Origin of the sequence: Nocardioides immobilis (assembly GCF_003515065.1) — a bacterium.
GTDB lineage: Bacteria > Actinomycetota > Actinomycetes > Propionibacteriales > Nocardioidaceae > Nocardioides > Nocardioides immobilis.
In genome coordinates, this window is the sequence record NZ_QXGH01000019.1 from 1 (window position 1) to 111,252 (window position 111,252).

A 111,252-nucleotide genomic window follows, 5' to 3' on the forward strand; every position below is an offset into this window, starting at 1 on the left:
GGCTTCTACAACCACCAGCGCCGACACAGCGCGGCGGGCATGATGAGCCCGATCAACTACGAGAACACCGCGGCCCCCGACCGGGAAGCCGCATAGGGAAGCCCTCCACGATTCGGGGGGAACCACAATCGCCGCTCAGAGGGCAGAGCACGGGGTTCCGCATGCGACCGCGTGTCGGGCGTTGTCGGTGTCCCCGGCGTGGTTCTACAAGTGGCGGCACGGCGATCCCTCGCCCCGGCACGCCCGCCGGGAGCAGCTCAAGGTCGAGGTCCGCAGGCTGTTCGCCCAGCACCGCGGCAGATACGGGTCCCCGCGGATCACCGCGGACCTGCGTGATGAGGGCTGGTCGGTGAGCGAGAACACCGTCGCAGCGCTGATGCGCGAGATGGGCCTGCAGGCGCGGCGCAAGCGGCGGCGCAAGCAGACCACCCGGCAGGGCCGGGGCAAGTGGCGGGCACCGGACCTGATCGGCCGGAACTTCGCCACCGATCGTCTCAACCACAAGTGGTACGGGGACGGCACCGAGATCCCCACCGATGAGGGCAAGCTCTACCTGGACTCGGTGTTGGACATGGGTTCGCGGCGCATCGTCGGATTCGGTGTCGGTGAGCACCACGACGCCGACCTGGCCACCGCGGCACTGCAGATGGCGGTCGCGGTCCGCGGCGGCAAGGACACCCTGGACGAGGTGATCATGCACACCGATCAGTTGAACCTGCCGAGTACACCGCGAAGAACTTCCAGGCCGCCTGCGGCCGGGTCGGCATCACCCAGTCGATGGGCAGGGTGGGCTCGGCGCTGGACAACTCGGTCATCGAGAGCTGGCACTCCACCGTGGAGTTCGAGCTCCGCCGCCTCGAGCACTTCACCACCAAGGCCCAGGCTCGCCGGCGGGTGGCCGCGTGGATCGAGGAGTACAACCACGACCGGCGCCACTCCTCCCTGGGGATGCGTTCCCCAATCGCCTACGAGCTCGCGCTGCACACCGGCGAGTTGGGGCAGGCCAAGGAGGAGGCGGCGTGAACGACCCGATCCCGCGCATCCAGCGTGACCACGTCCTCGTCGACGTCAAGGCCAAGCCCCTGGGGTGGCCTACGGCCAGCCTTGACCCCGACTCCGGGCGCGGTCCCCGAGCGACGAGCGGGATGCCGGCCCACGAGATCCGACAAAATCAGGTCTCTACGGTTTCAGGGGATTGCCGATCGCCGCCCTGGAAGGGATGCTGGCGGAGCTGAAGCTGCGAGTCCTCGCCGCTGCCGGCGACGTCGCTATGGAGGCCGGTGCCCGCGATGTCGGCGCCTGGCTGGCCCACCAGACCCGGGCGGACTCCTCGACAGCGCGGGCCGAGGCCCGGCTGGCCCAGGCGTTGGACCGCCGCTGGACCGCCGTGGCGGCGGGGATGGCCGACGGGACCGTGTCGGCCGAGCAGGCGCGGGTGATCGTCGCCGGCCTCGACAACCTCCCCGACCGGGTCGGGACCGAGGTGATCGCAAAGGCCGAGGAACAGCTCGTCGACTACGCGCGCGACTACCGGCCCAGTGAGCTGCGCCGCCTGGCCCGGCACATCCTCGACGTCGTCGCCCCCGAGATCGCCGAGGCCGAAGCCGCGAAACGGTTGGAGGCCGAGGAACAGCGAGCCCGGGAGAAGACCCGGCTCTCGCTACGCCCGGTCGGAGACGGGACAACCCGACTGTCCGGGATCATCCCCGACGAGGCCGCCGCCCGGCTCCGCACCTACCTCGAAGCCTTCACCTCACCGCGCAAGGCCAACGACGCACCCACCGGGGAAGAAGACCGCATCCCCTACCCCCGCAAACTCGGCCGGGCGTTCTGCGCCCTGATCGAACACCTCAACCCCCGCAAGCTCCCCGCCCACGGCGGCGATGCCTCCACCGTGATGGTCACCATCACCGAGGAGTCCCTGATCAAGCGGCTGGCCACCGGCGGCCTGATCGACGCCGACCTCTCCGCCGGCGACAACCTGTCCGCCGAAGCCATCGGCCGGCTGGCCTGCACCGCCGGCATCATCCCGGTCGTCCTCGGCGGGAAGGGCGAGATCCTCGACCTCGGCCGCACACGACGCCTCTTCTCACCGGCCCAACGCAAAGCCATGGCCCTGCGCGACAAGACCTGCCGCGGCGAAGGCTGCACCGTCCCCGCACCCTGGTGCGAAGCACATCATCTGAAACCCTGGTCCCAAGGCGGGAAGACCGACATCGCCGACGGCATCCTCGGCTGCCCCCACCACCACCACCTGCTCCACGACCCCAACTACACCCACGAGATCCTCCCCAACGGCGACATCCGATTCCACCGCCGCAGATAAGACCGCCAGACGCGCCTGAACCTTTCACCCGGTCTGCGGAGTAGAAGTGTCAGAACAGGACGGTTGGAGGGTTTGGTGGACGGCACCGCGCGGGCTCAGGAAGTCGACGAGTACTTCAGCGCCGTAGCACTCTCACTGCGTCGCACGGCCTACCTCATCGTGTGGGAGTGGCACACGGCCGAGGACATGGTGCAAACGACCTTTGTGAAGCTGTACCTGGCATGGCCCCGGATCAGCAAGGACGGCTTGGACGCCTACACCCGTCGGACCCTGATCAACGTCTGCCTCTCCTACCTGCGCAAGCACCGGCGTGAAATGGTCAGCGACGAGCTACCTGATGGAAGTGTCGGCCTGACCTCTTCCGACCTGGACCTCACCCGCGCGCTGAAGTCGCTGCCACCCCAGCAACGCGCCGTCATCGTCCTGCGGTACCTGGACGACCTCTCGGTCGCTGACGTCGCGGTCGCGCTCGGGGTGGCTCAGGGAACGGTGAAGAGTCAGACCGCCCGCGCGCTCCAAAGTCTCCGTGCGCTGATGCCCCAACTGCAGCTCGACGACGAGGTGACCCGATGACAGGCGAGGATCTCCGCATTCTGATCCGTAGCGAGGTGCTCGCGGACGAACCACCTCTCGGGCTGACCAGCGCCGATCTCATCGATGCAGCACATCGGGCGCATCGCCGACGTCGCCTCATCATCGCCGTACCCGCAGCAGCCACCCTCGCCGTAGCGGCCACCATCTTCGGCGCCGGAATACTGCCGAGCGACACCGACTCGAAGGGCTCGGACGTGCCTGCGGCCGCCCAAGAGACTCTCGACGAGTTCGACCCGGCAACGTTCCCAGCGGCGTTCGACTCGGAAGTGCGCCGGCTCCTGGGCGATGCACTCCCAGCCGGTGTCGAGGGCCGGATTGAGCCGACCCTGGACGGCTACACCCGGCTTCGGCCGAAGGACTACGCCTACACCGACTCCTGGACTGCGTGGTACGACCTCTCACTGGCCAACCAACTCATGATCATCCTCCGGCACGACCAGTCGTCGAACGAGGGCAGCGCCGAACGCTACTGCGAGGAGAACCTGGCTTCACAGGAGATGGAACGCTGCACTGCGGACACACTCGCCGATGGCAGCGTCGCGATCACGTCCGTGTCGGAGCTCCGGCGCTCGCGCGTGGGCTTCACCCGTCCCAACGGTGACGCCGAGTCGCGCTGGTACATGCGCCAGGTCGTCAATCGACGCGACTACGGATTCGGAGTCATCGCTCGGGAGTACGTCAAGGCCACGACATTGAACGAAGCGGATGCGAGGTGGTCGATCAGCGCAGAGCAGCTCACCGCGATCGCGAACTCACATCGCCTGGTGTACGCGATGCCGACCGAACCCAAGAAGACCTGCGACACGACGCTCCTGGTCCCGCGCCGGGAGAGCGGCTACGGGCGGATCGTCTGTGAGCGATCGCTCAACAACTAGTGGCACGACTCGACCCTGTGGCGGGGCGTTAGCGACTAGGCATTTTCCCTCGCCGACGGTGTTCGGCGTCGCGCGCCTTGGCCGTGGCGGTCGTACCAGCGCTTGCCGTGCCAGTTCGGCAGGCGCCAGCTCAGGTTTCGCGTCACCACGTCCATCTCGTTGATCCAGAATCGGTCGGGGATCGGGTCGACTGGCTCGATGCGCCCGGGTTCCACGTCTGCGACGACGATGCCGGCGCCCTGGTCCCGGTGCCGGTAGGCGAGCGTGTCGCCGCGAGCGTCGCAGATGATTGACCCGCCCTGAAGCTCGGTGATGTACGGCAGACCGACCATCGGCATCTTGAACCGCAGCGGCCCGGTGTGGTTCGCGTCGACCACCGGGCAGCCCATCTGGCGAGCGAACGGGGGAACCCATTCACACAGCCGCTCGGCCCCTCGGTGCAGATAGGCGGGCGATCCCTTGGGTGCGCCCCACTTGTTGGATCCACCCACGACCAGGTCGACCTTGCCGCGCAGGCGCCGGACTGTCTGAGTCCGGTTGTACTCGAGGCAGAGGGCCACGCCCACGGGTAGGCCGTCGACGTCGAGGATCCCGTCGTCGGTGCCGCCGACGTAGAAACAGTTCTCCCACGCGCTGGGGATGTCCTTGTCGTGCCGGCCGACGATGCCGTCGGATGTGGCGAGGAAGAACGCGTTGCGGACGTGGCCGTCATCGTCAAGGCACAGGAACGAACCACCGATCGTCACGTCGTGACGTTTCGCCACGCCCAGAAGAAGCTGGGTCGCCGCTCCGTCGGGCGGAAGTGCGCAGTCGACCAGCTCGGGCTTGAACGCCACGCCGGTCGTGAAGAACTCCGGGAGCAGGATCCACTCCGCGCCCTCTTGGGCCGCCTCGCTTGCTTGGCGCTCGCAGCCAGCGAGGTTGGCATCGACATCGGCCAGGATCGTGGCGGTCTGAACCGCAGCAACGCGCATGGCCGCCCCCGTCGGTAGAGGTGCCTGCGAGCGTACGCCCATCGGACCAGCTGCGCGGGCGTGCCGGCCTCAGAGGTACTGGCGGCTCAGCTTGGCGTGCCGGTTGACGTCCTTGTAGAGCAGGTACCGGAACCGCCCGGGGCCGCCGGCGTAGCAGGCCTGCGGGCAGAACGCCCGCAGCCACATGAAGTCGCCTTCCTGCACCTCGACCCAGTCCTTGTTGAGGAGGTAGACCGCCTTGCCCTCGAGGACGTACAGCCCGTGCTCCATGACGTGCGTCTCCGGGAACGGGATCACCCCGCCCGGCTCGAAGCTGACGATGTTGACGTGCATGTCGTGCCGGACGTCCGCGGGGTCGGTGAAGCGCTGCGTCGTCCACCGCCCGTCGGTGCCCGGCATCTCGCCGCCCTCGACCTCGGTCTCGTTCGTCACGAACGGCTCGGGGACCTCGATGCCGTCGACCGGCTCGTAGGCCTTCCGGATCCAGTGGAAGACGATCCGTTCGTCGCTCTCGTTGCGCAGCTGCCAGTCACAGCCCGGCGGCAGGAAGGCGTAGCCGCCGGGGGTGAGCGAGTGGTCCTCGCCGGCGATCGTGAGCCGCGCCGTGCCCTCGACCACGAACAGCACGCCCTCGGCGCCCGGGTCGAGCTCGGGACGGTCGCTCCCGCCGCCGGGCGACACCTCGACGATGTACTGGGAGAACGTCTCCGCGAACCCCGACAGCGGCCGGGCGATCACCCACAACCGGGTGGCGTCCCAGTACGGCAGCGCGCTGGTGACGATGTCGCGCATCGTGCCACGCGGGAGGACGGCGTACGCCTCCGTGAACACCGCGCGGTCGGTGGTCAGCTCGGTCTGACCGGGCAGGCCGCCCTTCGGCGCGTAGTAGCGGGGGTTCATGCGTCTCCTCTTCTCAACAACCGGCCGCGGGGGTCCGCGTCGAGGTCGATCCGTGCGCCCCGCAGCCAGGTGCTGCGGACGACGCCCGCCAGCTCGCGTCCGGCATACGGCGTGACCGCGTTCTTGTGGTGCAGGTTCCGAGCGTCCACCACGAACGTCTCCTCCGGAGCGAGTACGGCGAAGTCCGCGTCGCAGCCGAGCGCGATCCGGCCCTTGCCGCGCATCCCCGTCTGGGCAGCCGGCCCCTCGCACATCCAGCGCGCGACGTCGACGAGGTCGTGCCCCCGTCGACGTGCCTCGGTCCAGACCGCCGGCAGGGAGACCTGCAGCGAGGAGATGCCTCCCCAGGCGGTGCCGAAGTCGCCCTCCTCGAGCCGCTTGAGCTCGATCGTGGACGGTGAGTGGTCGGACACCACCAGGTCCAGGACTCCGTCCCGGAGGCCGTCCCAGAGCCGGTCGCGGTTGTCCCGCTCCCGGATGGGCGGGCAGCACTTGTACAGAGTCGCGCCGTCGGCGATCTCCTCGGCGGCGAAGGACAGGTAGTGGGGGCAGGTCTCGGCGGTGACGCGGACTCCCCCGCGGCGGGCCTCCGCGAGCACCGGCAGCGCCTCCGCACTGGAGACGTGCAACACGTGCACCCGGCAGCCGGTCGCACGGGACAGGTCGATCAGCTGCTGGACCGCGCGGTTCTCGGCGTCCCGCGGTCGTGACGCGAGGAAGTCGGCGTACTGACCACCGTGCGGCTCGGGCGCGTGGGCGATGGCGTGGGCGTCCTCGGCGTGCACGATCAGCAGTCCGTCGAACCTCGCGATCTCCCGCATCGCCGCCCCGAGCCCGGCGGCGTCCAGCGGCGCGAACTCGTCGACCCCGGAGTGCAGCAGGAAGCACTTGAACCCGAAGACACCCGCGTCGTGCAGCGGCGCCAGTTCGGCGACGTTGCCGGGCACGGCGCCGCCCCAGAAGCCGACGTCGACGTACGACTGGCCGCTTGCGGTCTTGCGCTTCACCTCGAGCGCAGCGAGGTCCACCGTCGGCGGGATGCTGTTGAGCGGCATGTCGACGATCGTCGTGACACCGCCGGCGGCGGCCGCGCGGGTGGCGCTCGCGAAGCCCTCCCACTCGGTCCGGCCGGGGTCGTTGACGTGGACGTGGGAGTCGACGACGCCCGGCATCAGCACCTCGTCGGCGCCCAGCTCGACCACCTGGTCGGCGCGGAGGTCGGCCGCGAAGGACTCGACCGCGACGACGGTGCCGTCCAGGACGCCCACCGCGACCGAACGTTGGCCACCAGCGATGATCGCCCGCTCCGCGCGGACCACCAGGTCCAGCTGGCTCACCCGACACTCCTCTCGTCCGACCGCCCCGCGGCGCGCACCGGTGTCCGCTGCCGCCCGAGGCCCTCGACCTCGAGCTCCACGACATCACCGTCCCGTAGAAACGGCTTGGGGTCGGGGCGCCCCGCCGCTACACCGGCCGGCGTGCCGGTGAGGACCAGGTCCCCGGGCTCCAGCGTCATCAACCCGCTGAGGTAGCACAAGAGCTCGGCCACGGAGAACGCCATGTCCTTGGTGTCGCCGGCCTGCCGCAGCTCCCCGTTGACGCGCAGCTCGAGGGCGAGCGCCTGGGGGTCGGCGACCTCGTCGGGGGTCACCAGCCACGGTCCGGCAGGGGTGAACGTGTCGCAGCACTTGCCCTTGGCCCAGGTCGGACCGTCCGCGGCCAGGTGCCGCTCCGTCACGTCGTTGACCGCGACGTAGCCGCCCACCGAGGCGAGCGCACGCGCGGGGTCGTCGCACCGGCGCAGTGCCCGGCCGATCACCACGCCGAGCTCGACCTCGTGGTCGGTGGCGGTGCTGCCCGGCGGCAGGTCGATGCCGTCCTCGGGGCCGCACACGGTGCTGCCGGGCTTGAGGAAGACCACCGGCCGTTCCGGCATCGCGGCCCCGCTCTCGGCTGCGTAGCAGCGGTAGTTGAGCCCGATGCCCACCACCTTGCCCGGCCGCGCGAACGGCGCCCCGCGGCGCGTCGCCCGCGCGACCTCCGGGAGCGTCCCCGCGTCGAGGGCCTCGGCGACCGCGGCCAGGGCCGCGCGGTCTGCGAGGAACGCGCCGTCGACCTCCGCCACAACCGAGGACAGGTCGCGCAGGATGCCGTCGGCGTCGAGGGCCGCCGGCCGCTCGGCCCCGGGCGGCCCGACGCGCAGCAGCCTCATGCCGGCGCTCCACCGAGAGGTACGGCGAGCGCCGCCAGCCGGTCCACCGCGATCCGCTCACCGACCCGCTGGAGGAGCGGCACGGGCTCGGCCATGCAGCGTCGTACGTCGGGCTCCAGGTCGGTCAGGGAGTACGCCGCGGCGACCCCCGCCTCGCGGAGCCGGTCCTGGTCGAGGCTGGCACGGCCGCAGACTGCCACCACCGGGATCCCCGCGGCACCCGCGGCGGCCGCGACCCCGGCGACCACCTTGCCGTGCAGGGTCTGCTCGTCGAGCGAGCCCTCCCCCGTGATCACGAGGTCGACGCCGGTGAGCCGGTCGGCGAACCCCATCAGCTCCAGCACCAGCGCGATCCCGGAGCGCAGCTCGGCGCCCAGCAGGGCCACGGCGGCGAAGCCGACGCCACCGGCGGCACCCGCCCCGGGGGCGTCCCGTTCGTCCACGCCCGTGCTGCCGGCGACCACGTCGGCCCAGTGCGACAGGGCCCCGTCGAGCTCGCGCACGTGCGCCGGGTCGGCGCCCTTCTGCGGACCGTAGACCGCGGCCGCTCCCCGAGGGCCGGTGAGCGGGTTGTCGACGTCGCAGGCAACGGTCACCGCTACCCCCGCCATCCGCTCGCGGAGCGGGGACAGGTCGAGAGTCCGCACCGCACTCAACGCGCCGCCGCCCTCACCGACCTCGCGGCCGTCTGCGTCGAGCGCCCGCGCGCCCAGACCGCGGACCAGCCCGAGGCCCCCGTCGGTCGAGGCGCTGCCGCCGATGCCGAGCACCACGCGCCGACAGCCCGCCGCCACAGCGGCGGCGATCACCTCGCCGGTCCCGCGACTGGTCGCGGTCATCGGCGCTGGCACACCGTCGGGCAGCCGGGACAAGCCCGACACCGCCGCCAGCTCGACGACCGCCAGGTCGCCCTTGCGGGCGTACGACGTCCGCCCCGGCTCGCCGGTCGGACCGGTGGCCTCGACCTCGACCAGGACGAACCCGGCGGCCTCGGCCGCGGCCAGCGTCCCGTCACCGCCGTCGGCCACAGGGAGCGCGTCGACGACGGCATCGGGCCGCGCACGTCGTACGCCTGCTCGCACCGCCGCGGCGACCTCGGCCGCGGTGAGCGAGCCCTTGAACTTGTCGGAGGCGATCAGGACCCGGGGCATCAGCGAGCCCTCTCAGTCCAGCAGGGCGATCGCGGTCGGGGCGTCCTCGCCGCGCTCGGCCAGCTCCTCGAACTCCACGACGCCGTCGATCTCGGTACCCATCGACACGTTCGTGACCCGCTCCAGGATGATCTCGACGACGACCGGCACCTGGAACTGGGCCATCAGCTTCTTGGCCTCCTCCAGCGCCGGCAGGATCTCGTCGGGCTCGGAGACCCGGAGCGCCTTGCAGCCGAGTCCCTCGGCGACCTTGACGTGGTCGACGCCGTACCCGCCGATCTCGGGTGAGTTCACGTTCTCGAAGGACAGCTGCACGCAGAAGTCCATGTCGAACCCGCGCTGTGCCTGGCGGATCAGGCCGAGGTAGGCGTTGTTCACCAGCACGTGGACGTACGGGATGTTGAACTGCGCCCCGACCGCGAGCTCCTCGACGAGGAACTGGAAGTCGTAGTCACCGCTGAGCGCCACGACCGTCGCCTCGGGATCGGCGGTGGCCACCCCGAGCGCGGCGGGCAGCGTCCAGCCGAGCGGGCCGGCCTGGCCGGCGTTGATCCAGTGCCGCGGCCGGTAGACGTGCAGCAGCTGCGCCGCCTGGATCTGCGAGAGCCCGATCGTGGTGACGTAGCGGGTGTCGGGCCCGAACGCCTTGTTCATCTCCTGGTAGACGCGCTGCGGCTTGACCGGGACCTCGTCGAACTGCGTCTTGCGCTGCATCGTCCGCTTCCGCGCGCGGCACTCCTCGGCCCAGGCGGAGCGGTCCGCGAGCCGGCCGGCGGCCTTCCACTCCCGGGCGACCTCGACGAACGCCTCCAGCGCGGCCTTGGCATCGGACACGATGCCGTAGTCGGGCGCGAACACCCGGCCGATCTGGGTCGGCTCGATGTCGACGTGCACGAAGGTCCGGCCGCGGGTGTAGGTCTCGATGCTGCCCGTGTGCCGGTTGGCCCAGCGGTTGCCGATGCCGAGCACGAAGTCGGAGGCCAGCATGGTCGCGTTGCCGTAGCGGTGCGACGTCTGCAGGCCGACCATGCCGGCCGTCAGCGGGTGGTCGTCGGGGATCGCGCCCCAGCCCATCAGCGTCGGCACCACGGGGACCCCGGTGAGCTCGGCCAGCTCCACCAGCAGGTCCGCCGCGTCGGCGTTGATGACACCGCCGCCGGCGACGATCAGCGGGCTCTCGGACGCGTTGAGCATCGACAGTGCCTTCTCGGCCTGCTGGCGGGTCGCGGCCGGCCTGGTCACCGGGAGCGGCTCGTAGGTGTCGATGTCGAACTCGATCTCGGCGAGCTGCACGTCGATCGGCAGGTCGATGAGGACCGGGCCGGGGCGGCTCTCCCGCATCAGCTGGAAGGCCTTCTGGAAGGTGCCGGGCACCTGGGCAGCCTCGAGGACGGTGACGGCCATCTTGGTGAGGGGCCGGGCGATGTCGGCGATGTTGATCGCCTGGAAGTCCTCCTTGTGCAGCTTGGCCACGGGTGCCTGGCCGGTGATGCACAGGATCGGGATCGAGTCGGCGGCCGCGGCGTAGAGGCCGGTGACCATGTCGGTCCCGGCGGGGCCGGACGTGCCGATGCAGATGCCGATGTTGCCGGCCTTGGCGCGGGTGTAGCCCTCGGCCATGTGGGAGGCGCCCTCGACGTGACGGGCCAGCACGTGCTTGATGCCGCCGTGGGCCTTCATCGCGCTGTAGAACGGGTTGATCGCGGCGCCGGGCAGACCGAAGGTCTGGGTGGCCCCCTCCTTCTCCAGGATGAGGACCGCGGCGTCGACTGCACGCATCCGGGCCATGTCAGTTCTCCGATCCGTTGGTCGAGCTTGTGGGGACCCCGCTGAGGCGCTCGACGCCGCGCAGCAGCGCCGAGTGGTCGAGGCCGCCGTCGCCGGAGGCCTTCGCCGAAGCCATCAGCTGGGCGACGAGCGCACCGAGAGGTACGACGACGCCCGCCTCGCGCGCGGCCGAGGTGACGATGCCCAGGTCCTTGTGGTGCAGCTCGATCCGGAAGCCGGGATCGAACGACCGGGAGAGCATGTTCTCCTTCTTCTGGTCCAGCACCTTGGAGCCCGCCAGCCCGCCGCCGAGCACCTCGAGCGCGGCCTTGGTGTCGACGCCGTACGCCTCGAGGAACACGACCGCCTCGGCGAGCGCCTGGATGTTCGCGGCGACGATCAGCTGGTTGGCGGCCTTGACGGTCTGTCCGGAGCCGCTCGCGCCGACGTGGACGATGGTCTTGCCGACCACGTCGAAGACCGGCTTGGCAGCCTCGAAGTCGGCGGCGTCGCCGCCGACCATGATCGACAGCGCGGAGTTCACCGCGCCCGCCTCACCGCCGGAGACCGGGGCGTCGAGCAGCCGGAAGCCCTGCTCCCCCGCCGTCGCCGCGAGCTGCGCCGTCACGTCGGGCCGGATGCTGGAGAAGTCGATGACCAGGGTGCCCGGGGCGGCGGTCGCGAAGACGCCGTCCTCGCCGGTCAGCACCTCCTGGACGTGCGGCGAGTCCGGCACCATCACGCAGACGACCTCGGCGCCGTCGACGGCGTCGGCGATCGAGGATGCCGCGCGGCCGCCGGCCGCCACGAGCGGCGCGGTCCGCTCCGGCGAGCGGTTGTAGCCGGCGACCTGGTGTCCGGCCTTGGCGAGGTGGACGGCCATCGGGCTGCCCATGATCCCGAGGCCGATGAACGCGATGTTGGTCATGTGCTTCTCCTGTCCGTGTCCGGATCGAGTGCGGGTGCCGGCGTCAGCCGGTGGTGGTGGCGGTGCGCCGCTCGCGCGGCAGCCAGCCGAAGCTGTCGAGGGTGGTGCCGGAGGGCTTGTACTCGAGGCCGACCCAGCCGCGGTAGCCGCCGGCCTCGAGGTCCGCGAGCTGCCGCTCGAGCGGGAGCTCGCCGGTGCCGGGCTCGTTGCGGCCCGGTGCGTCGGCGATCTGCACGTGCGCAACCCGTGCGGCGTGGTCGGTGATGACCTTGTCGACGTCGTCGCCGTTGACCGCGAGGTGGTAGAGGTCGGCGAGCAGGCCGAGGTTCTCCGCCCCGGACTCCTCGCGGACCCGGTCGATCACCGCGAGAGCGTCGCCGGCGGTCAGCAGCGGGTAGCGGTCGGCGCCGCTGACCGGCTCGAGCAGCACGGTGCCGTCGATCCGGGCGACGGCACGCGCGGCGTACGCCAGGTTCTCCGCGGCCAGCTCGTCCTGCTCAGCCGCAGCGGCGTCGTCGACGCGGTTGCCGTACAGGGCGTTGAAGGCGCGGCAGCCGAGCTGCTCGCCGATCCCCACGACGACGTCGACGTTGTCGCGGAGCTCCTGGGCCCGCGCCGGCCACGACACCAGGCCGCGGTCGCCGCCCGGCATGTCGCCGGCGAAGAAGTTGAGGCCGACGAGCTGGACGCCGGCGTCACGCACGGCCCGGACGAAGGCGTCGACGTCGTTGTCGGCGGGGACCGCCTCGGCGAAGGGCCACCAGAACTCGACGCCGTCGAAGCCGGCGGCCTTGACCGCGGCCGGGCGCTCCAGCAGGGGCAGCTCGGTGAACAGCAGGGAGCAGTTCACCTCGAACGGGAGGGAGTGCAGCATCAGACGAGCCCTTCTGGGATCGGGGACGGGAACCGTCCGGTGAGTCGGTCGGCGGGAAGTGCGTCAGCAGAACCCGGGTACGGCGTGCCACGCCGAGCCGGGCTCGGGGGCGTCCTCGCGGAGGACGGTCGCCTCGATCAGCCCGTAGGGGCGGTCGGCGGCGACGAACACCTCGTTCCGGTTGTCCAGGCCGAAGGGCGACAGGTCCACCAGGAAGTGGTGCTTGTTGGGCGCCGAGAAGCGGATCTCCGCGACCTCGGGGTGCTGCTCGAGGACCGCCTCGCCCATGCCGTAGAGGGTCTGCTGGAGCGCGAGGCTGTGGATCTCGGCGAACCGCTGGAGGAGCAGGGCCTTGATCGCGTCGAACGACTTGTCCCAGTCGATCTCGCCGCGTCCGACGTACGAGCTGTCGTAGCGCCAGCGGGCGACCAGGGACGTCGCGAGGATCCGGTCGTCGGTCTCCTGCAGCGTCGTGTAGCGGTCCTTGAGGAACCCCTGGAACTCGGAGCCGGTCGACTTGAGCACGGTCAGGTCGTGGATCCCGGAGACGACGTGCGCCGTGCGGTCCTGGCCGCTGCCGTCGACGTTGACCACGGTGCTGCGGACCCCGGAGCCGCCGCGGACGAAGGCGTGGTCGTGGCCGGCTCCGTCGACGGCGATCCGGTCCCAGGAGTACTCCTCGACCTCGACCCGCGCGCCGTCCGCGGCGGGCGTGGCGGCGATGAAGTGGTCGGCCAGGGTGAGGGCGTACTCCTCGATCGAGCGGACGCCCTTCTCCTTGGCGAACGCGAAGCATGTGTTCTTCTGGGTGTCGGTCGGGAGGACGTCCTGCTGGTCGCCCACGGTGTGGGCGTCCTCGAACCGGCCACGGAGCGACGTCGAGACGTTCAGGTCCCGGATCTGGTGGCGAGCCGAGTCCCGATAGACGCGGAAGACGCGGTTCTCGGCCTTGCCGTACTGGTTGGCGCCTAGGCGAACGGTCATGGGAATCAGCTCCCTCTGTAGGTGGAGTAGGCAAACGGGCTGAGCAGCAGTGGAACGTGGTGGTGGGAGTCGTCGCGCACCGTGAAGGTGAGCGCCGCCTCGGGGAAGAAGGAGTCCTGCCCGGTGGCTGCGGCATAGGCCGCGAGGTCGAAGCTCAGCCGGTAGGTGCCGGCGTCGAGCTCCTCCGGGCCGAGCTCGCCGACCCGCCCGTCGGCATCGGTGCGGGCGGTGGCGAGGACCTGCTCCCGGTCCGCAGCGAGGAGCAGCAACCGGACCGGTACGCCGGCGGCGGGCCGGCCGAGCGCGGTGTCGAGGACGTGGGTGGTGATCTGGCTCATCGCGCGAGCAGCTTCCGCAGTCGGAGCAGGGCGATCTTGCGCAGCTCCTCGGCCACCACCGCGGCCTCGGTCGGCTCGTCGTTCTCGAGGCGCTCACGCAGGGCGGCGAGGATCTCCTCGGCCGAGAGGCCCGTGGCGCAGATCAGGAAGACCCGACCGAACCGCTGCTCGTAGGCGTGGTTGCCGTCGTGCAGGGCGGCCCGGGTGTCGGTGTCGGTGGAGACGCCGGACTGCTCCTCCCGCGAGAACTCCGCGTCGGTGCCGCGGCCCTCGGCCCGCTCCCCGATCCGGGGGTGCGCGGCCAGCGCGCGGTCGACGTCGGCTGCCGTGAGCTCGCGCGCCGCCTTGTCGGCGACGTCGAGGACCGACTCCAGGTCCGGGTAGGGACGCTGGTCACGGACGGCGGCCGCCCAGGCGGGTGCGTCGCAGCACGCGAGGAGGGCCGACGTGGCGACGGCGGAGGGCGCCGAGTTGAAGTCGTCCAGCATCACAGCGACCGCCTCTTTCCGCTTCGTGGAATAACACTTCCGAACACCGGAAGCCTGCCACGTGGCGCGCGTCACGTCAACAGTTTGTTGAAAATCTGCGAGGGCAGTGCCGGCCCGAGGTGCGAGGTACGAGGACGGCGCTGTTCAGCGAGGAGGCCGACGACCGTCGAATGGGCCAGCGCGCCGCACCGGGCGGCCGCCCTGCATGACGTCAAGGAGGTTGACGCGGCGGTCGCCCTGCATGACGTCACGCAGGTGGCCCGGAGGAGCGCGGCGGGAGTCCGGCGTGGCTTAGGAGCCGGTGCGGTTCAGGTAGTTGTAAACGGTGAACCGGCTGACCCCGAGGGCCTCCGCGACGGTCTCCGCGGACTTGCGGTAGGTGAACGCCCCGCGCTCCTCCAGCAGCCGCACGGCGCGCTGCTTCTCGGCGCGGGCCAGCTGGGACAGGGGCACCCCGAGCTCATCGGCCAGGTCCTCCAGGAGCCGGCCGAGATCGCCCACTGCCTCCGACGCGGCGGCGGGCGGCGACGACGGCAGCCGGACGCCGGCCACGACCTCGCCGTCCCAGACCAGAGGTACGTCGGCCGGACCCATGTCGTCCGGCGCCACGAACCGCCCCTGCACCCGCTCCAGCAACGGCTGCAGCGCGCTCAGCAACGGATGGTCCGGGTCGACGGCCGCGGTCTCGTTCGGGCGGGCCTGCTGCTCAGCCATCGGCACGCTCGACCTGGAGGGTGATCCTGGTGGCGCCGTTGTCCATCGCGGCGCGGAACACCGACGCCAGCGCGCCGTACATCGTGTCCTCGTCGCCGGAGACCGCGGTCCCGAGCGGGCCGAACTCGACGTCCAGGCCGGCCGTGCGCACGGCGTCGAGGGCCGCGGTGACGTGCGCGGGCGGCTCGCCCTCGCCGTGGAACGGCTCGGTGGTGAACTCCGCTCTCAGGCGCATGGACGCAGGCTACTCGCGCGCGCACCCACCGTCAGGAGGGCCGGCGCCGGGCGAGCCCCGAGAGTCGGTGGAGATCCGCGTCGACGAGCCGCTCGACCTCGGACTCGTCGACCGCCCCGCACTCGACGCCGCGCAGCACGAAGCCGGCGAGGGCCGTCGCGGTTGCGGGCTCGTCGAGGAAGCCGGAGTCGCCGCCGCCGAGGTAGGCGCGCAGCCGGGCCGTGGCACCGGGAAGGCCCTCGCGGTAGAAGGCGTAGGTGGCGGCGAACCGGCTCGGCAGCTGGGCGGGGTGCAGGTCCCACCCCTGGTAGAAGCCACGCTCGAGCGACCGGCGGACCAGGCGGGCGTGCAGCCGCCAGCCCGCGTGGACGGCGTCGCGGTCGCCGACCGGGAGCACGTTGGTGGAGCCGTCGGAGACGAAGACCCCGGTGCCGGCCGCGGCGACCTGCATGACGGCCTTGGCGTGGTCCGCGGCCGGGTGCTCCATGCTCTGGTACTCGGCGGCGATGCCGCACACGGCGGAGTAGTCGTAGGTGCCGTAGTGCAGGCCCGTGCACCGCCCGTCGGCGGCCTGGATCATCCGCGCGACCAGCACGGTCCCGTCGGATCCCAGCACGGACTGCGGCGTCTCGACCTGGATCTCGAACCCGAGCGTGCCCGGCGCGAGCCCGTGCGCCTCCTCGACGCCGGTGCAGGCGTGGACCATCGCCAGCACCTGGGCGACCGACGTCACCTTGGGCAGCGTCAGCACGAAGCCCTCCCCCATGCCTCCGGCCGTGGTCAGCTCGCCGACGAACCGGTGCAGGGTGCGCACGCCGCGGGCGCGGGTAGGTGCCTCGAAGCTCTTGAACCGGATGCCGTGGAACGGCGCCGCGGTCCCGTCGGCCAGCGATCGCGCGAGCGCCGCCGCGGCGGTCGTCACCGTCGCGTCCTCGTCCGCGTCGGGCCGCGCTCCGTAGCCGTCCTCGAAGTCGATCCTCAGGTCCTCGATCGGCTCGGACCCGAGCTTGGCGTGCACGCGCGCGTAGACCCCCTCGGCCAGGTCCGCCGGGAGGCCGAGCACGTCGGCGAACCCGCCGGGCCCGCCGCCGTGCTCCTCGAGGACCGCCCGCGCGTCGCGGCCCCAGGTCGGCACCGTGTCGGCGTCGTACCGGTCGGCGGGGACGTAGACGGTGTGCACCGGCTGCCGCACGCCCCGGTCGCCGGGGTAGCGGGCGGCGAGCTCGGCGTCGGCGGCGGCGAGACGCGCGTCCAGGTCGCGGATCAGCTGGTCGAGCGACCTCACGAGGCCACCACCAGCTCGTAGGCGGGAAGGGTGAGGAAGTCCACGAAGTCGTCGGACAGCGCGACCTCGGCGAAGAGGTCGCGGGCCTGCTCGAGCTCGCGTCGGCCGGAACCATCGCCGCCACGGTCGCGGATCCTGCCCATCTCCTCGTCGAGCACCTGTCGGACCAGGTCGGCGGTGACGACGGTGCCGTCGTCGAGGGTGGAGCCGTTGTGCACCCACTGCCAGATCTGGGAGCGGGAGATCTCCGCGGTGGCGGCGTCCTCCATCAGGTTGTGGATGCCCACGGCGCCGTTGCCCCGCAGCCACGACTCCAGGTAGAGCAGCGCCACCTCGACGTTGTTGTGCAGGCCGTCCCGGGTGATCGCGCCGGGTGTCGCGGCCACGTCCAGCAGGTCGGAGGCGGTCACGTGGACGTCGTCGCGCAGCCTGGCCACCTGGTGGGGCCGGTCGCCGAGCACCCCGTCGAAGACGTCACGACAGATCGACACCAGGTCCGGATGTGCGACCCAGGAGCCGTCGAACCCCTGCCCGGCCTCGCGCTGCTTGTCCTCACGCACCTTGGCGAACGCCCGGGCGTTGACCTCCTCGTCCGCGCGGGACGGGATGAACGCCGACATGCCCCCGATGGCGTGCGCGCCTCGCCGGTGGCAGGTCCGCACGAGCAGCTCGGCGTACGCCTTCATGAACGGCGCGGTCATCGCGACCGCGCTGCGGTCCGGGAGCACGAACTGCGGACCTGCGTCGCGGAAGTACTTGATCATGCTGAACAGGTAGTCCCAACGCCCCGCGTTGAGCCCGGAGGCGTGGTCCCGGAGCTCGTAGAGGATCTCCTCCATCTCGAACGCCGCAGGAATCGTCTCGATGAGGACGGTGGCCCGGACGCTCCCGTGCGGGACGCCGAGCCGCTCCTGCGCGAACGTGAAGACGTCGTTCCACAGCCGCGCCTCGAGGTGGCTCTCGAGCTTGGGCAGGTAGAAGTAGGGCCCGCTGTCGCGGGTCAGCAGCTCCTGGGCGTTGTGGAAGAAGTACAGCCCGAAGTCGACCAGGGCTCCCACGGTCGGGAGCCCGTCCACCAGGAGGTGCTTCTCGTCGAGGTGCCAGCCCCGGGGCCGCATCACGATGGTGGCGAGCCGCTGGTCCTTGAGGTCGTACTGCTTGCCCTCCGGCGAGGTGTGGGCGATGTCGCGGCGGATCGCGTCGTACAGGTTGACCTGGCCGCCGACCACGTTGCTCCAGTGCGGCGTGCTGGCGTCCTCCATGTCCGCGAGCCAGACGCGGGCACCCGAGTTCAGCGCGTTGATCGTCATCTTCCGGTCGGTGGGTCCGGTCATCTCGACCCGCCGGTCCTCCAGGTCGGGCGGGGCGGGCGCGACCCGCCACTCGGCCTCCCGGATGCCGGCGGTGTCGGCGAGGAAGTCGAGGCGTCCGGTGCGGGCCACCTCCTCGCGGCGGGTACGGCGCGCCGCGAGCAGCTCGTCGCGACGGGCGCCGAACGTCCGCTGCAGCGCGGTCACGAAGTCGAGTGCGTCCGGGGTGAGGATCCTGTCGTCCCCGTCCCTACGGGGACCTGCCACACGAACGTCCACTCGACACCCAACTCCTGACTCTCCGACTTTCCGTATCGCGGAGGCTACTATCTGCTCTACGGAAGTCGCAACGGGCGGGGTGTCCGTCGGCGACCACACGACCCGAAGGAGTGGCCACGTGAGCGACGAGACGGTGGACACGGTGGATGCCGCGCCCGAGCGCCCGGCCAGGACCGGAGGGGTGCAGTCCATCGAGCGGGCGTTCGCCCTGCTCGAGGTGATCGCCGACCTGGGCGGCGTGGCCGGGCTGTCGCGCCTCTCGGAGGCCTCGGGGCTGCCGCTGCCGACGATCCACCGCCTGGTTCGCACCCTGGTCGACACCGGATACCTCCGCCAGGAGCCGTCCCGGCAGTACGCCCTGGGCCCCCGGCTGATCCGGCTCGGCGAGAGCTCCGCACGGATGCTGAACATCTGGGCCCGACCCCATCTCGTCCGGCTGGTCGACGAGCTGGGCGAGTCGGCCAACCTGGCCATGCTCGACGGCGACCACATGGTCTACGTCGCACAGGCACCCTCACGGCACTCGATGCGGATGTTCACCGAGGTCGGCCGCCGGGTGCTCCCCCACTGCACCGCCGTCGGCAAGGCGATCCTCGCGGAGATGCCTGCCGACCAGGTCGGCGAGCTGCTGGAACGCACGGGCATGCCGCGGTTCACCCCGCAGACGATCACCGATCGGGACGCCTTCTTCACCGCCCTCGAGAAGATCGCCGAGCAGGGCTACGCCATCGACGAGAGCGAGCAGGAGATGGGCGTGCGGTGCGTCGCCCTGACCGTCCCGGGCGGGCCCGGCCGGCTCGCCCTCTCCCTGTCGGGACCGGCGGTGCGGATGACCGAGGAGCTCGTCGAGCGCGCCGTACCCCTCATGCGCGAGGCGGGTACGTCGCTGGCGCGCGACCTGTCCTAGCCGCCGGACGCGCGCCGGACGATGTCGTCGAACCGGGCGCCCATCGCAGCGGAGAGAGCCTGCGCCGCGCTGAGCGGGCGGACCATGACCATCAGGTCGTCGATGAGGCCGTCGGCGTTGGTCCGGACGAAGTCGCAGCCGGTGATGGCCTTGCCGTCGACCTTCGCCTCGAACATCAGGGCGTGGCCGGACGCGCCGTCCTCGTCGTACTCCCGGACGTAGCGGAAGTCCTCGAAGACCTCGACCACGTTGGCGAGGATGGCGGCGGTGATCGGCTTGCCCTCGTAGGGCTTGAACGCGACCGGGCTGGTGAAGACGACGTCGTCGGCGAGCAGAGCGCTCATCGCGTCGACGTCGGCGGCCTCCACGGCCTTGCGGAACGGGTGCATGACCGAACCCTAGGGGCTAACGACGGTCGCGCCGTTCGGCGAGCCTCTGCGCCTGACCTTCGTGGATGTCGCTGACCCACTCCCAGCCAGGCTTGGCCGATGGGCCGATCCGCGGGTCGTCGGGAGCACGGCCATCGCGCAGGGCATGGACGTAGGCCCGGTCGAGCTCGATCCGCGCGCGTACCTGATCGGCTCCGCCCACGGACCCGTGACCGGGGACGACGACTCCGACGTCGTCCGCCACGCCCTCCAGCAGCCCCAGCCCGGTGAGGTAGTCCTCGATCGGGTCGTTGGCGCCGTTGAAGTCGTCGAGCATCGGGATGAAGACGTCGGACAGCATGTCGCCGGCCACGAGAACCCCGCGTTCCTCGATCAGCAGTGCTGCATGCCCCGGGGCGTGCGCCGGATGCTCGACGATCCGGACCCGAGGTCCATCCCAAGGGACCTCCGCGGTTCCGGCAGGCAGACCGGTGATGAGTCCGAACAGGTCCAGCGGCGTCTCCTCGGCGATCTCTGGCGGCAACCCCTCGGCGACGCGGGACCTCCAGTCCGGGCTCGACAGCAGGTCGCGCATGAAGGCTGCACAGCGGGCGGTGCCGTACCGGGGAGCTTCGCCGAGCTCCGCGTGCCAGAGCACGTGATCCCAGTCCGGATGCGTCGCGAAGCCTGCTACCACGGGCTGGTCCCGCTCACGAAGGTCGTTCGCGAGGCAGGTCATCTCGGCGTCAGTGAGTCCGGGGTCGACGACCAGCACGCCGGCCCGGCCCTGCACGACGACGGCGTTGTTCTGGAGGAGCTCGCTCTGGTGGACCTGCACACCTTCCGCGACCTGCGTTAGCATGGGGCACCTTCCGCTGGTGGGTTGCAACCGCTGGTCGAGACGGTAATACCTCATCGATCGCGCTAGGCTCGAACATCTGTTCTATTGTTGGTAGATGGCGAGGACGCGGTTCGTGTGGGTGCGTCCGGCGTTCGCGCCCGCCGAGATGCCGGGCCTGGTCCTCGAGTGGCGCCGGGACCCCGAGGGCGGCTGGCGCGCGCTGGTCACCTGGGTCGAGGCGCGGGGACGGGTCGTCACCGCCTGGGTCCCGGCAGACGAGCTCCGACCTGTGGAGGCGCCGCCGCGGACCGGGTCGGCGTACGGCTGACGCCGCAGCGTCGCGTCAAGGACGGGGTACGACGACCACCGTGCAGGTCGCGTGCTCGACGAGCGTCCCGGCGACCGATCCCAGGATCAGGTCGCCCAGCGTGGAGCGCTCGTGGGACCCCACGACGGCGACGTCGAGGCCGCTCGACAGGTGGAGGAGTGCGTCGTCCGCGAGCCCCTCGACGAGCTCGATCCGCACCGGGACCTCGGGATAGCGCTCGCGGAAGCCGGCGAGCGTCTCGCCGACGACGAGCCTGAGCTCGTCGTACCTCTCGTCGTCGTCGGTGACCAGCCTCGCGCCGCGACTCGCGGTCTCGGCGTCCAGGAAGCAATGGACGACCGTGAGCGGCGCGTCGCGGGAGGCAGCGATCCGGAAGGCCTGGTCGAGCGTGAGCAGGGACTGCGGCGTGCCGTCGATCCCGACCAGCACGCCGCTCCGGCGCGGCACGCCGTTGTCGGGACGCACGACCGCGACCGGGCAGTGGGCATGGCGGGTGAGCCCGACCGACACCGAGCCCAGCAGCAGCCGCTTGACCGGGCCGCGACCGTGGGAGCCGACCACCACCATCCCGGCGCGCTCGGAGGCCTCGATCAGGAGGTGCCGGGCATCCTCGGACTTCCAGCCGACGGAGACGTCGAGGGCAGGGTGCTCCGCGGCGACCGCGTCACGCGCCGCGGCCAGCAGGTGCTCCGCGCCGTCGACCATCGAGTCCTTGAGCGCTTGCACGTCGACGACCGGTTGCACCATCCAGTACGGGTCGACCCCGCCGAGGGCGTGCATGATCACCAGCGGCCGGCGGTCACGACGGGCCTGGTCCGCCGCCCAGGTCAGCGCGCGGCTCGAGTGCTCCGAACCGTCGATCCCGACGACGATCGCGCCGTCGGGGATCCGCACCGGGTCCATGCCTCGATGCAACCACGTGGGATCGGCGAAACCCAGCGGTTCGACCGGGGTCAGGCTGCGTGCCGCTCCGACCGCTCCAGGCGCAGGGTGGCGCGCATCCGGCGCAGCCGCCGGACCAGGACCGGGTCGTGGGCCAGCGCCTCGGGTCGCTCGACGAGGGAGTTGATGACGGCGCCGTACTCCCCCGGCCCGAGGGCGAACCGCTGGCGCGCGGCGGACGCCCGGGTGGCTCCGTAGCGCCACCAGCGTCGCTCGAAGGCGAGCATCGCTTGCTCGTGCTCGGTCAGGTCCATGGCTCCACGGTGCCGGGGCGGTCCGACGGAAATGCCCCGTTCTCACGTCACGGACGTGAATTCTCACGTGAGTCCCGTCACCCCGCTCAGCCGCCGAGCGCGGTGAGGAACTGCTCGACCTCCAGGACTCACCGGCTCACCCACTCCTTGTCGGACATCCGGAGCATGGTCACGGACACGGCCGCGAAGCCGACCGCGTTCAGGCCCCACGCGAACAGGTCGAGCTCGTGGCTGGACACGATCACCGCCGCGACGAAGTGGAGCGGCTGCGACACGAGGACGGCGATCGCTGCCCACGCCGGGACCGACGTACCGCGGAGCAGGGCGCAGCCGAGCAGGACCGACCCGACGACGTGGCCGATCACGAAGATCCCGCCGGCGACGGCCACTCCCGGGTGCAGCTCGGCGTAGGCCTCAGCGGCGACGTCCGTCGGCAGCCCCTGGCGTACGGCGAACAGCACCGCCGCATCGGTGACGATCAGCCACCCGAGCGCCAGGTAGCCGGGCACGAGGAGCGCGGCTCCGACGGCAGCGAGCCGGGGCGACTCCCGGCGTGCGACCTTCGCGACGACCAGCACCGCAGGCACCAGGGTCAGCATCGCGACGAAACCCAGCCAAACCACGGCGTTCTGTGCCGTCTGGTGTGCAGCGACCTGACGGGCGACCTCGCTGCTCGAGTCGGTCGTGTCGTAGGGCAGCACGAAGCGCAGCACGGCGATGGCCACCGGGCCGACCGGCAGCAGCAGCGCCAGCGGGATCCGCCCCCGCCAGGCCAGGTCGGACCGGGTCTCGACCCGTTCGGTCGTGGCGGTCATCGCACTGCCACCTCACGCGCGGCGACCGGCCGGACGAGCAGGGCGACGCCCACGAAGCTCAGCGCGATGAATGCGCCGGCGAACACCGTGACACCGGCGGGCACGTCGTCGACGAAGAAGGCAGGCACGGCGGCCACTGCCGACAGGATGCGCAGCACGACGAGCGGTGCCAGCGCCCGGGCCGCCCCGCGGGCGACGTACCCGATGAGCACGAGGCTCGCCAGGCCGAGAGCGGCGCCGACGACAGCGACCTCCATCGGCGGGTGCTCCCCGTCGGTGACCAGCGGTCCGGAGAGGTCGATCAGGGAGAGCAGCCCCAGAATCACGAGGGCAGTGCGGGAGCGGGTCATGGAATCCTCCTGGCATTCGGCGACGGGATGTCCGCCGCTCCTCCACGGTCGCCACATCGGGCGCGGTTGGTGAGGGCGGGCAGTACCGACGGCCCGGGAGGCTGCCCGGCGACCCGGGATCCCGATCCCGTGTGCCCGGGAGCCTCGGACCGCCACAATGAGGCTGTGTCCGGCCGCCGCGTCTCCCTGATGCTGACGTGCCTCGCCGTCGCCGAGGTCGTGGCGGGGGCGGTGCTCGCTGCGGTCGCGGGGATGTCCTTCGCCGACGCGTTCAACACCTTCGTCGTGACCAACGGCCTGATGGGCGTCTCGTTCGCCGTCTGCGGCGGCATCATCGCCCGGTACCACCCGCGCAACACCGTCGGCTGGCTGTTCATCGCTGACGGCCTCGGCCATGCGACCGGGGCGCTGATGGCCGCGCTCGCCGTGCTCGTCAACGAGCAGGGCGGCCCGGTCGCGGTCGAGCGTCTCGCCTCCACGCTGCTCATGTACTCGTGGCCGTGGTCGATCGGGCTGTTCCTGCCGCTCGCGCTCCTCCTCTTCCCCGACGGGCGCGCCGGGTCCGCCGGCTGGCGCGGCGTCGCGTGGGCGATCGCTGTCACCAGCCCGCTGTTCGTGCTCGAGATCGGGACGAGCCCCGAGCCGTTGACCGACGAGCTCGCGCCGGGCTACCTCACCCTGCGGCAGTACGACGACCTCAGCGCCCTCTGGACCGTGGCGGAGCTGCGCACCAGCCTGGCGATCCTGCTCGCCGTGGTGAGCCTCGTCGTCGGCTACCGCCGGGGCGACGAGCTCCGTCGGCGCCAGCTCCTCTGGCTGGTCCTGGCCGCGATCCTCGTCATCGCCGTCGTCATCCCGTGGTCGTTCGTGTCGGGCACGCCGATCGTCGTACTGCTGGCCGTGCCGCTCATCCCCGTGGCGGTCACGGTCGGCATCGTGCGCGCCCGGCTGTTCGACATCCGGCTGGTCGTCTCGCGCGCCCTCGCCTGGCTGCTCCTGTCCATCGGGGCGCTCGCCGGCTACGTGGTCCTGGTCGCAGCCCTCGACACGTTCGTCAGCGCCCGGCTCGGCAAGTCGGCCCTGGTGACGGTGCTCGTGGCGCTCGCCCTCGCTCCCCTGCTGCCCCGGGTCCAACGGCTCGTCGATCGCTGGATGTACGGCGACCGCGACAACCCGGCGCGGGTCGCGTCGCGGGTCGGCGAGCAGCTCGTCGCGGGCGAGCAGGTCGACCTGGTCGGCGTCGCGGCTGCGGTGCGGACGGCGCTCCGGCTGCCGTACGTCGCGGTGCGCACGCCGTCCGGGATGCTGGCCGAGTCGGGCCAGCCGGACGGCGCGACCGACCTGGTGCCGCTGTCCTATGCCGGCCACGACGTCGGGGAGCTCGTCGTCGGGCTCCGGTCGGGCGAGCGGAGGCTGTCGTCCGCCGACCGGTCCACGCTCGGAGTCGTCGCCGCGTCGCTGGCGCTCGCGGTCCGCGCCCTCGAGCTGTCCGCCGATCTCCGGCACTCCCGGGAGCGACTGGTGATGGCGCGGGAGGAGGAGCGTCGCCGGATCCGCCAGGACCTCCACGACGGACTCGGCCCCACCCTGACCGGCGTCGCGCTGTCCGCCGACGCCGCGGCCAACCTCGTCGACTCCGACCCGAGCACCGTCCGGGACCTGCTCGCCAACCTGCGCCGCGACGCCCGCGTGGCGATCGCCGACGTCCGCCGGCTGGTCGACGACCTGCGGCCGCCCGCCCTCGACGAGCTCGGCCTGATCCAGGCACTCCGGCAGCGTGCCGACCAGCTGGCCTGGCGCTCCGACGGCTCGTCCATCGGTGTCGACCTGCGGGTACCCGACGTCCTGCCGGAGCTCCCCGCCGCCGTCGAGGTCGCGGCCTACCGCATCGCCACCGAGGCCCTCACCAACATCGCGCGCCACGCCGGCGCGCGAGGTGCGACCCTGCAGCTCCGCTGCCACGACCGGCTGGACCTGGAGGTGCTCGACGACGGCGTCGCCACCGAGCCGTGGGCGCCCGGCGTGGGACTGTCCGGCATGCGCGAGCGCGCCGTCGAGCTGGGTGGCACGTTCGAGGCCGGGCCGTGCCCCTCCGGCGGCCGGGTCTACGTCTCGATCCCCCTGGACGCAGCATGACGTCGATCCGCGTCGTTGTCGCCGATGACCACCCGATCGTCCGGGCGGGCCTCGTCGCCCTGCTCTCGTCGCTGCCCGACATGGAGATCGTCGGCACGGCGACGACCGGTCGCGAGGCCGTCCGCGAGGTCGTGATGACCCATCCCGACGTCGCTCTCCTCGACCTCAAGATGCCCGAGCTCGACGGGATCGCGGCCACCCGCGAGATCGCGAAGGCCGCGCCGGAGGTCGGCATCCTCGTGCTCACGATGTACGACGACGACGACTCGGTGTTCGCCGCGATGCGGGCCGGGGCGCGTGGCTACCTGGTGAAGGGCGTCGAGCAGGACGACATCGCCCGGGCTATCCGGTCCGTGGCCGCCGGCGAGGCGATCTTCGGACCGGGGGTCGCGCAGCGCGTGCTCGGCTTCCTCACCACCCCGCACCGCGCCGTCGAGGCGGCGTTCCCGGAGCTGACCCCGCGGGAGCACGACGTCCTCGACCTGCTCGCCGCCGGCCTCAACAACGCCCGGATCGCCGACCGGATGGGCATCGCGTCGAAGACGGTCGCCAACAACGTGTCGTCGATCTTCAGCAAGCTCCAGGTCGCCGACCGCGCCCAGGCCATCGTCCGGGCGCGCGACGCAGGGCTGGGCCGGGACGACCCGACGCGGTCCTGACGAGCTACCTCTCGACAGCTCCGATGTCGCAGGCAGTCCCCCGCGGTCGTCGTACGCCGCGCTGGTCGGCCCCGGGGCAGCCCCCGGTCGCGCCGGCATCGATCGCCGGGCTCCCGGCGAGCGGCATCCTGGTCCGGGTCGGCCCACCGTTGTCGGCGAGCGCGCCGAGCCGGGCGGCGCGGCCCGGGCGGTCGCCCGGTCCGGTCAGGAAGCAGGACCCGTCGTCGGCCAGGTTGTGTCCTCGCGACTCGATCACCATCGACGAGACGTGGCAGTTGTCCAGCCGTCCACCGACGGTGTTGCCGGCGACGATCGTGTTGAGGAGCGTCGTCCGGTACGGCCAGACGTTGGTCAACGGAGCGATCGGTGCGTACCCCTGACCGGAGGTGTAGCCGCCCCCCGCTTTCAGCGCGGTGTTGCCGGTGATCGTCGAGCTCACGATGGTGACGTTGCCGCTGCCGCGGTGATCGATGCCGCCGCCGTAGCCGGTGATCTCGTCCGGGATGAGCTGCGAGAACGGCCGCTCGAACAGGCGGTTCCCCGCGATCGTCGAGTTCACGATCGTCGCGCCGCCGTCGATCCGCAGCCCGCCGCCCTCGGCAGCGGTGTTGAAGGCGATCAGGCTGTCGCGGACCGTGAACGTGGTGAACGGCGTGCTGAAGATGCCACCACCGCCGTCGGCCTTGTTGCGGACGAGCGCGACGCGCTCGACAGTGAGCCGGCCCAGGTTGAGGATGGCGCCGCCGATCGCGATGTCGGCGGGCGTCCTGTCCGCGACGGTCGCATCCCCGCCCGTGATCTTGACGTCGCTCAACGTCAGGTTGCTGCGCGGACCGACACTGAACACCCGGTCGATCGCGTTGCCGTCGATGGTGGTCGCGTCGGCAGCCGCACCGCGCACGGTGACCGGGCCGACGAGGTCGAGGTCACCGCGCGAGGGGTCGCGCTCGAGGTCGGCGACCAGCGACGGGAGCGGCCAGGCGAGCGGTCGGCTCAGCTCGATCCGCCCCCGCGGGAGCACGATCACGTCCGGCCCTCGCGACGCGCGCGTCTCCTGGACGGCCGCGCGGAGGGTGCAGGTGCCGCTCGCGGTCCGGCAGACGCCGTCGCGCGGATCGGCGTCGACCGCGTCACCGAGAGCGTCGACCTCGTGCGTCACCGTTTCCGCGGCGGCCGCGCCTGCCGCATCGGCCGTGATCGCGAGGCCCGGGAGCAGGGCTACGGTCGCTACGCCGACGCTCAGGCGCCGTACGGCTTCTCTCACCTCGGCGACGCTAGCGGACCCCGGCGCTCCTCGGAATGAAGACCGGCACCCCGCGCTCACCGACGAAGACGTCGAGGATCGCGTGATGGGCGGGGTTCCCGAAGAACCCCTGGTTGGCGACGAGCACGCTGCGGCCCGCGAACGTCATGTTGGAGGGCGTGTCGAACGGCACGGGCGAGCCGTTGTCGCCGGTCAGCGGCAGCGACGGCACCCGCTCGACCTCCCGGAACGCCTCGTCGAGCACGACCAGCTGGTTGCTGCCGGCGTTGGCGACGTAGACCCGCCCGGAGCGGGCGAAGCTGAAGCCGTCGGGCAGGTCCATCGGTCGTGACTGCCATAGCTTCGTGAACGTGCGGTCGCCGTGGAGCGGGATCCGGTAGAGCTTGCCCTGGGCGATCGCGAGGTCGCCGAGCCCGAGCGAGGTCTGCTGCATCAGGTACAGCGCACGACGGTTCGGCCCGAGCACCAGGCCGGCGGTGCCGAACTCGACCCCGTCGAGCCGCTTGTCCACGAGCCAGGCACGAGCCCGGCCCCCGCCCGGTGGGACCCGCCAGACGACCGCCTGCCCGTAGTCGCTGACGTAGAGCGCGCCGTCCGGGCCCCAGGTCGCGTAGTTGGGGACGGGACCGGCGTCGCTGAGGTTCGGCGTGCAGCCCTTCCCCGGCAGTCCGAGCGTGCACGCCGGGAGGTCGCGGAGCCGGGAGTACGTCGACCAGCGGCCGTTGTGCAGGTTCAGCCGCAACACCTTGCCGGTGCTCTTCTCCAGTACGACGAGCCGCCCGCGGGCGTCGACGTTGGCGACCTGCACACCGTGGCTGACCGTGAGGTCCTGCCCCTGCACCTCCCACGACCGCAGCAGGTCGCCACCGCGCGACCACTCGCGCACCACCGAGGGCACGCCGTCGGTCTGCGGACTCGCGAAGGTCCCCGCGTAGACCCGGCCGTTCGGGTGCAGGACCACGTTCGCGGGGCGACCCGGTGCCTCGACCATCGCGAGCACCTGGGTGTCCCACTTCTCCCGCTCGGCGACCGCGCCGGACCCGCCGGCCGGCGTGAGGAGCGGCACCAGGCCCACGAGCAGCGCGGCGAGCGCGAGGGGCGTTCGTCGTACGGAGGTCACAGCCGCTCCAGCACCTCTCGCGCGGCCCTCTCCCCCGCGCGAACCGCGCCGTCCATGAAGCCGGACCAGTACGTCGACGTCTCGGTGCCCGCCCAGTGCACGCGACCGAACGGGCGCCGGATCTCCGAGCCGTGGGTCGAGATCAGTCCGGGACGCGGCAGCGCGATCGGGCCGCCGGTCGTCCACGGCTCGAGCGTCCAGTCGTGCTCGGTGTACTCGATCGGGCGGAGCGCCTGCTCGCCGAACATCTCCGCGAACCCCTCGAGCACCGCGCGCTTGCGCTCGGCCCGCGGCAGCCGGCCGTACTGCCTCCAGGTCGAACCTCCGACGAAGGCCAGCAGCACTCCCGGAGCACCTCCGGCCGGGGTGTTGTCGAAGACCACCCGGGTCGCGCCCGAGTGCGACAGCCCGGAGCCGGAGAGACCGTCCGCGCGCCAGAACGGCGTCTCGTAGACGGCGTCGCACTTCATCAGCTTGCCCATCGGCATGTTCGCCAGCAGGTGGCGGCGGCGCTGCGGGAGCTGCGGGTGCCAGTCGATGTCGAGCACCAGCGGCGGCGGGCACGCCACGATCACGCGCTTGGCCCTGACGGTGCCGCGGTCGGTGTGGACGTGCGCCCAGCCGTCGCGCTGGACGATCCGTCGCACCGGCGCGCGCAGCGCGACCCGGTCGCCCAGCTCGCGGGCCATCCGGATCGGGACCATCTGCGATCCGAGCTTGAAGCGGGAGTCCTGGGCGCCGCCCGCCGTACTGGACGAGCGCTCGAACGTGCCGACATTGCTCTCGTTGCCCGCGGTCGCGATGAACCACGCGAGGAACAGCACCGAGACGTTGCCCGCGTCGGAGCCCCAGCTCGGCTGGAAGTAGCACTTGAGGAGCGAGTCGGTGTCGGTGGACAGCGTCTGCCGCGCCACCCAGTCCTTGACCGTGATCGCGTCCCACTCAGCGGCCCTCGGATGGTTCCACGGCGCGTCGACGTCGATCGCCGCCGCCATGTTGTCGATCCGCACCTGCAGCAGGGCAGCGTCGACGAGGATGCTCGGATCCGGCGGGACGGTCCCGGTGTACGTCGAGCGGTGGCCGTTCTTGATGTAGACGTTGTCGCCCTCGACGTACTCCTTGAAGGTCTTGACGCCGAGCTGGTCGGCCAGCCGGAGGATCCGGTCCTGGGTCGGGCCGACGAACGCGCCACCGGCCTCGATCACGCCGCCGGCGCGGAGGTGGTGGTTGAGCACGCGCCCTCCGACCCGGTCGCGGGCCTCGACGACGAGCACCCGCGCGCCGCGCGCCCGCAGCTTCCGCGCGGCCGACAGTCCGGAGATGCCGGCGCCGACCACGACCGCGTCGACGCGGTCGGGAAGTGCGCCTTGCGAGGTGGCGCCGTGCGCGGGTGCCGGCGTCCACAACCCGCCTGCCGCGCCTGCCGCTCCTGCCGCACCGGCGGCGACCCCGCCGAGCAGCTGCCGACGACCGAGTCCTGCACCCATGTCCACCTCGCGCTATCAGGTCAGTTGTCCTACTAGGTCAACGATAGGGCAGCCGAGCGGTTACGTCCGGTCCGCGGACAGCTGCTGCCCGGACGGCGTGATGACGCCGGGGATCGTCGTCGCACCCGTAGGGTGGTCCTGAGAGAGAAGGAGGGCCCGCCCATGGCGCGGATGCCGCTGGCACAGCGACGGCAACAGCTCGTCGACGCCGCGATCGCCGTCCTCACCCGCGAGGGGGTCCCCGGGGCCACCACGCGAGCGATCGTGGCCGAGGCCGGCACCTCGTTGAGCGTTTTCCACTACTGCTTCGACTCCAAGCAGGAGCTGCTCGACGCGGTCATCAAGACCCTCGTCGGCACGACCGTCGACCTCGCCGAGGCATCCTTCGAGGAAGCAACGACGCGGCAGGAGATGATCCGCGCCGGGCTCGGTGCCTACTGGTCACACGTCGTCGCCAACCCCGACCACCACCTCCTCACCTACGAGCTGACGCAGTACTGCCTCCGCACGCCCGGATACGCCGCCGTCGCCCGCCAGCAGTACGACCACTACGCCCACGCGTTCATCGCGATCCTCGACGCCCTCGGCGCCGAGCCGGCCGCTCCCATCGAGGCGATCGGTCGCTACTGCGCGGCGATGATCGACGGCCTGACCCTCGACTGGCTGGTCCGGCGCGACGACCACAGCGCTCGCCAGGTCCTCGACCTGGTGGCGCGCCACATCGACGAGGTCCTGCTGGTGCCGGAGCCCGCCCGCGCCGATCGGTAGCGATCAGCCTTCGTCCGCGTCGGCGGCGAAGTCCTCGTTGTGCGTCCCGGGGCGCGGCGCCCACGGCAGCTCCTTGGCCGGCCGTACGACGACCAGCCGGTCGCCGCGCGCCAGCAGGGTCACGACCGGGTCGAAGTAGCGATAGACCTTCTCGTCGCGGACGACCGCGATCACCTGGTCCGGCAGTGACTGCGGCGGCACGCCGACCTCGTTGACGAGGAGCTCCCGCTCGGCGACCTCGAGGCCGTCGCCGTAGGTCAGCAGGTCCTCCATCACCGTGCCGAGCGTCGGCGACAGCGTCGACAGGCCGAGCAGACGACCGACGGCGTCGGCCGAGATGATGACCGAGTCGGCGCCGGACTGCCGGATCAGCGGGGCGTTCTCCTGCTCGCGCACCGCGGCGACGATGAAGGCGTCGGGGTTGAGCTGACGGACGGTCAGCGTGGCCAGCACGTTGGTGTCGTCCCGGTCGGTGGTGACGATGACCTGGTCGGCCGTGGCGATGCCGGCCCTCCGCAGCACCTCGCGACGCGTCGCGTCCCCGGTGACCACGGCGAGGTTGTCGGCGTGCGCCTCGGCCAGCGCTTCGGGGCTCGGATCGACGATGATCACGTGGTCGCGATCGAGCCCGTTGTTGACGAGGGTGTCGACGGCGCTACGGCCCTTGGTGCCATAGCCGATGACGACCACGTGGTGTCCCATGTGCTTCCTCCAACGGGCGATCCTGAACATCTCGCGCCCGCGCTGCGCGAGCACTTCGAGCGTGGTGCCGATCAACAGCACCAGGAACGCGATGCGGGCGGGGGTGATGACGAAGGCGTTGACCAGGCGCGCCTGGTCGGACACGGGCGCGATGTCGCCGTACCCGGTCGTGCTGAGCGTGACGGTCGTGTAGTAGATCGCGTCGACCAGCGAGACCGTGCCGTACGGGTCGGCCGCCGTCGCGTCGCCGGCGTCGCGGTAGCCACCGCGGTCGATCATCACCAGCAGCACGGTTCCCGCGAGGATGCCGAACGCGGCGAGCAGGCGCCGGCCCAGCTCCCACCACGGTGACCGGGTGCGTTCCGGGAGCGCGACCAGGCTCGCGCCCTTGCCGGCATCCGGCGACGAAAGGTCGTGCACAGCCGCGAGGCTAGTCCACGGTCGGTTCGCCGCCGCGCTCCCTCGCCTGCTGCACGCGGTTGCGCAGCCGCGCGACCAGCTCGCGCCTCGCCCGGGTGGTGGTGTCCTGGGGGAAGACGGTGTCGAACGCGGCGTTGACCGCGGCACCGATGAGTACGGCGAGCGCGACGATGTAGAGCCACAGCAGGATCGCGATCGGGGCGGCGAGCGGGCCGTAGATGGACCGGGAGTCCGTGGCGGTCACCGTGATCACCCAGCGCAGCAGGTAGGAGCCGAGGATCCAGGCGACCAGCGCGAACGTCGCTCCGGGCAGGTTGAAGCTCCAGTTCGTCCGGACCGGCACGGACACGTGGTAGAGCGTCGCCAGGAAGCAGATGCAGATGACGACGACCGTGGGCCAGTAGAACTCCATCAGGAAGTCGGCCCGGTTCGGCAGCCAGTCTCGGACCAGGGTCGGCCCGGCCACGACGAGCGGGATCGAGATCGCCCCGGTGATCAGCGCGAGGATGTAGAGCACGAAGGACAGTGCCCGGGTCTTGACGATGCCGCGGTGCCCGCCGAGCCCGTGCATGATCGTGATGGTGTCGACGAAGACGTTGAGCGCCCGCGAGCCCGACCACAGGGCGAGCACGAAGCCGACCGAGATGACGTCGAACCGGCCGCCCTTGAGCACCTGGTTCAGCGTCGGCTCGATGACCTGGTTGACGGCCCGGTCGGTGAGGAACGTCGAGAACAGGTCGATGACCGCCTCGCGGATGTCCTGGATCTGCGCGGCGCTGAAGTTGTCCGAGACGTAGCCGACCCCTCCGATGAGGGCGAAGATCAGCGGCGGCACGGAGAGTACGGCGAAGAACGCCCCCTCGGCCGCCAGCCCGGTGACGCGGTGCTTGAGGCAGGCCCCGACGGTGGTGACGATCAGCCGCCAGAGGAGGTGGAGGACCCGCTGGAGCAGCGTGCGGTCGGCTGGGGTCCCGTCCGTCGCGGCAGCCGCGGACTTCCCCGCATCCTCAGCCTCCACGGCGCCAACCGTAGACCCACGCGACGCCGGGAGCCGTCACCACTCGCGTGGTGGGGCTCCCGGCGTCCTACGGGTCACACGGTCACACCAGGGCTGGCTCCTTCTCCGACGGAGCGCTCGCGGTCTCCTCGGGCGCGGGACCGTGGTCGTCGACCATCGTCGTCTCGTCGAACGGGTCGTCGCCGGCGAGCACCCGGTCGAACTGGGTGCGGTCCAGACCGCCGGTCCAGGAGCCGATCAGGACCGTGGCCACGGCGTTGCCGGCGAAGTTGGTCAGCGCGCGGCACTCCGACATGAACCGGTCGATCCCGACGATCAGGCCGACGCCGTCGACGAGCTCGGGGCGGTGCGAGCTCAGGCCACCGGCCAGGGTCGCCATGCCGGCACCGGTGACGCCCGCGGCGCCCTTCGACGCGATCATCATGAAGAGCAGCAGCGAGAGCTGCTCGCCGATCGACAGCGGGGCGCCCATGGCCGAGGCGATGAACAGCGAGGCCATCGTCAGGTAGATCGCGGTGCCGTCCAGGTTGAACGAGTAGCCGGTCGGGACTACGACGCCCACGGTCGGCTTGTCGACGCCGGCGTGCTCCATCTTGGCGATCAGGCGCGGCAGTGCCGACTCCGAGGAGGACGTCGAGAGGATCAGCAGGAACTCGCGGCCGAGGTAGCGCAGCAGCGAGAAGAGGTTGATGCCGGTGGCCAGCTTGAGGAGCGCGCCGAGGATGACGAACACGAACAGCGCGCAGGTCACGTAGAAGCCGATCATCAGCACAGCCAGGCTCTTCAGGGCGTCCACGCCGGTCTCGCCGACGACGCCGGCGATCGCGCCGAACGCGCCGACCGGCGCCAGCCACATGATCATCGCGAGGACGCGGAACACCAGCCGCTGGATGTGCCCGACGCCCCGGAGGACCGGCTCACCCGCGGAGCCCATCGCCTGCACGGCGAAGCCGACCAGCAGCGCGATGAGGAGCGTCTGCAGCACCTCACCGGACGTGAGGGCCGACAGCATCGAGTCCGGCACGATGCCGAGCAGGAAGTCCGTCGTGCTCGCGTGGCCGGTCTCCGCGGCCTGCTCCGCGCCGGCGGACGCGGTCTCCTCGGTGATGTTGAGGCCCGCTCCCGGGTTCAGCACGTTGCCGACGAGGAGGCCGATGCCGAGCGCCGCCGTCGACATCACGACGAAGTACAGCATCGCGAGCCCGCCGACCTTGCCGACCCGGGCCGCACTGCGGACCGATCCGACGCCGAGCACGATCGTGCAGAAGATGACCGGCTGGATCATCATCTTGATCAGTGCCACGAACGCCTGCCCGAGCGGCTTGAGCTCGACCGCGAAGGCCGGCGCGACCATCCCGACCGCGATGCCGGCGGCGACGGCGCCGATGACGGCGAGGTAGAGGTAGTGGGTTCGGTCCCGGCGGGCCCGCTTGCCCGCTGGCGGGGTGGTGACCCCGTTGGTAGTGGCGCTGCTCATCGTTGACCTCCTGGGGGATGCCGGCGGACCCGGCTTGCCCCCCGACCATCCCGGCCCGGGTGACCTGCGTCACCGTTGCGTTCGTTGTGTTCGTGACGCACGCCACAACGAACGGCCGCGGCTGCGCGAGAATGCCGGTGTGCGTCGCCCTCGCCCCCTCGCCGGTCTCTCGGTCGCCCGGCAGATCCTGCTGCTGCAGGTCGGCGTGGTCGTCGTCCTCGTCGCGACGGCGATCGGCCTGACGGCGTACGACGCGCGCCGCGACGCCCGCGACCACGCGACGGACCGGGCCGTCGCTGTCGCCCAGGCGGTTGCCGACGCCCCCACCGTGCGGGAAGCCGTCGCATCACCCGATCCCACGGCAGTCCTCCAGCCGTACGCCGAGCAGGTGCGCGCCGACACCGACACCGACTTCGTCGTCGTGATGAACCTCGACCGGATCCGCTACACGCACCCGGACCCCGAGAACATCGGCAAGCCGTTCATCGGCGATCTCGGCGGCGCGCCCGAGGGCAGGGTCTTCACCCAGGAGGCAACCGGCACCCTCGGGCCGTCGGTGCGTGCCGTCGTCCCGGTCCGTGACGGCGACGAGGTGGTGGCGCTGGTGTCGGTCGGCATCACGATCAGCGACATCGACCGCGCGCTCCGTCGCGACGTGCTGGTGATCCTGCTGTGCGCCGGCGCGGTCCTCGCCCTGGGCCTGGCCGCGGCGGGCCTGGTCAGCCGACGTCTCCGGCGGATGACCCACGGGATGGGCGAGCGCGAGATCGCGCGGATGTACGAGTACTTCTCCGCCGTGCTCCACGCCGTCCGGGAGGGCCTGCTGCTCCTCGACCTGGACGGCCGGGTGGAGCTGGTGAACGACGAGGCGCGGCGCCTGCTCGACCTGCCCGACGACGTCATCGGCCGGCCGGTCGCCGACCTCGGCCTGGCCCCCGGACTGGTCGCCGCTGCGCTGGGCCGGACCGCGGAGTCCGACGACCTCTACCTCGCCGGCGACCGGATGCTGGTCGTCTCGACCGCCCCCGCGCTCTGGGAGGGCCGCGAGGTCGGCTCGGTGGTGAGCCTGCGCGACCACACCGAGCTGCGCTCGGTCACCGGCGAGCTCGACCTGGTCCGACGGCTCACCGAGTCGCTCCGCTCCCAGAACCACGAGGCCGCGAACCGGCTGCACACCGTGGTGTCCCTCATCGAGATGGGGCGGCCCGAGGAGGCGGTCGACTTCGCCACCGAGGAGCTCCAGGTCGCCCAGCTGCTGGCCGACCGCGTGGTGGGTGCCGTCGACGACCCGGTCGTGGCCGCGCTCCTGCTCGGGAAGTCCGCGGAGGCGGCCGAGCGCGGCATCGACCTCGCCGTGACCGGGAGCGTCTCCGACACCGGCACGCTCCCCCGCCGCGACCTGGTCACCGTGCTCGGCAACCTGGTCGACAACGCCTTCGAGGCCGTGGCGGACTCCTCCGGTGACGAGCGGCGGGTCACCGTCCACCTGGAGCGCCACGACGGGGTGCTGACGATCGAGGTCGAGGACAGCGGTGCCGGGCTCGACGAGGAGGACGCAGCGCGGGTCCTCGACCGCGGTTGGACGACCAAGGCCGCGCCCGGATCAGGTCGCGGCCTCGGGCTCGCGCTCGTCGTACAGGTCGCGCGACGGCACGACGGCGACGTGACGATCGGCCGGTCGTCCCTCGGCGGCGCACGGTTCACCGTCGTGCTGCGTGACCAGGAGTCCGGATGACCGTGCGGGTGCTGGTCGTCGAGGACGAGGTGCGCGTCGCCGAGGCGCATGCGTCGTACGTCGGCCGCGTGCCCGGGTTCGAGGTCGCCGGTGTCGCGCACTCGGTTGCGGACACGATGCGGATCCTCGACGCGGAGCGCGGCCGCGGCCGGCCGGTCGACCTGCTGCTGCTCGACATGAACCTCCCCGACGGCCACGGCCTCGGGCTGCTGACGGGCGTCCGCGGTGCCGGCCACCTCTGCGACGTGATCGCCGTGACCGCAGCCCGCGACACCGACGTCGTGCGGCACGCCGTCGCCCAGGGCGTCGTGCTCTACCTGCTGAAGCCGTTCACGTTCGCGACGTTCCGGTCGAAGCTGGAGCAGTACGCCGCCTACCGCGACCACCTCGCCTCGTCCCCCCGCGAGGTCGTCCAGGACGAGGTCGACCGCCTGCTCGGCTCGCTCCGCCCGACGGGCACCACGCCGCTGCCGAAGGGGATGAGCGCGGAGACCCTCCAGGACGTGACGTCGGCAGTCCGCTCCGCCGCTGCCGGCCTGTCCGCGAGCGAGGCCGCGGCGATCGTCGGGATCTCCCGGGTCACCGCCCGGCGCTACCTCGAGCACCTCGCCGGGACCGGGCTGGCCGACCGGCAGCCGCGGTACAGCGGTGGCGGCGGCCGCCCCGAGGTCGCCTACCTCTGGCGCTGACCTGCGGGCGGGCAGGTTTATCCACAGGTCGGCGGCAGGGGTCTCCCGCGCCCGGGTCGAAACGAACACGATGGCGCCATGAACAGCTCATCTCGGGAGCCCTTCTCCCCCGTCCTCGCGACCGACGCCGACGTCACCACCATGTGGCGGACCATCATCAACCCGCTCGGCTGGCACACCTGGCGGGTGTACTTCATGCTCGTCGATCCGGACGGTCACCCGCATCCGCAGCTGGTCGAGGTCGACGAGATGCCCGAGACGTTCGACAGCGAGGACGCCGTCCGCTTCGTGGAGTTCCTGTCGATGCTCGCCGACGACCTCGGCGGCGACTCCTGCAGCGTCGCACTGATGTTCGCGCGCCCGGGCGACGGCGGCCTTTCCGACGGCGACCGCGCCCTGTGCTGCGAGCTCTACGCCGCCGCGAAGGACGCAGGCCTCCGGCTCGAGCTGCTCCACGTCGCCACCGACACGGCGATCACCCCTGCGCCGATGGACGAGGTGCTCCCCCGGACGGCATAGTCCTGGGGTGCCGAAGATCCCCGTTCCCGACGTCCTCCTCCGCACGCTCGGCCGTCAGCTCGGCGGGCCTTCAGGTCCGCTGGGCACTGTGGTCGCCCGGATGCTCAACAAGGGGAACGCTGCGACGATCCGCGCGGCGGTCGAGGCACTCGAGCTGACCGGCGGTGAGACCGCGGCCGACATCGGGTTCGGTGGCGGGCTCGGTCTCGACCTTCTGCTGGCGGGGACCGGGGAGAGCGGGCGGGTCCACGGAGTCGAGCCGTCGGGCGACATGGTGACCCGCGCCCGCCGTACGCATGCCGCAGCGCTCGCCGACGGTCGACTCGAGCTCCACGAGGCGCCGATGGAGGCGCTGCCGTTCCCCGACGGGACGCTGGACGGGTGGATCAGTCTCAACACGATCTACTTCGTGGCGGACCTGGCGCCCGCCGCGCGAGAGCTCGCGCGCGTCCTCGCTCCGTCGGGCCGGGGCGTCCTCGGCGTCGCCGACCCGGACTGGATGGCGAGCCAGGCGTTCACCAAGCACAACTTCACGCTGCGCCCCGTGGCCGAGGTCGTCGCAACCCTGGAAGCCAGTGACCTGACCGTCGAGGACCGGACCCTCACCGGACGGATGCCCTACCACCTGCTCGTCTGCCGCCCGACCCGCTGAGGGCCGGCCACCGGGAATTCGATCGACACGACGGGCCCCAGCGACGACGATCGACGATCGTGACCAGCAGCGAGGTGTGGAGCGCCGAGACGGCCGAGCGGTACGACGCCGAGGACAGCGGCATGTTCGCGCCGGAGGTGCTCGGGCCGACCGTCGACTTCCTCGCCGGGCTCGCGGGCGACGGCGCGGCGCTGGAGCTCGCGATCGGGACCGGCCGGGTCGGCGTACCTCTGCGGCGGCGCGGGGTGCCCGTCGTCGGCATCGAGCTGTCGGCGCCGATGGCGGAGCAGCTGCGGGCGAAGGTCGACGAGGCGACCCTGCCGGTGACGATCGGCGACATGGCCACGACCGTGGTCGAGGGCGGCGCGGGGACGTTCGCACTGGTCTACCTCGTCTACAACACCATCTCGAACCTGCAGACGCAGGACGAGCAGGTCGAGTGCTTTGTCAACGCCGCGCGCCACCTCGCGCCTGGCGGGCGGTTCGTGATCGAGGTGGGCGTGCCGCCGCTGCGCCGCCTCCCTCCCAGCCAGACGGCCGTGCCGTTCGACGTCACTGACGAGCACGTCGGGTTCGACACGTTCGACCTCGCCACCCAGCAGTCGACGTCGCACCACTTCACCCGCGAGGCGGATGGGACCTGGCGGCGCGACGCCGGCCGGTTCCGGTTCACCTGGCCGGCCGAGCTCGACCTGATGGCACGGATCGCCGGCCTCCGGCTCGAGGCGCGCTACGCCGACTGGGACCGGAGCACCTTCACCGGCGAGAGCACGAAGCACGTGTCGGTCTGGCGGAAGCCCGCCTGACACCTCGGTTTTTCGAGGCTCGCACCTCGACCAGCGGCGCTACTTCAGCTCGAGGCCGGGGTACAGCGGGTGCTTGTCGAGCATCTCGGCGGAGGCGTCCTTGACCTTGTCGGCGACGCCCTCGGCGAGGGAGTACGACGCCTGCGACGGCGTGCCGGCCTTGGTCGTGCCGGGCTGGGTGTTCTGCAGGACGTGCACGATCAGCTCGGCGACGCGGTCGAACTCGTCCTTGCCGAAGCCGCGCGTCGTCAGCGCGGGGGTGCCGAGCCGGATGCCCGAGGTGTACCAGGCGCCGTTCGGGTCCGCCGGGACCGAGTTGCGGTTGGTGACGACGCCGGCGTCGAGCAGGGCGGACTCGGCCTGGCGGCCGGTGAGGCCGAAGGACGTGACGTCGAGCAGGACGATGTGGTTGTCGGTGCCGCCGGTGACCAGCTTGGCGCCGCGGGACAGGAAGCCCTCGGCCAGGTGCTGGGCGTTGTCGGCCACGTCCTGCGCGTAGGTCTGGAACTCCGGCCGGCGCGCCTCGGCCAGGGCGACCGCCTTCGCGGCCATCACGTGCGAGAGCGGGCCACCGAGCACCATCGGGCAGCCACGGTCGACCGACGGGGCGTACTCCTCCTGGGCCAGCAGCAGACCGCCGCGCGGACCGCGCAGCGACTTGTGGGTCGTCGTCGCGGTGATGTGGGCGAAGGGCACCGGGTTCTCGTCACCCGTGAAGACCTTGCCCGCGACCAGGCCCGCGAAGTGGGCCATGTCGACGAACAGGGTGGCGCCGACCTCGTCGGCGATCTCGCGCATCTTGGCGAAGTTGATGCGGCGGGGGTACGCCGAGTAGCCGGCCACGAGCACCAGCGGCTTGAACTCCTTGGCCTTCGCCCGGACGACGTCGTAGTCGAGGAGCCCGGTCTCCGGGTCGGTGCCGTACTGCTGCTGGTGGAACATCTTCCCGGAGATGTTCGGGCGGAAGCCGTGGGTCAGGTGACCGCCGGAGTCGAGCGACATGCCGAGCAGCCGCTGGCTGCCGAACTCGTGGCGCAGCTTCTCCCAGTCCTCGTCGCTGAGCTCGTTGACGTTCTTGGCGCCGACCTTCTCCAGCCACGGGCCCTCGACCCGGTGGGCGAGGATCGACCAGTAGGCGACCAGGTTGGCGTCGATGCCCGAGTGCGGCTGCACATAGGCGTACGGCGCACCGAACAGCTCGCGCGCGTGCTCGGCTGCCAGGGCCTCGACCGTGTCGACGTTCTGGCAGCCGGCATAGAACCGGTGCCCGATGGTGCCCTCGGCGTACTTGTCCGACAGCCAGGTGCCCATGGTCAGGAGCACGGCCGGCGACGCGTAGTTCTCGCTCGCGATGAGCTTCAGGGACGCCCGCTGGTCGGCGAGCTCCTGACGGGTCGCGTCGGCGATCCGCGGCTCGACCGACGCGATCACCTCCAGGGCCTGGTTGTACGCACTGCTGACGAGGCTGCCGGAGTTTGCGTCGCTCATGCGGAAGATCGTAGGGGTGGAGGGCGTTCCGATCACTGTGCCCCCTCTCGTGAAGCCCCGCGCTGTGTGTGACGTGCGTCGCACGCACCGGCTTCACGCGGGAGAGCGAGCCAGCGCCCGTCCAAATCGCGAGACTCAGGTCCACATCATGAGATCCCGATTTGTGAAAGCGCCGTCCGCAGACTGAGACTGGTTGACATGGTCTCTGCTGCAACCCATGCGTTCCTCGTGGTACGTCGCCACGTGGACTTCGGGCGCACGCGCAGCATGATGTGTCGGCCTCGCTGATCCGCCTCGCTCCCAGACCTCAGCCGCGCGTCGTTACGCGCCACCAGCGAAGGACCACCATCAGTCATGTCTGACCTGCGCTTCGATTCCCAGCCGCCACGCCACACCGACGTGCCGCGCCCCCGCCGCGCCGAGGGCCAGTGGTCGTTCGGCTACCGCGAGCCGCTCAACAAGAACGAGGAGTCGAAGAAGAACGACGACGCCCTCAACGTGCGCGACCGGATCCTCTACATCTACTCCAAGCGCGGCTTCGACTCGATCGACCCCGCCGACCTCCGCGGCCGGATGCGCTGGATGGGCCTCTACACCCAGCGCAAGCCCGGCATCGACGGCGGCAAGACCGGCTCACTCGAAGAGGAGGAGCTGGACGACCGCTACTTCATGCTGCGGGTCCGCTCCGACGGCAAGCTGCTCTCCCCCGCCGCCGTCCGCGCGCTCGGCGAGATCGGCGTCGACTTCGCCCGCGACACCGCCGACGTCACCGACCGCGAGAACATCCAGTACCACTGGATCGACATCAAGGACGTCCCCACGATCTGGGAGCGGCTCGACGCCGTCGGCATCCACTCGATCGAGGCGTGCGGCGACTCGCCGCGGCCGTTCCTCGGCTCGCCGGTCGCCGGTGTCGCCGCCGACGAGATCATCGACGGCACCTCGGCCCTCGAGGAGATCGAGCGCCGCTACGTCGGCAACAAGGACTTCTCGAACCTGCCCCGCAAGTTCAAGACCGCGCTGACCGGCCACCCCAGCCACGACGTGTCGCCGGAGACCAACGACGTCTCCTTCGTCGGCACCGTCCACCCCGAGCACGGCCCGGGCTTCGACGTGTGGGTCGGCGGCGGTCTCTCGACCAACCCGATGCTCGCCCAGAAGCTCGGCGTCTGGATCCCGCTCGACGAGGTGCCCGACGTCTGGGAGGGCGTGGCGTCGATCTTCCGTGACTACGGCTACCGCCGGCTGCGCTCGCGCGCCCGGCTGAAGTTCCTCGTCGCCGACTGGGGCGTCGAGAAGTTCCGCGAGGTGCTCGAGAACGAGTACCTCGGCAAGAAGCTCGTCACGAACCCGTCCCCGGAGTCGCCCCTCGGTCACCGCGACCACATCGGCGTCCACCCGCAGAAGGACGGCAAGTTCTACGTCGGCATCGCCCCGACCGTCGGCCGCGTCTCCGGCACCCTGCTGGTGCAGCTGGCCGACCTGCTCGAGGAGTACGGCGTCGCCGGCGCCCGGCTCACGCCGTACCAGAAGATCGTGCTCATCGGCGTCGACGGCGACCAGGTCGACGGTCTCGTCGCCCGGCTCGAGGAGATCGGCCTGTCGGCCAAGCCGTCGAACTGGCGCCGCAACACGATGGCCTGCACCGGCATCGAGTTCTGCAAGCTCGCGATCGTCGACACCAAGGACCGGGCCCGCGACCTGATCGCCGAGCTCGAGCGTCGGTTCCCCGACCTCGACAAGCAGGTGCCGTCAGGGATCACCGTCAACGTCAACGGCTGCCCCAACGCCTGCGCCCGGACCCAGGTCGCCGACTTCGGCCTCAAGGGCCAGCTGGTGATGCACGAAGGCCAGCAGGTCGAGGGCTTCCAGGTGCACCTCGGCGGGGCCACCGGCCTCGGCGCCAACTTCGGCCGCAAGCTGCGGGCGCACAAGGTGACCAGCGCCGGGCTCGACGACTACATCAGCAACGTGGTGAGCAACTACCTCGCCGACCGCAAGGACCACGAGCGCTTCGCGGACTGGGTCGCCCGGGCCGACGAGGCGCTCCTCCGCGGTGACAAGGTCCTGGAGTCACTTTCATGAGCGAGCGCGCGGTGCCGTTCCACTGCCCGTTCTGCGGCGAGGGCGACCTCTACCCGCACGCGGAGTCTCACGGCTCGTGGGAGTGCCGGTCGTGCCTGCGCGCGTTCTCGCTCAAGCTGCTCGGCATGGTGCGTCCGGGAGGTGAGCGGGCATGAGCGTATCCACTGCCAAGGCCCGGCTCGCCCGCGGCGCCGAGACCGCCGGTCGCTCCCCTGAGGAGCTCCGCGAGATCGTCTCCCACTGGGGAGCCGAGCTCGAGCTCGCGCCGGCCGAGGTCATCATCGAGTGGGCCGCCGCGACGTTCGGCGAACGCTTCTGCGTGACGTCCTCGATGGGCGACGCCGTGCTCTCCCACATCGCCTCGAAGGTCGTGCCCGGCGTCGACGTCGTGTTCCTCGACACCGGCTACCACTTCGCCGAGACCGTCGGCACCGCGGACGCGGTCAAGCACACGCTGCCGGTCAACCTGATCACGATCACGCCAGTGCAGAGCGTGGCCGAGCAGGACGCCGAGTACGGCAAAGACCTCTACAAGCGTGACCCCGACCTCTGCTGCCAGTTGCGCAAGGTGAAGCCCCTTCAGGAGTCGCTGTCGGGGTACGACGCCTGGGCAACGGGACTGCGCCGCGCGGAGACCCACAACCGGGTGATCGCGCCTGTCATCGGCTGGGACGCCAAGAAGCGCAAGGTCAAGGTGTCCCCTCTGGCTCGCTGGACCGATGAGCAGGTCGAGCGTTACATCGCGGACAACGGAGTCCTCGTGAACCCCCTCGTGTACGACGGCTATCCCTCGATCGGGTGCTGGCCGTGCACACGCCGAGTAGCCCCGGGCGAGGACCCTCGCAGCGGGCGCTGGGCCGGCACCAACAAGACCGAGTGCGGGATCCACTCGTGATCGTCCTCCCCCCTGGCTCACTGACCGTTCCCCCGCACCACATGAGAGGAGACAGCTCCTGATGGCCGCTCCTGCACTGGTGGCCCTGGCTCATGGCAGCCGGGACTCCCGATCCGCCGCGACCGTGACCGCTCTCGTCGACGAGGTCAAGGCGCTCCGCCCTGACCTCCGGATCGAGCGCGCGTTCCTCGAGCTCGCCAAGCCCAACTTCCAGACCGTCGTCGACAAGCTGGTGCGGGCGGGCTACGACGAGATCGTCGTCGTACCCCTCCTGCTGAACGAGGCGTTCCACGCGAAGGTCGACGTACCCGAGGTGATCGCCGAGGCGACCGCCCGGCACCCCGGCCTGCAGATCCGCGCGACCGACGTCCTCGGTCTCGAGGCGCGCTTCCTCGAGGTGCTCGACGAGCGGATGCGGGAGGCCCTCAAGGAGGCCCGGGTCCGTGAGCTCGACGCGCTCGTGCTCGCCGCGGCCGGTTCGTCCGACCCGCTCGCCAACCAGGCGGTCGCCCGGCTGGCACGCGTGTGGGGCACCCACCACAAGCTGCCCGTGACCGCTGCCTACGCCGCCGCCGCTCCGCCGGCGACCGGTGAGGCGGTGCGCGCGTTCCGCGCGGAGGGGCGCCGGCACATCGCTGTCGCGTCGCTCTTCCTCGCCCCCGGCAGCTTGCTCGACCGGGCCACCGAGCTCGCGTTCGAGGCCGGTGCCGTCGCGGTGTCCGAGCCGCTCGGCGCCCACCCGGAGATCGCCCGCACGGTGCTCGCGCGCTACGCGGTCGGCGCGGTGGAGCTCGTCCCCGTCTGATCCAAGGTCAGCCGACCAGGCGACCGAACAGGTGCTCCAGCTCCCGGGCCGGATCCATGGTGAGACCGCCATGGACCGGGCCGGGCTGGAGCACCGTCGATTTCGGCGCCTTCAGGAAGCCGAAGCGCTGGGTCAGCGGCTGGCCCGACACCGCTCCCCCGCGGTCGTCGCCCGCACACACGCCGTCGACGAACGCCAACGCGTCGCAGACCCGCTCCACGTCGAGCGAGGGGTCGACCGCGCGCAGCCGCTCGGCATCGCAGTGCCAGGTGACGTCGAGGAAGTCCGCGGCCTGGCAGTAGACCACCACCCCCACGTTGACGAACTCCTCGCGGTCAACGCGCGGCACGCAGCGCAGGACGACGTACTGGTACGGCATCGGGTCGGTCACGCCGCACCTGCCATGGGGAGCCACTGACGGGTCGCGAGCCGCGCCGAGAGGAGGGCGACGTACGCCGCCCGCAGGTCCGCCGGCGTCTCCGCACCCGGCACCGGCTCGAGCCACGCATCGGGCACCCGCGCGACCACGTCGGCCAGATCGGCCTCGGTCAGGCTCGCGGTGATCTCGGCGTCGGCCGCGGGCAGGCCGCCGCGACAGCTCCCGAGCACGTGGTCCGACGCGTCCCAGGACTGCCGCGCGAACCGGTCGGGATCGGTGACGCCGCCGCTCCAGGCGTGGTGGAAGTACAGCGCGGCGCCATGGTCGATCACCCAGAGGTCGTCGTGCCAGAGAAGCAGGTTGGGGTTGCGCCAGGAGCGGTCGACGTTCGCGCAGAACGCGTCGAGCCACAGCACCCGGGCGGCGACGTCCGCGTGCGGCGCCAGGTCGCCGTCGTACCCGAAGGCTCCGGGGAGGAAGTCGATGCCGAGGTTCAGCCCGATGCTCGCGCGCAGCAGGTCCTGCACCTCCTCGTCGGCCTCGTACCGGGCGATGTCGGCGCCGAGGTCGAGCACCACCTGGCGGGGTGTCTGGAGCCCGATCCGCTCGGCCAGGGCGCCGACGATCACCTCGGCGACCAGCACCCGGAGGCCCTGACCGGCGCCACGGAACTTGCACACGTAGGTGCCGAGGTCGTCGGCCTCGACGATCCCCGGGAGACTGCCGCCCTCCCGGAGCGGCGTGACGTAGCGAGTGACCGTCACCGTCGACAGGCTCACGAGAGGGGCCGTTTCGTGGTCGATCGCTCTCGGCGCACTGACTCAAATGCGTGGTCGGTAGCCAACCGGCGCCTCTCCTCGGCGACGTCGAAGTCGGCCTTCGGCCACTGCGGGTCCATCGCCTCCAGCGCCTCGAGGAGCAGGTGCCCGATCGCCAGGTTGCGGTACCACTTCTTGTCGGCCGGGATCACGTGCCAGGGCGCCGCGTCGGTGTTGGTGCGCTCGATCGCGATCTCGTAGGCCTCCTGATAGGCGGGCCACCGGGCCCGCTCCGCGAGGTCGCCCGGGTTGTACTTCCAGTGCTTCGATGGATCGTCGAGCCGGGCGAGCAGCCGGGCCTTCTGCTCCTCGGCGGAGATGTGGAGCATGCACTTCACGATGGTCGTGCCGTTGTCGACGAGGTCGGCCTCCCACGCGTTGATCGCGTCGTACCGCCGCTCGATCTCCGCCGGCGGCGCCAGCTCGCGGACCCGGCCGATGAGGACGTCCTCGTACTGCGACCGGTCGAACACCCCGACGTAGCCGGGCGTCGGCAGCGCCTTCTCGATCCGCCACAGGAAGTCGTGCTCGCGCTCCTCCGGGGTCGGCGCCTTGAACGAGGTGATCCGCACCCCTTGGGGGTCCATCAGGCCGACCGTCGAGCGCAGCGTGCCGCCCTTCCCGGAGGTGTCCATCCCCTGCAGGATCAGCAACAGGCTGCGGCCGCCACCGGCTTTGCCCTCGGCGAAGAGCCGCTCCTGCAGGTCCGAAAGGGAGTCCCCGAGTGCCAGCAGGGCCGCCTTGCCGGTCGCCTTGTCGCCGCCGAAGCCAGGCGCTGCGTCGGTTTCGATCGCGGACAGGTCCACCGGGCCGACCGGTGGCCGGAGGCTCGCGGCGAAGGAGGCTGCGGTCATGGGCGCTATCCAAGCACCGAGGCCACCGCGATGCTGTGACCGACCATGGTCGCCACGCCGCCGTCCGGCTGCGGTTCGTCGAACCAGATGCCCTCGGTGAAGCCCACCCGCAGCAACAGCCGCCGCGAGACGACGTTGCGGTGGTCCGGGGCAGCGAAGTACGTCGTCGCGTCGGGATAGCCCGCGTGCGCCACGTCGAACCACCGGCGGAGCATCCGGGTGCCGACACCACGGTGCAGCCAAGCGACCTCGCCGACCAGGTAGTCGACGCCGATCGCGTCCGGCTCCGGCGTGAGTACGGCGAACTCCGGGTGATCGCTGATCCGGTAGTCCTGGAGGAGGCCGACCGAGCGACCGTTCGCCTCGACCACGAACATCCGCGTGGGCACCTCGCCGTCGATTCGCGGGCCGTACCGCGCCTCGATCGTCTCCAGGGTGGCCGCCTCGGCGTTCGGGAACCAGCGCGCGACATGGGGTTCGTGCCGCCACCGCAGCATGTCGCGGAGGTCGGCCCGCGTCATCGCGCGCAGTCCCACGACGAGGTCGGCCGACTCGGCGTCCATCCGTCAGTGGGCCAGTCCGCCACGCCGGTCGACCAGCGGCGGCGTCGACGACCACGGGAAGTCGATCCACCGCTCGGTGCGGCGCCAGACGTACTCGGCGTGGATGACCGTCCACGGCTTCTCGTAGATCACCGCGGTCCGCGCCTCCGCGACGTGGTCGGCGACGAAGTCGCGCACCACCTCGAGGGTCTTGCCGGTGTCGGCGACGTCGTCGGCGATGAGCACCTTCATGCCGGTCAGGTCGATCGCGGCCGGGGTCGGCGGCAACATCATCGGTACGTCGAGGCGCTGGTCGACGCCGGTGTAGAACTCGACGTTGACCGCGCTGAGGTTCTTCACGTCGAGCGCGTAGCCGATGCCCATCGCGAGCCCGAGCCCGCCGCGGGCGACGGCGAGGACGATGTCCGGCTCGTAGCCGTCGTCGACGACCTGCTGGGCGAGCTCGCGCACCGCGGTGCCGAACAGTTCGTAGGTGAGGATCTCGCGGGCGGGGGCCTCGTCGCTCGTCACGTCGGCCATTGTGCCCCGCGGCCGAGGCCGGGGGCAGGTGCTACTCGGCGGGAGCCTCGCGCCCGGCGGCGGCCAGCTCGTCCTTGACGACCGCGTAGGCGAGACCGGCCGAGTAGCCCTTGCGGGCGAGCAGCCCCGCCAGCCGCCGCGCAGCGGCGGTGTCGTCGACGCCGCGGAGACTGCGCAGCTTCTTGCGCACCAGCGCCCGCGCCGCCTGCTCCTCGTCGGCCGGGTCGACCTCGGCCAGCACGTCGCGGGCGGTCTCGTCGTCGACACCCTTGCGGCGCAGTTCCTGGGCCAGCGCGCTCCGGGCCAGGCCACGGGTGCGCTGCCGGCTGTCGACCCAGGAGCGGGCGAAGGCCTCGTCGTCGATCAGGCCGACCTCCTCGAACCGGTCGAGCAGCCGGCCCGCCACGTCGTCGGGGACGTTGCGGCGGGCCAGCCGCGCGGCCAGCTCGTGGCGGCTCCGGGCCTGACCGGTCAGCTGGTCGAGCAGGATCTTCCTGGCGACCGCCTCGTGGTCAGGCTCGGGCCCCAGGTCACGCTCGTCGTCAGGTTCACGCATCGTGCCTCCGTTTGCCGCCCTTCCACCGTGCGCACAGCGAACGCCGACCGCGCGCGCGGCAGCGTGGCGCACCGCGGGCGAAGCCCGCATCGTGCGGCGTCCCTGGACCGAGCGAAGCGATGGTCCGGGCGGCGCCGCACGATGGTGCGACACGCTCGCGCCATTAAAAGCTGTCGACGCCGATGGGCTCGTCGGAGAGGTCGCTGACGTCCTTGTCGACCTGCGGGCCGACACCGAGCTTCTCGAGGATCTTCTTCTCCAGCTCGTTGGCGAGGTCGGGGTTGTCGACCAGGAACGTCCGGGCGTTCTCCTTGCCCTGGCCGAGCTGGTCGCCCTCGTAGGTGTACCAAGCTCCGGCCTTGCGGATCAGGCCCGCCTCGACACCCACGTCGATCAGACCGCCCTCGCGACTGATGCCCTTGCCGTACATGATGTCGAAGTCGACCTGCTTGAACGGCGGGGCCACCTTGTTCTTCACTACCTTGATCCGGGTGCGGTTGCCGACCATGTCGGTGCCGTCCTTGAGCGTCTCGATCCGGCGCACGTCGAGCCGCACCGAGGAGTAGAACTTCAGCGCCCGGCCACCGGTGGTGGTCTCGGGCGAGCCGAACATGACGCCGATCTTCTCCCGGAGCTGGTTGATGAAGATCATCGTGGTATTGGAGTTGTTGAGCGCACCGGTCATCTTGCGCAGCGCCTGGCTCATCAGCCGGGCCTGGAGGCCGACGTGGCTGTCGCCCATCTCGCCCTCGATCTCGGCACGGGGCACCAGCGCGGCGACGGAGTCGATGACGATCAGGGAGAGCGCGCCGGACCGGACCAGCATGTCGGCGATCTCGAGCGCCTGCTCACCGGAGTCGGGCTGGGAGACGAGCAGGGCGTCGGTGTCGACCCCGAGGGCCTTGGCGTAGTCGGGGTCGAGAGCGTGCTCGGCGTCGATGAACGCCACGATGCCGCCGGCCGCCTGGGCGCTGGCCACCGCGTGCAGGGCGACGGTCGTCTTGCCGCTGCTCTCCGGACCGAAGATCTCGACAACCCGGCCCCGAGGGAGACCGCCGACCCCGAGCGCCACGTCGAGGGCGATCGAGCCGGTCGGGATCACTTCGAGCGGGGCCCGCGTGTCGTCGCCGAGGCGCATGACCGAGCCCTTGCCGTACTGCTTCTCGATGTTCAGCAGCGCCGTGTCGAGCGCCTTGAGGCGGTCATCCGCCATGTCCTCACGTCCTTCGTCTGGTGATCGGGCCAGGTACATCGGCGACGCTAGGGCGAGGGTCCGACACAGCCTGATCAGCCGCGTCGGAGCTGTGGAGAACCCCGCCGGTACGTCGTACCTGTGGACGCCAGGTGGCTCGCACCACCCGGTCGTCGTACGAGAAAACCTAGCCGAACACCTGTTCGAAGAGGTTCAGGTGGTGCGGCGTGTCGCGTTCGCCACCTGCGCGCGGGCGGCGCAGCCGGCCACGCCGAACGCCAGGGCCAGCGTGACCAGCGCCAGCACCGGGTAGCCGGCGATGTCGACGACCAGCCCGGCCAGCGCACCCGCCGACGCCGCGGTGAGGCCCATGACCAGGTCGGAGGAGCCCTGCACGTCGGTGCGGGCCTCCAGCGGGGCGTGCTCGGCGACCATCGTCGACGCCGACACCATCGCCAGCGACCAGCCGACGCCCAGCAGGAACAGGCCGGCGGTGACCTGCCAGGACATGCCCTCCGGGGACGAGGCGCACAGAAGCAGGGCGAGCACCAGCACGAAGCCGCCCACGCCGAGCACCAGCGGCCGGCCCAGCCGGTCGGCGAGCATCCCGACGAGCGGTGAGAACGCGAACATCCCGAGGACGTGGACGCTGATCACGATGCCGATGACATCGAGCTCGGCGCCGCCGTGCTGCATGTGGAGCGGCGTCATCACCATCACGCTGATCATGGTGGCGTGGGCGAGCGCCAGGCCCGCGATCGCGAAGCCGATCACCGGCCGCTCACGCACGGCCTGCCACGCCCGGGACGCCGACGAGCCCGCCGCGACGTGACCGACGTTGACCTCGCCCGCGCGCTCGCGCGCGACGAGGAGCGGGTCGGGACGCAGCATCAGGAACGCGATCAGCGCGGCCGCGAGCATGCCGAAGGCGCCGATGGCGAACGGCCCGGTGAGCTCCGGGATGTTCACCGCGTCGGCGAACGCGCCTGACGGGCCGGTGAGGTTCGGCCCGAGGACGGCGCCGATCGTCGTCGCCCACACCACCACCGACAGGGAACGGCCCCGATTGCTGTCGTCGGCGAGGTCGGTCGCGGCGAACCGGGCGGCGCTGTTGGCCGATGTCCCGGCGCCGAGCAGGACGGCGCCGACGAGCAGGAGCAGCATCGAGCCGACCACGCCGGCGAGTACGGCGAGGCCACCGCCGGCCGCGCCGAGCAGGTAGCCCGTCGTCAGCCCGATCCGGCGCCCGCGCCGCGCCATCACCGCCGCGAGCAGGAACGAGATGACGGCGGCGCCAGCACCTGCGCGGTCTGCGCGAGGCCGGACAGCGCCTCGGAGCCGGAGAGGTCCTTGGCCAGCAGGGAGGCAGTGGCGATGCCGATGGTGATGCCGAGGGCGCCGACCGCCTGGGTCAGCACGAGCACCCGCACCGTCCGGCGCTGGATCAGGTCGAGGTCACCGGCCCGCTCCACCGGGGTGGGCGTGGGCGCTGTCATCGCTCGCTCGCCGGCAGCTCGATGGTCTGCCAGACGGCCGCCCAGACCTCCTTCGGCGACACCCCTGCTTCCAGCGCCTCGACCGGCGTGCGGTGGCCGAGGTCGCCGATCACCTGCTGCTGTGCCCAGGTGCGGGAGTAGGCGGACCCGAGGTGGTGGTCGAGCCGCGCCCAGAGCTCGGTGTGTCTCATGGAGCGTCGACCCAGCGCACGTCCCACAGGTGGTGCACCACGTCGTGGAGGTGGTAGCGGCCGAGGGACTCGACCGTGAAGACGGCGCCGTTGCTCCGGCGCCCGGGACGCTGCCACTCCTCCCCCGCCACACCGTCGTACGCCGAGGCGACCTCGTCGGCCGCCGCCAGCACCTCGGGCGCCACCTGGGCGGGGTCCTGCAGGTCGTAGCGCTCGGCGAGCGCGGTCTCGTCCTGGTCCCAGTTGGCGAAGGTCGGGTCGTCCTCGCTGAGCATCAGCCCCACGCGCCCGAAGAACATCCGGTGCACGTCGCGCACGTGCGCGGCGTACTCCGTCGGCGACCACACCGTCGGCTCGGGTCGCTGGGTCGCCTCCGGCGCGGCGAGCACCCGCTGCCACGCGGCCGCGTTGTCGCGGATCATCGCGCCGAGGTCGACGCGCTCGATCGCACCCGCGTCGAACCCGCACTCAGCGCACGGGCGGTCGAGGACCCAGGTCCAGTCCTTGGTGTCAGGGGCAATCTCAGCGGGGGAGCTCACCGCGCCATCCTGCCAAGCCGCGCCGACACTCGCAGCCGAAATCCCCGCCACCGAGCCACGATCCCCTGCCAACCTGCTGATGCGACCCGTGGACGATCGCTCCCGCGGCTGCGAGCCTGGGCAGGTGAGCGACTGGTTCCTTCCCACCGCCGAGCGTGCCTGGACCTCGGGCAACGTCGTGGTGCCGCACGTGCACGGAGCCAACTACTTCGCCCGGCTGCTGGAGGTCGTCGGCGCGACCGAGCCCGGGGACCGGATCTTCCTGACCGACTGGCGCGGCGACTCCGACGAGCGGATGACGGAGGACGGTCCGACCGTCGGGGAGCTCCTGGCGTCGGCTTCGCGGCGCGGCGTCGAGGTCCGGGCGCTCCTGTGGCGCTCGCACCCGGGAATGCTCAACACCGAGGAGAACGACCACCTCGGCGCGATCATCAACGAGAGCGGCGGCGAGGCGCTCCTCGACGAGAGAGTGCGGCGCGGCGGGTCGCACCACCAGAAGCTGTTCGTCGTACGACGGAAGGGGCGGCCGGAGGAGGACGTCGCGTTCGTCGGTGGCATCGACCTCTGTCACGGTCGCCGGGACGACGCCGAGCACGCCGGTGATCCCCAGGCTCCACCGCTGGACAAGCGGTACGGTCCGACCCCGCCCTGGCACGACGCCATGGCGGAGATCCGCGGACCCGCAGTCGCCCACGTCCTCGACACGTTCGCGGAGCGCTGGGACGACCCCACGCCGCTCGACCACCGCAACCCCTACCGCGCGATCCAGCACCGGCTGGTCAAGATGCCGCGGCACCCCGAGCAGCTGCCGGAGCGATGGGACCCGCCACCCGAGGTCGGCTCGCACCTGGTGCAGATCCTGCGCACCTATCCGGCCAAGCGGCCGGCGTACCCCTTCGCGCCCGAGGGCGAGCGCACGATCGCAGCGGGCTACTCGCGGGCCTTCACGCGGGCCAAGCGGCTGATCTACGTCGAGGACCAGTACTTCTGGTCCGGCCTCGTGGCCGCCGCCCTGGCCGATGCGCTGCGACGCGAGCCGGAGCTGCAGGTGATCGCCGTCGTGCCCCGCTACCCGGAGGAGGACAACAGGCTCAGCGGACCACCGATGATCTACGGGCAGCGACGGGCGTGGGAGGCGCTCCACGAGGCGGGCGGCGACCGGTTCGCGATGTTCGACCTCGAGAACGCCGCTGGGACGCCGATCTACGTGCACGCGAAGGTGTGCGTGGTCGACGACCGCTGGATGACCATCGGCTCAGACAACCTCAACCTGCGCTCCTGGACCCACGACTCCGAGCTCACGTGCGCGGTGGTCGACCCCGACGGCGACCTCCCGCGCACTGTCCGGGCGTCGCTGTGGGCCGAGCACCTCGGCCTCCCGGAGGACGACGCGCGACTGTCGGACGTAGGCGGCGCGGTGGACCTGTGGACCGATCGCGTCGGCGCCCCGGGCAGCCGCATCCGGCAGCACGTGCCCGCTCTCCTGCCGCGTCGCACCCGGCTGTGGGCACGTGCGGCGTACCGAACGCTCTACGACCCGGACGGCAGGCCACGGAGCCTTCGCGGCACGACACGCTTCTGAGCCGGGCAGGGCCCTCCCCTACTGCTCGGGCAGTTCCTCCGGATCCTCTTTCCGCTCCGCCCGACGAGCCTGCTCTCGAATCCGGTTGCTGGCCACGCCGGTGAAGATCACGCTGACCACCACGCCCGCCACCACCACGCCCACCGCGATCGGCGCCATCAACGCCAGCTCCTCGGGGCTCTTCAGAACCACGCCGCACAGGTAGACGCTCAACCCGACGGTCAGGAGCAGGAAGCCGATCCGCTTCTCCGCCAACAGCTGCGCGTGCGTGGACTGAGCGTCCGGCTCGCCGAGGGCCGCGCCCTCCTCCCCGGCGTCCTCACGCAGCTCGACGATCGACTCGGCGTTGTGGGCATGGGCGAGGACGCCCGCGCCCACGAGGTCCAACGCCACCCCGCTGGCAAGGAGCACTTCGGTCATCAGACTCACGGCGCATCGATACCCCCGCCCGCGCGTAGTACCCGCCCCATCGCCCAGGTCCGCTGATCTGCGCCGCGCACCTTGCATCCGCCACCCGATGTCGAGAAGTGTCGACCCGCTCCGTCTTGGTTGCGAGAGCGGCGCATCGGGCGTCGCCGACGAAAGGAGTGGTCATGAACGTCGCCGAGGTCTTCGCCAAGCCGATCTCCCAGGAGCTGCTCGACGGGCCCGCGCCCGCGCGGTTCGCCTACACCGGCCGGGACGGCGGGCCCCGCGTGGTGCCGGTGGCGTTCTGGTGGGACGGGACCCACGTGCAGGCCTTCACCGTGCCCAGGTCCGCCAAGGTGGCCGCTCTCCGGGAGGACCCGCGGGTCGCCATCACGATCGACACCCAGGGCCAGTGGCCGCCGCGCGCCCTCCTCATCCGTGGGGAAGCGACGGTCGACATCGTCGACGGCGTGCCGACCGAGTACGTCGAAGGGTCCCGCAAGGTCACGCCTGACGACCAGATGGAGGCGTGGGAGGCCGGCGTGCGTGGGCTCTACCAGCAGATGGCCCGGATCACGATCACCCCGAAGTGGGCCAAGCTCCTCGACTTCGAGACCACGATCCCCCAGGCGGTGGAGGACCTGATCACCGAGGCGTCGGGACCGCGCGCCTAGTCGCGACCGGCAGCGCTCACGACGGCACGTAGCGGTCGCTGCCGGCGATGATCCGCTCGATCTCCGCCTTCAGGTGGACGGCGAGATCGCGGCACGGGTTCGCGGCGACGTCGATCCCCTCGACCTCGGCGTGCACCGAGCCGAGGACGAAGATGTTCTCGTCGTTGTACTCGTTCGCCGGTGCGGTGTAGTTGAAGCTGCCCGCCACGACGATCTGCTCGTCGATCACCATGAGCTTGTGGTGCAGCTTGCGCAGGTTGGCGAAGGCGCCGGCCTTGCGGGGGACGTAGAGCTCGATGTTCGGGTGCACCAGCCAGGACGGCGCGGCCCAGTCCTGCTTCGCCTGCGCCGGGTCCAGTGCCCCCTTGATCTTCATCCCGCCGCGCGCGAGGGCGAGCATCGCGTCGTCGATGCCGGAGGATCCGGCGAAGGTGAAGATCGCGAAGTAGATCTCCTTGGTGCCCTTGAGCATCTGCTTGACGATCTCGAGCTCGGGGGTGTGGTCGGGCGCGAAGAGGATCTTGACCGGCACTCCGGCGAGGTCGTAGACGCTCGGGACGTCGCCGTGCAGCCCGCGACCGAAGGATCCCCGGCGCAGCTGCTCGACCTCGAACTCGTACTGGCGGCAGACGTACGCGTTGCGGAACACGAACACGTGGTTGAGGTTCTTGTGCGTGTCGGTGTCGGTGAAGTTCGCCGACCCGGTCAGCAGGGCCGAGGTCGCGGTGGACTTCCCGTCGTAGTCACGCAGGATGAACTTCTGGTGGAAGATCTTGGGGTTGTAGTCACCCCGGACCTGGACGTCCGAGCGCAGCAGCGCGGACAGGATCCGCCGGTTGGGCGCGAGCTCGGTGTCGTCCTCCGCCCACTGCACCCGGCGAAGCGCCTGCTCGGACGTCTCACCGGGCTTCGGCGTCGGTTGCTTCGGCGGGTTGCCCACCAGCGGGGTGCGGAGGTAGTCCTGCTCGAGGAACAGCTCGACGCGGACCCCTCGCCAGCTGGCGTCGAGGAGCGCCTGGGCGATCGTCTCGTTGTCGAGCTCCTGGACAGCCACGCTCAGCGTCGACCGCGCCGCCGCGATGAAGTCGACGATCACCCGCTCCAGGTCGTCCGCCGCACCCAGCTCCTGCGGGCCGACGTACGCCTCGATCTTGCCGTCCGCGAACTGAGCCATCGGTGTCCCCTGGATCGCTTGTGCCGTCCATCCCAGTGAGTCCCGAGTGCTTCCACGATCCTCTCGGGGAACGGTCGCGACAACGGGGCTAACCCTGGAAATGCGTCCGCACAAGGGAGACGCCAGGATGGGGCCGTGCAAGGGCTGACGATCCGGGACGCGACCACCGACGACGCGGCGGCGTGCGCCGCGATCTACGGGACGTACGTCGCCGAGACGCCCGCGACGTTCGAGCTCGAGCCGCCCTCGACCGAGGAGGTGGCAAAGCGGATCGCCGGCTGCGTGGCCACCCACGGCTGGCTGGTCGCGGAGCGGGACGGGGTGGTGACCGGGTTCGCCTACGGCACCCGGTTCGCCGAGCGTCCGGCGTACCGCTGGTCCTGCGAGGTCAGCGTCTATCTCGACCGCGGCACGATCGGGGCGGGCACCGGCTCCGCCTTGTACGGCGCACTGCTCGACCACCTGGTGTCGCGCGGCTTCCAAGTGGCCTACGCGAAGATCAGCCAGCCCAACGACGCGAGCAACGCGCTGCACGCGAAGTTCGAGTTCGAGCGGGTCGGGCTGCTGCGCCGGGTCGGCTTCAAGCTGGGGGCGTGGCACGACGTGGCGATCTTTCAGCGGGACCTCGCACCGCCCACGCCCGAGCCCGAGGAACCACGGTAGCCGCGGAGCGCACCCGCGCTTACAGTCGGGCCATGCGCAAGTTTGGCCACCGCTGATGTCGCACCTCCACATCAACCGCGTGGAGATCGCCGGGTTCTTCGTCCTCTACGGACAGCGAGTCGACTGCATCAACAACGTCTGGGTCGTCGGCACCGAGGACGAGGTCGTCGTCATCGACGCATCGCACGACGCCGCCCCGATCATCGAGGCGATCGCCGGCCGCACGGTCTCGGCCATCGCCATCACCCACGGGCATCCCGACCACCTCAACGTCGCCGATGCGCTCGGCGACGCCACAGGCGCGCCGGTGCTGATCCACCCCGACGACCGGTTCTTCTGGGACGAGTTCCAGCCGGACCGGGTGCCGGACGGCGCCCTGCGCGACGGCGGGACCCTCAGCGCGGGAACGCACAGGCTGACGGTCATCCACACGCCGGGCCACTCCCCCGGGAGCGTGTGCTTCCGGGTCGACGACATCGTGTTCACGGGCGACACCATCTTCCAGGGAGGTCCCGGCGCCACCGACCGGCCGCGCGGGGACTTCCCGACGATCATCTCCTCGATCCGTGACCGGCTCCTGGTGCTCCCGTCACAGACGGTCGTGCACCCCGGCCACGGTCCCAGCACGCAGATCGGCGTGGAGGAACCGCTCTACCGCCAGTTCGCGGATCTCCTGCCCGGCAGCGCCTGACCCGCCCTCGGCTGCCGCACCGCCCCGGATCGTTGTCCTCGGTGGGATTCCGTGCGAATCTGGGGCCCATTGCTCCAGCGGCGACAGTCCTGGGGGCGCGGATCTCGGCGAGAAGGGGTCTTCATGGCGTCTGACGAGGACATGTCGCACACGTCATCCGCGCTGCGCGTGCGCGACGTCATGAACACCAAGACGGCCAGGATCCACCTGGGCAGGCCGATGGCGCTCGCCGCTGAGATCCTCGTCCTCACCCAGGCGAGCGACCTGATCGTGATCGACGACGACGACCGTTTCGTCGGGGTCCTGCCTGAGGGCGACCTCCTCCACGCGATCATGCCGGACTTCGACGGCCTGATGGAGTCCGGTGCGTCACTGACGCGCGGGTTCGAGGTCTTCCTCTCGTCCGGGTCCAGCTACGCGGACCAGCCGATCGACAGCCTGGTCATCCGCGGCTCGATCATGCTGCGGCCCGACGACGAGCTGCTGAAGGCAGCGACCGTGATGATCACCAAGGGGATCCGCAGGCTGGCCGTCGTCGACGGCGAGCGGTTCGTCGGCAGCGTGTCGCGCGCCGACATCTGCTGGGGAATCCTCGTCGAGCAGCCGAGCCGCCAGCACGCGGCCAACCGGACCGAATAGCCGATCGCCAGGCCAGCGGGAACCCGGGACGAGGTGCGAGAAGGTGACCGAAAGCGCGCACTCGGGCGCAGGCTCCCGGCTCGTCGACCGGATCAAGGCCCTGAAGGTCGCGGGGGCGATCCTGCACCTCGGGTCCCATCCGGACGACGAGGACGGCGGCATGATCGCCTTCGCCTCCCGCCACCTCGGCGCCCGCACCGTCTACTGGTCGGCGACCCGTGGCGAGGGCGGCCAGAACCGGCGCGGACCGGAGCGCGGCGAGGGGCTGGGCATCATCCGGACCTGGGAGAGCCTCGACGCGCGCTCGGTCGATGGAGGCGAGGTCCGCTACGGCCCCTTCTACGACTTCGGTTTCTCCAAGAGCGGGGACGACACGCTGGCGCGGTGGGGCCGCGAGCTCGTGGTCGCCGAGATCGTCCGGGTGATCCGCATGGTTCAGCCACAGGTGATCATCTCCCGGTGGTCCGGCGGACCGACGGACGGCCACGGCCATCACCAGGCGATCGGTCTCGTCGCCCGCGAGGCCTTCGACGCCGCCGGTGACCCCGATCAGTTCCCCGGGCTCGGGCTGCCGCCCTGGCGGCCGGCGAAGCTCTACCGGTCGGTGGCCGGGGACTGGCAGCCCGGGGAGGACGGGGCCTTCGGGGTGATCGTCGACGAGTACGAACGGGCCGGCCACCTGCGCGTCGACACCGGGATGATCGACCCGGTGAGCGGCCTGACGTACCAGGAGCAAGCTCACCTGGCGGTCAACCGGCACCGGTCGCAGGGCATCGGGTTCGTGCCCGAGCCGGGTCCCTACTACTTCTACTACCGCCTCGAGCACAGCGCCGTCGAGCCCTCGGCCGGCCCCGAGAGCTCGTTCTTCGACGGCTGCGACCCGCTGCTGACGGGCCTCGCCACGGGTCCCGGACCGGGCGACGACGACCTGCGCGAGCGCCTCGGCCGGGTGGTCGACCTCGTGGACGAAGCGAGCGAGTCCTTCCGCCCGGATCGGCCCTCCGAAGCAGTCCCGGCTCTCCTCGCCGCCCTCGCCGTCCTCAGGTCGGCCCGCCGCGACGTCGCGTCCCTGCCCGACGACAGGGTGGCCGCGGTCGACGCAGCCCTCGCGCGCAAGGAGCAGGACTTCGAGGACCTGATCGCCTCCTGCTCCCGCCTGCGTGCGGAGTGCCTCGTCGACCGGCCGCGGATCACGCCCGGGCGGGACATCGCGGTCACGGTGCGCGTCTGGAACGGCGATGGGAAGCCCGTCACCGTCGAGGAGGCTTCGCTGGACGTTCCCCCGGGCTGGACGGTCCGACCCGTCGACGCCTCACCAGCCGGTACGACGCCGACAGCCGCCGTGCCCTACGAAGCCAGGTACGTCGTGAGCATCCCGGCTCAAGAGGCGCCGTACCCGCCGTACTGGCTGCAGGAGGCGCGCGAGCCGTACCGGTACCGCTGGCCCGCGGCGTCGCCGGCCCTCACGCACCCGCACAACCTGCCACTGGTGACGGCCGCGATCGGCGTCCGCTGCGGCGACCAGCTGCTGACCCTGAGGCCCGCCGCGATCAACCGCAGTGCGTTCCCGGGGGGCTCCCGCGAGCTCCCGCTGACCGTCCTCCCGCCGCTCGCGCTCGCCCCGCGGAGCCGGAGGGAGATCCTGCCGGTGTCCGACCAGGACACAGCGCTCGAGCTGGACGTGACCGTCCGCTGCGTGGAGGACGGCGGAGCGGCCGCGACGCTGTCCATCGATGCGCCGGCAGGCTGGGACGTGCAGCCACCCGTCGTGGACCTGTCGTTCGCCGCGGGCGGCGAGACGCGCGGTGTCCGGTTCCGCGTCGCCGTACCGGCCAACACCGACCCCGGCGGCTACCGCCTCGGCTACGACCTCACCAGCGACGGGCGGCCCTGCGGCTTCGAGCTCAACCCCATCCGCCTCGGGGAGGCCGGCTCGGCGGGTGTCGTCGACGAGAACACCTGCCTGGCGGAGGCGCACCTCGTGAGTCCCGCCGTCGTCGATGTCGACCTGATCGACGCGACCTTCGTTCGCACGCTGAGGTATGGGTACCTGCGGGGGGTGGACGAGCAGATCCTCCCGGCGCTGGCGCGCTTCGACCTGGACATCACCGAGCTGGAGGACGACCAGCTCGAGTACGGCGACCTCTCACGGTTCGACGCGATCGTCGTCGGGCCGAACGCCTACCACAGCCGGCCCGCCCTCCGGCAGCACGCCGCTCGGGTGCTCGAGTACGTCTCCCAAGGCGGCACGCTGGTCGTGCAGTACCAGGCCTACGGGTACGACGCACCCGGCCTCGCGCCGTGGCCGTTCACCTACCACCAGCCCCACGACCGGGTCACCGACCCCCGCGCACCGGTCACGCTCGTCGACCCCGACCACCCCGTGCTGCACTTCCCGAACAGGATCGGACCCGACGACTTCGACGGCTGGGTCCACGACCGCGGCCTGTACTTCTTCGGGGAGTGGGACCGTCGTTACGTCCCCGTCCTCGCATCGCACGACGCGGGCGAGGACCCGCGTGCCGGCGGGCTGCTCACCACCGTCTACGGGCGTGGGACCTACGTCTACGCCGGCCTGTCGTTCTTCCGCCAGATCCCGGCGGGCGTCCCGGGAGCGGTCCGGCTGTTCGCGAACGTGCTCGGTCTCGCCGAGGTCCGGGTCCGGGAGCGCATGAGCAGGTTGCAGGGCGTCGACCTGTTCGGCTTCATGACCGAGCCGGAGCTCTACCAGGCCGCGCGCATCGTCTCCGAACGTTGGGTGGACGCGGGCACCTTCCTCGCCCGGCAGGGCGAGCGGGGCCGCCACCTCTTCGTCCTCGTCGACGGCTCGGTCGAGGTGCTCAAGCAGGTCGACGGCAAGGACGACCGCCTGCTGCACGTCGCCGGGCCCGGCGAGGCACTGGGCGAGCTCACCCTGCTCGCCGACGTGCCACGGTCGGCGAGTCTCCGGGCCGCGACCGACGCGGTCGTCCTCGTGCTCCGCGACGACGCCTTCCACGAGTGGCTGCGACTCCATCCCGACCTGTCGCGCAGGGTCATGCAGCGGCTCGCCGAGAAGATCATCGCCAAGGACCAGGACGGATGACGATGCGCATCGGGACCGTGTGCCACTACGGCTGTGGCGGCAGTGTGCAGGTCGCGTTGAACGTGGCAGCGGGGATTGCCGAGCGCGGACACTCCGCGCACGTCTTCGCTCGCTCCACTCCGTTCGGCATGCCGGCCATCCAGTCGTCGGTGACGTCACACGTGATGGCCAATGCCGACGAGCCCGCCACGCCGCTGCTCGACGCCCAGTGGTCGAAGACCGAGATCAGGGCTTTCGTCGACCGGATCTGCGAGGTCGTGGTCCGCGAGCGGCTGGAGGTCCTGCACTTCCACTACGCCATCCCGTTCGCCTCGGTCGTCCACGCCGTCCGGGAGGCTCTCGGTGACCAGAGCCCGGCCACAGTCGGCACCCTGCACGGCACTGACGTGAGCGTGTTCTCCAGGCAGGCCCGCGTACGGCGCGCCCTGGTTCCCGCGCTCGAGGGCCTCGACGCACTCACCACCGTCTCGAACAGTCATGCGGACCTCGCCGTCTCGACGCTCGGGCTGTCCGATCGCCCGCGGGTGATCCCGAACTTCGCGGACCTCGACCGCTTCCGGCCGCGGCGTGGGCCGCGCCGGCGGACCCGCGCGCGGATCGTGCAGGTGTCGAACTTCAGACCCGTGAAGCAGCCCGAGAGCATGGCGCGGATCGTCGACAACGTCCTGCGCCAGGTCGACGCGGAGCTGTGGCTGGTGGGCGACGGCGAGCAGATGCCGGCCGTCGAGGCCATCCTGCAGGACCGGATCGCCCGCGGGGAGGTGCGACGGCTGGGCCTGCGGGACGACGTCGAGAACATCCTGCCGGACACCGATCTCCTGCTCGTGACCAGCAAGACCGAGAGCTTCTGCCTGGTCGCCCTCGAAGCACTCGCCTGCGGGGTCCCGGTGCTGGCCCCCCGCGTCGGCGGCCTGCCGGAGGTGGTGGAGCACGGCCGCACCGGCCTCCTCTACGACCCCGGGGACGAGGAGCAGGCGGCCCGGCTCGCCGTACGTTTCCTGACCGACGCCCGGCTGCAGGCGCGGATGCGCCACGCCGCGCTCGAACGTGCCTCCGAGCTGTCCGCGGCCGTCGTGATTCCTCGTTACGAGGCGCTCTACCGCGAGGTCATCCGCCATCACCGAGCGGCCAGGTTCGCGTCGGCCGCGGTCGGAGGCTGAGCCGATGCGTTCGCTCACCGATCTGCTGGAGACCGACGCGGGCAGGGACTTCCTCGCCGAGCGCGGCATGTACGTCGACGCAGGCGAGTTCCGCAACGAGCTGCGGGCGCCCGAGAGAGAGGACCTGAACAGGCTGGTGGGCCTGCCGGACACCGCTCGCCTGGTCCACATCGGCCAGCAGGTGTGCGCCGACTACCACCCGGCCACGGCGACGAAGTTCGCCGCCGCCCAGGACCTCGCGGCGCAGGGCCAGGCCTCCCCCGTCGTCCTCTGGCACGACGCCTACGCGGCCGAGTCCGAGCGCTACGGGATGCGGATGGTGCTGCCGTCCGGCAGCAAGCTCGTCGGCGTCTGGCTCGCGCCCAAGCGACTGGGTTCCGGCGAGCCCCGCTTCATCCCGGTCGGTGCTGAAGCCGTCGAGCAGTCGCTGGACGCGCTGCGCAAGTGGGTGACCCACCGGATGCAGGAGCAGCCCAAGGACCGGCGGCAGGACGCCCAGGCCCGCCTGGACCGGCTGGCCGAGGCGGTGCGCGCGGCCGACATCGCAACCCTCGGGCAGGCGAACGCCGCGATCGCGAACTTCCTGCTGCGGGAGCACCTCGGGGTCGACGTCCCTTCCACGTCGCTCTCCACGATGCTCGCCACGGGCCTCCTGACCCCGTCGCTCAACTCCTACCTCGGGTGCCTCGACGAGGTGGTCGCCGTGTTCAACGAGGCGGTTGCCGAGCTCGTCGCCAACGACATCGACCCCCAGGTCGCTCCGCTGGGAGATGACTATCTGCCGCTCCGGTACTGCTGTCCGCGTGACGGAGCACGTCTGGTGCTGCGGCACGAGCGCGAGCGCGACGACCACTTCGCGGCAGGCACCTGCCGCTGCGGAGCGACGTACCGGTTCCACCTCGGCACCGGCACGATGAGCCTCGGAGAGCTGGACACCACCGATCGATGGAGCCCCGACGTCTCCCTGCCCATCCACCACAGGGACGTCGCCAGCGGCTGGATCGTCGGCCGGAGCACGGCTCTCTACGGGCTGGTGATGAACGCCGTCATCGATCGCGTCCTGGCTGCCCGCCCGATCCCCGGGTTCATCCCGCCGGACCTGCTGGAGGACAGCTCGCCGGAGACGCCGAGCCTGCTCGTCGAGTACCTCACGTCATGAGCTCCGTCGACGTGCTCGCCGTGGCCGCACATCCTGACGACGCCGAGGTCGGCTGCGGCGGGGTTCTCGCGCTGTGTGCCCGAAGTGGCGCACGCACCGCGATCGCCGATCTCACGTGCGGGGAGCTGTCGACCCAGGGCACTCCGGAGCTGCGGGAGCGCGAGGCCCGAGAGGCCGGGGAGATCCTCGGCGTGGGGACCCGGGTCTCGGTCGGCCTGCCGGACGGGAGCGTCGGGGTCGGCGCCGACCACCGCGACGCCGTCGTCGAGCTGATCAGGCGGTTCCGTCCGAGGATCGTGCTCTCGCCGTACCCGGAGGACGACCGGCACCCGGACCATGCCGCGGCGGGCCGGCTGGTCCGCGACGCCTGCTTCTTCGCCGGCGTGGCGAAGCGGGCGTCCGGCGAGCCGTACCGTCCCGACCGGCTCTACCACTACATGCTCCACCATCTCTTCGAGCCGACGTTCGTCGTCGACGTCACGCCCGTGTGGGAGCAACGGCTCGCGGCGATCGAGGCCTACCGCAGCCAGTTCGGCCGCGCCGCGACTGAGCAGCGGACGGCCATCGGCGGCTCGTCGTTCCGCGAGTTCCTCGCGGCCCGGGCGACCGTCCACGGTGCCATGATCGGTGTGCCGCGGGGCGAGGCCTACTACTGCGTCGGCCCGGTCGGGCTCGACGGGCTTCCCGGCGCGGTGAGCCCGCCACCCGGCGACGGACCGCCTGTCTATCGAGCGAACCTGTAGCGACTCACGGAGGTTGAAGGACCATGCCCGACGAAGCGACCACCCGAGACGTGGCGAAGAAGCTGGAGCGGTGGGCCGTGAGCCTGCCCGAGGAGGATCGCCTGACCGTGCAGGGCTGGATGCTGCTGGGCACCGGCAGGGACGAGCTGCGTCCGGGCCAGCGATGGTGGTTCGAGGCGAGCGCGGGCGCGGAGCAGCCCGCCGCACCCGGGGGGCACTGACATGGCGCTGACACTGGTCCCCCTCTGCGAGGCGGAGATCACCCTCAAGCTCCCGCCGATCGAGCTCGAAGGGACCCCCCTCGGCACCCGAGCGGTGATCGAGATGACCGACGTCGTCTACCGGGGCGAGCGACTGTCCGGGAGGCTGGCGGTCTCCACCTCGTTCGACTGGCTCCTCCTCTCGGACGACGGCGTCGGCGCGATCGACGTACGTTTCCTGCTCAAGACGGACGACGGCGCGCTGATCCACGTGTCCTACCGCGGCCGGAGCGACCACTCCCAGGGCCACGGGGTGTTGCCGTTGTACAGCGCTCCGCTGTTCGAGACCGGCGATCCCCGGTACGCCTGGCTCAACACCGTGCAGGCGGTGGGCAAGGGCGTCGTGCGGGACGACGTCATCTACTACGAGATCTACGAGGTGCGCTGACCGGCCGGGCCGGCTCGCGGTCGGTCAGATCTTCCGACCGGTCGCCGCCCAGTAGCGCTCCCGGAGGCTCGCCTTGGCGAGCTTGCCCGCGTCGGTCCGCGGGAGCTCGTCGAGGAAGTCCACGGAACGCGGCACCTTGTAGTCCGGCAGCCGGTCCGCGACGTAGGAGATGAGCTCGTCCGCGAGCTCGGCCGACTTCTCGTGGCCCGATCCGAGCTTGACGGCCGCCTTGATCTCCTCGCCCAGCTCCTCGTTGGGGACACCGATCACCGCGACGTCGTCCACGGCTGGGTGGGCGGCGAGGACGCCTTCGATCTCGGCGGGGTAGATCTTCACGCTCCCCGAGTTGATCACCTCGCTCTTGCGGTCCGAGAGGTAGAGATACCCCTCCTCGTCCAGGTAGCCGACGTCACCGAGCGTGAACTGACCGGGCTCCCGGTGGGCATCAGCGGTCTTCTCGGGCTGCTTGTGGTAGGTGAAGTCGGCTCCACTGCGATGCCGCACGTAGATCAGGCCCTCCTCACGCGGACCGGCGACCTGGTTGTCCTCGGTGATGATCTGGAGCTCGATGAAGGGAAGCACCCGCCCCACCGAGCCGGGCTTGCGCACGAACTCGTCGGACGTGGAGAGGGCGAACAGGCCCCCCTCGGAGGCGCCGTAGTACTCGGTGACGACCGGACCCCACCACTCGATCATCCGCCGCTTGACGTCCGGCGCGCACGGCGCGCCGCCGTGGACCGCCTGGACCAGGCTGCTGCCGTCGAACCGGGCCCGGCGTTCCTCGGGCAGCTTGAGCAGCCGCACGAAGTCCACGGGGTTGAGGACCAGGTTCGTGATGGCCTCCCGGTCGATGACGTCGAGGATCTGCTCGGCGTCGGGTTGCCGGATCATGCACACGGTGACGCCGCACAGCAGCGGATAGACCGTCATCGACCATTGGCCCGAGTGGTAGACGGGACCGACCAGCATGACCCGCCCGTCCTCCGGGATGCTCAGTCCCTGACGCACCCCCTGGGCCGTCTCGATGAGCTCATGGACCGGGCTGCCGGGGGTGAACGTCGCCGACAGCACGCCCTTCGGCTTACCGGTGGTGCCGGAGGTGTAGAACATCGCCGCGCCACAGACCTGGCCGCCGGGCTCGGTTGCGGTCGCCTCCGCAAGCGCGTCCTCGTACGAGCTCGGACCTCCGTCGTCCGTCCCGGTGCCGAGGACGAGGAACAGCCCGATGTCGTCGCAACGCTCGCGCGCGGCGGTGGCGATGTCGACGTACCGGTCATCGGCGATCAGGACCTTGGCGTCGGAGTCGTCGAGGACGAAGGCGAGCTCGTCGGTGGTGTAGTTCCAGTTCGTCTGCAGCACGTAGTACCCCGCGTGCAGGCACGCCATGGCGATCTCGTAGACCTCGCGCCGGTTGCCTGAGTGCACGGCGACCCGATCACCCTGCTCGAGCCCGGCCCGACGCAGCACGTCGATGACGCGGTTGGTCCGGTCCTGGAGCTGGGCCCAGGTCGTCTCACCCGCCTCGTCGGCGAGCGCCCGTCCGTCCGGGTCACGCTCAACGTAGGGCAGCAGTATCTCGGCCATGTTCAAGCCCTTCTCGGTCCGTTGGCGGCAGGTAGCCGTCGATCGCGTCGGCAACCTGTTCGTAGAAGGCGGCCACGACGTCCGGGACTGCGCGGAGGCAGGCGAGGACGGGCTCGGCTCCGTGCTCGATGGTCTGCGACTCGTGCTTCTCGAACACCATCAGGCCGTCGCGCAGCAGGAGCTTGATCCCGTTGTGGAGCGCGTCGTTGGCGGCGTGCAGGTCGCGGAGCACGGCTCCGGCTGCGGCGGCGTCGATCGAGCGCGTCCGTACGGCGTCGCACAGCCGCTGTGTCGCGGCCTCCGCCCGGGTGCCCGGCTCGCCCCGGGCGAGGTCGGCGAGCCGGCGCGGCAGCTCCGTGGCGTCGGCGTCGGGGTCGAAGAGCCCGCAGGCCAGCGCCCACAGCTCGCGCAGGCCGTCGCCCACCAACCCGGGCAGGTAGCGCGACAGCATCCGACCCTGCAGATCGGCGGCCAGCATGAGCTTGAGCGGCGTCAGCTCCTCGGGACGCTCCACACTGGTCAGGGCGTAGTCGAGGACACCGGCGTCGTTGCGGATCCCGTTCTGCTGCTCGACGACCAGGTAGAGGTGACGGATCCAGGCCTTGTAGGCATCCACCAGCGGGATGTAGCGGATCTTGCCGGCGACCAGCGCGATGCCCCACGCGCGTCGGAAGTCGAGGCGGCGCAGGAAGCCGGCCTTGTACATCGCGAGCGTGGCCTCGATCTCGGGATCCTCGTGGTGCAGGACGGCTTCGTACTCGGAGGTCGCATCGAGGCCTGCGTTGTCGTCGATGATCCGGAAGCCGCCCGGGTGCAGCTGCCGGAACTCGGTCATGTCGTAGATCGCGCCGTTGATCGCCATCCACCAGCCGTGCTCGGCGTCGTTGTGGAGCACCAGGTCCGATGCCTCGTAGACACCGCTCCCGGCCACGCCCGGCGCGGAACGGGGCGTGAAGGTCGTGAACAGGTCGGTCATCAGGCGACCCTCGCCGACCAGCCGCCGTACGGCCGGGCGGCCGTCACCCCCGTCCTCGGCCGCCACCTCGCGCAGGGCGTCCAGGACGGTCGCGGCGAAGGCTGCCTGTCCGCACACGTAGAACAGCGCCGCGCCGGCGGATCCAGGATCGCCGTTCAGGAAGCCTCGCAGTGCTGCGGCGGTCTCCGGCTCGCGCAGGGCCGCGTCGACCCGGCGAGGCGGCGTGCCGTCGACCTCCTCGCGCGAGAAGGCGGTCCGGAGCTCGAGGGCACCGTCCTTCGCGAACGCGTCCAGCTCCGCGAAGTAGGGCAGCTCCGCCCGCGTCCGCGCGGCGCAGAACAACCACGTCGGGCCCGAACGCGGATCGGCCGCGCGCGCCTTGACGAAGCCCCAGAACGGGGCGATGCCGGTGCCGCCCGCGAACATCACAATCGGCCGGGCGGGATCGTCCGGCAGGGCGAACCGCAGCGGCCGCACCACCTGGATCGTCACCAGCGCTCCCGGCGCGGCTGACCGCACCAGGAAGGTGGACCCCGCGCCACGGCGGGGCTGGTCATGGCCGTCGGGGCCGGGCGACGCGAACTCCAGGCTGCCGACCGTGAGCCGCAGCTCGCTCGCGAACGGCTCGCGGTCCGGCGGCGTCGACACGCTGTACATGCGGGCGGCGGCCGGCGGGACGAACCTGGCGATCGCCTCGTCCTGCCAGAGCTCGGCCCGCCACAGCCGGGTGACGTCGTACCCGCTGGCTGCCGCCAGCTCGACGGCGTCGCGGAACTCGAACTGGTCCTCCTCCCGCGCCTCGAGCATCTCGGCCAGCGCGCTCGATCCGGACAGGCGCTGCAGGTGCTTGGCCACGTGGCGGCCGAGGGGCCGCAGCTGCGCGTACCTGAGGACGTCGACCAGCGGCAGGGTGGCCGGCGTCTCCGACCCGAACCGTCGATGCAGCGCGGCCCGCCACCTGCTGGTGAGCGGCACCTGCCGGTCCGCCGTCGCCCGGAGCGAGGCGAGGGTGCTCTGCACCAGCTCGTCGGTCTGCTCGGGAAGGACCGCGCACCGGTCGCCGGGCCGGAACACCACACCGGTGCCGGTGACGTCGAGCTCGATGGTCTGGATCCGCTCGCCCGCGGCGGGTGTGCGACCGGCCAGGCGGGCGACCTGCGCATGGCTGAAGAACTCCAGGTAGCGCTCGGCGCGCGCCTCTCCGAGGTGGCTGTCGGTCTCGTGCCAGGTGCGGTCGACGAAGGTGCCGGTGATCCCGCTCGCGGTCGACGGCCGGCCCACCTTGAACGCGACCTCGATGAATCCGTAGACCTTCCGTCGATGCACGCCGAGGTAGCCACGGTCCCCCGCATACGCCTCGAGGACCGACTGGAACAGGCCCGCCAGCTCGTGGTCACCGGACTCGTCGACGAACCGGCGGACCGAGGTCTCCTCGATCGCGTCGAGGAAGCGACGGCAGTTCGGGGCGAACCACGATCGCGCCTTGCGGGCCTCGGCTCCCAGCGGCGAGTCGAACCGGGTCCGGCCGAGGAAGGTGTCGACCAGCTGGAAGCCCGTCGACCCGGCTCCGCTGACGCCCGGGACGCCGTCGACGATCGGGATCCCGGTGGGGGCGGTCAGCTTCGCCCAGATCGCCGGGTCCGCGTAGATGCCGGCGTGGGGGTTCGGGTCGATCTTCGGGAACGCGACGTCCGTGGCTCGCCGTACGGAGTCGAGGATCGTGATCAGGTGCTCCACCAGCGCGTCCGGGTCGCGCTCGGCGACGGCCTCCTGCGCCCGGACCGTGGCCTCCACCACCGGAGCGAGCTTCGCCTGGATCTCGATGTTGACACCGAGGAAGGCGCGCTCGGTGTCGTTGCCGAGCAGCGGCACGAGGAGGCGCAGGTTCTCGAGCCGGACGGGGTCCTCGGCGTCAGGGTCGATCAGCCGGTAGTTGTGGGTGATGAGGTCGTCGTAGGCGACGTGCGGAGCCGATCTGCCCATGCGCTCGGACACGCGCCGCCACGGTGCGGCGATGCATTCCGGGACCTGGAGAGGAGCGTGCGCGTGCAGGTCGTCGAGATCGCACCGGACGTAGGAGTAGGCGAGCGAGGCGAGCACGACCGATGCCCGCCAGAGGTCGGCGTCGGGCAGGTCCTCCGGCTCGGCGGACAGCAGCGGGAGGTCCGCCAGCACCGGGCGTGCGGTCAGGTCCCGCCACATCTCTGGAAGCTGGTCCGCTGCCTCGTCCCAGGCTCGGTGGCTGGGGGGCAGCTGCGAGCGCGGCGCCCGGACCGACAGGAAGCCGGACGCGGAGGAGACGGCGCCGAGGTGCTCCTTCGCCTCGCCCTCGATCTCCCGCAGCACCTGTCGGCTCGGGACGAGGCTCACCCGGCACCGTCCACGGCGTACACGGCGCAGTCGGACACGGCCATGGCAGGTTCTCCTCGCCAGACATACCGCCGAGCCGGCTGGTCTGACCTGATCTAAGGGAGTAGCGGCAGCAGGCCGAGACTACAACGCAACAGCCGGGTGCGGCAGAGGTTCAGCTCTCGCCGCGCAGCCAGATCTGGCGCACCAACGGCACGCCCGGGCGGTAGGCCAGGTGGACGTGGCTCGGCGCGTCGAGGAGTACGACGTCCGCCCGCCTCCCGGGCACCAGCGCGCCCACGTCCGCGCGCCCGAGCGCGGCCGCGCCGCCGGCCGTTGCCGCGTGCACGGCCTCGGCCGGCGTCAGGCCCATCTCCCGCACCGCCAGCGCGATGCAGAGCGGGATCGAGCTGGTGTAGGACGAGCCGGGGTTGCAGTCGCTGGCGAGCGCGACCCGGACCCCCGCGTCGACCAGCCGGCGCGCATCGGGATAGGGCTGCCGGGTCGAGAACTCCACGCCGGGCAGCAGCGTCGCCACGGTGCCGCTGTCGCGGAGGGCGGCAACGTCCGCATCGGTCAGGTAGGTGCAGTGGTCGACCGCGGTCAGCCCGAGCTCGGCGGCGAGTGCGACGCCCGGCCCCGGGCCGAGCTGGTTGGCGTGCAGCCGGCCGCGAAGACCGACGGCTGCGCCGGCGGCCAGCACCGCCCGTGCCTGGTCGGCGTCGAACGCGCCGGTCTCGCAGAACGCGTCGATCCACCGCGCGTGGGGCGCGGAAGCGGCGAGCATCGGACCGGTGACCAGGTCGACGTAGCCGGCGGGGTCGCCGTCGTGCTCCGGCGGCACGACGTGCGCCCCGAGGAACGTCGTCTCGTCGGTGAACCGGCCGGCCACTGCCAGCGACCGCGCCTCGTCGGCGACCGTGAGGCCGTAGCCGGACTTGATCTCCACCGTGGTCGTGCCCTGGCTCCGCATCTCCGCCACGAGCCGCTCGACGTTGGCGGCGAGGGCGTCGTCGGAGGCGGCGCGGGTGGCGGCGACAGTGGTGCGGATGCCGCCGGCGGCGTACCGCTCCCCCGCCATCCGGGCGCGGAACTCCTGCGCCCGGTCCCCCGCGAACACCAGGTGGCTGTGGCTGTCGACGAAGCCGGGCAGCACGGCGCCGCCGCCCGCGTCGACCATCTCGTCGGCGGCCGGCACGCCGGTAGCGGGCCCGACCCAGGCCACCACGCCGTCGTCGAGGACGAGCGCGGCATCGGCGCGAAGGCCGAGCAGGTCGTCCGCGTCGGGGTCGTTGGTGACCAGCTCGCCGATGTTGGTGATGAGGACGCTCATTGCCACACCTTCTCGATCGCGGCCTCGAGGTCGCGGCCCACGCGCGCGTGGTCACCGTCGAACACCACCCGGCCGTCGATGACGACCTCGGTGACGTCGGCGGTGGTGGCGGCGAAGACCGCCGACTCGACGCCGCCGCCGGTGCCGGCGGTCCGCGGGCTGGCCGGGTCGAGGGTGACCGTCCCGGCCGGGTCGAGCCCGAGGGACGCGTGGCCGTGCCCGGTGGCGCAGTCGAGCAGCGCCCGCGCGGACCAGTGGCCGCGGACGCCGCTCCGCAGGCGGTCGTGCATCTCGACCCCGCGCATCTCCTCGAACAGGTCGACCACCGCGTGGCTGTCGGACCCCAGCGCGACTCGGGCGCCGGCGGCCCGCAGGTCTCCGCCCCGGCCGAGTCCGTCAGCCAGGTCGCGCTCGGTCGTCGGGCAGAGGCAGACGAAGCAGCCGGCGTCGCCGATGGTGCGGACGTCGGCGTCGGTCAGGTGGGTCGCGTGGACCAGTGTCGTGCGGGGGCCGAGCACCCCCGCTTCCGCGAGCAGGGTGGTCGGGGTGACGCCGTACGCCGCGACGCAGGCGTCGTTCTCGGCGGGCTGCTCGGAGAGATGGACGTGCAACGGCCGGTCCGTCGCCCATGCCGCGACCGTGCTCATCTGATCGGCAGGGACCGCCCGCACGCTGTGGATCGCCGCGCCGACGCGGTCGTCGTCGAACGCCGCGACCCGCTCGGCCCACGCCTCGGCGGTGCCGTCGCTGAACCGGCGCTGCACGCCCTCGGCCGGATGCCCGATCCCCGCCGTCAGGTAGCAGGTGTCGAGGAGCCGGATCCGGATCCCCACGTCGTCCGCCGCGGCCAGCAGGGCGCGCCCCATCTCGTTGGGATCGTCGTACGGCGTGCCGTCGGGCTGGTGGTGCAGGTAGTGGAACTCCCCCACGGCGCCGATCCCGCCGGCCAGCATCTCGGCGTACGCGGCGCGCGCGAGGTCGAAGTAGAGGTCGGGGGTGAGTCGTGCGGCGAGGTCGTACATCTGCTCGCGCCAGGTCCAGAAGCTGCCGGTGCCCTGCTGGGTACGGCCGCGCAGCGCCCGGTGGAACGCGTGGGAGTGCGCGTTCGCCATGGCCGGGACGGTCAGGGAGGTCACCGGAGCAGGCCCTCCAGCGCGCCCGCGAGCGCTTCGACGCCGGCCAGGCAGTCGGCGGTCTCCGCGAGCTCTTCCGGCGAGTGCGAGACACCGGTCGGGTTGCGGACGAAGAGCATCGCGGACGGGATCCCAGCAGCCTGCAGGATGCCGGCGTCGTGGCCGGCCTGGGTCGGCAGCACGGGCAGTCCCTCGCCGATCGCAGCGGCCAGGCCGGCGTCGAACCCGACCGCGCCGGTGACCGACTCTGCGGTGACCTCGAGCCGGGTGCCGTCGCTGGCGGCCTGCTCGGCGGCCTGCTTCTCGACGGCCGCCACCAGCTCGCCGAGCGCGGCGTCGGACTCGGCGCGCGCGTCGAGCCAGGCGGTGACCCGGGACGGCACCGCGTTGGTGCCGTTGGGGGCCACCTCGATCCGGCCGAACGTCGCCCGCTGTCCCGACATCCGCGCCTCCTTGTTGGCGGCCAGCGCGGTCATCGCATAGGTCAGCATCGGGTCGGCCCGGTCCTCCATCCGGGTGGTCCCGGCGTGGTCGGCGCGCCCGGTCACGTCGTACCGCCAACGGCCGTGCGGCCAGATCCCGCTGGCCACGCCGACGGGCACCTCCAGGTCGACGAGGGCCCGGCCCTGCTCGACGTGCAGCTCCACGAACAGGCCCACCTGGTCCAGCCACGGCGTGGGTGCGCCGCCGGTGACGACGTCGCCGAGCCGAACGCCGTCGCGGTCGGCCAGGCCGCGCACGTCGTCCCAGCGCGTGCCTCCGGTGGCCAGCCGCGAGCCCAGGCATGCCAACCCGAACCGCGAGCCCTCCTCCTCGACGAACACACCGACGCCGAGCGGGCGCTGCGGCTGTACGCCGCGCTCACGCATCAGGTCGACCGCGGCCAGCGCGGAGACGACACCGAGCGGCCCGTCGTACGCACCGCCGTCGAGGACGCTGTCGAGGTGGGAGCCGGTCAGCACGGCGTCGCCGGCCGAGGGGTCGCCCCACCACGCGACCAGGTTGCCGAACGGGTCTTCCTCCACGGCGAGGTCACGCGCAGCAGCCTCTTCCCGGAACCACGCCCGCAGCTCGAGCTCCGCACTCGCCCATGGCTGGCGGAAGTAGCCGCCCGATGTCGCCGAGCGGCCGATCGGCGCGAGGTCGTGCCACAGGGACTCGAAGGTCATCGACCGTCCTTCATCGGGACGGTGACTCCGCGCTGGGCCGCGACCTCGTCCGCGCGGTCGTAGCCGGCGTCGACGTGCCGGATCACGCCCATGCCCGGGTCGTTGGTGAGCACCCGCTCGATCTTCTGCGCCGCGAGGTCGGTGCCGTCGGCGACGCACACCTGCCCGGCATGGATCGAGCGTCCCATGCCGACCCCACCGCCGTGGTGGATCGACACCCAGGTGGCGCCGGACGCGGTGTTGACCAGCGCGTTGAGCAGCGGCCAGTCGGCGATGGCGTCGGAGCCGTCGAGCATCGACTCGGTCTCGCGGTACGGCGAGGCGACCGAGCCGCAGTCGAGGTGGTCGCGGCCGATCACGACCGGCGCCTTGAGCTCGCCGGAGGCGACCATCTCGTTGAACTTGAGTCCGGCGAGGTGGCGCTCGCCGTAGCCCAGCCAGCAGATCCGCGCGGGCAGGCCCTGGTAGTGCACCCGCTCCTGGGCCATGATGATCCACTTCCGGAGCCGCTCGTTCTCGGGAAACAGCTCGAGGATCGCGCGGTCGGTGGCCGCGATGTCGGCCGGGTCACCGGACAGCGCAGCCCACCGGAACGGGCCCTTGCCCTCGCAGAACAGCGGCCGGATGTACGCCGGAACGAAGCCGGGGAACTCGAACGCCCGGTCGTAGCCGCCCTTGCGCGCCTCGTCGCGGATCGAGTTGCCGTAGTCGAAGACCTCGGCGCCCCGGTCCTGGAACTCGACCATCGCTCGCACGTGGGCGGCCATCGACGACTGCGCGGCCTTGGTGAACCCCGCCGGGTCGGTCTCACGCTGCGCCTGCCACTCCTCGAACGGCACGCCCACCGGGAGGTAGAACAGCGGGTCGTGCGCCGAGGTCTGGTCGGTGACGATGTCGATCGGGGCACCCTGCTCGAGCAGCGCGGGCACCATCTCGGCAGCGTTGCCGAGCACGCCGATCGACAGCGGCCGGCGGGCGTCCCGCGCCGCGACCGCCAGCTCGAGGGCGCGGTCGAGGGAGTCGGCCTGGACGTCGAGGTAGCGGTGCTCGATCCGGCGGGTGATCCGCGACTGGTCGCACTCGATGCAGATCACGACGCCGTCGTTCATGGTGACGGCGAGCGGCTGGGCGCCCCCCATGCCGCCGAGCCCGGCGGTCAGCGTGATCGTGCCGGCCAGCGTCCCCTCGAACGACTGGTCCGCGACTGCGGCGAACGTCTCGAAGGTGCCCTGCAGGATCCCCTGGGTGCCGATGTAGATCCAGGAGCCGGCGGTCATCTGGCCGTACATCGTGAGGCCGAGGTCCTCGAGCCGGCGGAACTCCTCCCAGTTGGCCCAGTCCCCCACCAGGTTGGAGTTCGCGATCAGCACGCGCGGTGCCCACTCGTGGGTGCGCATCACGCCGACCGGCTTGCCGCTCTGCACGAGGAGGGTCTCGTCGGACTCGAGGTCGCGCAGGGTGCGGAGGATCGCGTCGTACGCCTCCCAGCTGCGCGCCGCCTTGCCCGTGCCCCCGTAGACGACGAGGTCGTCGGGGCGCTCCGCGACCTCGGGGTCGAGGTTGTTCATCAGCATCCGCAGCGGAGCCTCGGTCTGCCAGGACTTCGCGGTCAGCTCGGTGCCGGTCGGGGCGTGGATCGGCAGCCTCTCGTTCGTCGAGCTTGTCGAAATGGTCATCGAAGGTCTCCGATCACGGACTGGGCGGCGTCGAGGACGGCGCCGGAGTGGACGAGCTGGAACGCCTGCTCGATCTCGGGTGAGAGGTGGCGGTCGGGGCCAGGTCCGGCGATCCCGGCGTCCCGCAGGAGTCGTACGACGGCGCTCGTGGCCGGCGCGGGCTCCAACGGCGCACGCAGGTCGAGTGCCCGGGCAGCGGTGAGGACCTCGATCGCGACCACCCGGGTCAGGCCGTCGACCGAGCGGCGGAGCTTGCGGGCGGCGGACCAGCCCATGGAGACGTGGTCCTCCTGCATCGCGCTCGAGGGGATCGAGTCGACGCTCGCCGGGTTGGCGAGGCGCTTCATCTCCGAGACGATCGCGGCCTGGGTGTACTGGGCGATCATGTGCCCGCTGTCGACGCCGGGGTCGTCGGCCAGGAACGGCGGCAGCCCGTGGTTGCGGGCCTTGTCGAGGAACCGGTCGGTGCGCCGCTCGCTGATCGATGCGACGTCGGCCGCCGCGATGGCGAGGAAGTCGAGCACGTAGGCGACGGGCGCCCCGTGGAAGTTGCCGTTGCTCTCGAGCCGGCCGTCCACCACGACCGGGTTGTCGATCGCGCTGGCGAGCTCGCGGCCGGCGACGGTGGCGGCGTACTCGACGGTGTCGCGCGCCGCGCCGTGGACCTGCGGTGAGCAGCGCAGCGAGTAGGCGTCCTGCACCCGGTTGCAGTCGGGCCCGCGGTGCGAGGCGACCACGCCGGAGTCGGCGAGGAGGGCGACCAGGTTGGCGGCGGCGTCGGCCTGGCCGGGGTGGGGGCGCAGCGCCTGGAGCTCGGGCGCGAAGACCCTGTCCGTGCCGAGCTGGGCCTCGACCGACATGGCCGCGGCGATGTCGACGGTGCGGAGCAGCCGGCGCAGGTCGGTGATCGCCAGCACCAGCATGCCGAGCATCCCGTCGGTGCCGTTGATGAGGGCGAGACCCTCCTTCTCGGCGAGCTCGACGGGCTTCAGCCCGGCTGCTGCGAGGGCATCGGCGACGGGGACCAGGTTGCCGTCGGCGTCGCGGACCTGGCCCTCGCCCATCAGGGCGAGCGCGCAGTGCGCCAGCGGAGCCAGGTCGCCGGAGCAGCCCAGCGAGCCGTACTCGTGGACGACCGGAGTGATCCCGTGCGTCAGCAGACCGGCGAGCAGCTCGGCGGTCTCGCGGCGGACGCCGGTGTGGCCGGTCGCGAGCGTCGACAGCCGGAGCAGCATCAGCCCCCGCACCACCTCGCGCTCGACCTCGGGGCCCGAGCCGGCCGCGTGGGACCGGACGAGCGAGCGCTGCAGCTGGGTCCGCAGCTCGGGTGCGATGTGCCGCGTCGCGAGCGCGCCGAAGCCGGTCGAGACGCCGTACGTCGGTGTCGGCGACGCCGCCAGCTCCTCCACGATCCCGCGCGCCCGGTCGATCGCCGTCAGCGCGTCGGGGGCGAGCCGCACTCCCGCGCCGCCCCGTACGACCGCGACCACCTCGTCGAACGAGACCGGGCCGACACCGACCTCGACATGCTCCTGCTCCATGCGTCCCATCCAACTCCTGCCGGGCGCCCGTCACCAGCGTCTCCGGCGTGCCGACGTCTCGTATCCGAGACGTCACAACCTGCAGGGCTTGCCCAATGCGTTAGTGATGACTAACGTATTCGCATGGACGCGTTCAGTGCAGCCGCGGAGCCGAACCGGCGCCGAATCCTGCAGCTGCTCGCGTCGCAGCCGAAGACCGTCACCGAGATCGCCTCCGCGTTCCCGGTGACGCGGTCGGCGATCAGCCAGCACCTTCTCCTGCTGGCCGAGGCCGGCCTCGTGGCGGCCGAGAAGGTCGGCCGCCAACGGATCTACCGCGTCGTCCCCGAAGGCCTGCGCGCGCTACAGGCCGAGATCGACCGGTTCTGGACCGACGAGCTGGACCGGCTCGTCGTCGACGCCGACACGCTGAGGAGCAACCGATGACCTACACGAAGACCGTCACCCTCCCGGTGACTCCGGACGAGGCGTTCGCTCTCGTGACCGAGCCCGAGCGGCTGCGCCGGTGGATGACCGTCGCCGCCACCGTCGACCTCCGCGCCGGCGGCGAGTACCGCTGGACCGTCAGCCCCGGTCACCACGCCGGCGGCACCATCCGAGAGATCGAGCCCGGCCGCCGGGTCGTCCTCGGCTGGGGCTGGGAGGGCGCGGCGACACCGGCGGTCGACGGCTCGACCGTGATCGTCACTGTCGAGCCGGACGGCGACGGGTCCCGCGTCACCCTGGCTCACGAAGGCCTCACCGCCGAGGAGGAGGCCAGCCACGCCGAGGGCTGGGCGCACTTCCTCGAGCGGCTCGAGCAGGCCGCCGCGACCGGCGACGCCGGCCAGGACCCGTGGGCGTGGGCTCCGGAGAACCTGTCCCCCACGGTCGCTGCCGAGGCGGCGCTGGCCGCGATCCAGCCAGCCCTGCGCGCCATCACCGATGCCGACGCCGACCGCGCGACTCCCTGCCCGGAGCTGCCCGTCGGCGCGCTGGTCGACCACCTGGTTCGTTCACTCGTGGGTCTCGGCGGGATGGCCGGAGGGAGCGTCGAGGAGGTCGCCGGTACGGCGGAGCACCGCGTCTCCACCGCCGCGGCGCAGGCGATCGCCGCGTGGCGCGTAGCCGACCTGGACGCCCCCGTGCAGGGTCCTGTCGGCGAGATGCCCGGCGCTGTGGCCGCCACCCTGCTCCCGACGGAGATCCTGCTGCACGGCTGGGACCTCGCCGAGGGTCTCGGCCTCACTGCGGCGATCTCGGACGAGGTCGTGGCCTACGTCCGCGGCCTGGCCGAGCCGATCCTGCCAATGGCGCGCGGGCGCTCGTTCGCCGAGGAGGTGCCGGCGCCCGCCGACGCGACTCCCCTCGACTCCTTCGCCGCGTTCGCCGGCCGGACCCGGCTGATGGCGGCGGAGGCCGGGCGATGAAGATGCCCAAGGCCACACCGCCAGGTCGTTCGCACTGTCGGCGGCAAGGGGCAGGATGACCGCCACCCGGATCCCGACGTACAAAAGGAGAGCAACGATGCCCACCCGTGACGAAGCCTGGCCCACCGGCACCCCCAACTGGGTCGACATGTCGGCCGACGACACCGCCGCCGCCGCGGCCTTCTACTCCGAGCTGTTCGGCTGGAAGGTGGACGCGCCGACCGACGACGCCCAGGGCTACGCGATCGCGACCCTGAACGACCGGCCGGTCGCCGGCATCGGCCCCAAGCCGGCACCGGAGATGCCGGCCAACTGGTCGACCTACATCGCGACCGACGATGCAGACGCCACCGCCGAGGCGATCAAGGCCGCCGGCGGGTCGCTGCACATGGACCCGTTCGACGTCGAGACGGAGCAGGGGAAGCACGGCCGGATGTTCTTCGGCACCGCCCCTGACGGCTCCACCTTCGGAGTCTGGCAGGCGTTCGACCACATCGGCGCCGGCGTCTACAACGAGCCCGGCTCCCTGTCGTGGAACGAGCTGCACTCCCACGACCTCGAGAAGGCCAAGGCGTTCTACGCCGACGTCTTCGGCTACACCTTCGACGACATGTCGAGTCCCGAGCTCACCTACTTCATCTTCAAGCGGTCCTCCGACGACTTCGGCGTCGGCGGCATGGGCCCGGCGGCGATGCTGCCCGAAGGCGTGCCCTCGGTCTGGCTGACCTGGTTCGCCGTCGACTCATGCGACGGGGCGGTGGCGAAGGTCCAGGAGCTCGGAGGATCGGTCGTGATGGAGCTGGGCGATTCTCCCTTCGGCCGCATGGCCGTGGTGGCCGGCGCCCAGGGCGAGACCTTCGGCGTCATCAGCCCCTCCGAGGCACAGGGAGAGATGCCCACGCCAAACTGACCCCATGGGTCAAGTCCCCTCCGCCACTCGCGCCCTGAGGGTGCTGCGGTTCCTGGCCGCGCAGCCGGAGCCCGTTCCCCTGGAGCGGGTGACGGCCGCGCTCGGGATCCCGCGCTCGTCGGCCTACCACCTCCTCACCGCCATGGTCGAGGAGGGCTTCGTCGTGCACCTCCCCGAGGAACGGCGGTACGGCGTGGGCGTGGCCGCGTTCGAGGTCGGCTCCGGCTACGCCCGTCAGGAGCCGCTGCAGCGGATCGCCCGGCGGCCGCTCGCGACGCTGGTGGACCAGGTCGGCCAGTCCGCGCACCTCGCGGTGCTGCACGGGCGCGACGTGCTCTACGTGCTCGAGGAGCGGGCGCCCGGCCGGCCGTCCCTGGTCACCGACGTCGGCGTACGACTGCCGGCGCACCTGACCGCGAGCGGCCGCGCGATCCTCGCGCAGCTGCCGGCCGCCCAGGTCCGCGCGCTCTACCCCGACCGCTCGGCTTTCGTCGATCGCACGGGGGTCGGCCCGCAGTCCCTCACCGCGCTCCGCTCGGTCCTCACCGACACCCGGCGCCGCGGCCACGCCCGCGAGGACGGCGAAGTCACGCCAGGGCTGGCCAGCGTCGCGGCGCCGGTGCTCGACCACAACGGCCACCCGGTCGCGGGCGTGGCGACCACCTTCCCGGCCGACGGGGCCGACGTCGCCGTACTCGCCGCGGCGGTCGTGCGCACTGCCGAGCAGCTGGGCCGTCGGCTCGGCGGGCACCGGACCTAGGACGAGGAGCCGGCACCGGGTTGCGGTCGGCTCGAAGGGGCACTGTGCGGACATGGGCGACCTCGCGACGTACCGCCGCAAGCGGAACTTCGGTCGTACGCCGGAGCCGGCCGGCGCGGACTCGGGCGGCGGGAACGGCGACCGACGGTTCGTCGTCCAGCGCCATCGGGCAAGCCGGCTGCACTACGACCTGCGCTTCGAGATCGACGGGGTGCTGGTGAGCTGGGCGGTGCCCAAGGGGCCGACCCTCGACCCAGCCGTCAAGCGGATGGCGGTGCACGTCGAGGACCACCCGATCGAGTACCTCCACTTCGAGGGCGTCATCCCCGGCGGACAGTACGGCGGCGGCGACGTCATCGTGTGGGACACCGGGACCTGGGAGCCTGCGAAGACCGACGACCCGGCGGCCGCGCTGGAGCAGGGCGAGCTGCACGCCGAGGTGCACGGCGAGAAGCTGCGCGGTCGACTCGTGCTGGTGCGCCGCGACCACAGGGACAGCGACGAGTCCGGCGACAAGGAGCAGTGGCTGCTGCTGCACAAGAAGGACCGGTACGCCGTGGCGGGCTGGGATCCGGAGCAGCACCCGCGCTCGGTGCTGACCGGGCGCACCAACGCCGAGGTCAAGGAGGACCCGGACCGGATGTGGCGCTCGGACGCCCCCGCCGACGAGGCCGAGGTGTCGATGCTCCCCGACCAGGTCTCCGACGACGCGGTCGCGGCCCTCGAGGAGCTCGGCAAGGAGGGCACCTGGGAGGTGTTCGACCGCCGCCTCAAGGTGACGAACCTGGACAAGGTGCTCTTCCCCGGCGATCCACCCGTGACGAAGCGCGAGCTGCTCGCGTACGTCGCCCGGATCGCGCCGCTCTCGATGCCCTACCTGGAGGGCCGGGCGATCAACCTGCACCGCTACCCGGACGGCGCGGACACCAAGGGGTTCTGGCACAAGGAGCTGCCGAAGCACGCGCCCGACTGGCTGCCGCGGTGGGAGAACCCGGAGGCGGACCCCGGCGAGACGACCACCTATCTCGTGGTCGACGAGCCCGCTGCGCTCCTCTGGGCCGCGAACTTCGGCGCACTGGAGTGGCACCCGTGGACGTCACGGACCGAGGCGATGCACGAGCCGACGTACGCAATGGTCGATCTCGACCCCGGCGAGCGGACCACGTGGGAGGAGCTGCTCGAGCTGGCCCGCTTGCACCGGACCGCGCTCGACCACCTCGGCGTGGCCGCACGGGCCAAGGTGACCGGCAAGCGGGGCATCCAGATCTGGGTCCCCGTCCGGCCCGGCTACACCTTCGACGAGAGCCGGGCCTGGACCGAGAAGCTGTCGAAGACCGTCGGCAAGGTGCTGCCCGACCTCGTCTCCTGGAAGTGGGAGAAGAAGGACCGCGGCGGGCTGGCCCGCCTGGACTACACCCAGAACGCGATCAACAAGACGCTGGTGGCGCCGTACTCCACGCGGCCCGCCGCCGGGGCTCCCGTCTCCGTGCCGATCGGCTGGGCCGAGCTCGACGACCCGGACCTGCGGCCCGACCGCTGGAACGTCCGCACGGTCCTCGACCGGATCGAGGAGCGCGGCGACCCGTTCCGTGCCCTGCTCGGCGTCGAGCAGGACCTGCCCGAGATCAGATGAGGAGCCTGCCTACGATCGAGCCGGTCGATCGCGACCGACCTCGACCGCACGCTCAACCTCACCCCTGGTGAACTGTCTCGCAGTCGCTTTCGACGACGTCACCGGCGTCGATGTGGACCACGTCATCCCCATCGCCGCACCTCACCGAATCGTTGGCCTCAACGCCGTCGGAGACGAAGATGACGTCGGCACCAGGGCCACCGTCGACGATGTCGTCGCCGGCACCGCCGTGGATCGTGTCGTCGCCGGGCCCGCCGTAGGATCTGTCGTCCCCGTCCCCGCCGTTGACGACGTCCCGTCCGGCGTTCCCGTTCGCCCGGTCGTCCCCAGCACCGCTGCGGAGCGTGTCAGCACCCGGGCGGCCAAGAAGGCGGTCGGACGTGGCGTTCCCCGTGATGAGGTCGTTTCCTGCTCCCCCGTCGATGTAGTCGGTGCCGGATCCGCCCTCGAGACGGTCGGCCCCACCCGCACCGGACAGGAAGTCGTCACCGAGCCCGCCGATGGCGTGGTCGGCACTGCCCGTGTCGGCGCCGTCGTCACCGTAGATCCGGTCCCCGCCGTCCCCGCCGTCGAGGTAGTCGTAGCCGAAGCCGCCGACGAGCTGGTCACTGCCACGGCCGCCGCGGAGGACGTCGTCGCCCTGGCTGCCGAACAGCTCATCATCCCCGCGCAGCCCGCAGATGATGTTGTCGCGACGGTCGCCGAAGATCTGGTCGTCGCCCGGGCCACCGAGGAACTGACGCTGACACGTCCCTGCTGGCCCGGCTGGCTCCCCGGCCAGGGCAGGCGCGGCACTCGACGGGGACAGATACGCGAGCGCCACGCACGTGGACGCGGCGAGGAGGAGTGAGACGTGGTCACGCATGGTCCATTAACTCGCTGATCCTTCGTCGGCGCAGGAGGTTCGGCAAGAAGAGGGGGCCCTGGCGGACCGTCAAGCGATCGCGGCGGTGCCGAACGCGACGTTGAACCGATCGCACCAGATGACGACGGACTTCATGTCCGCGAGGTTGGCATCAGCGGGGATCTCGTAGTTCTGGTCGCCGATGTTGCCCTTGAGGGAGCCGAGCTTGACGTAGTCGCCGTCGTCGTAGATGCCCCACGAGTCGCTGCAGCCCTCGCAGTCACCGCCGCTCTTCTGGTCGGTGATCCACACGTGGACGTCGGGGCCGTTGGAGGTCTCGAAGCCCTCGAGGCGCAGATAGCGGCTGCCGTCGTCGCGCAGGTAGATCACCGCCCGGCCGGAGGTGCCGTGCTCGGCGTCGATGAAGTCCGCCGCGGCCAGCTCGACCCGGCGCGGCCCGTCGGCCGTCTCGTCATCGGTCGGCTGTCCCTCCGGGAACGAGGTCTGGGACAGGCCGTCGGACGCCGTGCCGACCACCTCGCCGGCCTCGTCCGCCTCGTCGACCTTGTCGTCGACGAAGAGCAACCAGGGCTGGAACAGCAGGAGTCCGACCACCACCGCCACGAGGACCACGCCACCGACAGCAAGCCAGATCGTCTTCTTGCGGCTCATCAGCCATCTCTCCTCAGGTCAGCAGCAGCCTGTCGAGCCTCCGGCGTACGACCAGGAGACCCACCACCCCCATGACCAGAAGGTAGACGACTGAAACCAGCGAGGCGACGGAAACCGCGCCGGTGGTGAGCTCGCGGCACAGCACCACGCCGCGGTAGAGCGGTGTGCACTCGACGACCCACCGCACCGGCCCGGAGTAGGTGTCGACCGGGAAGAACGTCGCGGAGAACAAGAACAGGGGCAGCTGGACCAGCGTGATCTTGTCGAAGTCCTGGAAGTTGCGCATCCAGGTCGTCGCCGCCATGCAGACCGCGCTGAACGCGAAGCCGATGAGCAGCACCGCGGGCAGCGCCAGCACCGCCCACCACGACTCGATCAGCCCCATGGCCAGCATGACGAGCAGGAACATCACGGCGTACGACGACCCGCGGAGCTGCCCCCACGCGATCTCGCCGCGGGCGATGTCGCCCGTCGTCAGCGGCGTAGCGAGCATCTGGTCGTAGAGCTTGACGTACTTCAGCTTGAAGAAGACGTTGAACGTCGAGTCGAGCAGCGCGCCGTTGAACGCGGACGCGGCGAGCATCCCGGGGGCGACGAAGGTCGCGTAGGAGACCTCGTTGCCACCGACCTCGAAGCCCTCGACCAGCGCACCGACGCCGATGCCGATCGAGAGCAGGTAGAAGACCGGCTCGAGGAAGCCGGTGATGAAGAGCTTCCACGCGTCGCGGTAGACGACGTAGTTGCGCAGCACCAGAATCCTGGTCGCAGCTCCCGGGCCGAGCGGTTGGACCTGGGTCGTGTCGGAGGCGAGCAGCGGTGTGGTCGGCGGCGCGGTCATGTGATCATCCGCTTCGTCAGGCCGGACACCGACCATCGCCACCCGAGCAGCATCAGCACCACGAGGACCGCGACGTTGACGCCGGCGACCCACCAGGTGACGTGGTCGAGGGCGAACATCCGGGACAGGTTGACGCCCTGCCACAACGGCGTCAGCCGCGCCAGCCACGAGCCGACGTCGCCGAGGTTGCTGACGGGGAAGAACGCGCCCGAGAACAAGAACAGCGGGAAGACACCGAGCCGGAACAGGACGCCGAAGCTCTCCTCCGACCTGCTGCGGGTGGCGAAGGCGTAGACCAGCGTCGCGAAGGTCATGCCGCAGAGCACCTGCGACGCGAAGGCCAGGAACGGCCCCCACCACGACTCGTAGACGCCGAACGGCGCCATCACCGCCGTGAACAGCGCGCACGTCGCCGTCAGGTGCAGCGCGACCGAGGCCAGGTGCGCGCCCACGACGTGGCGCGGCTGCAGCGGCGTGGCGAGCATCGACTCGTAGATCCGCTGCCACTTGATCATGCCCATGACCGGCCAGGTGGTCTCGGACACCGCGGTCTGCATCGCGTGCGACGCGATCAGGCCGGGCACGACGAAGGCGAGGTACGACGGCGCCCCCTCCAGCTGGTCGGGGTCGGCCGCGACGAAGCCGCCGAGCAGGACGCCCATCGCCAGCACGTAGAGGAACGGGGAGAGGAACGAGGAGACCACGACCCCGCGCCAGGTGCGGGCCCACAGCGTCGCCCAGTAGTCGACCTGCCGCAGCACGCCCTCCTTGAACGGGAGGTCGCGCGGCGCCACCGCCTCGCTGATCGGGCCTGTCGAGATCGCCCCCATCAGTCGACCAGCGTTCGACCGGTGAGGCGGAGGAAGACGTCCTCCAGCGTGGAGCGTCGTACGAGCGTGGCCAGCGGCTGCAGGCCGCGCTCGTGCGTCTTGGCCAACACCTCTTCGCCGTCGTGGGTGTAGACGAGCAGCCGGTCGGGCAGCACCTCGACCCGCTCGCCGAGGTCGCCGATCACCTCGGCGTGGTCGGCGTGCTCGCCGGCGCCGAACCGGAGCTCGGCCACCTCGCGGGTCGAGTGGGTCCGGATCAGGTCGAGCGGCGCGCCCTCGGCGACGATCACGCCCTTGTCCATGACGACCAGCCGGTCGCACAGCTGCTCGGCCTCGTCCATGTAGTGCGTGCTCAGCACCAGGGTGACCCCGGCGTGCTTGAGCCGGAACAGCTGGTCCCACAGGACGTGGCGGGCCTGCGGGTCGAGGCCGGTCGTCGGCTCGTCGAGGAGCAGCAGGTCGGGGCGGTTGATCAACGAGCGGGCGATCGTGAGCCGCCGCTTCATGCCGCCGGAGAGCTCCTCGACCTTCGACTTCGCCTTCTCGGTGAGCTTCGCGAACTCCAACAGCTCGACGACCCGCTCGCGGACGACCTGCTTCGGCAGCCCGAAGTAGCGGCCGTAGATGTAGAGGTTGTCGAAGACGTTCAGCTCCTGGTCGAGGTTGTCCTCCTGCGGGCACACCCCGAGCCGGCCGCGGATCGCCGGGCCGTCCACGGCCGGGTCCATGCCGAGGATCCGCAGCTCGCCGCCGCTGATCGGGGACACCGACGCGACCATCCGCATCGTCGACGACTTGCCGGCGCCGTTGGGTCCGAGGAGGCCGAACGCCTCCCCCTTGCGCACGTCGAGATCGATGCCCTTGACCGCCTCGAAGCTCTCACCCGAATTCTGGCGAAACTTCTTCCGCAGCCCGCGGGCGGTGATCATCGAGTCGGTCACCCGGCTGATCCTAGGTACGGACGGCGACTGCGGCCCTCGAATATCGTCGGACAAATGCCCGGACCTCTCGTTCTCGTCGAGGGCGCCAGCGACCGCACCGCACTGGTGACGCTCGCCGGCGGGCTGGGCCATGACCTGACCGGCGTCGAGGTGGTCAGCATGGGCGGCATCACCAACCTGCGGCGGCACCTCGCCGACCTCGCCGACGGCCGCTCGGTCGTCGTGCTCCACGACGCCGGGGCGTCGTCGTACGTCGACCGCACGCTGGCCCGGTACGACGGCGAGGTCGCGCGGTTCGTCTGTGACGCCGACCTCGAGGACGAGCTGGTCCGCGCGCTCGGCATCCCGCGGGTGCTCGAGGTCGTCGCGACTGCGGGTGACCTCGACGCCTGGCACATCCTGCTGAACCAGCCCTACCACCGCGGACGGCCGGAGGCCGCGGTGCTACGGCGCTTCTGGGGGACGACCAGCGGTCGGAAGGAGAAGTACGCCGCGCTCCTGGCGGCCGCGCTCGATCCCGGTCAGGTGCCGGCCCCGCTGGCAGGAGTTCTTGCGGAGGTCGGCTGACGACGGCAACCGCGGGCGCTGCGCGACTACACCGGGTTCCCCCCGAACCCGACCTCGTTCCCATCGGGATCGCGATAGATCACCTTCCGCACGCCGTTGTCGTACGTCTCCCGCACCGCGGGCTCGATCCCGCGGCCGTTGATCGCGGCGACCCGCTCGTCGAGGTCGTCGACGAAGACCGTGACGGACCCGTGACCGGCGCGGTCGGGCCGTTCCTCCACGACCAGCCACCGGGCCGGCGCGACCTCCCAGACCGCTTCGGTCTCGTGCGCCTTGAACGTCGGCGGACAACCCATGAACCGCTCCCACCACGGATAGGCGACCGCGTAGTCGCGCACACAGCTGGTTGCGAACAGCTCGACACCGTCCTCGAGGAAGTCGCTCATGGTGAGGTCGACCCGCTACGGCGCGGAGACTCATCGGCGCGGCGTCCGATCCGCGCGCGCCACCAGTCGAGCGAGGCCGGACCGGCGCCGTACGCCGCCGTCATCGCCTCGCCGACTGCGGACAGCAGGGCCGGGCGGTCGGCGTCGCTCGCGTGCTGGGCCCGCCGGGCGAGCTCCGCGCCTGCCGCCCAGGCCTCCTGGTCCGCCGGCAGCGGCAGCCCGGCCAGCTGCCGGGCGCTCACCTTGACCGAGCCCGGCGTGAGCCCGGTGCCGAGGTAGCGTGCGGCGGCGTCCGCCACTACCGGTGGCGCGAGCAGTACGGCGAGGACCCGCCACAGGTCGGCGGGATCGTGCGGGACCACGGTGACGACCGGTACCGACGGCAACCACTCACCGCGCTCGTCGACGACCGCCTCGATCACCCGCCCCTGGCCGGCGACGAGCACCTTCGGGACCAGCCGGGACTCCGCCCACGCACCGAGCCGCGCGTCGGCCGCCGCCAGCCCGTCGACATCCACCACAGGTGCGTCGTACTGCTGCTTCGCGAAGCGGGTCGGCCGCCGTCCCCACTCGCTGCGGCCGGGCTCGATCAGGCCGCTGGTGATCAGCGGCGAGCCGGCGCCGCCGTCGCGGACGTGCGGGACCAGGCCGTAGTACTGGTCGCGGAAGTCGGCCGTGCAGGACGCGAGGTCGCCGAGCACGCCGGTGCCGGCGGGGAGGGCGAAGGCCGGGATCCCGAAGTACGGCGCAGCCAGCCTCCCCCAGTCGTCCGGGCCGGGGCCGCCGTCCGACCCGATCCGCACCACGGGCACGCACGCCAGCACCGAGGTCCCGCGGAAGACCGGCCGGGCGGACACCCAGAGGTCCGTCACCGCCCCCGCCGCGGCCGCCGCTGCCCGCACCGGCCCGGCGTCGCGGGCGCCGAGGACCGAGAGCGGCTGGACCAGGGCGACCGTGCCTCCGGGCGCGGCCAGGCCGAGCGACCGATGGAGGAACGCGGCGCTGGTGTCGGTGTAGGCGCCGAGCCCGCCACGCTGGCCGGCGGTCCGGCGCTTGAGCTGGCCGAGGAACGGCGGGTTGCCGACGACCGCGTCGAAGCCCACGCCATCCCAGGCGGTCAGTCCGTCGGCCACCCGCACCCGGGCCTGGATCTCCTCGGCGGGCACGCTCGGGTCCTCGGCCTGCAGCCGCAGCCGGGCGATCCGGACCGCTTCGGGATCGAGGTCCGAGCCGTGCACCGCACGGACGCCGACCCGTCGTGCCGCCGCGACGAGGAAGTGCCCGGTGCCGCACGCCGGGTCGAGCACCGTCGACGTACCCGGCACGAGCGCACGGTCGAGGATCCAGTCGACGAGCTCGGGCGGGGTGTAGAACGCTCCGCGGCTCCGGCGCTCGTCGGACAGCTCCCCGACCAGCCGGTCCTCGTAGGCGGTCGCGAGCGCCTCGACCCGCTCCCGCTCCTCCATCCGCGCAGGCTATCCCCGGTATGTTATAGTCAGTTTGACTACAACGAGGAGCGTCACCGTGACCGACCGCACCGGCCTGCTGACCGACCGCTACGAGCTCACCATGCTCGACTCCTGGGTGCGCGACGGCTCGGCCGGTCACAGTGCGGTCTTCGAGGTGTTCGCGCGGCGGCTCCCCGAAGGTCGGAGGTACGGCGTGCTCGCCGGGCTCGGCCGCCTGCTCCCCCTGATCGAGTCGTTCGCGTTCGACGCCGACGAGGTCGCGTGGTTGCAGGAGCAGGGCGTGATCGGTGACCGGACGGCCGGCTACCTCCGCGACTTCCGCTTCCGCGGCGACGTCGACGCCTACCAGGAGGGCGACCTCTACTTCCCCGGCAGCCCGGTCCTTACGGTCCGCGGCACGCTCGGCGAGTGCGTGGCGCTCGAGACGCTGGTGCTGAGCGTGCTCAACCACGACACCGCCATCGCGTCGGCAGCGGCTCGCATGGTCACCGCCGCCCAGGGCCGGCCCATCATCGAGATGGGCGGTCGCCGTACCCACGAGCAGGCCGCGGTCGCGACCGCCCGCGCGGCGTACCTCGCCGGGTTCGCCTCGACCAGCAACCTCGCCGCCGGGCGGCGCTACGGCATCCCCACCGTCGGCACCGCGGCGCACGCGTTCACCCTGGCCCACGAGAGCGAGGAGGCGGCGTTCCGCAGTCAGGTCGAGGCCCAGGGCACCGGGACGACCCTGCTGGTCGACACCTACGACATCGCCGAGGGCATCCGCACCGCCGTTCGCGTTGCCGGGCCCGCGCTCGGCGCGGTCCGGATCGACTCGGGCGACCTCGCCGACGAGGCGGCGAAGGCCCGCGCCCTGCTCGACGAGCTCGGCGCGCGGTCGACGAAGGTGGTCGCGACCAGCGACCTCGACGAGTTCGTCATCACCGCGCTCGCCGACGCGCCCATCGACGGCTACGGCGTCGGCACCCGCGTCGCCACCGGCTCGGGCCACCCCACCGCGAGCATGGTCTACAAGCTGGTCGCGGTCAGCGACTCGATCGGGGGCCCGCTCCGGCCGGTCTCGAAGAAGTCGAAGGACAAGGTGTCGCTCGGCGGCCACAAGACCGCCTGGCGGGAGTACGACGACGCCGGCCGGCTGGTCCGCGAGACCTTCACCGTTCCGGGCGACCCGGAGCCCGCGCAAGCCCGCCGGGCACAGATCCCGGTGATGCGGGACGGCACCACCGTCCACGCGCCCACCACCGACGAGATCCGGGCGTTCACCGCCGCGGCCCTGCAGAGCCTCCCGGCCGAGGCACTCGCGGTCGCGGCCGGAGCGCCTTACCTCACTGTCGTCCCCCACCCCATCGAGGAGGAGAACATGACCGCACCTACCAAGGCCCTGATCGTGGTCGACGTGCAGAACGACTTCATCGAGGGCGGGTCGCTCGGCGTGGCCGGCGGCCGCGACGTCGCCACCCGGATCAGCGAGCACCTCGCCGCCCACGCGGGCGACTACGCGGTGATCGCCGCGTCGCGCGACTGGCATCACGCGCCCGTGGACGGAGACACCAACGGCGGCCACTTCGCGGCGCCGGGCGAGGAGCCGGACTTCGACACGACCTGGCCCGTCCACTGCGTCTCGGACGGTCCCGGCTCGGACTACGCGCCGGAGCTGGCGACCGACGCGGTGACCCACCACGTGCGCAAGGGACAGGGCGTGCCGGCCTACTCGGCCTTCGAGGGCGTCACCGACGACGGCGCCGCGCTCGCCGACGTGTTACGGACCGCCGGCGTCACCGACGTCGACATCACCGGCATCGCGACCGACTACTGCGTCCGGGCCACGGCGCTCGACGCGCGGCGGGAGGGCTTCGCCGTACGACTGCTCGACGGCCTGCACGCCGGCGTCGCACCCGAGAGCAGCGAGGCCGCCCTCGCGGAGATGGCCGAAGCGGGCGTCGCTTTATGAGCGACCACCCGCCGTTCGCGGTCGCGGTCGACCTCGCGATCTTCACCATCCGCGACGGAGCGCTGTCCGTCCTCCTGGTCGAGCGCGGCGAGGAGCCGTTCCGGGGCCAGTGGGCGCTGCCCGGCGGCTTCGTCGAGCCCGACGAGGACGCCGAGCAGGCGGCCTGGCGCGAGCTGCACGAGGAGACCGGCCTGGAGTCGTCGGCGCGGTTCGCAGGTCACCTGGAGCAGCTGCGCACCTACTCTGCCCCGGACCGCGACCCCCGGATGCGGGTGGTCTCGGTCGCGCACGTCGCGCTTGCGCCCGACCTCCCGGAGCCCACCGCCGGGACCGACGCCGCGGACGCACGCTGGTGGGTCGTCGACGACCTGCTCTCGCCGGCCGAGGCAACCGCGGAGGAGGCGCCGGAGCTCGCCTTCGACCACCGGCAGATCCTGCTCGACGCCCGCGAGCGGGTGCGCGCCAAGCTGGAGTACACGACGCTCGCCACCGAGTTCGTGGCCGAGCCGTTCACGCTCCCGGAGCTGCGCCGCGTCTACACCGCCGTCTGGGGCAGCCCGCCGGACCTCGGGAACTTCCGCCGCAAGGTCCTCGGCACCGAGGGGTTCGTGATCCCCACCGACGCCCACGGCTCCCCCACCGGGGCCGGCGGGCGGCGGGCGCTGCTCTACCGCCGCGGCCCGGCGAAGGTGGTCTCGCCGCCGATGGCGCGGGGCTGACGCCGCCCCCGCCGCAGCGTCCAGCACAGCCCGGCCAGCCCGGTCGCGAGCGGGATCAGCACCGGCAGCCCGGTGAGCACGACCAGCCCCACCGACGCGACGAACGACACGACCGCCGCGACGCGGGGCCAGCCGCCGGGCAGCAGCCGTACGGCGGCCGCGGTGCCCACGACGTAGACCAGCGCGAACGTCCCCGTCGTCATCAGCAGGGTGGCGTCGGTGGGTAGTCCGAGCAGGGCTTCGCCGATCGTCACCACCAGGCCGAGGCCGGCGACCACGCACAGCGCCCGACGGGGCGTACGGCGTCCGTCCCCGATGTCAGCGCCCAGCCAGCGCGGCATCGCGCCGGTGATCGAGAGCGCGGCGCCCAGCCGCGAGGCGCCCGCGAAGTAGGAGTTGATCGCGCCGATCGTCAGCAGCACCGCGATGACCGTCGTCAGCGGGCGCGCCCAGTCGCCGAAGGCGCCAGCGAGCAGGTCGGCGAGGGGCGCCCGGCCGGCGCCGCTGCCCAGCACGGCGACGGTCACGAACGCGATCCCGAGGTAGAGCACGGTGACCACGACGAGGGTCGTCGCGGTGGCACGGGCGATGTCGCGGGCCGGGTGCCGGTACTCCGCGGACAGCGAGCTGACGATCTCCCAGCCGGCGAACGCCCATACCAGCAGGGCGGCAGCCGACCCGACGCCCGACCAGCCGTGGGTCATGAACGGGGTCAGGTGGTCGGTGTCGACCCGCGGCAGCGACACCACGATGGCCACGAGCAGCAGGGTCGCGATCAACGCTGCGATCGCGAGCTGCACTCCCGCCGAGACCTGGATGCCCATCCAGTTCATGACGGCGACGACCACGATCATCACGACCGTCACCACGACCTCGGTCGTGCGTCCGCCACCGGACGCGTCGGCGACGTACGACGCGGCGAACCCGGCCGCGACCGGTGCGCCGATCGGGATGGCGAGGAAGAAGCTCCAGCCGACCATGGTCGAGGCGCGCTCGCCGAACGCGAGCCGGGCGTACGTCGCGACCCCGCCACCGTCGGGGTGGCGCGCACCGAGCGCGGCGAACGTCGCCGCCAGCGGCACCGAGATCACGAGCAGCGCAGCCCACGCCAGCAGGGAGGCAGGTCCGGCGGCGTCGAGCGCGAGCGTCGGCAGCAGGATCACGCCGGGGCCCAGTACTGCGGCCAGGGTGAGTGCGGTCCCCTGGCGGACGGAGAGCGTCCCGCCCTCCGTGGCGAGGGCGGTCATGCCAGCGCTTCCACGCGGCGCCGTACGTCGGCGGGGGCCTCCCCCTGGGCGTCGGGCGCCGTCACCGGCGGCAGCGCGACGCGGCGCAACGGGATGTGCCCCGCCCACGCCGTACCGCCGACGTCCTCCGGATCGTCGACCGGGCCACCGGCGCGCTCCTTCATCGAGGCCTCGCGCAGCGGCACCGCGAGTACGGCGGTCGCGGCGAGCTCCTTGCGCGTCGACGCCCGCAACGTGGTGGCCCGCCCCGGGATCATGTGGTCGATGATCAGGTCGAGGGCCCGCGCCCGCTCGTCCGGATCGTCGACGAGGCGCGGCCGACCGATGATGACCGCGGACCGGTAGTTCATCGAGTGGTGGAAGGCGGACCGTGCCGCGACCAGCCCGTCCAGCTCGGTGACCGTGACGCACACGTCGGAGGCGAGCGCGGAACGGAGCCAGCCGGCGCCGCTCGAGCCGTGGAGGTAGAGCGTCCCGTCGGCGTCGGGCCCGTCGGGGTCGACGGCGAACGCGGTCGGCAGCACCACCGGGTGCGACGTACCGTCGCGGCTCACCACCACCCCGAGGTGGGCGACGAGCGCGTCGCCGAGCAGCGCGAGCATCCGGTCGCGCTCCCGGATCGCGCGGTCGGCGCCGCGGGTGACGGTGGTCCGGCGGGTAGGCGAGAGGGTCGGCATAGGACTAGCCTGGCGAACTATTGGCCCGTGGTCACGGGCCACTTTTCGACCATTTTGACAGGACACTTCACGATGGGGACGCTGCCCGTCCGGCTCGATCGCGACCGGCCCGAACCGCTCGGGGTCCAGCTCTCGACCCAGGTCCGGGACCTGATCGTGGCCGGGACCCTCGCTTCTGGCGACCGGCTGCCGAGCACCCGGGCGCTGGCGACCGACCTCGGCGTGGCCCGGTCGGTGACCGAGCAGGCCTACGACCAGCTGCTCGCCGAGGGCTGGCTGACCGCCCAGCAGGGCGCCGGCACCTTCGTCGCCTCCGGTGGCGCACCCCGGACCGCCGCGCGGCCCCGGCCGCACCGGTCCCCCGCCCCGGGCCTGATCACGCTCGACCTCGGCTCGCCCTGGATCGACCCGCGACACCGCGCCGGCTGGCGCCGTGCCTGGCGCGAGGTGTCGTCGCTGACGCCGCCGGCCGGCTACCCGGACCCGCGCGGGGTCGTCGAGCTCCGGATCGCGATCGCCGACCGGCTGGCCCGTACCCGTGGGCTCGCTGTGGACCCCGACGAGGTGCTGCTCACGGCCGGGACGACCGACGGGCTGCGCCAGCTCCTCCCGCACCTGCCGCCGGGTCCGGTCGGCGTCGACGACCCCGGCTACCGGGCCGCGGTCGAGTGCATCCGGATCGCCGGCCGGGGTGTGGTCGACCTGCCGCCGACCGGGCCGATCGACGTGGCCGGCCTGGCCGCTGCCTACGTCACCCCGGCGCACCAGCACCCGCTGGGCCACGTGATGCCGGCCGCCGAACGGCTCGCGCTCCTCGCCGCTGCCCGCGAGCACGGCACCGTGGTGGTCGAGGACGACTACGACTCCGAGTTCCGGTACGACGTCGCGCCGATCCCCGCGCTCGCCTCCCTCGACCGCACCCACGTCGCCTACCTCGGCACCGCGTCCAAGTCCGTCGGACCCGGACTCCGACTCGGCTGGATGGTGCCGCCGCCCGCCCTCCTCCGTGGCCTGGTCGAGCTCCGCGAGCAGACTTACGACATGCCGTCGTGGCCGGCCCAGCGCGCGCTGCTGGCCCTGCTCCGCGAGGGGTGGGTCGACAAGGTGGTCCGGTCCGCGCGCCGGGCGTACGCCGACCGCGCGCCCCGCGTCGCGGAGGCCCTCGCGCCGTACGGCACTCCTGCCGGTCCCGCGGCCGGCATGTACTCCACCTGGTTCATGCCCGCGGCCGCCGTACGCCGAGCACGGGCGGCCGCCCGCGACGCCGGCTTCGACGTCGCCCCCATCTCGAACTACTGCCGCAGCGCCCGGCTGAGCGGGCTCGTCGTCGGGTTCGGCGGTATCACCGATGCCGAGCTCGACCGGGCGCTGGCCGCGATGGTGCGCGGGCTGGAGGACTGAGTGTCCCAGCGGGTCAGCGGCCTTATTCAACTTAGCGGTTGACAACGATCTGGAGCAGTGCTTTACTCAACCGCATGGTTGAACACGAGGACCGGCTGTCACGGGTCTTCTCCGCGCTCGCCGACCCGACCCGGCGCGACATGGTCGCCCGGCTGGCGGCCGGGGACGCGACGGTGAGCGAGCTGGCGGCGCCGTACGACGTCTCGCTGCAGGCGGTCTCCAAGCACCTCAAGGTGCTCGAGGAGGCCGGTCTGGTCAGCCGGAGCCGGGACGCCCAGCGGCGTCCGGTGCACCTGGATGCGGAGGTCTTCGACCTGATGACGAAGTGGATCGAGCGGTACCGCCAGCAGGCGGAGGAGCGCTACCAACGCCTGGACGCGCTCCTCGACCGGCTCCAGGGCCGGGCCGGCACCGACAGCAACGACAACACCGACGAACAGAGCAAGGGAGCAGCAGGATGACCACCCCCACGACCAGCACACCCGGGACCCTGATCGAGGCCGACCCGAACATCCCGACGGTCCGGATCGTGCGCGAGTTCGACGCCCCGGTGGAGCTCGTCTACCGCGCGCACGTCGAGCCCGACCTCGTCAAGCAGTGGATGGGCCCGCGGTCCATCGACATGGACATCGAGAAGTGGGACATGCGCACCGGCGGCGAGTACCGCTACACCGCGCTCCGCGACGGCGAGGAGGTCGCCCACTTCTACGGCTCGATCCACCGGGTCTGGGAGAACCAGAAGATCGTGCAGACCTTCGGGTTCGAGGAGATGCCGGAGGCCGTCGCCCTCGAGACCCTCGAGCTCCACGACCTCGGCAACGGCCGCACCCGGCTGGAGATCCTCTCCGTCGTCGAGTCGATGGAGGCCCAGGCGGGGATGATGGCCAGCGGCATGGAGGTCGGCATCAACGAGGGCTACGCCGCGCTCGACACCCTGCTCGCCGGGATGGTGGACGGATGATTCCCGCCGACCCCGCCGAGGAGCACCGCAGCATCGCGGGCACCTTCACCGAGCGGGTCCGCGGCGTCGCTGCCGACGGGTGGGACGCGCAGAGTCCGGTCGCGGACTGGCAGGCGCGCGACGTCGTACGTCACCTCGTGGAGTGGTTCCCCGGCTTCCTCGCCGGCGGCTCGGGCATCGAGCTGGCAGCGGGGCCCTCGGTGGACGACGACCCGGTGAAGGCGTGGGAGCACCACGCCGCCGCCGTCCAGGACGTCCTCGACGACCCCCGGACCGGTACGGCGACCTTCGCCCACCCGCGCCTCCCCGAGATGCCGCTCCCCCAGGCGGTCTCGAAGTTCTACACGAACGACGTCTTCATGCACACCTGGGACCTCGCCCGCGCGACCGGCCAGGACGACCGTCTCGACGAGGCGCGCTGCCAGGAGCTCTACGAGGGGATGCTGCCGATGGACGACGTGCTCCGCCAGAGCGGCCAGTACGGCGCCAAGGTCCCCGTCCCCGACGACGCGGACTGGCAGACCAAGATGCTCGGCTTCATCGGCCGCGACCCGGAGTGGCGGCCGGCTACGGCTCGGTGATCCCCGGCACCGGCTGGTTGAGGAACCACCGGTGCCCGAACGGATCGCGGAACACCGCGACTCGCCCTGCGGGCGGACTGTCCTCAGGCCCACGGTCGAGTGCGGTGCCGGCTGCAGTCACGGCCGCACACAGCCGGTCGACGTCCGGCACGGTGAGGTGCAGCGTCACGCCAGCACCGCGGTCGGCCGGCGGCGGCTCGAAGTCGATCTCGGGGTGCGCGTCCGCCATCATCCAGCGCGCCCCGTCGACGGCGAGCTCGACGTGACCGACCTTGCCGTCGGGCATGACGATCGGCTCGTAGACGACGTCGGCGCCGAGGACCTCGACGTACCAGTCGATGGCGGCTCGGGCGTCCGCCACACAGAGATAGGGGACGAGCTCGCTGGTCATGGCCCCATCGTGCCTCACCTCAGGCGACGGGCCGCGCGAACCAGATCGTGCGGTGGCTCCACTCCCCCGCACCGCTGCGGGTGCCCGAGCACACGATGATCGCGACCCGGTGCGGCCCCTCGGCGTCGTAGTACCGCGGGAAGCCGTCGGCGGCGGGCACCTCGATCCGCTCGGTCACCCGGTAGCAGAGGCGGACGCCCTCGCTGCCGAGGAGCACGAGCCGGTCACCCTTCCGGAGGCGGTCGAGCATCAGGTTGCCGACGGCGCTCCCGTCCGGCCAGGTGTGGGTGTTGAGCAGCACGTTGCCCCGGCGGTTGCCCGGACGGATGCCACCCAGGTCCCAGGCGAAGTCGACCGTGTTGTCGACCGGCAGCACGCCGGTGACGCCGCGGCTGTCCCGGGCAACGCCGACGACCTCGGCGCGCTCGACGACGCCGTCGATCGTGATCCGGTGCGGGGTGAACGGTCGGGTCGCTCCACGGTCGCACGGGTCCGGGACCGGTACCACGGTGGGCGCCGGCGTCACGTCGGTCGCGGCGGGCGGATCGGCAGCCGAGGCCGGCGCCGGGTCAGGGTCGGCGCGCACCAGCCACCAGACGACCAGGCAGGCCACCAGCACGACCGCGGCTGCCGCGGCCGCGATCCAACGGGAGCGACGACCCATGGAGTCATTGTGGGCCACTGTCGGCGGGGCGTCCTACGCTGCGGCCATGGCGTACGACGAAGCACTCGCCGACCGGATCCGTGGCCTCCTCGAGGGCGAGCCCCTGCTCACCGAGAGGAAGATGTTCGGCGGACTCGGCTTCATGGTCGGCGGCAACATGGCAGTGGCTGCGAGTGGCCAGGGCGGCATCCTGGTCCGGGTCGATCCCGACGAGGGCGAGCGGTTGATGGCGACCACCTCGGCCCACCCGATGGAGATGCGGGGGCGCGAGATGTCGGGCTGGCTCCGGGTCGACGCCGCCGACGTCACGACCGACGAGGCACTCGACGAGTGGGTGCGGCGCGGGGCGTCGTACGCCGGGTCCCTGCCGGCGAAGTAGCCGCTCCCTGGCCTCAGCCGACGAAGATGCAGAACGGGTGGCCGGACGGGTCGGCCAGCACGTAGAGCGGCTCGCCCTCGTCCGCCGTGCGGTCGAGCAGGAGGGTGGCGCCGAGCCCCTCGGCGCGGCCGCGGTGCCGCTCCAGCTCGGCCCGGTCGGGCACCGTGAGGTCGAGGTGCATCTGCATCGGTACGTCGTGCTCGGGCCAGGTCGTGCGCTCGAGGCGCTCGACCTGCTGGAAGGCGAGCAGCCGGGTGCCGTCGTCGTCGACGAGCACCAGCCAGTCGGCGTCGTCCGCGGATCCGTCGGCCGGTGGCTCGTCGCCGGGCCGGTAGCGGGCCCCGAGCAGCTCGCGGTAGAACTCGGCGAGCCCCCGGCAGTCGGTGGTGTCGATGGCGGTCTGGAGGAGGTGCGGGTACTCCATGTCGTCACGGTGCCAGACCGCTGGTCGGGGATGCACGCAGACGGGTCTCGGGGCGAGCGGTCGCGCGTCCCCCACGCACCGCTCGCCCCGAGGCCAATAGGGGTGGTCAACCCGCGAGCGCCCCCCACACCGCGACGATGGTGACCAGGGCCGCAAGGACGAGAGCGACCCGGGAGCCGAGGGCGCGAGGGTTCACCAGAGCGGTACACACGGCGCCGCCGGCCAGGACCATCGGGAGACCGCTCCAGAAGACCGCGAGACTGAGCACGGCCAGCACCGCCAGCACGGGGGTGCGGACGCGGCCGCCGTCGGACGGGGTGGTCCTGACCACCAGACCGAAGACGATGGCAGCGCCGACGATCGTGATCGCGACGACGACGAGCCAGCTGATGAACTCGTCCATGGTGAGGGTCGACTCGTAGTCGGCCAGCGGCGACCAGAACGTGCCGACAGCGGTCAGCACTGCAGCCGCCCCCGTCGAGAGTGCGGCGAAGAGCGGCCAGTTGGCGATCGCCTGTCGGCCGGTTGCGGGAGTGGTGGTGAGGTGGCTGGTCATGATGTTGCTCCTTCGGGTGGGATCGTTCGGGAGCCACCAGCACACCGTCGCGGTCGGCTCCGTCCCAGGTGCAGGTGTCCCGGCAGGTCCGGGAGATCGTCCGGAGCCGAACAGGACGCAAAGTCCCTGCGCGCCGCCTCGTCAGGCATCACACTCGGACCATGGAGCGGCTGTCTGAGTCCTCGTTGAGGTTCCTCGGCCTGGGCCTGTTCGTCCTGGTCGTGCTGGCCGACGTCGCTTACCTGCTCCTCGCCAGCGGGGTCGGCGAGCGGCCGGAGCTCACCTACCCGATCTCGCCGGACATCGACGAGGTGCTCGGCACCATGTTGACGGCGACGGTCGGTACGGCGCTCGCCTGGTTGCGGCCCCGCAACCCGATCGGCTGGCTGGTGACCTCGACGAGCCTCGTCCTCGTCCTCTGCATGGTCGGCGAGGCATACGGAGCCCGCGCCCTCGTGCTGGACGACCGGCTGCCTGCCGGAGACCTGGTGCTCTCGCTGACAGCCGGTCTGTGGGTCCCTGCCGTCTTCGTTCCTGTCTCGCTCCTGCTGGTCCGCTATCCCACCGGTTCGTTGACAGGGACCTCGCCGCGTCGCTTCGAGCGGGCGGCGGTGGCCGCCTTGGTCCTCATCTACATCGCCTATGCGATGTCCCGCGAGGCAGTGACCGACGTGGTGCGGGACGAGACCTCGCCGATCACCCTGCCCGACCTCTCCACGCCGCTCCTCCTCGCCGGGGTCTTGATCCTGGCGGCGTCCACCCTCCTGATCATCGGTGACGCGGTGCGGAGGATCCGTCGGCGTCCGGGGCGGGAGCGGTCCGCCCTGCTCCTGCTGCTGGGCACGACCGTCGCCGCTGCCGTGGTGATCTTCTTCGGGCCGGACGAGCGGCTCGCCAGCGTGGCGTTCGTCGGGATCCTGGTCGCTGTCGCCGTCGGCGTTCTTCGCTATGGGGCGCTGGGCATCGAGGTCACCCTGCTCACCGGCGACCGCAACGACCCGTTCGCGGTCCTGAACCGGCTCGGCGTACCAATGGGCGAGGAGATCGACGAACGGACCCTCCCCGGTGTCCTCGCCAGGCTGCAGGAGGCACTCGGCGTGGAGGGCATCGCGATCGAGGGGGCCACCGGGGCCACGGTGGGCGTCCTCCCCGCGGAGCCTGTCCGCGTCCCGTTGGCCTTCGGCGGTCGTGAGCTCGGCGCGATGCTGGTCGGGCCACGGGTCGGCCGGGCCGGTTGGACCGCGACCGACCGGCGGATCGCCGAAGCAGTCGCCCCTCTCCTCGCGGCCGTCCTCCACGCTGTGCGCCTCGCAGAGGAGCTGCGGGAGGAGAAGGAGCGGGTCGTGACGGCGACCCAGGCCGAGCGGGTCCGCCTTCGCCAGGAGCTCCACGACGGGCTCGGACCGGCGTTGACCGGGATCGGGCTCGGCCTGGACGCACTGGCGCCGGGCCTCCCTGACGACGGCGCTGACATGGTCGCCCGGCTCCGCGCGGAGGTCACCTCCTCCCTCGACGAGACCAGGCGGATCATCGACGACCTGCGTCCAGCGGCGCTGGACGGCACGGACCTGGTCACGGCGCTGCGGCGCCGTACCGACCAGGTGCGGGAAGCCGGCGTCGTCGAGGTCACGCTGGACGCTCCGCACGTGCTTCCCCACCTGCCGCCTCCGGTCGCGACGGCAGCATTCCGGATCGCCGAGGAGGCGATCACCAACGTCGTCCGGCACGCGAAGGCCAACACTGCGAGGTCCGGATCGCCCTCGACGACACTCTGGTCGTCGAGGTGCAGGACGACGGCATCGGGACGTCCGGACCGCGACCGGGCGGCGTGGGCACCGCGTCCATGCGCGACCGAGCCGAGCGCCTGGGCGGCAGCCTGGTCGTCGAGAGCACCGATCCCGGCACGTTGGTGCGCGCCGAGCTGCCGGTCGGTGCGTCGTGATCCGCCTGGTGGTGGCCGACGACCACCCGATGGTCCGCTACGGGATCGCGGCCGTGGTGGAGCGATCGACTGCGATCGAGCTCGTGGGCGAGGCGGGTGACGGATCCGAGCTGCTGGCGGTGGTGGCCCGGACCCGTCCGGACGTGGTCCTCACCGACCTCTCCATGCCGGGCATGGACGGCGGCGCCCTGATCCGTCGCCTGCGGAAGGAGCACCCCGACGTACCGATCCTGGTCCTCACCATGCACGAGGACGACGAGCAGGTGTTCGGCGCCCTGCGAGCCGGCGCCCGCGGCTACCTGATCAAGGGGGTGGAGGGTGCCGAGCTGGAGCGGGCGATCGAGTCCGTCGCGGCTGGCAACGCCGTCTACGGCCAGGCGGTCGCGAACCGGATCATCGACTTCTTCACCGGCACCTCCGAGGAGTACGCCGCCAAGGCGTTCCCCGAGCTCACCGATCGGGAGCGGGAGGTTCTCGACCTGATGGCGCTGGGGCTGCGCAACCGCGCGATCGGCGAGCGACTGGGCATGGCCGAGAAGACCGTGCGCAACCACGTCTCGGTCGTGCTGCAGAAGCTGCAGGTCTCGGACCGGACGTCGGCGGCGATCAAGGCACGGGACGCAGGTCTCGGCCAGGCCTGACCCTCGTCTGCCTGTCGGTGCCGTGCGCAAGGATGGTCAGGTGCCTGAAACGCCCGATCCGCTGAGCAGGTTCAGCGAGCCGACCCGGACCTGGTTCCGGGCCGCGTTCGCGGAGCCGACGCCGGCGCAGGCGGGTGCCTGGGAGTCGATCGCGAGCGGTCGCCACACCCTGGTCGTCGCGCCGACGGGATCGGGCAAGACGCTCAGCGCCTTCCTCGCCTCGATCGACAGCCTGCTGACCACGCCGACGCCGGACGACAAGACCAAGCGCACCCGGGTGCTCTACGTCTCGCCCCTCAAGGCACTCGCCGTCGACGTCGAGCGCAACCTGCGGGCGCCGCTGGCGGGCATCCGGCAGACAGCGGACCGCCTCGCAGTCCGCAGTGATGCGCTCCCCGACGTCCGGGTCGGCATCCGCTCGGGTGACACACCGGCCAACGAGCGCCGTACTCTCACGACCCGGCCGCCGGACATCCTGATCACCACGCCGGAGTCGCTCTTCCTGATGCTGACCAGCCGTGCCCGCGAGTCGCTGCAGGGCATCGAGACGGTGATCATCGACGAGGTGCACGCGGTCGCCGGCACGAAGCGCGGCGCCCACCTGGCGGTCACCCTCGAACGGCTCGACGCGCTGCTGGCGCGCCCCGCCCAGCGGATCGGCCTCTCCGCGACCGTCCGCCCGACCGAGGAGGTCGCCCGCTTCCTCGGGGGCCACGCCCCCGTCGCGATCGTCGCCCCGCCCGCCCACAAGGCGTGGGACCTGCAGGTGGTGGTCCCGGTCGAGGACATGACCGAACCCGAGGCCGGGCGCCCCGAGGTCGAGGAGTACGACGACCTAGGCGACTCGGTCGCGCGGCGCCGGGCCAGCATCTGGCCCCATGTCGAGGAGCGGGTCGCCGAGCTGATCGGCCAGCACCGCTCGACGATCGTCTTCGCCAACTCCCGCCGCACCGCCGAACGACTGACCGCGCGCCTCAACGAGATCGCGACCGGCGAGAGCGCCGACGGCGCGGTCCCGCCGGCGCAGGTGATGGCGCAGTCCGGCGCCTCGGCCGGCTCCGTGCCACTGATGGCCAAGGCCCACCACGGCTCGGTCTCGAAGGAGCAGCGCGCGCAGATCGAGGACGATCTCAAGGCCGGCCGGCTGCCGGCGGTGGTCGCCACCAGCAGCCTCGAGCTCGGCATCGACATGGGCGCGGTCGACCAGGTCCTGCAGATCTCCTCGCCGCCCAGCGTGGCCAGCGCCCTGCAGCGTGTCGGACGGGCCGGCCACCAGGTCGGCGAGACGTCGAAGGGCGTGTTCTTCCCGCAGCACCGCGGTGATCTCGCTCCCGCTGCGGTGTCGGTGGCCCGGATGCGCACCGGCCGCATCGAGGCGCTGCGGATCCCCGCCAACCCGCTCGACGTCCTCGCCCAGCAGGTCATCGCCGCGACCGCCCTCGACGAGTGGGACGTCGAGGAGCTCTTCGACACGTTCCGCCGCGCCGCGCCGTACTCCTCGCTCCCGCGCAGCGCCTATGACGCCGTCCTGGACCTGCTGGCCGGCCGCTACCCCAGCGACGAGTTCGCCGAGCTGCGCCCGCGGATCACCTGGGACCGGGTGACCGGCCGGATCGCGGGGCGTCCCGGTGCGCAGCGGCTGGCCGTGACGAGTGGCGGCACGATCCCCGATCGCGGGCTCTACGGCGTGTTCCTGGTGGGCGGCGAGGGACCGGGACGCAGGGTCGGTGAGCTCGACGAGGAGATGGTCTACGAGAGCCGGGTCGGCGACGTGTTCGCACTGGGCGCCACGAGCTGGCGGATCGAGGACATCACCCACGACCAGGTGCTGGTCTCGCCGGCGCCCGGCGTGCCCGGCCGGCTCCCGTTCTGGAAGGGCGACACGCTCGGCCGGCCGGCCGAGCTCGGCGCGGCGGTCGGCGCGTTCACCCGCGAGCTCGCCGCACTGCCCGACGACCAGGCGCGGGCCCGGGCGCGGGCCGACGGCCTCGACGACAACGCAGCGACCAACCTCGTGGGCTACGTCCGCGAGCAGGTCGACGCCACCCGCCTGGTCCCGAGCGACACGACGCTGCTCGTCGAGCGGTTCCGCGACGAGCTCGGCGACTGGCGGCTGGTCCTCCACTCCCCCTACGGCACCGCCGTGCATGCCCCGTGGGCGCTGGCGATCAATGCCCGGTTGCGCGAGCGCTACGGCCTCGCCGGCCAGGGCAGCCAGGCGATCGCGTCCGACGACGGCATCGTGATCCGGATCCCCGACACGGATGCCGAGCCGCCGAGCGCCGACCTGGTGGTCTTCGAGCCCGACGAGATCGAGGAGATCGTCACCCGTGAGGTCGGCGGGTCCGCCCTGTTCGCGAGCCGCTTCCGTGAGTGCGCCGGCCGCGCCCTCCTGCTGCCGCGCCGCGACCCGGGCCGCCGCAGCCCGTTGTGGCAGCAGCGCCAGCGGGCCGCCGCGTTGCTCGAGGTCGCGGCGCGCTACCCGTCGTTCCCGATCGTGCTCGAGACGGTCCGCGAGGTGCTCAACGACGTCTACGACCTGCCGAACCTGACCGCGCTGCTCACGCGGGTGCAGCGGCGCGAGGTCACGGTCACCGACATCGAGACCAGCGCGCCGTCGCCGTACGCCCGGACGCTGCTGTTCGGCTACGTCGCCCAGTTCGTCTACGAGGGCGACTCCCCCATCGCCGAGCGCCGGGCCGCCGCGCTCACCCTCGACCAGGGCCTCCTCGCCGAGCTGCTCGGCCGGGCCGAGCTGCGCGAGCTGCTCGACCCCGACGTCCTTGCCGAGGTGGAGGCCGAGCTCCAGCGGGTCGCCTCCGATCGCCGGGTGCGCGACGCCGAGGGCATGACCGACCTGCTGCGCCTGCTCGGTCCGCTGACCACCGACGAGGCCGTCGCCCGAGCGGTCCCCGACTCGCCGGTCGCCGACTGGCTCGCCGACCTCGCCGCCGCGCGCCGGGTGGTCCGGGTCCGGATGCCGTACGGCGACGCCTGGGCCGTCGTCGAGGACGTCGCGCGACTGCGTGACGGGCTGGGTGTGCCGGTCCCACCGGGCACGCCGGCCACCTTCACCGAGCCGGTCGAGGACCCGCTGGCGGACCTGGTGGGTCGGTACTCCCGCACCCACGGACCGTTCACCGACCGGCAGGTCGCCGAGCGCCTCGGCCTGGGGGCGGCCGTGGTCCGCCACACGCTTCAGCGCCTCGAGGCCCAGGGGCGGGTGCTGACCGGCGAGTTCCGCCCCACCGGCGTCGGCGACGAGTGGTGCGACGCCGAGGTGCTGCGCCGGCTCCGGCGCCGGTCGCTGGCGAAGCTTCGCCACGAGATCGAGCCGGTCGAGCCGATGGCGCTCGCCCGGTTCTCCGCGGCGTGGCAGCAGGTGTCGGGCGGGCGCGGTCTCCGCGGCATCGACGGCGCGCTGCGCGCTGTCGAGCAGCTGGCCGGAGCACCGGTGCCGGCGTCGGCGCTCGAGCCGTTGGTCCTGGCGTCCCGGGTGCGCGACTACGAGCCGGCGTACCTCGACGAGCTCACCGCGACCGGCGAGGTCGTCTGGGCCGGCCACGGCGCGCTGCCCGGCAGTGACGGCTGGGTGTCGCTCCACCTGGCCGACCAGGCGCCGCTGACCCTGCCGGACCCACAGACCGAGATCGACGACGAGCTGCAGCGCCAGGTGCTGACCGCGCTGGCGCCCGGGGGCGCGTGGTTCTTCCGCCAGCTGAGCGACTCGATCGGCAGCATGGACGATGCCGCGCTGAGCACCGCGCTCTGGGAGCTCGTGTGGTCCGGCCGGGTCAGCAACGACACCCTCGCGCCGCTCCGCTCGCTCACCCGGGCCGGCCGTCCTGCCCACCGGACCCGCCAGGTCGCCCCGCGCCCCGGTCGGGTGGCCCGCTCCGGTCCGCCGGAGACCGCGGGCCGGTGGGCGCTGCTGCCCGCGATCGACACCGACCCGACCCGCCGCGCGCACGCGACGGCGGAGCGGCTGCTCGACCGGCACGGCGTGGTCACCCGCGGCGCCGTCGTCAGTGAGCGGGTCCCGGGCGGCTTCGCCGCCGTCTACCGGGTCCTGTCGGCGTTCGAGGACTCCGGCCGCTGCCGTCGTGGCTACTTCGTCGAGGGGCTCGGCGCCGCCCAGTTCGGCACCGCCGGCGCCGTCGACCGTCTGCGCACGTTCTCGGCCGTGCCCGAGCACGACAAGCCGGTCGCGATCGCGCTCGCTGCCACCGACCCGGCCAACCCCTACGGTGCCGCGCTCCCTTGGCCGCCCGGTGAGTCCGACGGCGGGCACCGCCCCGGTCGCAAGGCGGGTGCGATCGTCGTACTCGTCGACGGCTCCTTGGTCCTCTACGTCGAGCGTGGCGGACGCACGCTGCTCACCTGGAGCGACGAGCCCGAGCTGCTCGGACCGGCGGCGGAGGCGCTCTCGACCGCGGTCCGGCGCGGGACCCTCGGCAGGCTCACGGTCGAGAAGGCCGACGGCGCCCCGCTGCTCGGCTCCGGTCCGAGCGCGCTGCGCGCCGCGCTCGATGCCGCCGGCTTCGTGGCCACACCCCGCGGTCTCCGGATCCGGGGCTAGGCGGAGGTACGCCCGGATGCCCGAGGGTGACGCCGTCTTCCTCACCGCCCGTCGCCTCGACCGCGGCGTCGCCGGCCAACGGCTGAAGGCCTCCGACTTCCGCTGGCCGTCCCTGGCGACCGTCGATCTTGCCGGCGCCGTCGTGCTCGGGACCGGCACCCACGGCAAGCACCTGCTCACCCGGCTCGACCACGACGGTCGGCAGCTCACGCTGCACACCCACCTCAAGATGGAGGGTGTCTGGAGGGTCCTGGACGCCGGGCAGCGTTGGCCGCGGCCGTCGCACGAGGCGCGGGTGGTGCTGCGGACCGAGTCCCGGGAGGCTGTCGGCTTCGCGCTCGGCCTGGTCGAGCTGCTCCCCACCGCGGACGAAGCCAGCGTCGTCGGCCACCTCGGTCCCGACCTCCTGAGTCCCGAGTGGGACGAGGGCGAGGCGCTTCGCCGCCTGATCGCAGACCCGGCCCGGGTCCTCGGGGAGGCGCTGCTCGACCAGACCGTGGTCGCCGGGATCGGGACGATCTACCTCGCCGAGGTCTGCTTCCTCCAGGGCGTGCACCCGCTCGGCCCGGTGAGCGCCGTAGCCGACCCCGGTCGGTTGCTGCGGCGGGCCCGGCAGCTCCTCCAGGCCGGCGTCCGCCACGGCCGCCCGACGACCGCCGGCGACCGCCGGGGATCAGTGTGGGTTTACCGCCGCCAGCGCCAGCCGTGCTTGCGGTGCCGCACCACGATCGTCGCCGGCGAGGTCGGCGGCGAGGGACGGGAACGGACGACGTACTGGTGTCCGTCCTGCCAGCCGTTGACCTGACCCGTGAGCACGCTCCCACGTCCCTGAGACGACCCTGAGGTTCGACCACTCCGGGAACGAGGGCCTGACCATCAGCGTTGAATTGGACATGCACCACCACTACAACGGACTGAAGACCGCCGTACTGTTCGCGGCCATCATCGGCCTGCTCCTGGCCGTAGGTGGCACGATCGCGGCTGCCACCGGCAACGCGATCTTCATCTGGGTCTTCGCGCTGATCGGCGTCGGCACCACGGCCTACGGCTACTGGAACTCCGACAAGCTCGCCATCCGTGCGATGCACGCCTCCCCGGTGACCGAGGCGCAGCAGCCCGCGATGCACCGGATCGTGCGCGAGCTCTCGACTGCGGCCGGCAAGCCGATGCCGCGGCTCTACGTGTCCCCCACCGACGCACCCAACGCGTTCGCCACCGGCCGCAACCCCGAGCACGCCGCGGTGTGCTGCACCGAGGGGATACTGCGCCTGCTCGACGAGCGCGAGCTGCGCGGCGTGCTCGGCCACGAGCTGATGCACGTCTACAACCGCGACATCCTCACCTCGTCGGTCGCTGCAGCCGTCGCCGGCGTGATCAGCGCGGTCGGCCAGTTCCTCGCCTTCACGTCGATCTTCGGCGGCGGCAGCGACGAGGAGCGGCCCAACCCGTTGGCCATGATCGCGATGGCGCTGCTCGCGCCGTTCGCCGCGATGGTGATCCAGCTCGCGATCAGCCGCACGCGGGAGTACGACGCCGACGAGGACGGCGCCCGACTCACCGGGGACCCGCTGGCGCTCGCCTCGGCGCTCCGCAAGCTGGAGCTCGGCACCCAGCGGGCGCCGCTACCGCCGACTCCCCAGCTGCAGAACGCCAGCCACCTGATGATCGCGAACCCGTTCCGCGCCCAGGACCTGTCGCGGCTGTTCGCGACCCACCCGCCGATGGCGGACCGGATCGCCCGGCTCGAGGCCGCGGCACACCAGCAGTCCCGCTAGCCGTCACACCGGTCCCACCACTCACATCACCCAGGGAGAACTGGCACTTGTCGGCCGTTGCAACGCCCGACAAGTGCAGGGATCCCCGGTCGACCGGGGATTCCTGCGCCCGCCGTCAGGCGGCGGAGGCGACGACCTGGTCGGACCGCAGCGGCGCGATCGGCGTCGGCACCAGCGCACCCTCTTCGACGGCCACCGCGTCGGCGACGTCGCGCAGCACCTGGGAGAGCGGCACCTCGAGTGCGTCACACAGCGACGCGAGGAGCTCGGAGGACGCTTCCTTCTGGCCGCGCTCGATCTCGGAGATGTAGCCGAGGCTGACGCGGGCGACCCCGGAGACCTCGCGCAGGGTCAGACCGAGCTCAGAGCGGCGCTCGCGCAGCACATCACCGAGCATCCGACGAAACAGCGCCATGCCGATCTCCTCTCGTCTTCCCGACCCTCTCCGCACCGTGGAGCGTGCGGTCTTCGCCCAACGCTACCCGAGGCCCGAATGTTCCGCTGCGCGACCGGCCGACGACCGCCCGACAGCGTCCATCATGTCCCCCAGCGCCGACAGTGCCCGAGCGACGGTCGCCGCCTGGATCTCGCTGCGATCGCCGTCCAACGCGAGCTCGAGGACCTGGGTGTCGTCCGGCGCCGCCACCGCGATGAAGACGGTGCCGACCGGTTGCCCCTCCTGGGTGTCCGGCCCTGCGACGCCGGTGGTGCTGACGCCGTACGTCGCGCCCAGCAGGCTCCGGGCGTTCTCGGCCATCGACCGGGCGCACTCCGCGGAGATGACGCCGTGGTCGTCGACGAGCGCCTCGGGTACGCCGAGCAGGGAGATCTTGACCTCGGTGGCATAGGTAACCACGCCGCCCAGGAAGGCGGACGACGCTCCCGCTCCGTCGGTCAGGCGAGCGGCGAGCCGGCCGCCGGTGATCGACTCGGCAGTCGCGACCGTGGCTCCCTCATCGGTGAGCCGGTCCACGATGGGGTCGGGGTCGGTCATGCGCCGATGGTAGATGCTGGCACCACAGGAGAAGGGGGCCGGCCCGCAACGCGAGCGGCCACCTCCGCACGGGGGTCAGTTCCGCGGTCCGTTCCGGACCGTCACCGTGGCCGTTCCCGTCCCGGGTGCGACCGAGGCGTCACCGTCGTACGAGATCGTGACCTCGTGGACGCCGCGTGGCAGCGAGCGCGCGGGAATCCTGACCGTCGCCCTGCCGTTCACGAGCGTCGCCGACCCGAGCACCACGTCGCCGGCGGACAAGGAGACCTGCCCGGTCGGCACCACACCGTCGGCGGTCACGGTGACCGCCATGGTCGCGGCGGAGCCGTAACGGACCGTCACGTCGGCGCCGGACGCCGTCGCCGTGGCACGTCCGACGACGATCGGGACTCTCACCTCGGTGCCGGTGGCAGCGCCGACCAGGGTGAGCGTCTGCGGGCCGGTCGGCGTGCCGGCCGGGATCGGCACGTCGACGTGCGCCCTGCCGTAGGTGTCGTAGACGGCGGTCCCGATGGTGTTGTCGAGCGTGGCGGTGCCGAGCTCGGTGTCACCCAGCAAGACCTGGATCTCCGCGTCCTTGACGTCGTCGGCCGTGGACATGGTCCAGGACGCCACGTCGAAGGTGACGTCGCCACCGATCGAGTAGCTGTCGGCGACGTTGTGCACCTCGACCGCGCGCTGGCTGTAGTCCACCGCCAACGGCGTGTCACCGGTGTTCTCGTCCATGTAGGTCACCATCGCCTGCAGGTCGGTGACACCCCACTGCGCCTTGTCCGTCCCGCCGGCGAAGGCTCGGAAGTTGTCACCACCCGCAGCCAGGAACGAGTTCACCGTCACCGAGTACGACGTCGCGGGGTCGATCGCGACCCCGTTCAGCCACATCCCGGTGATCTCACCTTCGAACGTCGGAGTCCCGTTGACCGTGACCGGAGTCTCCACATAGGTGTAGGTGAAGCCCTCCGAGACACCCAGCCGCAGGAACGGCCGCGAGGGGACCGTGCCCGAAGGCCCGTCCGCCGTGCGCTGCCACTGCTGCTCCAACGCCGTCTCGATCTGGGCACCGGTCATGTCCATGTTGGTCAACCCGTTGGCGAACGGCTGCACGTTGGCGGCCTGCCGGTAGGTCAGCTCACGAACATCACCGTTCAAGGTCCCGACCATGTCGGCCCGCAGGCCGCCGGGGTTCATGAACGCGATCTGCGCACCACCCTGATCGGCCGGCGTCTGCTCGCGCTGCACCTCGGCCACCAGGTTGCCCAAGGTCGACTCGCCACCACGGTTCTCCGTGGTGCCGTTGGCCAGCTTGGCCCGGTTGAACGGGGCCTCGATCTCACCCAGCACCTGCGCCCCGATCGGGAACGCGTAGTCGATCGCGTCCTCCACGATCTGAACCACAGCCGGGTCCTCGGGGTAGTTCGCCTCGGTCAGCGCCAGGATCGACTGCGTCTTCGCCGCAACCTCACCCGTCGCCGCGTCCACGGTGAACACCAGCCTGTTCAGGTTCTGGCCGTACTGACCGGCCGACACCACCGGACGCTCGGTCACCGCACGGTCACCGTCGACCCACTCCTGCACCGGGAAGGAGCAGTTGTAGGCCAGGTGGGTGTGACCCGAGATGATCGCGTCCACGTCCGCCGAGGTCTCCTGGGTGATGCGGCCCCACACCGTGGACGGGTCGGTGAAGTTCGCGTCCGCACAGCTCGTGCTCGGCGAACCCTCGTGCACCAACAGCACCACGACGTCCGCACCGCCGGCCCTCAGGTCAGCTGCCGCCGCGTTCGTCGCGTCCACGATGTCCGTGACCGTGACACCCTCGATGCCGTCCGGCGACACCAGCGCAGGCAGATCCTCGGTCACCGCACCCACGAACCCGACGGTGATCCCGCCGACGTCCTTGGCCCAGGTCTCCGCCAGGTCGTCACGACCCGCCGGCTCCTCGACGTTGGCAGCGATGTACTCCCAGTCAGCCAGGTCATCAACCCGACCCACCAGGTCCTCGTAGCCCTGGTCGAACTCGTGGTTGCCGGCTGCCGAGACCTCGAGGCCCGCCTCGTTGAGTGCGTCGATCGTCGGCTCGTCGTTCTGGACGAACGACTCGAACGTCGTCCCACCGACCAGGTCACCCGCCGCAGCGAACACCGTGTTCAGGTTCGAGGCCCGCAGCGACTTCACCGCACTCGACAAGACAGCCGCCGGACAAAGCACCGGACCGACCGGGTTGGTCGCCTGGGAGTCGTCGCAATGCAGACCCGCAACCGTCTCATCCCTGACCAACCGACCGTGGAAGTCGTTCGTACCCAGGATCTGCACCTCGGTCGTCTCCCGCTCCACTGCGATCGACACCGGGATCTCGGTGCCGGTCTGGGCACCCACCTGGGTCAGCTCGTGGTCGCCGGTGGAGATGTCCGCTGGCAGGGTGACGCTCACGGACGCCTTGCCGTAGCTGTCGTACGGGCGGATGCCGATGGCGTTGTCGAGCGTCGCCGTGCCGAGCTCGGCTTCGCCGAGCATCACCTGGATCTGGTTGTCCTTGGTGTCCCCGGCGTTGGACATGGTCCACGAGGCCACGTCGAACGCGACCGTGTCGCCCGGTGCGTAGACCTCGGGGGCCGTCTCCGGGAACTCGACCTCGACGGCGCGCTGGCTGTAGTCCACCTCGAGCGGTGCCTCGGGCGTGAACTGGTCCATGTACTCGACCATCGCTGCGAGGTCGATCTTGCCCGTGTCGACCTTGTTGGCCCCGTTGGCGAGCTCGTGGAAGTTGTCCCCGCCGGTGCCGAGGAACGAGTTCACCGTCACCGAGTACGTCGCTGCGGGGTCGATCGCGACACCGTCGAGCCACATGCCCGTGACCTCACCCTGGAAGGTGCTGACCGGCGCCGAGTTCGGCGCGCTCACCGTCGTCGGGGTCTCGACATAGGTGTACGTGAAGCCCTCGGAGGCACCGAGCCGCAGGAACGGTCGCGACGGGACCGAACCGGTGGCCGTCCGCTGCCACTGCTGCTCGAGCACGGTCTCGATCTGGGCACCCGTCAGGTCCATGTTGACCAAGGTGTTGGCGAACGGCTGGACGTTGGCGGCCTGACGGTAGGTCAGGTCACGCACGTCACCGTTGGCCACGCCGGCCATGTCGGCGCGCAGGCCGCCCGGGTTCATGAACGCGATGTCCGCCTGCACACCCTGGTCCGGCAGCTGGGTCGCCCAGCGCTGCACCTCGGCGACCAGGTTGCCGAGGGTCGACTCGCCACCCCGGTTCTCGGTCGTGCCGGAGGCCGGCTCGTAGACAGCTCGCTTGAACTGCCCGTCCATCTGGCCCAGCACGTCATCGCCGATGTCCTCGGCGTAGAGCACTGCCGCGTCGACGATGGCCTGCACCTCGGGGTCGGGCTGGTAGCCGACGCCGGCGGTGCCGACCACCTCCTGCTCGATCTCGAGGAGCTCGCCCGACGTGGTGTCGAAGTTGAACACCAGCTGATTGAGGTTGGTGCCGTACTGACCGGCGGAGACGACCGGGCGACGCTTGACGATCCGATCGGCGTCGGCCTGCCAGTCCGCCACCGGGTAGCGGCAGTTGTAGGCCAGGTGGGTGTGGCCGGAGACGATCGCATCCACGTCGGCCGAGGTGCTTTGGACGATGTGGCCGAACACGGTGGCGTCGTCGGTGAAGTTCGCCGATGAGCAGTCCGTCGACGGCGAGCCCTCGTGGACCAGCAGGACGACGATGTCCATGCCGGCAGTCTTCAGCTCGGCTGCCTCTTCGTTGACGGCCTCGACGATGTCGAGCACGCCGACGTCGGTCAGGCCTGCGGGGTTGACCAGGGCGGGGAGGTCCTCGGTGACCGCGCCGACGAATCCGATGTCGACGCCGTCGACGGTCTTGGTCCAGCTCTCGGCCAGGTCGTCGCGCCCCTCGGGCTCGTCGATGTTCGTGGCGATGTACTCCCACGTTGCCCGGTCCTGGACCCGGCCGACGAAGTCCTCGTAGCCCTGGTCGAACTCGTGGTTGCCGGCGGCCGAGACCTCGAGGCCCATCTCGTTGAGGGCGTCGATGGTGGGCTCGTCGTCCTGGACGAACGATTCGAACGTCGAGGCACCGATCAGGTCGCCGGCCGCCGCGAAGATCGTGTTGCCGGGAGGCGCCTCCGCACGCAGCTCGTCGACCGCGGTTGCGAACGGTGCCGCGCCGGCGGCGTTGCCGGCATCCGGCAGCAGTCGGCCGTGGAAGTCGTTGGTCGCGAGGATCTGGATCTTCTTCGGCGTGACCGGCGTGAAGTCCGGCAGGTCGAGCCCGACGATCTCGGGGTTGTGGTCCGAGGTGGCGAACGGGTCGTTCGCGTTGTAGAAGATCGTCGCGTTGTAGTTGTAGCGGCTGTACTGGTAGGCGATCGACTCGTTGGCGTTGATCTGCCAGATGTCGGCGCCGGTCTTCAGGTCGATGGCGGCCGCGTTGCCGAGCACGTGGTCGAGGGATCCGGAGAGGCCACTGAAGGAGTAGCTCTCCTCGGCCGGGTCGTCGGTCGACTCGATGAGCTCGAAGCCGCCCGCCTCGAGGACGTGGATCGGCTCCTCCTCGCTGTAGGAGTTGAAGTCACCGGCCAGGAAGACGGCCTCGATGTCGCGTGCTGCAGCGAACTCGTCGGCGAACTGCACCAGACGGGTCGCCTGGCGCACCCGGTCGCCGTTGAAGGCGCCCACGAGCGGGCTGTTGGCGTTGTCGCCGGACGCCGGCGGCGCCGGCGAGGTGTTGTCGCCCTTCGACTTGAAGTGGTTGACGATGACGGCGAACGCGTCGCTGTTGGGCGCGCCTGCGGCCTTGAACGCCTGAGCCAGCGGCTCGCGGGCGTTGGCGAACT

General features: G+C 71.6%; 111 protein-coding genes and 1 pseudogene (1 of these 112 only partly in view). 48 read left to right on the forward strand and 64 right to left on the reverse strand.

What is annotated here, in order from left to right; translation table 11 throughout:
- Positions 1 to 127: 127 nt before the first annotated feature.
- The 5 genes and pseudogenes from D0Z08_RS33740 to D0Z08_RS15485 form a co-directional block, all read left to right on the forward strand.
- Positions 128 to 697: pseudogene (locus tag D0Z08_RS33740) on the forward strand (IS3 family transposase); the annotation flags it as partial.
- Positions 698 to 765: 68 nt separating this feature from the next.
- Entirely contained in the window at positions 766 to 1,023 is a 258-nt protein-coding gene (locus D0Z08_RS32670) for an integrase core domain-containing protein (RefSeq protein WP_281271743.1), read from the forward strand.
- 172 nt (positions 1,024 to 1,195) lie between these two features.
- Positions 1,196 to 2,326, forward strand: a complete 1,131-nt coding sequence (locus D0Z08_RS15475; protein ID WP_147381438.1) for an HNH endonuclease signature motif containing protein — start codon at positions 1,196 to 1,198, stop codon at positions 2,324 to 2,326.
- A 75-nt stretch (positions 2,327 to 2,401) separates the two neighbouring features.
- Positions 2,402 to 2,899 (forward strand): SigE family RNA polymerase sigma factor, encoded by a 498-nt coding sequence (locus tag D0Z08_RS15480; RefSeq protein WP_118926159.1) that lies wholly within the window; start codon positions 2,402 to 2,404, stop codon positions 2,897 to 2,899.
- Positions 2,896 to 3,795: a hypothetical protein gene (locus tag D0Z08_RS15485; protein ID WP_118926160.1), complete on the forward strand. Its 900-nt coding sequence runs from the start codon at positions 2,896 to 2,898 to the stop codon at positions 3,793 to 3,795. The genes D0Z08_RS15480 and D0Z08_RS15485 overlap by 4 nt, the downstream gene beginning before the upstream one ends.
- 35 nt (positions 3,796 to 3,830) lie before the next feature.
- Here D0Z08_RS15485 and D0Z08_RS15490 read toward each other — a convergent pair whose 3' ends face one another.
- The 15 genes from D0Z08_RS15490 to aceB all read right to left on the reverse strand — a co-directional run bounded on the left by D0Z08_RS15490 (position 3,831) and on the right by aceB (position 18,222).
- Entirely contained in the window at positions 3,831 to 4,769 is a 939-nt protein-coding gene (locus D0Z08_RS15490) for a carbon-nitrogen hydrolase family protein (RefSeq protein ID WP_118926161.1), read from the reverse strand.
- 69 nt (positions 4,770 to 4,838) lie between these two features.
- Entirely contained in the window at positions 4,839 to 5,669 is an 831-nt protein-coding gene (locus tag D0Z08_RS15495) for a bifunctional allantoicase/(S)-ureidoglycine aminohydrolase (protein WP_118926162.1), read from the reverse strand.
- Complete coding sequence (allB, locus tag D0Z08_RS15500) at positions 5,666 to 7,006, reverse strand: allantoinase AllB (RefSeq protein WP_118926163.1); 1,341 nt, start codon at positions 7,004 to 7,006, stop codon at positions 5,666 to 5,668. The genes D0Z08_RS15495 and allB overlap by 4 nt, the downstream gene beginning before the upstream one ends.
- Positions 7,003 to 7,881, reverse strand: coding sequence for a fumarylacetoacetate hydrolase family protein (locus D0Z08_RS15505; RefSeq protein ID WP_118926164.1), 879 nt, complete (start codon positions 7,879 to 7,881; stop codon positions 7,003 to 7,005). Before D0Z08_RS15505 ends, allB begins: the two co-directional genes overlap by 4 nt.
- Positions 7,878 to 9,032, reverse strand: coding sequence for a glycerate kinase (locus D0Z08_RS15510; protein ID WP_118926165.1), 1,155 nt, complete (start codon positions 9,030 to 9,032; stop codon positions 7,878 to 7,880). The genes D0Z08_RS15505 and D0Z08_RS15510 overlap by 4 nt, the downstream gene beginning before the upstream one ends.
- A gap of 12 nt (positions 9,033 to 9,044) precedes the next feature.
- Entirely contained in the window at positions 9,045 to 10,820 is a 1,776-nt protein-coding gene (gene gcl, locus D0Z08_RS15515; protein ID WP_118926166.1) for a glyoxylate carboligase, read from the reverse strand.
- 1 nt (position 10,821) lies between these two features.
- Positions 10,822 to 11,727: a 2-hydroxy-3-oxopropionate reductase gene (locus tag D0Z08_RS15520; RefSeq protein ID WP_118926167.1), complete on the reverse strand. Its 906-nt coding sequence runs from the start codon at positions 11,725 to 11,727 to the stop codon at positions 10,822 to 10,824.
- A 43-nt stretch (positions 11,728 to 11,770) separates the two neighbouring features.
- The gene (locus D0Z08_RS15525; RefSeq protein ID WP_118926168.1) at positions 11,771 to 12,601 is read right to left on the reverse strand and encodes a hydroxypyruvate isomerase family protein; all 831 of its coding nucleotides are present in this window, start codon (positions 12,599 to 12,601) and stop codon (positions 11,771 to 11,773) included.
- A 63-nt stretch (positions 12,602 to 12,664) separates the two neighbouring features.
- Positions 12,665 to 13,585, reverse strand: coding sequence for a factor-independent urate hydroxylase (gene pucL / locus D0Z08_RS15530; RefSeq protein ID WP_118926169.1), 921 nt, complete (start codon positions 13,583 to 13,585; stop codon positions 12,665 to 12,667).
- 5 nt (positions 13,586 to 13,590) lie between these two features.
- Positions 13,591 to 13,923 carry a hydroxyisourate hydrolase gene (gene uraH / locus D0Z08_RS15535; protein WP_118926170.1) on the reverse strand — a complete coding sequence of 111 codons (333 nt, stop codon included), beginning with the start codon at positions 13,921 to 13,923 and terminating at the stop codon, positions 13,591 to 13,593.
- Positions 13,920 to 14,411, reverse strand: a complete 492-nt coding sequence (gene uraD / locus D0Z08_RS15540; protein WP_245994019.1) for a 2-oxo-4-hydroxy-4-carboxy-5-ureidoimidazoline decarboxylase — start codon at positions 14,409 to 14,411, stop codon at positions 13,920 to 13,922. Before uraD ends, uraH begins: the two co-directional genes overlap by 4 nt.
- Positions 14,412 to 14,702: 291 nt before the next feature.
- Positions 14,703 to 15,125: a helix-turn-helix domain-containing protein gene (locus D0Z08_RS15545; RefSeq protein ID WP_118926293.1), complete on the reverse strand. Its 423-nt coding sequence runs from the start codon at positions 15,123 to 15,125 to the stop codon at positions 14,703 to 14,705.
- Positions 15,118 to 15,360, reverse strand: a complete 243-nt coding sequence (locus D0Z08_RS15550; RefSeq protein WP_118926172.1) for a thiamine-binding protein — start codon at positions 15,358 to 15,360, stop codon at positions 15,118 to 15,120. Before D0Z08_RS15550 ends, D0Z08_RS15545 begins: the two co-directional genes overlap by 8 nt.
- Before the next feature lie 31 nt (positions 15,361 to 15,391).
- A complete protein-coding gene (locus D0Z08_RS15555; protein ID WP_118926173.1) occupies positions 15,392 to 16,645 on the reverse strand; it encodes a DUF6986 family protein in 1,254 nt (417 codons plus the stop codon).
- A complete protein-coding gene (gene aceB / locus D0Z08_RS15560) occupies positions 16,642 to 18,222 on the reverse strand; it encodes a malate synthase A (RefSeq protein ID WP_245993994.1) in 1,581 nt (526 codons plus the stop codon). Before aceB ends, D0Z08_RS15555 begins: the two co-directional genes overlap by 4 nt.
- A 130-nt stretch (positions 18,223 to 18,352) precedes the next feature.
- Here aceB and D0Z08_RS15565 point away from each other — a divergent pair, with 130 nt between their 5' ends.
- Positions 18,353 to 19,141, forward strand: a complete 789-nt coding sequence (locus D0Z08_RS15565) for an IclR family transcriptional regulator (RefSeq protein WP_281271739.1) — start codon at positions 18,353 to 18,355, stop codon at positions 19,139 to 19,141.
- Here the strand turns inward: D0Z08_RS15565 and D0Z08_RS15570 are convergent.
- Positions 19,138 to 19,530: a nuclear transport factor 2 family protein gene (locus tag D0Z08_RS15570; protein ID WP_118926175.1), complete on the reverse strand. Its 393-nt coding sequence runs from the start codon at positions 19,528 to 19,530 to the stop codon at positions 19,138 to 19,140. The two genes, D0Z08_RS15565 and D0Z08_RS15570, sit on opposite strands and share 4 nt — an antisense overlap.
- A 16-nt stretch (positions 19,531 to 19,546) precedes the next feature.
- A complete protein-coding gene (locus D0Z08_RS15575) occupies positions 19,547 to 20,371 on the reverse strand; it encodes an MBL fold metallo-hydrolase (protein WP_118926176.1) in 825 nt (274 codons plus the stop codon).
- Positions 20,372 to 20,465: 94 nt separating this feature from the next.
- Between D0Z08_RS15575 and D0Z08_RS15580 the strand changes: the two genes are divergently transcribed.
- The gene (locus D0Z08_RS15580; RefSeq protein WP_118926177.1) at positions 20,466 to 20,678 is read left to right on the forward strand and encodes a hypothetical protein; all 213 of its coding nucleotides are present in this window, start codon (positions 20,466 to 20,468) and stop codon (positions 20,676 to 20,678) included.
- Between the two features lie 15 nt (positions 20,679 to 20,693).
- Here D0Z08_RS15580 and D0Z08_RS15585 read toward each other — a convergent pair whose 3' ends face one another.
- The 4 genes from D0Z08_RS15585 to D0Z08_RS15600 form a co-directional block, all read right to left on the reverse strand.
- Entirely contained in the window at positions 20,694 to 21,581 is an 888-nt protein-coding gene (locus tag D0Z08_RS15585; protein WP_118926178.1) for a universal stress protein, read from the reverse strand.
- Between the two features lie 50 nt (positions 21,582 to 21,631).
- Positions 21,632 to 21,874, reverse strand: a complete 243-nt coding sequence (locus tag D0Z08_RS15590) for a DUF3263 domain-containing protein (protein WP_118926179.1) — start codon at positions 21,872 to 21,874, stop codon at positions 21,632 to 21,634.
- Between the two features lie 128 nt (positions 21,875 to 22,002).
- Positions 22,003 to 22,689, reverse strand: a complete 687-nt coding sequence (locus D0Z08_RS15595) for a DUF4386 family protein (protein WP_118926180.1) — start codon at positions 22,687 to 22,689, stop codon at positions 22,003 to 22,005.
- Positions 22,686 to 23,039 carry a hypothetical protein gene (locus tag D0Z08_RS15600; RefSeq protein WP_118926181.1) on the reverse strand — a complete coding sequence of 118 codons (354 nt, stop codon included), beginning with the start codon at positions 23,037 to 23,039 and terminating at the stop codon, positions 22,686 to 22,688. Before D0Z08_RS15600 ends, D0Z08_RS15595 begins: the two co-directional genes overlap by 4 nt.
- Before the next feature lie 165 nt (positions 23,040 to 23,204).
- Between D0Z08_RS15600 and D0Z08_RS15605 the strand changes: the two genes are divergently transcribed.
- Together D0Z08_RS15605 and D0Z08_RS15610 are read left to right on the forward strand one after the other, a co-directional pair.
- Positions 23,205 to 25,175, forward strand: a complete 1,971-nt coding sequence (locus D0Z08_RS15605) for a sensor histidine kinase (RefSeq protein ID WP_245993996.1) — start codon at positions 23,205 to 23,207, stop codon at positions 25,173 to 25,175.
- Positions 25,172 to 25,834, forward strand: coding sequence for a response regulator (locus tag D0Z08_RS15610; protein ID WP_118926182.1), 663 nt, complete (start codon positions 25,172 to 25,174; stop codon positions 25,832 to 25,834). Before D0Z08_RS15605 ends, D0Z08_RS15610 begins: the two co-directional genes overlap by 4 nt.
- Positions 25,835 to 25,838: 4 nt before the next feature.
- Here D0Z08_RS15610 and D0Z08_RS15615 read toward each other — a convergent pair whose 3' ends face one another.
- From D0Z08_RS15615 to D0Z08_RS15625, 3 genes are read right to left on the reverse strand one after another with little or no spacing between them, the layout of a single operon-like run.
- On the reverse strand, positions 25,839 to 27,098 hold the full coding sequence (locus D0Z08_RS15615; RefSeq protein WP_220454205.1) for a choice-of-anchor Q domain-containing protein: 1,260 nt from the start codon (positions 27,096 to 27,098) through the stop codon (positions 25,839 to 25,841).
- 10 nt (positions 27,099 to 27,108) lie between these two features.
- On the reverse strand, positions 27,109 to 28,218 hold the full coding sequence (locus D0Z08_RS15620) for an SMP-30/gluconolactonase/LRE family protein (RefSeq protein ID WP_118926183.1): 1,110 nt from the start codon (positions 28,216 to 28,218) through the stop codon (positions 27,109 to 27,111).
- Positions 28,215 to 29,705, reverse strand: a complete 1,491-nt coding sequence (locus D0Z08_RS15625) for a flavin monoamine oxidase family protein (protein WP_118926184.1) — start codon at positions 29,703 to 29,705, stop codon at positions 28,215 to 28,217. The genes D0Z08_RS15620 and D0Z08_RS15625 overlap by 4 nt, the downstream gene beginning before the upstream one ends.
- 162 nt (positions 29,706 to 29,867) lie before the next feature.
- On the opposite strand from D0Z08_RS15625, the gene D0Z08_RS15630 reads away from it, so the two are divergent.
- Entirely contained in the window at positions 29,868 to 30,473 is a 606-nt protein-coding gene (locus D0Z08_RS15630) for a TetR/AcrR family transcriptional regulator (protein ID WP_118926185.1), read from the forward strand.
- A 3-nt stretch (positions 30,474 to 30,476) separates the two neighbouring features.
- On the opposite strand, the gene D0Z08_RS15635 is transcribed toward D0Z08_RS15630, so the two are convergent.
- The 3 genes from D0Z08_RS15635 to D0Z08_RS15645 form a co-directional block, all read right to left on the reverse strand.
- Entirely contained in the window at positions 30,477 to 31,595 is a 1,119-nt protein-coding gene (locus D0Z08_RS15635; protein ID WP_118926186.1) for a potassium channel family protein, read from the reverse strand.
- A 10-nt stretch (positions 31,596 to 31,605) separates the two neighbouring features.
- Positions 31,606 to 32,613, reverse strand: coding sequence for a YihY/virulence factor BrkB family protein (locus D0Z08_RS15640; protein ID WP_245993997.1), 1,008 nt, complete (start codon positions 32,611 to 32,613; stop codon positions 31,606 to 31,608).
- 82 nt (positions 32,614 to 32,695) lie between these two features.
- Entirely contained in the window at positions 32,696 to 34,090 is a 1,395-nt protein-coding gene (locus D0Z08_RS15645; protein WP_118926187.1) for a cation:dicarboxylate symporter family transporter, read from the reverse strand.
- Positions 34,091 to 34,229: 139 nt separating this feature from the next.
- Here D0Z08_RS15645 and D0Z08_RS15650 point away from each other — a divergent pair, with 139 nt between their 5' ends.
- The 5 genes from D0Z08_RS15650 to D0Z08_RS15670 all read left to right on the forward strand — a co-directional run bounded on the left by D0Z08_RS15650 (position 34,230) and on the right by D0Z08_RS15670 (position 38,491).
- Entirely contained in the window at positions 34,230 to 35,825 is a 1,596-nt protein-coding gene (locus D0Z08_RS15650) for a sensor histidine kinase (protein WP_245993999.1), read from the forward strand.
- A complete protein-coding gene (locus D0Z08_RS15655) occupies positions 35,822 to 36,514 on the forward strand; it encodes a response regulator (RefSeq protein ID WP_118926188.1) in 693 nt (230 codons plus the stop codon). Before D0Z08_RS15650 ends, D0Z08_RS15655 begins: the two co-directional genes overlap by 4 nt.
- 78 nt (positions 36,515 to 36,592) lie before the next feature.
- Positions 36,593 to 37,033, forward strand: a complete 441-nt coding sequence (locus tag D0Z08_RS15660; protein ID WP_118926189.1) for a hypothetical protein — start codon at positions 36,593 to 36,595, stop codon at positions 37,031 to 37,033.
- A gap of 7 nt (positions 37,034 to 37,040) precedes the next feature.
- A complete protein-coding gene (locus tag D0Z08_RS15665; protein WP_220454206.1) occupies positions 37,041 to 37,685 on the forward strand; it encodes a methyltransferase domain-containing protein in 645 nt (214 codons plus the stop codon).
- A 59-nt stretch (positions 37,686 to 37,744) separates the two neighbouring features.
- Positions 37,745 to 38,491: a class I SAM-dependent DNA methyltransferase gene (locus D0Z08_RS15670; protein WP_118926190.1), complete on the forward strand. Its 747-nt coding sequence runs from the start codon at positions 37,745 to 37,747 to the stop codon at positions 38,489 to 38,491.
- Between the two features lie 39 nt (positions 38,492 to 38,530).
- Here the strand turns inward: D0Z08_RS15670 and D0Z08_RS15675 are convergent, their stop codons facing one another.
- Complete coding sequence (locus tag D0Z08_RS15675) at positions 38,531 to 39,979, reverse strand: glycine hydroxymethyltransferase (protein WP_118926191.1); 1,449 nt, start codon at positions 39,977 to 39,979, stop codon at positions 38,531 to 38,533.
- A gap of 354 nt (positions 39,980 to 40,333) precedes the next feature.
- Between D0Z08_RS15675 and D0Z08_RS15680 the strand changes: the two genes are divergently transcribed.
- The 4 genes from D0Z08_RS15680 to D0Z08_RS15690 all read left to right on the forward strand — a co-directional run bounded on the left by D0Z08_RS15680 (position 40,334) and on the right by D0Z08_RS15690 (position 43,764).
- Positions 40,334 to 42,064: a nitrite/sulfite reductase gene (locus D0Z08_RS15680; protein ID WP_118926192.1), complete on the forward strand. Its 1,731-nt coding sequence runs from the start codon at positions 40,334 to 40,336 to the stop codon at positions 42,062 to 42,064.
- Positions 42,061 to 42,219, forward strand: coding sequence for a hypothetical protein (locus D0Z08_RS32150; protein ID WP_182481329.1), 159 nt, complete (start codon positions 42,061 to 42,063; stop codon positions 42,217 to 42,219). The genes D0Z08_RS15680 and D0Z08_RS32150 overlap by 4 nt, the downstream gene beginning before the upstream one ends.
- A complete protein-coding gene (locus D0Z08_RS15685; RefSeq protein WP_118926193.1) occupies positions 42,216 to 42,959 on the forward strand; it encodes a phosphoadenylyl-sulfate reductase in 744 nt (247 codons plus the stop codon). The genes D0Z08_RS32150 and D0Z08_RS15685 overlap by 4 nt, the downstream gene beginning before the upstream one ends.
- 61 nt (positions 42,960 to 43,020) lie before the next feature.
- The gene (locus tag D0Z08_RS15690) at positions 43,021 to 43,764 is read left to right on the forward strand and encodes a sirohydrochlorin chelatase (RefSeq protein ID WP_118926194.1); all 744 of its coding nucleotides are present in this window, start codon (positions 43,021 to 43,023) and stop codon (positions 43,762 to 43,764) included.
- Positions 43,765 to 43,771: 7 nt separating this feature from the next.
- Here the strand turns inward: D0Z08_RS15690 and D0Z08_RS15695 are convergent, their stop codons facing one another.
- The 11 genes from D0Z08_RS15695 to D0Z08_RS15740 form a co-directional block, all read right to left on the reverse strand.
- Positions 43,772 to 44,155 (reverse strand): DUF3037 domain-containing protein, encoded by a 384-nt coding sequence (locus D0Z08_RS15695; protein ID WP_245994000.1) that lies wholly within the window; start codon positions 44,153 to 44,155, stop codon positions 43,772 to 43,774.
- A complete protein-coding gene (locus D0Z08_RS15700) occupies positions 44,152 to 44,907 on the reverse strand; it encodes a HipA family kinase (RefSeq protein ID WP_245994002.1) in 756 nt (251 codons plus the stop codon). The genes D0Z08_RS15695 and D0Z08_RS15700 overlap by 4 nt, the downstream gene beginning before the upstream one ends.
- Positions 44,908 to 44,918: 11 nt before the next feature.
- The gene (locus tag D0Z08_RS15705) at positions 44,919 to 45,815 is read right to left on the reverse strand and encodes a polyphosphate kinase 2 family protein (protein ID WP_118926196.1); all 897 of its coding nucleotides are present in this window, start codon (positions 45,813 to 45,815) and stop codon (positions 44,919 to 44,921) included.
- A gap of 5 nt (positions 45,816 to 45,820) precedes the next feature.
- On the reverse strand, positions 45,821 to 46,378 hold the full coding sequence (locus tag D0Z08_RS15710; RefSeq protein WP_118926197.1) for a GNAT family N-acetyltransferase: 558 nt from the start codon (positions 46,376 to 46,378) through the stop codon (positions 45,821 to 45,823).
- Between the two features lie 3 nt (positions 46,379 to 46,381).
- Positions 46,382 to 46,888 carry a phosphoribosyltransferase gene (locus D0Z08_RS15715; protein ID WP_245994004.1) on the reverse strand — a complete coding sequence of 169 codons (507 nt, stop codon included), beginning with the start codon at positions 46,886 to 46,888 and terminating at the stop codon, positions 46,382 to 46,384.
- A gap of 40 nt (positions 46,889 to 46,928) precedes the next feature.
- Positions 46,929 to 47,453: a regulatory protein RecX gene (locus D0Z08_RS15720; protein ID WP_118926199.1), complete on the reverse strand. Its 525-nt coding sequence runs from the start codon at positions 47,451 to 47,453 to the stop codon at positions 46,929 to 46,931.
- Between the two features lie 163 nt (positions 47,454 to 47,616).
- Positions 47,617 to 48,666 carry a recombinase RecA gene (gene recA / locus D0Z08_RS15725; RefSeq protein WP_118926200.1) on the reverse strand — a complete coding sequence of 350 codons (1,050 nt, stop codon included), beginning with the start codon at positions 48,664 to 48,666 and terminating at the stop codon, positions 47,617 to 47,619.
- A gap of 192 nt (positions 48,667 to 48,858) precedes the next feature.
- Positions 48,859 to 49,905, reverse strand: a complete 1,047-nt coding sequence (locus D0Z08_RS15730; protein WP_245994020.1) for an MFS transporter — start codon at positions 49,903 to 49,905, stop codon at positions 48,859 to 48,861.
- Positions 49,905 to 50,141: a hypothetical protein gene (locus D0Z08_RS33005; protein WP_245994006.1), complete on the reverse strand. Its 237-nt coding sequence runs from the start codon at positions 50,139 to 50,141 to the stop codon at positions 49,905 to 49,907. Before D0Z08_RS33005 ends, D0Z08_RS15730 begins: the two co-directional genes overlap by 1 nt.
- On the reverse strand, positions 50,138 to 50,332 hold the full coding sequence (locus tag D0Z08_RS15735) for a DUF3046 domain-containing protein (RefSeq protein ID WP_118926201.1): 195 nt from the start codon (positions 50,330 to 50,332) through the stop codon (positions 50,138 to 50,140). Before D0Z08_RS15735 ends, D0Z08_RS33005 begins: the two co-directional genes overlap by 4 nt.
- The gene (locus D0Z08_RS15740) at positions 50,329 to 50,871 is read right to left on the reverse strand and encodes a DinB family protein (protein ID WP_118926202.1); all 543 of its coding nucleotides are present in this window, start codon (positions 50,869 to 50,871) and stop codon (positions 50,329 to 50,331) included. The genes D0Z08_RS15735 and D0Z08_RS15740 overlap by 4 nt, the downstream gene beginning before the upstream one ends.
- Before the next feature lie 124 nt (positions 50,872 to 50,995).
- Here D0Z08_RS15740 and D0Z08_RS15745 point away from each other — a divergent pair, with 124 nt between their 5' ends.
- Positions 50,996 to 52,453, forward strand: a complete 1,458-nt coding sequence (locus D0Z08_RS15745; protein WP_245994007.1) for a phospholipase D family protein — start codon at positions 50,996 to 50,998, stop codon at positions 52,451 to 52,453.
- Positions 52,454 to 52,471: 18 nt separating this feature from the next.
- On the opposite strand, the gene D0Z08_RS15750 is transcribed toward D0Z08_RS15745, so the two are convergent.
- Entirely contained in the window at positions 52,472 to 52,873 is a 402-nt protein-coding gene (locus D0Z08_RS15750; protein ID WP_147381439.1) for a hypothetical protein, read from the reverse strand.
- A gap of 173 nt (positions 52,874 to 53,046) precedes the next feature.
- On the opposite strand from D0Z08_RS15750, the gene D0Z08_RS15755 reads away from it, so the two are divergent.
- The gene (locus D0Z08_RS15755) at positions 53,047 to 53,535 is read left to right on the forward strand and encodes a pyridoxamine 5'-phosphate oxidase family protein (RefSeq protein WP_118926205.1); all 489 of its coding nucleotides are present in this window, start codon (positions 53,047 to 53,049) and stop codon (positions 53,533 to 53,535) included.
- 16 nt (positions 53,536 to 53,551) lie between these two features.
- Here D0Z08_RS15755 and D0Z08_RS15760 read toward each other — a convergent pair whose 3' ends face one another.
- Entirely contained in the window at positions 53,552 to 54,709 is a 1,158-nt protein-coding gene (locus D0Z08_RS15760) for a phospholipase D-like domain-containing protein (protein WP_118926206.1), read from the reverse strand.
- 135 nt (positions 54,710 to 54,844) lie between these two features.
- Between D0Z08_RS15760 and D0Z08_RS15765 the strand changes: the two genes are divergently transcribed.
- The 9 genes from D0Z08_RS15765 (at position 54,845) to D0Z08_RS15805 (ending at position 63,497) form a co-directional block, all read left to right on the forward strand.
- The gene (locus tag D0Z08_RS15765; protein WP_182481330.1) at positions 54,845 to 55,372 is read left to right on the forward strand and encodes a GNAT family N-acetyltransferase; all 528 of its coding nucleotides are present in this window, start codon (positions 54,845 to 54,847) and stop codon (positions 55,370 to 55,372) included.
- Between the two features lie 55 nt (positions 55,373 to 55,427).
- On the forward strand, positions 55,428 to 56,063 hold the full coding sequence (locus tag D0Z08_RS15770) for an MBL fold metallo-hydrolase (protein WP_118926207.1): 636 nt from the start codon (positions 55,428 to 55,430) through the stop codon (positions 56,061 to 56,063).
- Between the two features lie 123 nt (positions 56,064 to 56,186).
- Positions 56,187 to 56,702, forward strand: a complete 516-nt coding sequence (locus D0Z08_RS15775; protein WP_118926208.1) for a CBS domain-containing protein — start codon at positions 56,187 to 56,189, stop codon at positions 56,700 to 56,702.
- 43 nt (positions 56,703 to 56,745) lie between these two features.
- Entirely contained in the window at positions 56,746 to 59,787 is a 3,042-nt protein-coding gene (locus D0Z08_RS15780) for a cyclic nucleotide-binding domain-containing protein (RefSeq protein WP_118926209.1), read from the forward strand.
- Positions 59,784 to 60,947, forward strand: a complete 1,164-nt coding sequence (bshA, locus tag D0Z08_RS15785; RefSeq protein WP_118926210.1) for an N-acetyl-alpha-D-glucosaminyl L-malate synthase BshA — start codon at positions 59,784 to 59,786, stop codon at positions 60,945 to 60,947. Before D0Z08_RS15780 ends, bshA begins: the two co-directional genes overlap by 4 nt.
- 4 nt (positions 60,948 to 60,951) lie before the next feature.
- Positions 60,952 to 62,106 (forward strand): hypothetical protein, encoded by a 1,155-nt coding sequence (locus D0Z08_RS15790; RefSeq protein ID WP_118926211.1) that lies wholly within the window; start codon positions 60,952 to 60,954, stop codon positions 62,104 to 62,106.
- Positions 62,103 to 62,849 (forward strand): bacillithiol biosynthesis deacetylase BshB1, encoded by a 747-nt coding sequence (gene bshB1 / locus D0Z08_RS15795; RefSeq protein ID WP_118926212.1) that lies wholly within the window; start codon positions 62,103 to 62,105, stop codon positions 62,847 to 62,849. Before D0Z08_RS15790 ends, bshB1 begins: the two co-directional genes overlap by 4 nt.
- Before the next feature lie 23 nt (positions 62,850 to 62,872).
- Positions 62,873 to 63,070 carry a hypothetical protein gene (locus D0Z08_RS15800; protein ID WP_118926213.1) on the forward strand — a complete coding sequence of 66 codons (198 nt, stop codon included), beginning with the start codon at positions 62,873 to 62,875 and terminating at the stop codon, positions 63,068 to 63,070.
- Position 63,071: 1 nt separating this feature from the next.
- Positions 63,072 to 63,497, forward strand: a complete 426-nt coding sequence (locus D0Z08_RS15805; protein ID WP_118926214.1) for a DUF3237 domain-containing protein — start codon at positions 63,072 to 63,074, stop codon at positions 63,495 to 63,497.
- Between the two features lie 24 nt (positions 63,498 to 63,521).
- On the opposite strand, the gene D0Z08_RS15810 is transcribed toward D0Z08_RS15805, so the two are convergent.
- The 7 genes from D0Z08_RS15810 to hutH all read right to left on the reverse strand — a co-directional run bounded on the left by D0Z08_RS15810 (position 63,522) and on the right by hutH (position 75,258).
- On the reverse strand, positions 63,522 to 65,081 hold the full coding sequence (locus D0Z08_RS15810) for an AMP-binding protein (protein ID WP_118926215.1): 1,560 nt from the start codon (positions 65,079 to 65,081) through the stop codon (positions 63,522 to 63,524).
- Positions 65,053 to 68,427 (reverse strand): cytochrome b5 domain-containing protein, encoded by a 3,375-nt coding sequence (locus D0Z08_RS15815; RefSeq protein WP_118926216.1) that lies wholly within the window; start codon positions 68,425 to 68,427, stop codon positions 65,053 to 65,055. Before D0Z08_RS15815 ends, D0Z08_RS15810 begins: the two co-directional genes overlap by 29 nt.
- 154 nt (positions 68,428 to 68,581) lie before the next feature.
- Positions 68,582 to 69,739, reverse strand: coding sequence for an imidazolonepropionase (hutI, locus tag D0Z08_RS15820; protein ID WP_118926217.1), 1,158 nt, complete (start codon positions 69,737 to 69,739; stop codon positions 68,582 to 68,584).
- Complete coding sequence (locus D0Z08_RS15825) at positions 69,736 to 70,851, reverse strand: formimidoylglutamate deiminase (protein ID WP_118926302.1); 1,116 nt, start codon at positions 70,849 to 70,851, stop codon at positions 69,736 to 69,738. Before D0Z08_RS15825 ends, hutI begins: the two co-directional genes overlap by 4 nt.
- A 20-nt stretch (positions 70,852 to 70,871) precedes the next feature.
- Positions 70,872 to 72,041, reverse strand: coding sequence for an allantoate amidohydrolase (locus tag D0Z08_RS15830; protein ID WP_118926218.1), 1,170 nt, complete (start codon positions 72,039 to 72,041; stop codon positions 70,872 to 70,874).
- Positions 72,038 to 73,717, reverse strand: coding sequence for a urocanate hydratase (hutU, locus tag D0Z08_RS15835; protein ID WP_118926219.1), 1,680 nt, complete (start codon positions 73,715 to 73,717; stop codon positions 72,038 to 72,040). The genes D0Z08_RS15830 and hutU overlap by 4 nt, the downstream gene beginning before the upstream one ends.
- Entirely contained in the window at positions 73,714 to 75,258 is a 1,545-nt protein-coding gene (gene hutH / locus D0Z08_RS15840) for a histidine ammonia-lyase (protein WP_118926220.1), read from the reverse strand. The genes hutU and hutH overlap by 4 nt, the downstream gene beginning before the upstream one ends.
- Positions 75,259 to 75,381: 123 nt before the next feature.
- Between hutH and D0Z08_RS15845 the strand changes: the two genes are divergently transcribed.
- From D0Z08_RS15845 to D0Z08_RS15865, 5 genes are all read left to right on the forward strand, one after another.
- Positions 75,382 to 75,684, forward strand: a complete 303-nt coding sequence (locus tag D0Z08_RS15845; RefSeq protein ID WP_118926221.1) for an ArsR/SmtB family transcription factor — start codon at positions 75,382 to 75,384, stop codon at positions 75,682 to 75,684.
- Positions 75,681 to 76,667, forward strand: coding sequence for a TIGR03086 family metal-binding protein (locus D0Z08_RS15850; protein ID WP_118926222.1), 987 nt, complete (start codon positions 75,681 to 75,683; stop codon positions 76,665 to 76,667). Before D0Z08_RS15845 ends, D0Z08_RS15850 begins: the two co-directional genes overlap by 4 nt.
- A gap of 97 nt (positions 76,668 to 76,764) precedes the next feature.
- On the forward strand, positions 76,765 to 77,577 hold the full coding sequence (locus D0Z08_RS15855) for a VOC family protein (RefSeq protein WP_118926223.1): 813 nt from the start codon (positions 76,765 to 76,767) through the stop codon (positions 77,575 to 77,577).
- Between the two features lie 4 nt (positions 77,578 to 77,581).
- Positions 77,582 to 78,337, forward strand: coding sequence for an IclR family transcriptional regulator (locus D0Z08_RS15860; RefSeq protein ID WP_118926224.1), 756 nt, complete (start codon positions 77,582 to 77,584; stop codon positions 78,335 to 78,337).
- Between the two features lie 52 nt (positions 78,338 to 78,389).
- Positions 78,390 to 79,970 carry a non-homologous end-joining DNA ligase LigD gene (locus D0Z08_RS15865; protein ID WP_118926225.1) on the forward strand — a complete coding sequence of 527 codons (1,581 nt, stop codon included), beginning with the start codon at positions 78,390 to 78,392 and terminating at the stop codon, positions 79,968 to 79,970.
- A 58-nt stretch (positions 79,971 to 80,028) separates the two neighbouring features.
- Here D0Z08_RS15865 and D0Z08_RS15870 read toward each other — a convergent pair whose 3' ends face one another.
- The 5 genes from D0Z08_RS15870 to D0Z08_RS15890 all read right to left on the reverse strand — a co-directional run bounded on the left by D0Z08_RS15870 (position 80,029) and on the right by D0Z08_RS15890 (position 84,095).
- Positions 80,029 to 80,835, reverse strand: a complete 807-nt coding sequence (locus D0Z08_RS15870) for a calcium-binding protein (RefSeq protein ID WP_118926226.1) — start codon at positions 80,833 to 80,835, stop codon at positions 80,029 to 80,031.
- A gap of 69 nt (positions 80,836 to 80,904) precedes the next feature.
- Positions 80,905 to 81,486, reverse strand: a complete 582-nt coding sequence (locus tag D0Z08_RS15875; protein ID WP_118926227.1) for a DM13 domain-containing protein — start codon at positions 81,484 to 81,486, stop codon at positions 80,905 to 80,907.
- A 13-nt stretch (positions 81,487 to 81,499) separates the two neighbouring features.
- Positions 81,500 to 82,324 (reverse strand): ABC transporter permease, encoded by an 825-nt coding sequence (locus D0Z08_RS15880; protein ID WP_118926228.1) that lies wholly within the window; start codon positions 82,322 to 82,324, stop codon positions 81,500 to 81,502.
- Positions 82,321 to 83,154, reverse strand: a complete 834-nt coding sequence (locus tag D0Z08_RS15885) for an ABC transporter permease (protein ID WP_118926229.1) — start codon at positions 83,152 to 83,154, stop codon at positions 82,321 to 82,323. The genes D0Z08_RS15880 and D0Z08_RS15885 overlap by 4 nt, the downstream gene beginning before the upstream one ends.
- Positions 83,154 to 84,095, reverse strand: coding sequence for an ABC transporter ATP-binding protein (locus tag D0Z08_RS15890; protein WP_425454062.1), 942 nt, complete (start codon positions 84,093 to 84,095; stop codon positions 83,154 to 83,156). Before D0Z08_RS15890 ends, D0Z08_RS15885 begins: the two co-directional genes overlap by 1 nt.
- 54 nt (positions 84,096 to 84,149) lie before the next feature.
- Here D0Z08_RS15890 and D0Z08_RS15895 point away from each other — a divergent pair, with 54 nt between their 5' ends.
- The gene (locus tag D0Z08_RS15895; RefSeq protein ID WP_118926230.1) at positions 84,150 to 84,662 is read left to right on the forward strand and encodes an ATP-dependent endonuclease; all 513 of its coding nucleotides are present in this window, start codon (positions 84,150 to 84,152) and stop codon (positions 84,660 to 84,662) included.
- A gap of 26 nt (positions 84,663 to 84,688) precedes the next feature.
- Here the strand turns inward: D0Z08_RS15895 and D0Z08_RS15900 are convergent, their stop codons facing one another.
- Positions 84,689 to 85,048: a VOC family protein gene (locus D0Z08_RS15900; protein ID WP_118926231.1), complete on the reverse strand. Its 360-nt coding sequence runs from the start codon at positions 85,046 to 85,048 to the stop codon at positions 84,689 to 84,691.
- Positions 85,045 to 86,514 carry an HsdM family class I SAM-dependent methyltransferase gene (locus D0Z08_RS15905; RefSeq protein ID WP_118926232.1) on the reverse strand — a complete coding sequence of 490 codons (1,470 nt, stop codon included), beginning with the start codon at positions 86,512 to 86,514 and terminating at the stop codon, positions 85,045 to 85,047. The genes D0Z08_RS15900 and D0Z08_RS15905 overlap by 4 nt, the downstream gene beginning before the upstream one ends.
- 58 nt (positions 86,515 to 86,572) lie before the next feature.
- Here D0Z08_RS15905 and D0Z08_RS32155 point away from each other — a divergent pair, with 58 nt between their 5' ends.
- Complete coding sequence (locus tag D0Z08_RS32155; RefSeq protein WP_147381440.1) at positions 86,573 to 88,468, forward strand: nicotinate phosphoribosyltransferase; 1,896 nt, start codon at positions 86,573 to 86,575, stop codon at positions 88,466 to 88,468.
- Positions 88,465 to 89,187, forward strand: coding sequence for an NUDIX hydrolase (locus D0Z08_RS15915; protein ID WP_118926234.1), 723 nt, complete (start codon positions 88,465 to 88,467; stop codon positions 89,185 to 89,187). Before D0Z08_RS32155 ends, D0Z08_RS15915 begins: the two co-directional genes overlap by 4 nt.
- On the opposite strand, the gene D0Z08_RS15920 is transcribed toward D0Z08_RS15915, so the two are convergent.
- Both D0Z08_RS15920 and D0Z08_RS15925 read right to left on the reverse strand, forming a co-directional pair.
- Positions 89,136 to 90,434: an APC family permease gene (locus D0Z08_RS15920; protein ID WP_118926235.1), complete on the reverse strand. Its 1,299-nt coding sequence runs from the start codon at positions 90,432 to 90,434 to the stop codon at positions 89,136 to 89,138. The two genes, D0Z08_RS15915 and D0Z08_RS15920, sit on opposite strands and share 52 nt — an antisense overlap.
- On the reverse strand, positions 90,431 to 91,111 hold the full coding sequence (locus D0Z08_RS15925) for a pyridoxamine 5'-phosphate oxidase family protein (RefSeq protein WP_118926236.1): 681 nt from the start codon (positions 91,109 to 91,111) through the stop codon (positions 90,431 to 90,433). Before D0Z08_RS15925 ends, D0Z08_RS15920 begins: the two co-directional genes overlap by 4 nt.
- Positions 91,112 to 91,183: 72 nt before the next feature.
- On the opposite strand from D0Z08_RS15925, the gene pdxR reads away from it, so the two are divergent.
- The 4 genes from pdxR to D0Z08_RS32170 all read left to right on the forward strand — a co-directional run bounded on the left by pdxR (position 91,184) and on the right by D0Z08_RS32170 (position 94,054).
- A complete protein-coding gene (gene pdxR, locus D0Z08_RS15930; RefSeq protein ID WP_118926237.1) occupies positions 91,184 to 92,512 on the forward strand; it encodes a MocR-like pyridoxine biosynthesis transcription factor PdxR in 1,329 nt (442 codons plus the stop codon).
- A 74-nt stretch (positions 92,513 to 92,586) separates the two neighbouring features.
- Positions 92,587 to 92,973 (forward strand): ArsR/SmtB family transcription factor, encoded by a 387-nt coding sequence (locus D0Z08_RS15935; protein ID WP_118926238.1) that lies wholly within the window; start codon positions 92,587 to 92,589, stop codon positions 92,971 to 92,973.
- On the forward strand, positions 92,970 to 93,473 hold the full coding sequence (locus tag D0Z08_RS32165; RefSeq protein ID WP_182481331.1) for an SRPBCC family protein: 504 nt from the start codon (positions 92,970 to 92,972) through the stop codon (positions 93,471 to 93,473). The genes D0Z08_RS15935 and D0Z08_RS32165 overlap by 4 nt, the downstream gene beginning before the upstream one ends.
- Complete coding sequence (locus D0Z08_RS32170) at positions 93,470 to 94,054, forward strand: TIGR03086 family metal-binding protein (RefSeq protein ID WP_182481332.1); 585 nt, start codon at positions 93,470 to 93,472, stop codon at positions 94,052 to 94,054. The genes D0Z08_RS32165 and D0Z08_RS32170 overlap by 4 nt, the downstream gene beginning before the upstream one ends.
- Here the strand turns inward: D0Z08_RS32170 and D0Z08_RS15945 are convergent.
- Both D0Z08_RS15945 and D0Z08_RS15950 read right to left on the reverse strand, forming a co-directional pair.
- On the reverse strand, positions 94,041 to 94,445 hold the full coding sequence (locus D0Z08_RS15945; RefSeq protein ID WP_118926239.1) for a VOC family protein: 405 nt from the start codon (positions 94,443 to 94,445) through the stop codon (positions 94,041 to 94,043). The genes D0Z08_RS32170 and D0Z08_RS15945 overlap by 14 nt on opposite strands.
- A gap of 19 nt (positions 94,446 to 94,464) precedes the next feature.
- Complete coding sequence (locus D0Z08_RS15950) at positions 94,465 to 95,109, reverse strand: class F sortase (protein ID WP_118926240.1); 645 nt, start codon at positions 95,107 to 95,109, stop codon at positions 94,465 to 94,467.
- A gap of 46 nt (positions 95,110 to 95,155) precedes the next feature.
- Here D0Z08_RS15950 and D0Z08_RS15955 point away from each other — a divergent pair, with 46 nt between their 5' ends.
- Entirely contained in the window at positions 95,156 to 95,488 is a 333-nt protein-coding gene (locus D0Z08_RS15955; RefSeq protein ID WP_118926241.1) for a TfoX/Sxy family protein, read from the forward strand.
- A 13-nt stretch (positions 95,489 to 95,501) separates the two neighbouring features.
- Here D0Z08_RS15955 and D0Z08_RS15960 read toward each other — a convergent pair whose 3' ends face one another.
- Complete coding sequence (locus D0Z08_RS15960) at positions 95,502 to 95,912, reverse strand: VOC family protein (protein ID WP_118926242.1); 411 nt, start codon at positions 95,910 to 95,912, stop codon at positions 95,502 to 95,504.
- A 106-nt stretch (positions 95,913 to 96,018) separates the two neighbouring features.
- Positions 96,019 to 96,468 (reverse strand): hypothetical protein, encoded by a 450-nt coding sequence (locus tag D0Z08_RS15965; RefSeq protein ID WP_118926243.1) that lies wholly within the window; start codon positions 96,466 to 96,468, stop codon positions 96,019 to 96,021.
- Positions 96,469 to 96,629: 161 nt separating this feature from the next.
- Between D0Z08_RS15965 and D0Z08_RS15970 the strand changes: the two genes are divergently transcribed.
- The 5 genes from D0Z08_RS15970 (at position 96,630) to htpX (ending at position 105,405) form a co-directional block, all read left to right on the forward strand.
- Complete coding sequence (locus tag D0Z08_RS15970) at positions 96,630 to 98,510, forward strand: sensor histidine kinase (RefSeq protein ID WP_118926244.1); 1,881 nt, start codon at positions 96,630 to 96,632, stop codon at positions 98,508 to 98,510.
- Complete coding sequence (locus D0Z08_RS15975; protein ID WP_245994010.1) at positions 98,440 to 99,051, forward strand: response regulator; 612 nt, start codon at positions 98,440 to 98,442, stop codon at positions 99,049 to 99,051. Before D0Z08_RS15970 ends, D0Z08_RS15975 begins: the two co-directional genes overlap by 71 nt.
- Before the next feature lie 40 nt (positions 99,052 to 99,091).
- Complete coding sequence (locus tag D0Z08_RS15980) at positions 99,092 to 103,630, forward strand: ATP-dependent helicase (RefSeq protein ID WP_118926245.1); 4,539 nt, start codon at positions 99,092 to 99,094, stop codon at positions 103,628 to 103,630.
- Between the two features lie 16 nt (positions 103,631 to 103,646).
- Positions 103,647 to 104,435: a DNA-formamidopyrimidine glycosylase family protein gene (locus D0Z08_RS15985; RefSeq protein WP_118926246.1), complete on the forward strand. Its 789-nt coding sequence runs from the start codon at positions 103,647 to 103,649 to the stop codon at positions 104,433 to 104,435.
- An 88-nt stretch (positions 104,436 to 104,523) separates the two neighbouring features.
- Positions 104,524 to 105,405: a zinc metalloprotease HtpX gene (gene htpX, locus D0Z08_RS15990; RefSeq protein ID WP_118926247.1), complete on the forward strand. Its 882-nt coding sequence runs from the start codon at positions 104,524 to 104,526 to the stop codon at positions 105,403 to 105,405.
- 115 nt (positions 105,406 to 105,520) lie between these two features.
- On the opposite strand, the gene D0Z08_RS15995 is transcribed toward htpX, so the two are convergent.
- The 3 genes from D0Z08_RS15995 to D0Z08_RS16005 all read right to left on the reverse strand — a co-directional run.
- Positions 105,521 to 105,826, reverse strand: coding sequence for a helix-turn-helix domain-containing protein (locus D0Z08_RS15995; RefSeq protein WP_281271744.1), 306 nt, complete (start codon positions 105,824 to 105,826; stop codon positions 105,521 to 105,523).
- 57 nt (positions 105,827 to 105,883) lie between these two features.
- Positions 105,884 to 106,399, reverse strand: a complete 516-nt coding sequence (locus D0Z08_RS16000; protein ID WP_118926249.1) for a CinA family protein — start codon at positions 106,397 to 106,399, stop codon at positions 105,884 to 105,886.
- A gap of 75 nt (positions 106,400 to 106,474) precedes the next feature.
- Positions 106,475 to 111,252, reverse strand: partial view of an ExeM/NucH family extracellular endonuclease gene (locus D0Z08_RS16005; protein WP_182481333.1) — the 3' portion only. The gene runs 2,269 nt beyond the window's last position; the window shows 4,778 of its 7,047 coding nt (coding positions 2,270–7,047); its start codon lies off the right edge, out of view — the gene reads right to left on this strand; its stop codon occupies positions 106,475 to 106,477.

Bases quoted from the DNA above. Each gene is read 5' to 3' on its own strand.
- D0Z08_RS15485 (WP_118926160.1), top strand. From the start codon at position 2,896: ATGACAGGCGAGGATCTCCGCATTCTGATCCGTAGCGAGGTGCTCGCG.
- D0Z08_RS15490 (WP_118926161.1), bottom strand. From the start codon at position 4,769: ATGCGCGTTGCTGCGGTTCAGACCGCCACGATCCTGGCCGATGTCGAT.
- D0Z08_RS15495 (WP_118926162.1), bottom strand. From the start codon at position 5,669: ATGAACCCCCGCTACTACGCGCCGAAGGGCGGCCTGCCCGGTCAGACC.
- D0Z08_RS15505 (WP_118926164.1), bottom strand. From the start codon at position 7,881: ATGAGGCTGCTGCGCGTCGGGCCGCCCGGGGCCGAGCGGCCGGCGGCC.
- D0Z08_RS15510 (WP_118926165.1), bottom strand. From the start codon at position 9,032: ATGCCCCGGGTCCTGATCGCCTCCGACAAGTTCAAGGGCTCGCTCACC.
- gcl (WP_118926166.1), bottom strand. From the start codon at position 10,820: ATGGCCCGGATGCGTGCAGTCGACGCCGCGGTCCTCATCCTGGAGAAG.
- D0Z08_RS15520 (WP_118926167.1), bottom strand. From the start codon at position 11,727: ATGACCAACATCGCGTTCATCGGCCTCGGGATCATGGGCAGCCCGATG.
- D0Z08_RS15525 (WP_118926168.1), bottom strand. From the start codon at position 12,601: ATGCTGCACTCCCTCCCGTTCGAGGTGAACTGCTCCCTGCTGTTCACC.
- pucL (WP_118926169.1), bottom strand. From the start codon at position 13,585: ATGACCGTTCGCCTAGGCGCCAACCAGTACGGCAAGGCCGAGAACCGC.
- uraH (WP_118926170.1), bottom strand. From the start codon at position 13,923: ATGAGCCAGATCACCACCCACGTCCTCGACACCGCGCTCGGCCGGCCC.
- uraD (WP_245994019.1), bottom strand. From the start codon at position 14,411: ATGCTGGACGACTTCAACTCGGCGCCCTCCGCCGTCGCCACGTCGGCC.
- D0Z08_RS15545 (WP_118926293.1), bottom strand. From the start codon at position 15,125: ATGGCTGAGCAGCAGGCCCGCCCGAACGAGACCGCGGCCGTCGACCCG.
- D0Z08_RS15550 (WP_118926172.1), bottom strand. From the start codon at position 15,360: ATGCGCCTGAGAGCGGAGTTCACCACCGAGCCGTTCCACGGCGAGGGC.
- D0Z08_RS15570 (WP_118926175.1), bottom strand. From the start codon at position 19,530: ATGCACCCGTTCCGCAAGGCCGTGGAGGCCGCCGACGTCGACGCGATG.
- D0Z08_RS15575 (WP_118926176.1), bottom strand. From the start codon at position 20,371: ATGCTAACGCAGGTCGCGGAAGGTGTGCAGGTCCACCAGAGCGAGCTC.
- D0Z08_RS15580 (WP_118926177.1), top strand. From the start codon at position 20,466: ATGGCGAGGACGCGGTTCGTGTGGGTGCGTCCGGCGTTCGCGCCCGCC.
- D0Z08_RS15585 (WP_118926178.1), bottom strand. From the start codon at position 21,581: ATGGACCCGGTGCGGATCCCCGACGGCGCGATCGTCGTCGGGATCGAC.
- D0Z08_RS15590 (WP_118926179.1), bottom strand. From the start codon at position 21,874: ATGGACCTGACCGAGCACGAGCAAGCGATGCTCGCCTTCGAGCGACGC.
- D0Z08_RS15595 (WP_118926180.1), bottom strand. From the start codon at position 22,689: ATGACCGCCACGACCGAACGGGTCGAGACCCGGTCCGACCTGGCCTGG.
- D0Z08_RS15600 (WP_118926181.1), bottom strand. From the start codon at position 23,039: ATGACCCGCTCCCGCACTGCCCTCGTGATTCTGGGGCTGCTCTCCCTG.
- D0Z08_RS15610 (WP_118926182.1), top strand. From the start codon at position 25,172: ATGACGTCGATCCGCGTCGTTGTCGCCGATGACCACCCGATCGTCCGG.
- D0Z08_RS15625 (WP_118926184.1), bottom strand. From the start codon at position 29,705: ATGGGTGCAGGACTCGGTCGTCGGCAGCTGCTCGGCGGGGTCGCCGCC.
- D0Z08_RS15630 (WP_118926185.1), top strand. From the start codon at position 29,868: ATGGCGCGGATGCCGCTGGCACAGCGACGGCAACAGCTCGTCGACGCC.
- D0Z08_RS15645 (WP_118926187.1), bottom strand. From the start codon at position 34,090: ATGAGCAGCGCCACTACCAACGGGGTCACCACCCCGCCAGCGGGCAAG.
- D0Z08_RS15655 (WP_118926188.1), top strand. From the start codon at position 35,822: ATGACCGTGCGGGTGCTGGTCGTCGAGGACGAGGTGCGCGTCGCCGAG.
- D0Z08_RS15660 (WP_118926189.1), top strand. From the start codon at position 36,593: ATGAACAGCTCATCTCGGGAGCCCTTCTCCCCCGTCCTCGCGACCGAC.
- D0Z08_RS15675 (WP_118926191.1), bottom strand. From the start codon at position 39,979: ATGAGCGACGCAAACTCCGGCAGCCTCGTCAGCAGTGCGTACAACCAG.
- D0Z08_RS15680 (WP_118926192.1), top strand. From the start codon at position 40,334: ATGTCTGACCTGCGCTTCGATTCCCAGCCGCCACGCCACACCGACGTG.
- D0Z08_RS32150 (WP_182481329.1), top strand. From the start codon at position 42,061: ATGAGCGAGCGCGCGGTGCCGTTCCACTGCCCGTTCTGCGGCGAGGGC.
- D0Z08_RS15685 (WP_118926193.1), top strand. From the start codon at position 42,216: ATGAGCGTATCCACTGCCAAGGCCCGGCTCGCCCGCGGCGCCGAGACC.
- D0Z08_RS15690 (WP_118926194.1), top strand. From the start codon at position 43,021: ATGGCCGCTCCTGCACTGGTGGCCCTGGCTCATGGCAGCCGGGACTCC.
- D0Z08_RS15705 (WP_118926196.1), bottom strand. From the start codon at position 45,815: ATGACCGCAGCCTCCTTCGCCGCGAGCCTCCGGCCACCGGTCGGCCCG.
- D0Z08_RS15710 (WP_118926197.1), bottom strand. From the start codon at position 46,378: ATGGACGCCGAGTCGGCCGACCTCGTCGTGGGACTGCGCGCGATGACG.
- D0Z08_RS15720 (WP_118926199.1), bottom strand. From the start codon at position 47,453: ATGCGTGAACCTGACGACGAGCGTGACCTGGGGCCCGAGCCTGACCAC.
- recA (WP_118926200.1), bottom strand. From the start codon at position 48,666: ATGGCGGATGACCGCCTCAAGGCGCTCGACACGGCGCTGCTGAACATC.
- D0Z08_RS15730 (WP_245994020.1), bottom strand. From the start codon at position 49,905: ATGGCGCGGCGCGGGCGCCGGATCGGGCTGACGACGGGCTACCTGCTC.
- D0Z08_RS33005 (WP_245994006.1), bottom strand. From the start codon at position 50,141: ATGACAGCGCCCACGCCCACCCCGGTGGAGCGGGCCGGTGACCTCGAC.
- D0Z08_RS15735 (WP_118926201.1), bottom strand. From the start codon at position 50,332: ATGAGACACACCGAGCTCTGGGCGCGGCTCGACCACCACCTCGGGTCC.
- D0Z08_RS15750 (WP_147381439.1), bottom strand. From the start codon at position 52,873: ATGACCGAAGTGCTCCTTGCCAGCGGGGTGGCGTTGGACCTCGTGGGC.
- D0Z08_RS15755 (WP_118926205.1), top strand. From the start codon at position 53,047: ATGAACGTCGCCGAGGTCTTCGCCAAGCCGATCTCCCAGGAGCTGCTC.
- D0Z08_RS15760 (WP_118926206.1), bottom strand. From the start codon at position 54,709: ATGGCTCAGTTCGCGGACGGCAAGATCGAGGCGTACGTCGGCCCGCAG.
- D0Z08_RS15770 (WP_118926207.1), top strand. From the start codon at position 55,428: ATGTCGCACCTCCACATCAACCGCGTGGAGATCGCCGGGTTCTTCGTC.
- D0Z08_RS15775 (WP_118926208.1), top strand. From the start codon at position 56,187: ATGGCGTCTGACGAGGACATGTCGCACACGTCATCCGCGCTGCGCGTG.
- bshA (WP_118926210.1), top strand. From the start codon at position 59,784: ATGACGATGCGCATCGGGACCGTGTGCCACTACGGCTGTGGCGGCAGT.
- D0Z08_RS15790 (WP_118926211.1), top strand. From the start codon at position 60,952: ATGCGTTCGCTCACCGATCTGCTGGAGACCGACGCGGGCAGGGACTTC.
- bshB1 (WP_118926212.1), top strand. From the start codon at position 62,103: ATGAGCTCCGTCGACGTGCTCGCCGTGGCCGCACATCCTGACGACGCC.
- D0Z08_RS15800 (WP_118926213.1), top strand. From the start codon at position 62,873: ATGCCCGACGAAGCGACCACCCGAGACGTGGCGAAGAAGCTGGAGCGG.
- D0Z08_RS15805 (WP_118926214.1), top strand. From the start codon at position 63,072: ATGGCGCTGACACTGGTCCCCCTCTGCGAGGCGGAGATCACCCTCAAG.
- D0Z08_RS15810 (WP_118926215.1), bottom strand. From the start codon at position 65,081: ATGGCCGAGATACTGCTGCCCTACGTTGAGCGTGACCCGGACGGACGG.
- hutI (WP_118926217.1), bottom strand. From the start codon at position 69,739: ATGAGCGTCCTCATCACCAACATCGGCGAGCTGGTCACCAACGACCCC.
- D0Z08_RS15825 (WP_118926302.1), bottom strand. From the start codon at position 70,851: ATGGCGAACGCGCACTCCCACGCGTTCCACCGGGCGCTGCGCGGCCGT.
- D0Z08_RS15830 (WP_118926218.1), bottom strand. From the start codon at position 72,041: ATGACCTTCGAGTCCCTGTGGCACGACCTCGCGCCGATCGGCCGCTCG.
- hutU (WP_118926219.1), bottom strand. From the start codon at position 73,717: ATGACCATTTCGACAAGCTCGACGAACGAGAGGCTGCCGATCCACGCC.
- hutH (WP_118926220.1), bottom strand. From the start codon at position 75,258: ATGGAGCAGGAGCATGTCGAGGTCGGTGTCGGCCCGGTCTCGTTCGAC.
- D0Z08_RS15845 (WP_118926221.1), top strand. From the start codon at position 75,382: ATGGACGCGTTCAGTGCAGCCGCGGAGCCGAACCGGCGCCGAATCCTG.
- D0Z08_RS15850 (WP_118926222.1), top strand. From the start codon at position 75,681: ATGACCTACACGAAGACCGTCACCCTCCCGGTGACTCCGGACGAGGCG.
- D0Z08_RS15855 (WP_118926223.1), top strand. From the start codon at position 76,765: ATGCCCACCCGTGACGAAGCCTGGCCCACCGGCACCCCCAACTGGGTC.
- D0Z08_RS15860 (WP_118926224.1), top strand. From the start codon at position 77,582: ATGGGTCAAGTCCCCTCCGCCACTCGCGCCCTGAGGGTGCTGCGGTTC.
- D0Z08_RS15865 (WP_118926225.1), top strand. From the start codon at position 78,390: ATGGGCGACCTCGCGACGTACCGCCGCAAGCGGAACTTCGGTCGTACG.
- D0Z08_RS15870 (WP_118926226.1), bottom strand. From the start codon at position 80,835: ATGCGTGACCACGTCTCACTCCTCCTCGCCGCGTCCACGTGCGTGGCG.
- D0Z08_RS15875 (WP_118926227.1), bottom strand. From the start codon at position 81,486: ATGAGCCGCAAGAAGACGATCTGGCTTGCTGTCGGTGGCGTGGTCCTC.
- D0Z08_RS15880 (WP_118926228.1), bottom strand. From the start codon at position 82,324: ATGACCGCGCCGCCGACCACACCGCTGCTCGCCTCCGACACGACCCAG.
- D0Z08_RS15885 (WP_118926229.1), bottom strand. From the start codon at position 83,154: ATGGGGGCGATCTCGACAGGCCCGATCAGCGAGGCGGTGGCGCCGCGC.
- D0Z08_RS15895 (WP_118926230.1), top strand. From the start codon at position 84,150: ATGCCCGGACCTCTCGTTCTCGTCGAGGGCGCCAGCGACCGCACCGCA.
- D0Z08_RS15900 (WP_118926231.1), bottom strand. From the start codon at position 85,048: ATGAGCGACTTCCTCGAGGACGGTGTCGAGCTGTTCGCAACCAGCTGT.
- D0Z08_RS15905 (WP_118926232.1), bottom strand. From the start codon at position 86,514: ATGGAGGAGCGGGAGCGGGTCGAGGCGCTCGCGACCGCCTACGAGGAC.
- D0Z08_RS15915 (WP_118926234.1), top strand. From the start codon at position 88,465: ATGAGCGACCACCCGCCGTTCGCGGTCGCGGTCGACCTCGCGATCTTC.
- D0Z08_RS15920 (WP_118926235.1), bottom strand. From the start codon at position 90,434: ATGACCGCCCTCGCCACGGAGGGCGGGACGCTCTCCGTCCGCCAGGGG.
- D0Z08_RS15925 (WP_118926236.1), bottom strand. From the start codon at position 91,111: ATGCCGACCCTCTCGCCTACCCGCCGGACCACCGTCACCCGCGGCGCC.
- pdxR (WP_118926237.1), top strand. From the start codon at position 91,184: ATGGGGACGCTGCCCGTCCGGCTCGATCGCGACCGGCCCGAACCGCTC.
- D0Z08_RS15935 (WP_118926238.1), top strand. From the start codon at position 92,587: ATGGTTGAACACGAGGACCGGCTGTCACGGGTCTTCTCCGCGCTCGCC.
- D0Z08_RS32165 (WP_182481331.1), top strand. From the start codon at position 92,970: ATGACCACCCCCACGACCAGCACACCCGGGACCCTGATCGAGGCCGAC.
- D0Z08_RS32170 (WP_182481332.1), top strand. From the start codon at position 93,470: ATGATTCCCGCCGACCCCGCCGAGGAGCACCGCAGCATCGCGGGCACC.
- D0Z08_RS15945 (WP_118926239.1), bottom strand. From the start codon at position 94,445: ATGACCAGCGAGCTCGTCCCCTATCTCTGTGTGGCGGACGCCCGAGCC.
- D0Z08_RS15950 (WP_118926240.1), bottom strand. From the start codon at position 95,109: ATGGGTCGTCGCTCCCGTTGGATCGCGGCCGCGGCAGCCGCGGTCGTG.
- D0Z08_RS15955 (WP_118926241.1), top strand. From the start codon at position 95,156: ATGGCGTACGACGAAGCACTCGCCGACCGGATCCGTGGCCTCCTCGAG.
- D0Z08_RS15960 (WP_118926242.1), bottom strand. From the start codon at position 95,912: ATGGAGTACCCGCACCTCCTCCAGACCGCCATCGACACCACCGACTGC.
- D0Z08_RS15965 (WP_118926243.1), bottom strand. From the start codon at position 96,468: ATGACCAGCCACCTCACCACCACTCCCGCAACCGGCCGACAGGCGATC.
- D0Z08_RS15970 (WP_118926244.1), top strand. From the start codon at position 96,630: ATGGAGCGGCTGTCTGAGTCCTCGTTGAGGTTCCTCGGCCTGGGCCTG.
- D0Z08_RS15975 (WP_245994010.1), top strand. From the start codon at position 98,440: ATGGTCCGCTACGGGATCGCGGCCGTGGTGGAGCGATCGACTGCGATC.
- D0Z08_RS15985 (WP_118926246.1), top strand. From the start codon at position 103,647: ATGCCCGAGGGTGACGCCGTCTTCCTCACCGCCCGTCGCCTCGACCGC.
- htpX (WP_118926247.1), top strand. From the start codon at position 104,524: ATGCACCACCACTACAACGGACTGAAGACCGCCGTACTGTTCGCGGCC.
- D0Z08_RS16000 (WP_118926249.1), bottom strand. From the start codon at position 106,399: ATGACCGACCCCGACCCCATCGTGGACCGGCTCACCGATGAGGGAGCC.